Source organism: Methylobacterium sp. Leaf456, assembly GCF_001425465.1.
Taxonomy (GTDB): domain Bacteria; phylum Pseudomonadota; class Alphaproteobacteria; order Rhizobiales; family Beijerinckiaceae; genus Methylobacterium.
In genome coordinates this window covers 222861-334409 of sequence record NZ_LMQV01000002.1, presented here as the reverse complement: position 1 = coordinate 334409, position 111549 = coordinate 222861, and the positions used below count along the sequence as shown (strand labels likewise).

Here is a 111549-nt window from a genome sequence, read left to right as displayed (position 1 = left end):
AGACGGAACCGAACGCGTGGCAGCTCCAACCTTCTCCCGCAGACATCTTCTCGGCGGCGCGGCCGCGCTCTCGCTCGGCACGCTGCCGTTCGGTCGCGCACGGGCGGCGGGGCCGCTGACGGTCGGCTTCATCTATGTCGGACCGAAGGACGATTACGGCTACAACCAAGCCCACGCCCAGGGGGCTGCCGCGCTGAAGGCGCTGCCCGGCGTGCAGGTGGTCGAGGAGGAGAACGTCCGCGAGACCACCGATGTCCAGAAGACCATGGAGAGCATGATCAACCTGGATGGTGCCGGGCTGATCTTCCCAACCTCGTTCGGTTATTTCGATCCCCACGTTCTGATCGAGGCCAAGAAGAACCCCAAGGTGCAGTTCCGCCATTGCGGCGGGCTCTGGACCGAGGCCAACCCGAAGAACGCCGGCTCGTATTTCGGCTACATCGCGCAGGGGCAGTACCTGAACGGCATCGTCGCGGCGCATGCCTCGAAGTCGAAGAAGCTCGGCTTCGTCGCGGCCAAACCGATCCCGCAGGTGCTCAACAACGTCAACGGCTTCCTGCTCGGCGCCCGCAGCGTCGATCCCTCGATCACCGTGCAGGTCATCTTCACCGGCGAATGGTCGCTCGCGGTCAAGGAGGCGGAAGCCACCAACGCCCTGATCGACGGCGGCGCCGACGTCATCACCTGCCACGTCGACAGCCCGAAGGTCGTGGTCGAGACCGCGGCGCGCCGCGGCGCCTTCGTCTGCGGCTACCACGCCGACCAGTCGGCGCTGGCCAAGGGGAAATACCTCACCGGCGCCGAGTGGAACTGGGCCTCGATCTACAAGGGCTTCGTCGCCGACATGCAGGCCGGCAAGGCCCCGCCCAATTTTTTGCGCGGCGGTCTGCCCGACGGCTTCGTCAAGATGAGCCCCTACGGACCGGCGGTCTCCGAGGAGGCGCGCAAGAACGCCGACGCGGTCAAGGCCGAGATGATGAAGGGGGGCTTTGCCATCATCAAGGGCCCGCTCAAGGACAACCGGGGCAACGAGATCGCCGGCTCCGGCAAGGCGCTCGCCGAGAACGCGGCCGAGCTGGAGAAGACCAACTACCTCGTCGAGGGCGTGAAGGGCTCGGCCTGACCACCTGTCCGACTGATCGCCTCGGACGCCGTCGGTTCCCCCCTCTCCCGCACGCGGGGAGAGGGTCGCGACGACCTCGTCGTCGTCGCGACAAGCGGGAGCGGGGGTGAGGGGGCTTCGACGGGTGAGGCTCGTCCGGGCAAGCCCCCTCACCTTCGGCTGCCGCCTCGCTTCGGCGACGACCAGGTCGCCGCAGCCCTCTCCCCGCACGGCGGGGCGAGGGGATGCGCGGCCGACCGAAGCGATTGACCACGAGTGGCACGGTTTCTGCCCCGCCCGATGGTGAGGAATGCGACGATGACACGCGATGTCCACCAGCGCTGACACCACCGCACTACCGCTCGCCGAGCCCCACGCCTCGGCCGGGCTTCAGCTCCGGGCGTGGCTCGCGCGCCGGGCCGAGGTGGTGGCGATCCCGGTCGGCGCGGTGATCGTCGGCTTCCTGCTGTTCTCGTTGTTCCTGCTCGCGCTGGGAAAAAGCCCGCTCGCCTTCCTCGATCTCGTCTGGCGCGGCGGCTTCGGCTCGCCGTTCGCCCTCCAGAACAGCCTGCAGCGGGCCGCCCCCCTGCTGTTCGCCGCGCTCTGCGTGGCGCTGCCGGCCCGGCTCGGGCTCGTGGTGATCGGCGGCGAGGGGGCGATCGTGCTGGGCGGCCTCGCCGCCGCCGCCGCCGCGATCCCGCTTCAGGGCGCCCCGCCGTTCCTCGCCGTGCCGCTGATGGCGCTCGCCGCCGCGCTCGCTGGGGCCGCCTGGATCGGCGGCGTCGGGGCGCTGCGGGCCTATCGCGGCGTCAACGAGACCATCGCCAGCCTGCTGATGTCCTACATCGCCATCGCGCTGGCCAACCACATGATCGAGGCGGTGCTGCGCGACCCGGCGAGCCTCAACAAGCCCTCGACCCCGCCGATCGGCGAGGCCTTCGCGGTCGGCCCGCTGCCGGGCCTCGACGTGCATTGGGGTCTCGGCATCGGCGTGCTCGCCTGCCTCCTCGCCTATGGCCTCACCGAGCGCACGACTTTGGGCTTTGCCGCCCGCATCGCCGGCGGCAACGTACGGGCGGCGCAGATCCAGGGGTTGCCGGTCGGGCGCCTCGTCGTCGGCTTCACGGCGCTCGGCGGCGCCTGCGCCGCGCTCGCCGGCTTCTTCGAGGTGACGGCGGTGCACGGCAACGCCAACGCCTCGCTCAATGCGGGCTTCGGCTATACCGGCATCCTCGTCGCGTTCCTCGCCCGCCAGAACCCGCTGGCGATCCTGCCGGTGGCGTTTCTGCTCGGCGGCATCGAGGCGTCGAGCGGCCTGATCCAGCGGCGGATGCAACTGCCCGACGCGACCGTGCTGGTCCTCGAAGGGCTGCTCTTCCTCGTCGTCCTGACGAGCGAGACGCTCTACGGCCGGTTCAAGCCGTTCAACCCCCATCTCTGGGCCGAGAAGCGCGAGACGGCTGCATGAGCGACGACCTCGGCCTCTGGACCGTCCTGCTCGCGGTGATCGGGGGCGCCATCCGCGTCTCGACGCCGTTCCTGTTCGTCAGCCTCGGCGAGACCCTCACCGAGCGCTCAGGAAGAATCAATCTGGGGCTCGAAGGCACCCTCGTCTTCGGCGCCATGGCGGCCTACGCCACTGCCGTCATGACCGAGAGCCCGTGGGCGGGCGTCGCGGTGGCGGGCCTCGCGGGCGGCGTCTTCGGCCTGCTGCACGGCTTCATCTGCCGCTTTCCGCGGGTCAACGACGTGGCGGTCGGCATCGCCCTGATGCTGTTCGGCTCAGGGCTCGCCTTCTTCCTCGGCAAGCCGTTCATCCAGCCCTCGGCCCCGCCGCTCCCCGCGATTCCCTTCGGCTTCTGGTCCGACCTGCCGCAGGTGCAGGCGGCGCTCCGCGTCAACGTGCTGTTCCTCGTCGGCGCCGCGCTCAGCGTCGCCCTGTGGTGGGGTTTTCGCAACACCAAGGCCGGGCTGATCGTGCGCGTGGTCGGCGACAGCGCGGATGCGGCGCGGGCCATGGGCTACGACGTCGATCGGGTGCGGTGGCTCGCCACCGCGGCGGGCGGCGTCTTGGCCGGCATCGGCGGCGCCTACCTGTCGCTCTACTATCCGGGCTCGTGGAACGAGGGCATCTCGTCGGGCCAGGGCCTGATGGCGGTGGCGCTCGTCATCTTCGCCCGCTGGAACCCGCTCGCCTGCTTCGGCGCCGCCCTGCTGTTCGGCGGCGCCGGGGCGCTGGGGCCGGCGCTGCAATCGGTCGGCATCTCCCAGGGCTACTACCTGTTCTACGCCGCCCCCTACGTGCTCACCCTGGCGCTCCTGATCGCCACCTCGTCTCCCGACCGGGCGCTGGCCGGCGCACCGGGCGAACTGTCGCTCAAGTAAGGACATCACATGAACGGTCTCGGCGGACTGAACAAATCCCCGAACGGCGTCGTCATCGGCCTCGTGCAGCTCCAGTTGCCGACGGTCGTCACCCCTGCGGACCTCAAGGCGCAGACGGATCGCATCGTCGCGATGGTCGGGAAGGCGCGGGCCAATCTCGGCACGATGGACCTCGTCGTGTTCCCCGAATACGCGCTCCACGGCCTGTCAATGGACACCAACCCGGAGATCATGGTCTCCCTCGACGGGCCGGAGGTGGCGGCCTTCAAGCAGGCCTGCCGCGATCACCGGATCTGGGGCTGCTTCTCGATCATGGAGGCCAACCCCAACGGCAACCCGTACAATTCCGGCCTGATCATCGACGATACGGGGGAGCTGAAGCTTTATTACCGCAAGATGCACCCCTGGGTGCCGGTCGAGCCGTGGGAGCCGGGCGATCTCGGCATCCCGGTGATCGAGGGGCCGAAGGGGGCCAAGCTCGGCCTCATCATCTGCCACGACGGCATGTTCCCCGAGATGGCACGCGAATGCGCCTACAAGGGCGCCGAGATCATGATCCGCACCGCCGGCTACACCGCGCCGATCCGCGAATCCTGGCGCTTCACCAACCAGTCGAACGCCTTCTGCAACCTGATGGTGACCGCCAACGTCTGCCTGTGCGGCTCCGACGGCAGCTTCGACTCCATGGGCGAGGGCATGATCGTCGACTTCGACGGCACCGTCATCGCCCACGGCACCACGGGGCGCGTCGACGAGATCATCACCGCGGAGGTGCGGCCCGACCTCGTGCGCGAGGCCCGCGCGCATTGGGGCGTCGAGAACAACATCTACCAGCTCGGCCACCGCGGCTATACCGCGGTGAAGGGCGGCGCCGGGGACTGCCCCTACACCTACATGCACGACCTCGCCGCGGGCCGGTACCGCCTGCCGTGGGAGGAGACCGTGAAGGTCACCGACGGCACGGGCTGCGGTTTTGCGGCGCCGACGCGGGTCTACGGCGAGAGGCCGAGGCGGGAGGCGGCGGAGTGAGCGCCGCCTCAGCCCTTCTTCAGCGCCGCGAGCATCTCGCGGCGCAGGATCGCGTTGAGGCGCGTCTGGTAGCCGGGGCCCTGGCGGCGCAGCCAAGCCAGGACGTCGGAATCGATGCGCACCGTCGTCGCGGTCTTGGTCGGGCGGTAGTATTTTCCGCGCACGGCCTCGCCCCAGAATTCCTCAGTCAGGGGCGGGATGTCGCTCGTGTCGATCGCCTCGTCCGGCAGGGCGTCGAGCGCGGCGAGTTCGGCTTTCAGCGCCTCGGTCAGCGGCGGCAGATTCGTCAGATCGACCTCAAAACTCACGAGTTTCCCGCTCGTAGCGGCTTCGCTCGGTGCGGTCGGCACGTCGGGCCGAGATGATGCGGACGATCTCAATTTCCCTGCCATCCTCGTCCCCCTCGCGCACGGTGTTGACGACCACGAGCACCGCGACGCTGCCCATGGAACCGATCGCCCTCCAGCGCAGCTCTCCGCCCTCGATCCCGTCGGGCGCCGTCATCACAAACGGATCGTCACGACAAGATTGCTGCGACGAACCCCCTTGGACAAGCCACCGACCGGAGGCCGCATGAGCGCCGCTCTCGTCCCCACCGCCGAGGCGCCCGAGGCCGGGCTCACCGTCGAGGCCGAGCCCTATCCCTGGCCGTTCGACCGCGACCTGCGCCCGGCCAACACGGCGCTCGTCATCATCGACATGCAGACCGATTTCTGCGGCAAGGGCGGCTACGTCGATGCCATGGGCTACGACCTCGCGCTGACCCGCGCGCCGATCGAGCCGATCCGGCGGCTGCTGGCGGCGGCGCGCAAACGCGGCTTCCACGTGATCCACACCCGCGAGGGGCACCGGCCGGACCTCGCCGATTTGCCGGCGAACAAGCGCTGGCGCTCGCGCCGGATCGGGGCCGGCATCGGCGATCCCGGCCCCTGCGGGCGGGTGCTGGTGCGCGGCGAGCCCGGCTGGGAGATCATCCCCGAGCTGGCGCCGCTTCCCGACGAGCCGGTGATCGACAAGCCCGGCAAGGGCTCGTTCTGCGCCACCGATCTCGAACTGATCCTGACCACGCGGGGCATCCGCAACCTGATCCTCACCGGCATCACCACCGATGTCTGCGTCCACACCACGATGCGCGAGGCCAACGACCGCGGCTTCGAATGCGTCATTGTCTCGGACGGCACCGCGGCGACCGATCCGGGCAACCACGCGGCGGCGCTGAAGATGGTGACGATGCAGGGCGGCGTGTTCGGTGCGGTCGCCTCCTCCGAGGCGATCCTGCGGGTCATCGGGTAAGCGCCATGGCGACGATCCCCCCGCCCGCCCCGCTTCCCGACGGTGCCATCGGCGTCGAGACGGTCGGCATGACGAAGCGCTTCGGCGGCTTCACCGCCCTCGACGACGTGTCGATCCTCGTGCCGCCGGGCGGCTTCCACGCGTTGCTCGGCGAGAACGGCGCGGGCAAGTCGACGCTCGTCAAATGCGTGATGGGCTTCTACGCCCCGAGCAGCGGTTCCGTGCTGATCGACGGGCGCGAGGCCGAGATCAGCGGGCCGAAGGGCGCGCAGACCCGCGGGCTCGGCATGGTCTACCAGCACTTCACCCTGGTGCCGTCGCTGACCGGGGCGGAGAACCTCGTCATCGCCCGCGCCGACGCCCCCGCGATCCTCGACTGGCGGACCGAACGGGCGAAACTCGCCGCCTTCATGGAGCGGATGCCGTTCCGGCTCGATCTCGACCGGCCGGTGGCCGAACTCGCGGCCGGCGAGAAGCAGAAGCTGGAGATCGTCAAGCAGCTCGCCCTCAAGGCCCGCTTCCTGATCCTCGACGAGCCGACCTCGGTGCTGACGCCCGACGAGGCCGAGGAGGTGCTGGGGCTGCTGCGCGGCCTGTGCGACGCGGGCGCGCTCTCGGTGCTGATGATCAGCCACAAGTTCCGCGAGGTGGAGGCCTTCGCCCGCTCGTTCAGCGTGCTGCGGCGCGGGCGCCTCGTCGGCGGCGGCACGGTCGGCGCGGTCTCGCGCGACGACATGGCGGCGATGATGGTGGGCGAGCGCTCCGTGCGTACGCTCGCCGCCCGCATCGGCGAGCCGGAGGCGGCCCACGACGTGCTGCAAGTGGAGGGCCTGAGCGCGACCGACGTGTCGGGCCTGCGCCGGATCGACATCGCGGATCTGCGCGTGCGGCGGCGCGAGATCGTCGGCATCGCCGGCGTCTCGGGCAACGGCCAGAAGGAACTCGCCGACGTGCTCGGCGGCCAGATCCGGGCGACCGGCGGACGCGTCGCGGTCCAGGGCGAGCCCTATCGCGGCAGCCGGACCGAGAGCCGCCGCCACCGGGTGCGCTTCATCCCGGAAGAACCCTTGCGCAACGCCTGCGCCCCGCGGATGTCGGTGTCCGAAAACCTCGCCTTCCGCGCCTTCGACCGCCGCGGCGAGGACATCGAGGCCCGTCCCATCTTCTGGCTCGACCGGCGCGGCATGGGCCGGCGGGCCAAGGACCTGATCGCCCGCTTCAAGGTGAAGACCGCTTCGTCCGAGGCGCCGATCGCCACGCTCTCGGGCGGCAACGTGCAGCGCGCGGTGCTGGCCCGCGAACTGACCGACCCGGTCGATCTCCTGATCGTGGTCAACCCCTGCTTCGGCCTCGATTTTTCCGCCATCGCCGAGATCCGCAACCGCATCGTCTCGGCCCGCAACGCGGGCGCCGCCGTGCTGCTGATCAGCGAAGACCTCGACGAGATCCTGGAGCTGTCCGACCGCATCGTGGTGATGTCCGAGGGGCGCCTCGTCTACGAGACGCCGGCGGCCACCGCCGATTCCGGCACCATCGGCCGCCACATGGCCGGGCATCACTGATATCGTTTCCGATTGCTCGCTTCGGTATCGCCACCTCCGTCATCCCGGGGCCGCGCAGCGGAACCCGGGATCCACCCGTGATGCGGGATGCCTGGCCGAAGTCGGACCGTCGCGGCCAGTTGTGGATTCCGGGTTCGCCTTCGGCGCCCCGGAATGACGGGCTTGGGTGCGTAATCCGAACGCATAAAACGGAAGCGGCATGAACATCGGGGGACGCTGGCCCTGGTCTTGCTCCCGCTCACTCGGCGCAAACGTCACGACGAGCCGATGAGCGGCCGCGGGCGGTGCCGGACAGGGGCGGACATCCGATGGTTCGTAAGGTTCTGACGCGGTGGGCCGGCGCGGCGATGGGCATCGCGCTGGCCGCCGCCCCGGCGCTCGCCGCCGACAAGCTCAAGGTCGGCTTCGTCTATGTGGGCCCGGTGGCCGATTACGGCTACTCCTACCAGCACGACCTCAGCCGCAAGGCGCTGGTCGAGGCCATGCCCGACAAGGTCGAGACCACCTTCCTCGAGAACGTGCCGGAGGCCGACAGCGAGCGCTCCATCGAGAAACTCGCCCGCTCCGGCGCCGGGCTGATCTTCACCACCTCGTTCGGCTTCATGGAGCCGACGCTGAAGGTCGCGAAGAAATTCCCGAAGGTGAAGTTCGAGCACGCCACCGGCTACAAGCGCGCGGACAACGTCGCGACCTACTCGGCCCGCTTCTACGAGGGCCGCTACGTCTGCGGCAAGATCGCCGGCAAGTTGTCGAAGTCCGGCACCGTCGGCTACATCGCCTCGTTCCCGATTCCGGAAGTCGTCAGCGGCATCAACGCGTTCATGCTCGGGGCGCAATCGGTCAACCCGAACATCAAGATCAAGATCGTCTGGGTGAACACGTGGTTCGACCCCGGCAAGGAGGCGGAGGCCGCCAAGGCGCTGCTGGCGCAGGGCGCCGACATCCTCACCCAGCACACCGACTCGGCCGCACCGCTGCAGGAGGCGGAAAAGGCCGGCAAGCTCGCCTTCGGCCAGTCCTCCGACCAGTTCCGATTCGCCCCGAAGGCGCAGCTCACCTCGATCGTCGATGACTGGAACGGCTACGTGATCGCCGAGACCAAGGCCGTCCTCGACGGCACGTGGAAGAGCCACGACACCTGGGGCGGCCTCAAGGACGGCATGGTCGTGCTCGCCCCCTTCACCAACATGCCCGACGACGTGAAGGCGATGGCCGAGGAGACCAAGCAGGGCATCGCCGACGGCAAAATTCACCCGTTCCAGGGCCCGGTGACCAAGCAGGACGGCACGGTCGCGGTGAAGGAGGGCGAGAGCGCGCCCGACCCGATGATCCTGGGCATGAACTGGTACGTGAAGGGCATCGACGACAAGCTGGCGCAGTAGGTTCGCGCCGGCAAAGAAACGCCGCCGGAGGGCTCCGGCGGCGTTTCTCGATTTTTACGAGGCGTTCAGGGCCGCGGCGGGGGCGGCGGAAGCCGACGCTCCTCCGGCGGCGGGGGCGGCGCCTCGACCGGCACGCCGATTCCGGGCGGGGCCGGGATGGCGTCGCCGCGCTCGATCGCCCGGCGCTCGTTGGCCGGACCGGCGGTGCCCTCGGTCCCTCCGGGCGCGGTCACGGAGGGTTGGCCGGCGGGCGCGCCGACCGATTGGGCAAGGGCGCCGCCGCTCAAGCCGAGGCCGGCACAGAGGGCGAGCGCGAGGGTCGTTCTGACGGACATCTTTGGGGGCTTTCCAGGCAGGGAGAGGGGAAGCGGGTTACCGGTGGCGCTTGCGATGCCGGAGCCCGGCCTTGCCGCGCCGGCCACCCGGCGCCGTGACGCGGGGCTGCCCGGCCGGCGGCGTCAGGCTCTGGGCCGAAGCCCCCGTCGCCGTGGCGACGAGGCCCCCCGCCGACAGGCCGGCCACGGTGAGCCAGGCCGCGAGGACGACGCCGAGCCCGAGCCCGGCCTTGAGACAGCGCATGACGGAGAAATCCTTGGAGGGCGGCAGCCCTGTTCAACGGTCGAGCGCAGCAAAGGTTGTGCCGCCCCCCGCCGAAGGACCACACGTCCACAACAACATCCGGCGAGCCCCGGACAGAGGAAGTCGGGCGTCGCGCTTCCGTCGCGGCGGGCCCGCACGGACAAGCTGGCACATGCCTTGCCCCCCGCCTTGCGATCAGGGCGGGCACGGAAGGACTACGTGTATGGGCGAGCGTGCAGCGACGACGGCGTCTCCTTCCCTGGCCGAGGCGACGGCCCCGGTCCCGCCGACCGTGCTCGGCCTGCTCGGCCTCCAGCATGTGCTGGTGATGTATGCCGGCGCCGTGGCGGTGCCGCTCATCGTCGGGCGGGCGCTCGGGCTGTCGCCGGAGGACATCGCGATCCTCGTCAGCGCCGACCTGTTCGCCTGCGGCATCGCCACCCTGATCCAGAGCTGGGGCCTGCCCGGCATCGGCATCCGCATGCCGGTGATGATGGGCGTCACCTTCGCATCGGTGACGCCGATGATCGCCATGGGGACCAACCCGGCCCTCGGGCTCGCCACGATCTACGGCTCGGTCATCGCCGCCGGCCTGTTCGGGCTGCTGGTGGCGCCGATGATCGGGCGGTTGCTGCCGCTGTTCCCGCCGGTCGTCACCGGCACGATCATCCTCGTCATCGGCATCTCGCTGATGAAGGTCGGGGTGAACTGGGCGGCGGGCGGCGTCGGCAACCCGAATTACGGCGCGCCGCTCTATCTCGGCATCAGCGCCTTCGTGCTGGTGACGATCCTGGCCATCACCCGCTACGCCACCGGCTTCGTCAACTCGGCCTCGGTCCTCATCGGCATCGTCGTCGGCATGCTGGTGGCGGCTGCGTTCGGCCTCGTCGATCTGGCCAAGGTCGGCGCGGCGCCGTGGTTCGACGTGATCCGGCCGTTCCATTTCGGCTGGCCGCGCTTCGATCCCGTCTCGGCGATCACGCTCTGCATCGTGATGATCGTGGTGATGATCGAATCGACCGGCATGTTCCTGGCGCTGGCCGAGATCACCGCCGACCCGGTGGACGAGAAGCGCCTGACCAAGGGCCTGCGCGCCGACGGCCTCGGCACGCTCGTCGGCGGGATCTTCAACACGTTTCCCTACACCTCGTTCTCGCAGAACATCGGCCTCGTCGGCGTCACCGGCGTGCGCTCGCGCATGGTCACGGTGGTCGGCGGCTGCATCATGCTGGGGCTCGGGCTGATCCCGAAGCTCGCGGCCCTCGTCGAGGCGGTGCCGCCCTGCGTGCTCGGCGGGGCCGGGCTCGTGATGTTCGGCATGGTCGGCGCGACCGGCACCCGCATCCTCGGCGCGGTCGATTTTTCCGGCAATCGCAACAACCTGTTCATCGTCGCGGTCTCGGTCGGCTTCGGCATGATCCCGCTCGTCGCCCCCGCCTTCTTCAAGCAGATGCCGCACGCGCTCCACCCGCTGCTCGAATCCGGCATCCTGCTGACCGCGATCTCGGCGGTGCTGCTGAACCTGTTCTTCAACGGCTTCGGCAGTTCGGTCGAGGCGCGGGAGGCCGCCGTGCGGCAGGCCAAGACGGCGGAAGCGCATTGATCGCAGCAAGCGGACCGCAGGCTGCGCTATGATCCCCGGATGACCCGGACCTTCCTGCCCGAGGCGGACGCCTTCCGCCTGTGCAACGCGCGCGTGCCCGTCGCCTTCCTCACCGACGGCGTGCCCGAGGGCGCGCAGCGCGACGCCGACGGCGCGGCGCTCCTCGACCTCGTGATCGCGGACGGGCGGTTCGGCCCGGTTCGGCCGGCGGGGCAGTCCCCGGCCGAATTGCCCGCCGCCGACCTCGCCGGGCGGCAGGCCTGGCCGCGCCTCGTCGATGTCCACACCCATCTCGACAAGGGGCACACCGTCGCCCGCACTCCCAATCCCGACGGCGATTTCGCGGGCGCGCTCGACGCGACGCGGGCGGACCGGACCCGGTACTGGGACGGGGAGGATCTGCGCCGCCGCATGGCGTTCGGGCTCGCCTGCGCGCAGGCGCACGGCGTCGGCGCGATCCGCACCCATCTCGACAGTCAGGAGGGCGGCCAAGAGAGTGGTTCCTTGCGCGATCAGGCCGCGACGACCTGGGCGGTGTTCCGGGAGATGCGCGCGGCCTGGGCCGGGCGGATCGCGCTCCAGGGCGTCGGGCTGATGCCGCTCGACGGCTATGCCGGCGGCTACGGCGAGCGGCTCGCCGACCTAATCGCGGAATCCGGCGGCCTGCTCGGCGGCGTCACCCGCCCCACCGGCGGCCTGCACGGGGCGGCGCGGGCAGAGTTCGACGCCGACCTCGACCGCCTGTTCGCCCTGGCGCGCGCGCGCGACCTCGACATCGACCTGCACGTGGACGAGACCGGCGACCCGGCCGCCGCCTCCCTCGATGCGGTGGCCCGCGCCACCCTCCGGCACGGCTACGAGGGCCGCGTCACCTGCGGCCATTGCTGCAGCCTCGCGCTCCAGCCGCCGGAGCAGGCGGCGGCGACGATCCGGCGGGTCACGCAGGCGGGCCTGCGCATCGTCACCCTGCCGACGGTCAACCTCTACCTTCAGGACCGCACCCGCGGGCGCACCCCGCGCTGGCGCGGCGTCGCGCCGGTGCAGGAACTCATGGCGGCGGGCGTGCCGGTGGCGGTCGCGGGCGACAATTGCCGCGACGGCTTCTACGCCTACGGCGACCACGACATGCTCGACACGGTCCGCGCCGCGGTGCGCATCCTCCATCTCGACCACCCGCTGGAACGGGCCCCGGCGCTCGCCGGCCCCGTCCCCGGCGCGATCATGGGCCTCACTGAGGCCGGCACGATCCGCGAGGGCGGCCCGGCCGACCTGATCCTGCTTCCCGCGCGCAGCCTCGGTGAGGTCGTCGCCCGCGCGCATTCGGATCGGATCGTGCTGGCTTCCGGGCGGCGCCTCGACGCGACGCCGCCGCCCTACGAGGCGCTGACCGGCGCGCCGGCACCCTGGTAGAGGCCGCGGACGGACCCGTTTCATCGTGCGATCCCGCACGCCTCGCGAAAGAAGCGTGCCAGTGGCACCGCGCAGCCGATAAATTCGCCGGAGCCTATGCAGTGAATTGTTTTTATTGAAGGTTTCCTGTCGGATGCTGGCCCTCGGCCTCGGCCCGTCTTCACCACGCCCGTTCTTTGTGCATTGATTTGAAGCAGTCCCTGTTGCCACCGAAGGCACCGGTGCTCAGTTCTTAGGACATCCGATTGCCCGCGCTTGTCCGTCGCGGCGGCATCGTGAGTCCTGGGAGTGGTTCATGATCTCGCGCATCCTGTTGGGCGCCGTCCTCGGCGCCAGCCTGTCCACCGCCGCCCTGGCGCAGAGCTTCAACGCGCCCGCCGGCATCCCCGCCGCGACCGCGCCCGGCGGTCTCACCGGCCTCGCGGCGCCCGGCAACGTCGGGCGCTTCGTGCAGCGCCGCGGCTACCCCGAGCGCGCCGTCACGACCGGTTCGGTGCGCGGCGAACGCCTGCGCTGACCCGCCGCCCCATCGCTTTTCAAGTATCTCGAACGTTTCGTTCGATCTTATTCCGGTTTTCCGAAGGGAGGATCGGAGCCATCTTCCTCTCACCCAATGACGACCGGGGCTTCACCGCACCGCAGGCCGTCACCGCCACCCACCCGATGGAGTTCCCCATGACCCGCCTCGTCACTGCTTCCGCCCTCGCCCTCTCCCTCGTCGCCGGCCTGTCCTCCGCGGCCTCCGCCCAGAGCTACAATGCGCCGGCCGGCATCCCCGCCGCCACCGCCCCCGGCGGCCTCGAAGGCACGGCCGGCGCCGGCAACCTGTATCGCTACGAGCAGCGCTTCGACCGCAACGCGGTCGGCCCGATCTCGGTCGAGCGCGTCGAGACCACGGGCTCGATCGGCCGGACGCACGGCGCCCGCGCCGTCCGCTAACCCGAACCCCGCATCCGACGTCCGAGTCTGGTGTCCAAGAGGCCGGTCCCGCCCATGCGGGGCCGGCCTCGTCGCGTCGGCGCCGCCCTTGCTTGTCGAAATCTTCGCGAGCGCCCCCGGCGCATCGTTCGAGGGAATCGACATGCAAGGCCCCGGAACGCCGACGCTCGACCAGCTTCGGGTCTTCCTCACGGTGGTCGAGGCCGGCAGCTTCGCCGCGGCCGGGCGACGGCTCAACCGCGCCACCTCGGTCGTCAGCTACACCATCGCCAACCTCGAAGCGCAGCTCGGTCTGCCGCTGTTCGACCGCGAGACGACCCGCAAGCCCCAGCTCACCGAGGCCGGGCGCGCGGTGCTGGCCGAGGCCCGCACGGTCGCCCATGGCATCGATGCCCTGCGGGCCAAGGTCGGCGGGCTGCTCGGCGGCCTGGAGGCCGAGGTCGGGCTCGTGGCGAGCGTCCTGATGCCCGGCGCCCGGCTCATCGACGCGCTGACCGCCTTCCAGATCGAGTTTCCGACCGTGGGCCTGCGGCTCAACGTCGAGGCGCTCGGGGCGGTCCAGCAGCTCGTCGTCGGCGGGACGGCAGAGATCGGCATCACCGTCGAGCTCTGGAACCGGGCGAGCGACCCACTGGAGACGATCGCCGTCGGCGAGGTCGAGATGCTGCCCGTGGCGGCACCCGCCCATCCGCTCGCCCGGGCGGAGGCCGCCGTGCCGGGGCTCGCCCGTGAGCACGTCCAGCTCGTCATCGCCGACCGTTCGCCGCTGACGCAGGGCCAGGAGTTCGGCGTCGTCGCGACCCGCACGTGGCGGCTGTCGGACCTCAGCGCCAAGCACACGCTGCTGCTCGCCGGGATCGGCTGGGGCAGCATGCCGGCCCACATGGTGGAGGCCGATCTCGCCGCCGGCCGGCTCGTCGAGCTGCGCATCCCGGAGGCCAAGCGCCGGCGGCTGCCGCTGACCGCGATCTACCGCACCGACCGGCCGCCCGGCCCGGCCGGACGCTGGCTGATTCGGCGCTTCGCCGAACAGGCCGAGCGCGAAGCCGCCGCGCGCGCGGGCTGAACCGCCTTTTCGCCTTAAGCCGCCTCGAACAGCGGCACCTGCCGCATCTCCGGCACCAGCACGAGACCTTTATCGGTGATGCGGATCTGAGGGATCACCGAGAGCGGGATCAGGTTGAAGCCCATATAGGGGATCGCGCAACCGGCCTGCGCCCAGGCCGCCTTGAGCCGGCGCATGTCCTCGGCGACCACGCCCACGCGCTGGTCCGACCGGCCCGACCTCGTCACCACCGATCTCGGGCTCGACCGGCTCTGGAACCGGACGATCACCCTCTTGGTGCTGATGGGCGCGCTCGCGGTCTGCATCTACGGGGCGCTGCACTCGGTGATCCGCAACCGGCGCGCTGCTGGTTAGCTCATCCAAGCTGCGTGGACCGATCCGCGGGCGGTGTCGGGCTTGGACTCGCCGATGAAGATCACGACCGGGCCATGGGCGTCGCGCCGGGGATCGTAGAAATCGAGCAGGCCCGGCGCGATCTCTTGGAAGAAGCGAGGGCGCAGGCCCTCCCGCCGGAGCAGGTGGTCGATCACGACCTGATCGCCGTGGACCGCGTTCGGCACCGGGCCGCAGGCGCCGGGCGTCATCCAACGCTCGGGCTCGGCCGCGAAATGCGCGTAGAGGCCGGCGAGGGCGTCGCCGTCCCAGCGCAGCAGGGCGCTGGAGAGGCGGCCCTTGTGGAAGTAGTCCTCCATCGCCGCGAGGCCGGGCTCTGCCAGGGCGTCGGCGGGGCCGGTGAAGACGGTGTCGAGATCGCACAGCAGCGTCGTGCCGTCCGTGAGGCCGGGGCGGAACGCCTCCATCTTCGCCCACCAGGCCGGCCAATCGTGGCGCAGGAGCACGCGCTCGACGCCCGGAACAGTGAGCAGCAGGTCGGTGAGGCAGAGGATGCGCGTGAAGGCCGGCGCGTGGCGGCGCACGCCGCGGGCCAGCCGCTCGACCCAAGGGGCGTCGTAGCGACCGCCGCCCTTCAGCACCGTGATCAACGTGGGCATGGGGCACTCTCGAAGGGATGGAGATGCAGGCGCCCGGCCGCCTCTTCGCCCACGAACCACGCGCGTTCGGCGGCCCAGGGATGGCCGGGCCAGCCGTCGAAGCCAAAGCCGTAAGCTTGGACCGGCGGGGCGCCGGGCGCGCGGGCGCAAAGCAGCGCCAATGTCACGAGGAAGCCGGTGCTCGGGTTCGGGCGGCCCGGCGTGCGCGGCGCGAGGAGATCGCGCGCATGATCGTGCAGGGCCTCCGACAGGATGTGGACCGGGCGGCCCGTCGGGTGCAGCAGGGCCAGGATGTCGCTGGTCCAGCAGATCGGCTCGGGGCGGTTGTGCTCGTCCGGCAGCATCGGGAAGGGCAGGATGAAGGCTTGAGCCGCCCGCACCAACGGGCGTTCCAGGAAATGCCGGTCCTCCAGCCATTCGCGCATCTGGCCGCCGCGGTTGACCAGGGCGAGGTGGGTGACGCGGGAGCCGGTGGCGCCGCGGAAGCCCGCCGCGTTGTTGAAGCGCACGACGCACTCCGCAGCATCGATCGCCTCCGCCGCGCCGGTCCCCGGCGCATTGCCGACGATGGCGAGGGACGCAATCGATGCATCTGCCGGTCTGGATCGGAGGAGAGCGGTATCGGTATGCACGGGTCTCGGGGGCTTAAGCGGGATCGTGTGGGGAACCGCCAAGGTCGGGCGTCGGTTCGGCGCCTCCGTAGGTGCGCGGCGCCGCAGGGGATACCGTTCGACATGACGACCATGCGCCGGTGCTTCGTCTGTGCGGCCGACATGCAGGCCCCGAGCGAGCGGCATCTGACCTTTCCGGACGGACGTCGGCGCGCCTTTCCGCTCGCCTGCGGCTCCTGCGGCGTCCTGCTCGACGGGCCAGCGGACGCGTCCCGTTGGCGCGCGCATCTGAGCGAGGCGCTGGCCCGGGAGACCTTCGTCTCCGACGGGCAGGCGCCCTACGGGCTCGACCTCTACACGCTGCGCATCGCCGCGACCCGGCACGGCCGCGGCGTCCGCCCGCTCGACGCCGAGGGCCACGCGGCCCTGCTGCATCCGCATGCGGAACAGGCCGCGCGGGCCGAACTGTACGACCTCGATGGGTCGCCGACGCGCCCGGTCTCCCTCGGCCTGCTCTGCCGCCCGTTCGAGCTCGACGGGGTGCTGGCCGGTCTGCCGGCGCAGGCGGGCTGGACCGACGACGTGGCGATCCTGCTCGATGCGGAGGCGGCTCCGCCGCGGGCGGTGGCGGTGCCGGGGTTCGCGGAGGATGGGGTGCGGGTGGCCGCCCGGCCGCTCGAAGGCGATTTCGCCGCGCAGCGCAACGCGCTGCAGGCGTTGGCCCGTCACCCTTGGATGCTACAGCTCGATGCCGACGAGAGCCTCGCGCCCGCCGCCGGCCGGCTGCTGCCCGCGCTGGCGGCGATGGCCGAGGCCGGCGCCGTCCGCTCGATCGGGCTGGGGCGGGAGAACTGTGTCGACGGCGTTCTCGCGGACGTTTTTCCGGACGTGCAGTACCGGCTCAACCGCCGCGACGTGACGTACGCCGGTCGCGTCCACGAGCGGCCGCTGCTCGCGGGCGGGTGGCGCGAGAGTTTCATCACCCTCCACGGCGCGATCGAGCATCGGTTGAGCCGCGCCCATGTCGAGACCCGCTCGCGCCGCTACGAGGCGCTGGACCCCGGCCGAGGCCGTCCTGAGGAAGTGGAAGCGCTGCTCCGCCCCTACCGCGGCTGACACGGTTTCCGGATGATCGCGGCGGATTCCCCCTCACGCCGTCATTGCGAGGCGGAGGCGTAAGCAATCCAGTGCTCCGCATGGTCCAGGGATTCGCTCATTGGGCCGCGTCGTCGGCGCTCTCTCCGGAAAAGTCGCGCTCTGGATCGCGTCAGTTCCGCCTCACGATGAGGGGGTTGGATGGGATGAGCCCGTCAAACAGGCGCTGAGTCCTGGATTCCAAAGGTCGAGACCTTTGGTGGGTCCAGGGCAAAGCCCTAGTGGTTTCGGCAAAGCCGATCATCTCTTTCGGGCTGCCTCATACAGCGCCAAAGTTTCGCGTCCGAGTCTCGCCCGGTCGAAGCGCCCGGCCGCCGCCAGCGTGCGGGCGCGGTAGGCGCGGCGCAGGGCGGGATCGACGAGGAGCGGGCGTAGGGCGTCGGCGAGGGCCGGCCCGGTGGCGGTCTGCGCCAGCGGCCCCGCCCCCGGTTCGCCGACGAAGGCGCAGGCGCTCGCGTCCTCGGCGCAGGCGACCACCGGGCGGCCGTAGGCCAGGGCCTCCTGATAGACGAGGCCGAAGCTCTCGTAGCGCGAGGGGGCGAGCACCGCGTGGGCTTGCGTATAGGCCTGCGCCAAAGCCGCCGCGTCGATCCGGCCGCGGGCGCGGATGTGCCGGCGCGCGGCCTCGGACAGGTCTGGGGGAAGGTCGTCCGGCGGCACGCCGACGAGGTCGAGCTGGAACGGCGGCAGGGCGCCCCGCGCCTGCTCCTCGGTGAGGATCGCGACCGCGGCGAGCAGGGCGTCGAAACCTTTTCGCAGTTCCGCCCGTCCGACGAAGAGCAGGCGCAGGGGGGCGTCCTCCTGCGGATAGGCGGCGCTGCGGGCGCTGGTCAGGATCTCGGGCGGCAGGCTGAGGCCGATGACGGCGGAGGGCTGGCGCCCGGACAGGCGATAGGCCTGCGCGATCACCGCGCCGTGCGCTTCGGTGTTGGCGATGAGCCCGGCGCTGCCCCACGCCTGCCGCCGCTCCAGCGCGTCGGCGGCGCGGCCGTCGAGGCGGTCACGCAGGTTCGTTGGCTTAGCCCCGCGGGTGAAGGCGGCGGGCGTCGAGCTGCGCGTCACCAGCGGCAGGTCGCGCCGGCCCGCGAGCAGCACGGCGGGGGCGTACCAGTTCGTCGCCTCGATCACGTCGAACGGCGCGCGCGCATGCGCCGCCAGAACCGCCCGGCGGAAGGCGGCCGGCGCGGCGAGATGCCCGAGCGCGCCCCACCGGCGCAGGCGCGCCAGCCCGCCGCCGGGCGGCAGCGCGAGGCCTTCGACCGTGACGCCGCCGACCCGTGACCGCCCGGTCCGGTCGAGGGTGAAGACGGTCACGTCGGTGCCCGCTTCGCCCAAACTTTCGGCGATCTCGCGGGCCGCGGTCGAGAGCCCGCTCGGGGCCGGCGGGTAGTCCCAGGTCAGCAGCGCGACGCGCATCAGGCGGCGCGCAGGCGCTGGTAGAGCGCGAGGTAGTCGCGGGCCATGCGCTCCGCCGTGAAGCGTGCCTCGAAGCGGCGGCGCACCTCCGAGCGGTCGAGCCGGTCGATCCGGGCGAGGGCCGCGACCGCCTCTTCTTCTGATGCGACGACGAAGCCCGTCACCCCGTCCTCGATGATCTCGAGGACCGAGCCGTGGTTCCAGGCGATCACCGGTGTGCCGTGGGCCATCGCCTCGATCATCACGAGGCCAAAGGGCTCGGGCCAGTCGATCGGGAACAGCAGCGCGCGGGCGCCGCCGAGCAGGTCACTCTTCGCGCGGTCGTCCACGGGTCCGAGATAGGTCGCATCCGGCCCGAGCAGCGGGCGCACCATCCGCTCGAAGTAATCTGGGTTGCCGACATCGATGGTGCCGCCGAGCCGGATCGGGAGCCCGGCGGCGCGGGCGACGCGGATCGCCACGTCCGGCCGCTTCTGGTCGGTCATCCGTCCGACGAAGGCGACGTGAGCGCCGGGCGCGCGGGACAGCGCGTAGCGGTCCGCGGCGAGGCCGTGATGCACGACGCCTGCCTGGTTGGCCTGCGGGATGCCCTTGTTTTGCGCCGCCGAGATCGCCGCCACCGGCAGGTCGGGGAAGCCGGCGAAGAACAGCGCGCGGTCGAGTTCGTCCACGCGCCAATGCACCGTGGTGAGGCTGTGGCGCCGCCGCGCCCCGAGCAGGGCCGCGTGGGCGAACTCGCCGTGGGCGTGGACGATGTCGAAGTCGTCGAGCCGCCGGCGCAGGGCTTCCAGTTGCAGCGCGTCGAGTGCGGCCGGCACGCCGGGCGCGACCCGTCCGAACCGCCGCTCCAGGGCCGCCAGACTCGGATGGTCGCCGACGCGGGCTAAGTCGGTCACGCTGTCGCTTGAGGCGAACAGCGTCACTTCGACGCCGATGTTTCTCAATGCAATCGAGAGATCGTGGACGATCCGCTCCGTACCGCCATGGTGCAGCGGTGGAACGGGAAAAATATTGGGAGCGATTTGGGCGACGCGCAGCAACAGTTCCACCTACATATGTTGTGACCGGCATGGGACGATCCGGTCCATAGACCGCCCTATGTTCGTCCTACACGTCGCCCTCCAGGGCTGCCTGCGCGGCAGCGACGTTGTCTACGGACTGACGGCCGATACCGGCGGCCATATCCGCTACCTGCTCGATCTGGTCGGCGCCTCGGCGCGGGACGCGGCCGTCACGCGGATCGTCGTGGCGACGCGGCTGTTCCACGGTGCGCCGGGCCCCGATTACGCCGTGCCCGAAGAGCGGATCGCCGACAAGGTCGGGCTGTTGCGGCTCGCCAGCGCCTCGCCGGGCTATCGCTCGAAGGAGGAGATGCACGGCGAGGTCGCGAGCTACGCCGAGAACCTCGTGGCCTGGATCGGCCGCCAGCCGTGGGCCCCGGACATCGTCCACGCGCATTACGCCGACGCCGCCGCCGTGGCGGCGATCGTGGAGGAGCGGCTCGGCATCCCGTTCGTGTTCACCGCCCACTCCCTCGGGCGGGTGAAAGCGGCGATGCTCGGCGAGGCCGCGACACGCCCCGACCTGACGCGCCGGATCGCCACCGAGGAGGCGGCGCTGACCCGCGCGAGCCTCGTCGTCGCCTCCTCGCGCGACGAAGCCGAGGTGCAATACGGCGGCTACGACGCCTACGATCCGGGCCGGGTGCGCGTGCTGCCGCCGGGCAGCGACCTCGCGCGCTTCGCCACCAGCCGCCCGCATCCGCGGGTGGATGCCACGATCGACCGCTTCCTGACCGATCCGGGCAAGCCGCCGCTGCTGGCGCTGGCCCGGCCGGTGGCGCGCAAGAACCTCGCGGCGCTGGTGCGGGCCTACGGCGAGAGCCCGGAATTGCAGGCAAGCGCCAACCTCGTCCTCGTCGCGGGCACCCGCGAGGACATCGACGCGCTCGACGGCGACATGGCCGCGACCATGCGCGACCTTCTCGTCCTGATCGACCGCTACGACCTCTACGGGCGCGTGGCCTATCCCAAGACCCACCGCCCCGACGACGTGCCGGCGATCTACGCCTATGCCCGCGAGCGCGGCGGCCTGTTCGTCAACCCGGCGCTCAACGAGCCTTTCGGCCTGACCCTGCTGGAAGCTTCCGCCGCCGGCCTGCCCCTGGTCGCCACCGACAGCGGCGGCCCCAACGACATCGTCGAGACCTGTGGCAACGGCCTGCTCGTCGATCCGCGCGCGCCCGCCTCCATCGCGGCGGCCTGCCTGCACATCCTCACGGACCAAGCCTTCCGCGCGGCCTGCGTCGCGGGCGGGGCGCGGGCGGCCGCCGCCTACGACTGGGACCGGCACGCCGCGCGCTACCACGCGCTGCTCGCCGCTTTGCTCGCCCGCACCCCGCCGCTGCGGAACCCGCGCCAGCTCCTGATCTGCGATATCGACAACACCCTGGTCGGCTGCGAATCCGCGCTCGCGACCTTCCGGCGGTGGCGCAGCCGACAGACCGGGCTCGCCTTCGGGGTCGCCACCGGCCGCTCGTTCCACAGCGCCATGGCGGTGCTGGAGCAGCAGGACAGCCCGCGCCCGCAGGTGATGATCACCTCGGTCGGCTCGGAGATCTACCATCTCGACGAGAACGGCGTGACCTACACCGCCGACGCCGCGTGGCGCGCCGCCGTCTCGGTCGGCTGGGACCGGGAGGCCATTGACGCGGCACTGGGCCTGCTCGACGGACTCGTGCCGCAGGGGCCGCTGGAGCAGCGGGGGCACAAGCTCAGCTTCTTCGGCGACGGCGAGACCGCGCAGCACGTGCGCGAGCGGCTGCGTGAGGCCGGCCTCTCCGCGAACGTGATCCACAGCCACGGCCGCTATCTCGACGTGCTGCCCGCCACCGCCTCGAAGGGCTCGGCGGTCGATCACGTCCGCTCCCTCTACGGCCTGCCGGAGCGGGCGGTGTTCGTGGCGGGCGATTCCGGCAACGACATCGAGATGCTGCGCGACCGGACCCAGGCGATCATCGTCGCCAACTATTCCGATGGGCTGGCCACCCACGCGGCGCTGGCGCATTCCTACGTCGCCCGCGCCTCGCATGCCCGCGGCATCATCGAGGGCGTGCTGCATTTCCGCCGGGCGGTGGCCTATGCCGTGCCGGCCACCACCGCGTGACCGGTTCCGACGTTTCGGCGAGCGTGCTCACCCTGGTCCGCGGCCGGGCCGACCGCCTGCGCCACCTGATGCACGGCCTCGCACGCCAGAGCGTGGCCCCACGCGAGTTGGCGATCGCCTGGATGCAGCCGGAGCGCGCCCCCGACCTGCCCGATCCCGGCTGCCCCGTGCGCCATTGCCACGTGCCCGGCGAGCCGATGCCGCTCGCCGCCGCCCGCAACCGGGCCGCCGAGGCGGCGGCCGGCGATCTTTTGATATTCCTCGACGTGGACTGCATCCCGTCGGCCGGCCTCGTCGCGGCCTACATGCAGGCGGCCCGAACGGAACGCGGCTTGTTCCTCGGCGAAGTGCTGTATCTGCCGCCAGATGCCGTCATGCACAACACCGACCCGGCGGTGCTCGACCGGGTCGGCCGCGTCCATCCGGCCCGGCCTCCTTTGCCCGCGGCGGGTTTGCGGCGCGAGCCCGATGCCGGACAGCTCTGGGGCCTGTCCTTCGCCCTCCCGGCCGACGCGTGGCGAGCGGTCGGCGGCATGGACGAGGGTTACATCGGCTATGGCGGCGAGGAGACGGATCTCGCCGCCCGGCTCGCGGAATCCGGCTTGCCGACCTTCTGGGTAGCGGGCGCGCGGGCCTATCACCAGCACCACCCGGTCCACGTGCCGCCGCTTCAGCACTTCTCCGCGATCCTGGCCAACGCGGCCCGCTTCCGCGCCCGGCACGGGCGCTGGTGCATGACCTACTGGCTCGACCAGTTCCGCGCCGCCGGCCTTATCGCCTGGGACGAGACCGCTCCCGCGATCCGGCTGCTGCGCCATCCCGAACCGCCCGAGATCGCCGCCGCCCTGCGGCCGGACGCCCTGTTTTCCTGACGACGGCGAGACCATGAAGAAACCCATCGCGTTCTTCGTCCACCACCAGGGCCGGGGGCACGCCCACCGCACCATGGCGGTGGCGGCCGAATTCGCCCGCGACCGTCCGGTCTCGGTGCTGACCGCCGGCCCACACCTGTTCGACGACTTCGCCCGCGACATCGAGATCGTGACGCTGCCCAACATGATCGGCGCCGCGGTGCCGACCCCGCGCCTCTACGCCGAGCCGACGCCGCCGGTGATGCATTGCGTGCCGCTGGGCCTCGCCGAAATGCGCCGGACCATGCGGACCATTCTCGACCATCTCGATGCCCGCGAGGTCGGTCTGTTCGTGGTCGATGTCTCGGCCGAGATCGCGCTGCTTTCTCGCATCGCCAGCGTGCCCGCGGTGCAGATCCGGATGCACGGTGATCGGGGCGATATCGGCCATGTCGGCGCCTACGAGGCCTGCGTCGGCATGCTCGCCCCCTTCGACGAGCGGCTGGAGCAGGACGACTACCCGGCCAGTCTCCGCCAGAAAACCTTCTACAGCGGCGGGCTGTGCACCAGCGTCGATCGCGTGCCCGAGCGCGCAGAGGCGCGGGCCCGGCTCGGCCTCGACCCGGAGCGCGAGATCGTGGTGGCCGTCACCGGCGGCGGGGGTAGCGGCACACCCTACGCGCCGCTGACGGTGGCGGCCCGCGCCGCGCCCGAGGCCCTGTGGCTGACGCTCGGGCCGACCCACCGCGAGGGCCACGAGACCGACTTTTCCAACTTGCGCGAACTCGGCTGGGTGCCGTCCGTGACCGACTATCTCGCCGCCGCCGACATCGTCGTGGCCTCGGCAGGCGACAACACCGTCCACGAGGTCGCCCGCGTCGGCGGGCGTCTCATCGTGATGCCCGAATGGCGCTATTTCGGCGAGCAAACCCGCAAGGCCGAGGCGCTGGTGCGCCTGGGCGCCGCGGTCCAGGCCCCGCAATGGCCCGGCGACCTCCAGGGCTGGCGCGACCTCCTGGCCCGCGCCCGCGGCCTCGACGGGAGCGTCCTGCGCGGCCTCTACGCCCCGGATGCGGCGGCACGCGCCGCCGGCTGGCTCGAAGGGCTGACCGACGAGCTGTGGCTGGATGCCGCCGCCGAGGCGCCCGCCCCGCTTCGCGTCGTCGCGACGAACTGAACGAACCGTCCCCGCTATCGCCGGAGCCCGCATGCCCACCGTTTCCGTCGTCACCCTGGCCAAGGGGCGGCCCGCGCATCTGCGCAACGTCCTGCGTGGGCTGGAGCGCCAGACCCAGAAGCCCGCCGACTTCGTCGTCGCGGTGATGCAGGACGCGCCCTACGACCTGCCCGAGGTCGGCTTCCCCGTGCGCCAGATTCATGTGCAGAGCACCGAACTGCCGCTCGCCGCCGCGCGCAACCGCGGCGTCGCGGCCTCGTCGGGCGAGGCGATCGCGTTCCTCGACGTCGATTGCATCCCGACGCCCGGCTTCGTCGCCGAGTACGCCCAAGGACTTTCGGCGCTCGACGGCCTGCTGATGGGCGAGGTGCTGCACCTGCCCGAGCACGCCACGCTCAATGATTGGGACTACGACGACCTCGCGCGGGTCGCCGAGAAGCACTCCGACCGGCGCGGCCCCCCGGCCTCCGGCATCGAGATCTGCACCGACTACCGCTGCTTCTGGTCGCTCAACTTCGCGATGTCGCGGGCGACGTTCGAGGAGACCGGCGGTTTCGACGAGCGCTATGTGGGCTACGGCGGCGAGGACACCGATTTCGGCAAGATCCTCGACCAGCGCGACATCCCGATCGCCTGGATGAAGGGCGCGCTGGCCTATCACCAGTATCACCCGCACCACATGCCGCCGATCCAACACCTCGACAGCGTGGTGCGCAACGCCGAGCTGTTCGAGGCCAAGTGGGGCTACCGCACGATGGGCCACTGGCTCTACGCCTTCAAGGTGATGGGCCTGATCGATGACACGCCCGACCGGCCAATCCGCATCCTGCGTCGCCCCGACGCCGCCGACCTTGCCCTCACCGGCCAGCAGAGCCACCAGCCCTACACCAACTCGGCTTCGGTCATCCGCCATCTGGAGGCGCGGGCGCGCGAGACCCAGGCCGAGCCGGCGTGAGGATCGCGCTCCTCGCCCATCTGCGCCATCCGATCGCCCCGCCCTTCGCCGGCGGGTTGGAAGCCTATACTTGGCACCTCGCCGACGGCTTGAGCGCCCGCGGCCACGCCGTCACCCTGTTCGCCGCCGGCGACAGCGACCGGCGCTTCACCCTCGACCCGGTGATCCCGGTGCATCACGAGGCAAGCTTCCCCGGAATGGAGCACCGCGGGGACGCCGGGCTGAAGGCCCATGTCGATGCCGGCTATGCGGCCGCCCTCGACCGCATCGCCGCGGGCGGCTTCGACGTCCTGCACAACAACAGCCTGAGCCGCCTGCCGCTGGAGCGCCGCCGCCTGGAGGCCGTCCCGACCGTGACTTCGCTGCACGTGCCGCCCTACGACGCGCTGCGCTGGTTCGTGCACGAAAGCCTGACCCCCGACCACCGCATCACCGCGACCTCGCAGGCCCACGCACGGGGCTGGTGGCCGGACGGGGTGCCGCCCGAGGTGGCGGTGCTCCACAACGGCATCGATCCCGCCGCGTGGCCGTTCCGCGAGACGGGTGACGGCAGCGCGGTCTGGTGCGGGCGGATCGCTGCCGTGAAGGGTCCCCACCACGCCGTCGCGGCGGCGCGGCGGGCGGGCCTGCCGCTGACCCTGTTCGGCCCGATCGAGGAGGCGGACTACTGGCAGGCACAAGTCGCCCCGCTCCTCGGCGGCCCGATCCGCTACGGCGGCCATCACGACGGCGCGACGCTCAGCCATGAGATCGGCCGCGCCTCCGTCTTCCTGTTCACGCCGTGCTGGGACGAGCCGTTCGGGCTGGTCGCCGTCGAGGCGATGGCCTGCGGCCTACCGGTGGCGGGGTTCGCCATGGGCGCGGCCGAGGAGGTGGTCGGCGAGGCCGGTCGCCTCGTCTCCGTCGGTGACGAGATCGCCCTCGCGGGCGCGATCGGCACGGCGCTGTCCATTCCGCGCGCAGTGCCGAGGGTGCGCGTCCTGCGTCTGTTCACCCGCGAGCGATGGCTCGACCGCTGCGAGGCGCTCTACGCGCAGGCCCGCGCCGCCTGACCCCGATGCCTTATCTACTATCAAGAAAAATGACCCGCCAGGACCTCATCGCCGCCCTGTGGCACGGCCGCGATCCCTTCGCCGACCCGCCGGAGGCGCTGCACCCCCTCGACCTGCAGGGCTGGCGCAGCCGCGACCCCTATCTCGATGAAGCGGTGGAGCAGTTCCGCCCGAGCGTGGTCGTCGACGTCGGCACGTGGAAGGGGGCGAGCGCGCTCCATCTCACCCGCGCCCTGGCCGAGCGCGACATCCCCGGCACGTGATCGCCGTCGATACATGGCTCGGCGCCGTCGATCACTGGGCGGATGAAGGTCTGTTCGCCGAACTCGCCACCGAGCACGGCTTCCCGAGCCTCTATCGCACCTTCCTGGGACCGTACACCTAGCCATCCAGGCCGGTGATAACCGGGGGAGTCGAAGGACACGCTGACCGGCAACCGCGTCGGGGCGCAGGCCGGTGTCAGACCGCGACCTTCAGGGCGGCACGCTCGGCGGCGAGGCGTTTCTGGATCACGCCGACGATGTGCTCGGCGTCGCGGCCGACGGCGCCGAAGCGGCCCGAGCCCCAGGTGTTCAGCCAGGGCAGGCCGATGAAGGAGACGCCCGGTTCGCTCGTGATACCGCGCTTGTGCTTGGGGTTGCCGGCGCCGTTGAACACCGAGGCGTCGAGCCAGCGAAAGTCCGGCGTGAAGCCGATGCACCACACGACGCTGGTGATGCCGGAGCCGGCAAGCGGCAGGCGCATGACCGGCTCACCCGGCTCCCAGACCGGTCGGTAGGGCGCCTGTGGCAGGGCTTCGATGCCGTTCTCGGCGATGTACTTATCGATCGCCGCGTTGATGCCGTTGTAGGTCCGGTCGGCCGAATCCAGCGAACGTTTGAGATTGTCGCGGAAGCGCAGTGCCCCGTCTGAAAAGTCTTCCAGTGCGCCGTAGAGCCGCATGCCCTCCAGAGCGAAGCGGCGCAGGTCGATGTCGCGCCCGCCGTCGCGGCCGGTGACGTAGTGGTTGGTGTTGTCGCGCACGCCATCGCGCAGGGGATGGTTCTCGACCGTCATCGCGTAATAGCCCATGTCGGCGAGCCACGTGACGACGTCGCGGCCGCGGTAGAACCGGGCGCAGCGGGGCGCGTCGCCGACCGCCAGATGCACTTTGCGGCCGGCGAGATGCAGGTCCTCTGCGATCTGCGCGCCGGACTGGCCCGAGCCGACGACGAGCACCGCGCCCTCGGGCAGTTGCGCCGGGTTGCGGTACTGGTTCGAGTGGATCTGCGTGATCGATCCCGGCAGCCGCTCGGCCATGCGCGGGATGATCGGCCTGTGGTAGCCGCCGGACGCCACGACGATCTCGTCGGCGGTGTAGTCGCCCTCCGAAGTCTCGACCGAGAAGGGGCCGTCCTCGCGCCGCGACACGCGGGTGACGGCGACGCCCTCGCGGATCGGCGGATCCACCTTGGCGACGAAGGCCTTGAGATAGGCGACGATCTCGTCCCGCTTCATGAAGCCGTCCGGGTCCGGCCCGTCGTAGCGGTGGCCGGGCAGATCGCATTGCCAGTTCGGCGTGACGAGGCAGAACGTGTCCCAGCGTTGGCTCGCCCAGGTGTGGGCGGCGGTCTCCTTCTCGAAGACGAGATGCCGGATGCCGCGCTCCTTGAGATGGTGGCTGACCGAGAGGCCGGCCTGCCCGCCGCCGACGATGACGACGGGGACGTGACGCGTCGTAGAAGTCATGGCTCAGGCTCCGTGAGGCTTGAGAGGGGCGTGTCGGCTCAGGGCTCGAAGGCCTCGACGGTGACGTGGCCGCCCGGCGCCTGCCGCTCGGCGGCGGCCTCGATCCGGGCGAGCTGGTCGAGGGCGGCCGAGCAACTGAACCCGTACTTCTCCCGCACCCGGTCGCTGGCGATGGTCAGCGCCGTGCGGGTCTTCTCGACGAAGTCGTCGAGGGGGTAGCTTTCGCCGGGGGCGAAAAACTCCTTCACGACGAGCGAGGGCGAGTAGCAGGCCTCGCGCCGCCCATCGGGCCAGCGGACGTGGAAGCGCATCTCAGGCATGGATCGGCTCCTGTCGGGCGCGGGCGCAGACCGCGTAGGCGGGTCCATGGCGCTCCGCGCAGGCGCGCCAGGAATGGGCGGCGACCCGCGCCGGGGCGGCGGCCCGCAGCCGCGCGCGGATGTCCGGCACCAGCGCCTGCGCCATCGCCGCGGCGATGGCCTCGGAATCGGCCGGATCGACGAACAGGGCGTCGGTTTCCGCGAGGTATTCGGTAAAGGGCGCGAGCCGCGAGACGATTGTCGGCGTGCCGCAGGCCATCGCCTCCAGCACGCAGAGCCCGAAACCCTCCTTCCACGAGGGGAAGGCCAGCGCGTCGGCGATCCGGTAGAGCGCCGGCATCTCGGCCTGCGGCACGGGGCCGGTCTCGATCACGAATTGGCCGATACCGACGTCGAGGCCGTGCGTCGCAAGCAGCGCGTGGCAGCGGGCGCGGTAGGCGGCGTGGTCGAGGAGCGAGGCACCGCCCGCGACCACGAGTTGCGCTCCGGCGTGGCTCTGCCGCAGGCGGGCGAAGGCCGCGACGATGCCGGCGGTGTTCTTGCGCTCCTCGAAGCCGCCGACAGCGAGGATCACCGGCCCGGCGCCGAGGCCAAGGCGTGCCCGCACGGCCGCGTCCACCTCGCTCGGCGTGCTGCGATAGACCGCGAGGTCCACGCCGTTGCCGACGATGTCGGCCCGGGTGCCGAGCTCGTCGGCGATCCGGTCGGCCCAAAGGCGGCTGACGCAGAGCAGGCGCGTGGCCTCGCGGATCGAGCGCTCCTGCCAGTCCGCCAGCAGCGGGTCGGTGAAGCTGTCGATGTGGTGGATCGTGCGGGCGAAGCGCGGGATCAGGCGCCGGTGCCGGAGGGTGGCGAGCGCGTTGCCACCGATCCCGTCATGGGCGTGGAACACGTCGAAGTCGCAGGCCGCCGGCGTCCCGAAATGGCGGAGGTAGTCGTTGATGCGGGCGCGAACGCGCTCGACGGTCGTCTCGCCGACGGATCGGGAGGCGACCGACACGGTCGGGCAGGCCGCATCGCGAAAGAAGCCGCGGCCGGTGGGGTCGGGGGCGTGGACCACCGCCTCGTGGCCCATGGCGCAGAGCGCCTCGGCCAGCGCAAGGCAATGGGCGACGCCGCCGCGCGGGTTGGTCGAGTGGGTCAGGACGGCGATGCGCAGGCCGGTCACGGCGCGGCCTTCGCGTCAGTCCGGCCGCAACCGATGAGCGGGCCGCCGACGAAATCCCAGACCACGGCCTCCTCCGCGCGATCGCGGATGCGCGCGACGCGGCTCGCGTCGAGGCGCCCGATCCCGGCCGCCGCGATGCCGCGCTCGGTGAAGCGCGCAAGCACGGCCGGCGTGCGGTCGGGGCGGACGGCGAGGAGGAAGCCGAAGCTCGGGAAGGCGGTGAGCCAGCGGGCGAGCGGCACGCCGTCCGGGCGGGGGATCGCGGCGAGGTCGATGACGCCGCCGACCCGCGAGCATTCGAGCAGCATCAGCGCGGTGCCGACGATGCCGGCCATGCTGATGTCCTTGGCGGCCACCGCCAGCCCGTCCTCGGCGAGGCCCGGCAGCAGGGCGAGGTCGCCGCGCAGGCGATTCCCCGGTACCCCGGTCGAGGCGTCCCAGTAAGGATTCGGCTCGCGGAAGCGCCCGCGCAGGTCGATGGCCGCGATCAGGTCGTCGCCCGGCGCCGCGTCGAAGCTCGTCAGCAGGCGCGGGCCCGCCCGGCCGAGCACCGCGACCGCGAGGTTGGCAGCGCCCGCGCGGGTGTTGGTGTGGCCGCCGACGATCGGCACACCGTAGAGCGAAGCCGCGTCCGAGAGCCCGGCCAGGATCGGGTCGGCGGTCGCCGCGTCCCGGCTCCACAGGGCATCGACCACCGCGAGCGGGCGCCCGCCCATGGCCGCCACGTCGCTGAGGTTGACCATGATGCCGCAATAGCCGGCAAAGTACGGGTCGACGGAGACGAACCCGTCGAGGAATCCCTCGATGGCGAAGAGCAGGTGGCCGTCGCCGTCGGGGATCGCGGCACAATCGTCGCCGACCGGGACCATTGCGTGCCGCCCCCCGAGCCCGAGCCGCGCGACGACGGCGTCGATGTCGCGCTTGTGGGCGAGGCCGCGCGCCTCGCGGATCCCACGGGCGAGCGCGGGGAGATCGAGGGGCATGCCCATCAAGCGACCTTGGCGAGGGTGATGAGGCCCCATTCGGGGTCGTGCATCGGCGGGTAGGCCGACAGCTCGGCCTGCATCAGGCGATGGGGCCGCCCGTGCAGGTCGATCCGGTCCAGGCTGTCCCAGTGCAGCGCCTCGAACAGCGCGACGTTCTTCTCCTGCACGTGGGCGAGGAAGCGGGTGCAGCCGCGAGCATGGGCGGAGGACACGGCGACCTGGATCAGCCCGGCCCCGAGCGCCGCCGTGCCGCGGAAGGCGGGGGCGACGGCCAGGCGCGAGCCCCACCACTCGCCGGGGGCGGCCTCGTGGATGCGGACCGTGCCGACGACGGCGTCGGCCTCGCCGCTGAGCGTCGAGAGGGCGCAGATGGGAATCGCTTGCGCGTCGATGGCGTCGCGGTCGTCGCCCCGGAAAATGCCTTGCTCGGTGCAGAAGACCTGCCGCCGGAGCGCCGCGCAGGCGCGCCGCTCCCAGGGGGCCACCGCGAACTTCACATGGAAGTGGCTCGGCCGGTACGGCGGAACGGGGTCGAGGATCATGCCGCCGCCCCCGTGCGCTCGTAGCTGGACAAAGCCGAGCAGGCGCCGCAACGCCCGCAGCCGGCCTTGATGTCGGCCGAGCGCAGATTCGCGCGCGCCAACAGGTCGGCGAGCGGCTTGAGGATGGCGTGCATGAAATCCGGCGAGGGCGCCGGATGGCTCTCCAGCGGCGTGCCCGAGATCGGCACGAACGGCACGACGAAGGGATAGACGCCGAGCCCGATCAGGCGCTCGGCGGTGGCCAGGATCGCCTCGGGCGCGTCGCCGAGGCCCGCCAGAATGTAGGTCGAGACCTGACCGCGGCCGAAGACCGGCACGGCGGCTTCGAAGGCGGCAAAGTACCGCTCCAGCGGCACCGACGCCTTGCCGGGCATGATCCGGGCGCGCACGTCGGGCGTCACGGCCTCCAGATGCATGCCCAGCGCGTCGATGCCGGACGCCTTCATCCGCTCGAACCAGCGGTCGTCGTCGGGCGGCTCGCACTGCGCCTGGATCGGCAGATCGACCGCCGCCTTCACGGCGAACGCGCTCTCGCACAGCACGCCCGCGCCGCGGTCGGTGGCGTTCGGCGTGCCCGTCGTCATCACCATGTGCCGCACGCCGTCGAGCAGCACGGCGGCGCGGGCGACTTCCGCCAGCTGCGCCGGGCTCTTGTGCGCGATCGTGCGGCCGGCGCTCAGCGACTGGCCGATGGAGCAGAACCGGCAGGTCTTGGTGCGGCTGGCGTAGCGGATGCAGGTCTGCAGCACGGTGGTGGCGAGCACGTCGCGCCCGTGCAGTACGGCGATCTTGGAATAGGGCACGCCGTCGAAGGTCGAAAGGGCGTAGAAGCGCGGCTTGCCGGGGAAGGTCGCGTGCCCGATCACCGCGCCGTCGTGCTCGATCACCGACACGCCGTCGGCATCCGGGCGGCGCACGAGGAAGGGCGAGTCGAAGGCCGCCTCGGTGTGGACCGGCACCATCACGGTGCGGCCCGCGATGGTCATGGCCTTGTGGTCGGACGGGCCCGCCCCGCCGCGGCGGCTCGGGGCCCCGGCGCGGCTGTCGGCGAGCCTAACGCCGTATGATTGCAACGCGTTGATCAGGCGCTCCGTCGGCATCCCGACCAGACCCGTCACGGCCGGTGCCACGGAGGGAAGACTCGTCGGAAGCGGGCTGCTGCTCATGGTCGAGGCTCCGGGATTCGGACTGAGTGCGGGCCGGCCGGTGCACGAACGGGGCCGGGCGGTCGTCGTGGACGAGGCTCAGGAGTTCGGGCCGGGCGTAGTGGCCGACCGAGTCCATCATCCGCTTGCGCTTGGTCACCAGCGCGAGGTCCATGTCGGCGATCAGGACACCCTCGCCCTCCCGCAGCGGCTCGGCGAGGTGCCGCCCCTCGGGCGAGACGATGGCGGTGCAATTGCCGCCGCGGCAGGCGCCGCGCAGGCGCTCGTCGGGGCAGACCTGGACCACCTGTTCGTCGGTGAGCCAGCCGGTGGCGTTGACCACGAAGCAGGCGGCCTCCAACGCGTGGTGGCGGATCGTCACCTCCATCTGGTCGGCGAAGATCTGGCCGACCAGCGAGCCCGGAAACTGCGCCGCATGGATCTCCTCGTGGCGCGCCATGAGGGCGTAGCGGGCGAGCGGGTTGTAATGCTCCCAGCAGGCCAGCGCCCCGACGCGCCCGACGGCGGTGTCCACCACGTCGAGGCCGGCGCCGTCGCCCTGACCCCAGATCATGCGCTCGTGGTAGGTGGGCGTGATCTTGCGCCGCTTGAGCTTCAGGCTGCCGTCGGCGTCGAAGATCAGCTGCGCGTTGTAGAGCGAGCCGTGGTCGCGCTCGTTGACGCCGAGCACGACCACGGCACCGTGGCGCCGCGCGGCGGCCGAGACCGCCTGCGTGACGGGGCCGGGCACGGTGACGGCGCGCTCGTAGAGTTTGATGTGCTCGGCGCCCTGCATGGCGGGCGGCAGCACGAAGGAGAAGTACGGGTAGTAGGGCAGGAAGGTCTCGGGGAAGACCATGAAGCGCGCGCCCTTGGCCGCGGCCTCTTCGATGGCGTTGAGCACGCGCTCCAGGGTGCCGTCCGGCCGCTCAAGATCCGGCGCGATCTGGACGGCGGCGGCCCGCACGATCCGGCTGTCCGACATGGCTGATCCTCCGACGTGAGACGACGGCCGCGGGGCGCGACCGCCGGGATGCTCAGACGGTCCAAGTGTCGAGGATCACCGCGTTGTCGCGCTTGTGCAGGAGGATGCAGTCGAGCACGTCGAGGGGGTTGATCATGCGGATGCCCTCGATGAAGGCGGCCTCGCCGTGGCCGTAGAGCGCCTGGGTCGAGAACCGGCAGGCATAGACCTTGCCGCCCTCGGACATGAATTTTTCCAGCTGGTTGTTGAAGTTGAGATGGCCCGGAAACGCCTCGTCGCCGAGCCGCGGGAAGCCGCGCTGGACGCCGAGCGTGATGCCGGGGCCGTAGAGCAGGATCGAGGTGTCGAAGCCCTTGCGCTGCAGGCGCGTCGCCTGGAGCAGGTTCACGAGGCCGATCGAGCCCTCGAACGCGACGGTGTGGAAGGTGACGAGCGCCTTCTGGCCCGGCTCCGCCTTCACGTCCTCGAAGACCTTCTCCTCGTAATCGACCAGGAAGTCGCCCTTCTTGTGCGGCTCGCGGTTCACGGCAGGCATGGCTCTCGCTCCTTGAAGGATGAGGCCGCGACGTTCGAGCCGCCGACGGCCACGGGCCCCTCATGGCAATCCGGATGCCAAGCCGCTCCGGACTCGGCGCCGATCAATGCGCTCGAATAGGATGCATACAAATATCCGATCAATCGATCGGGATTGCCCTGCTCGACTACAGCGGGCTGCGCCCAAATCGTCGGCAGGCGATGCGTAGCTTGTGATCAATGTCTGCTTGTTCGCAGGCCATGAATTGTCGGGATTGTATGGATTTTTGTTTCCGACTCTGCCGTGTTGTCCGACGGTACGGCGATTGCAGGCCATACAATCGACCATTGATCGCATCGTGACGCAGCGGAGACCTGAGCGGATGGCGGCGACCGAACGCGGCGGAGATGCAGGCCCGGAGGGCGCCGCGCGGGGCTGGGCGCCCGACCTCAAGCGCTGGGGCAAGCCGCATTATCGCGCCATCGCCGAGGCGCTGGCCGACGACATCCGCACCGGGCGACTCACGCCGGGTACGCGCCTGCCGACCCAGCGGGCGCTGGCCGAGGCGCTCGGCCTGAACTTCACCACGGTGTCGCGGGGCTATGTCGAGGCGCACCAGCGCGGGCTGATCGAGGGGCGCGTCGGCCAGGGCACCTTCGTGGTCGATCCGGGGCGTGCGCCGCGCTCGGATACCACCCCGCCGCGGGTGGGGCCGGCCGACTTTACCATGAACCTGCCGCCCGAGCCCGACGCCCCGGCTTTGCGGGCCCGGATGCAGGCCGCGTTCGCCGAGCTGTCCGGCGATCTCACGAACCTGCTGCGCTACCAGGGCTTCGGCGGGACCGACGCGGACAAGGAGGCGGCGCTACGCTGGCTGAGGGGCCGCGGGATCGAGGCGGCGCGGGAGCGGCTGCTGATCTGCCCCGGCGCGCACAGCGCGCTCTCCGGCGTGCTGGCCCAGGTCGCCCGACCGGGCGAGGCGATCTGCGCCGAGTGCATCACCTATCCGGGCATCCGCGCGCTCGCGGCGCATCTGGGCCTGCGCCTCGTCGGCCTGCCGATGGACCGGCACGGGGTCGATCCCGACGCCTTCGCCGCCGCCTGCACGCGGGTCGCCCCGAAGGCGATCTACCTGAATCCGCTCCTGCAGAACCCGACCACCGCGACCCTGCCGCGGGCAAGGCGCGAAGCGATCGTCGCGGTGGCGCGACGCTACGCCGTCAGCATCATCGAGGACGACGCCTACGCGCATCTCTGTCCGATGCCGCCGCCGAGCTTTTCCGAACTCGCGCCCGAGATCACCTACTACGTGGCGGGTCTGGCCAAGTGCCTGGGCGCGGGCTTGCGCCTCGCCTTCCTCATCGCCCCGAATGCGCGCGCGGCGCTGCCCCTCGCAGGATCGTTGCGCACGGCGACCGTCATGGCCTCGCCGATCGCCACCGCCCTGGCGACGCGCTGGATCATGGACGGCACGGCGGACGCGATCGTGCAGTTCGTCCGCGAGGAATCGGCCGCGCGCCAGCGCATCGCCGCCGCTTTGCTGCCGCGCGAGACCTACACCGCCGATCCGCACGGCTTCCACGTCTGGATCACGTTGCCGGAGGGCTGGACCCGCGCGGCCTTCGCCAGCCAGGGTCGCTCGGCCGGGCTCGGCGTCGTCGGCAGCGACCCGTTCTGCGTCTCCGGCACGCCGCCCGAGGCGGTGCGCCTGTGCCTCGGCGGCCCCTCGACTCGGCCGCAGATCACCCACGGCCTGGAAGTGCTCGCCCACGCGCTCGAAGGTTCGCCCGCGCTCGCCTCGACCTACATCTGACCGCGCGCCGCGCCGCCCGGCGCCATGCCGGGACCGAGTCCCGAGCAGGCCGGGCAGGGCACGATCACGGCGCGCCGTTCGGCCGTCCCGCCGCCTCGCGCAGGGCGTCGAGCAGGGCGCCCTCGATCAGCAGGGCCGAGCCGTAATGGAACTCGATATCGAAGGCGTGGCGCGAGTTCATCGAGAGCGAGGCGCTCTGCATCGCCACCATCCGGCCCGCCTCGTCGAACAGGCCCGAGCCCGAGCCGCCGTAGCCGTCGTTGCAATCGTGGCGGGCCCGCCGCGTGCCGCCCTCGGTCGGCGGATCGACCCGGCGGATGGTGCAGGTCTCCAGGCTGGCCTCGCCCCGGTAATTGCCGTGGCCGCCCGGCGAGACCATGGTGACCGGCAGCGTCTGGTCGCCCGTCGTCAGGGCCGGGGGCGCCTCGGGCAGGGGCTGGGCCGGCGCCTCGGCGGCGTGGGCGAGGCGCAGCAGCGCCCAGTCGTCGGTGATGTGCAGCCGCTCGGCGTCGCGGGCCACGCCGAGCGCCAAGCTGTCGGCGACGAAGTCGTAGTTGCGGCCGCCGATCTGGAAGTAGCAATCCGCCACGATCCGCGTCGTCTCGAGCTGGCGGTTGCGGAAATTGTGGGCGTTCAGCATCACCAGCGTCGGCGCGCCGATCAGCCACGCGGCCGCCGCCTTGCGCGGCACCCCGTCGGAGCGGCGGCACCACAGCACGCCCGCGCCGGGAAAGCGTTGGCGGTCCTCGGCGGTGAGGTCGCGGCGCCCGTCGCGGGGATAGAGCGCGCCGGTGGCGTCCACATCGATCGGATCGGGCGTCTCCTCCGACGCGCGCGCCGGCGTGAGCGCGAGCGCCGCCACGCATCCGATGAGCACGAGTGCGCGCAGCCGACGCCGCCCGGAGCCTAGGCCTCCTCCCATGGACAAAGTGTCTCCCCCGGCTCCCGGTCGAGCCGCTTCGACGAGGGCCCGTTGAGGCGAAGTGGTGGCGCGCAGAGCAAAGCCGGTCAAGTGTGCGCTGCACCTACCGGACGGCAAACTTAAGTTTGCCTTATGCTCCCGCCAACAAATGTCCGACCACCTGAAGACATGTCCTCCAATAAAGTCCTAGAAATTATAGGCGAAGGGGCGCTAATAAGTCTTTCATAAGGCCGCGCTGCTCTAAGGGAATGCTTAGGGACTCGATGCGGATCGTGGATCGACTTGGAAGCGAGCCTGGACCTCGGACTTAAGAAATCTGAGTGGTGCCGCGAGGCCGAAAGGCGTGGCGGTTGAGCGAGGAGACGCAGGATGAGCAGATACGTGACATCGGTCTCGGCACTGGCGATGCTGGCGCTCGCGCCGGTGGCCCTGTCGAGCGGGGCGTTCGCCAACGACAAGCTGGTCGAGCTGTCGAAGAGCGACGACAACTGGGTGATGCCCGGTAAGAACTACGATTCGAACAACTTCAGCGATCTCAAGCAGATCAACAAATCGAACGTCAAGCAGCTCAAGCCGTCGTGGACCTTCTCCACCGGCCTGCTGAACGGCCACGAGGGCGCGCCGCTCGTCGTCGACGGCAAGATGTACATCCACACCTCGTTCCCGAACAACACGTTCGCGCTGGGCTTGGACGATCCGGGCCATATCCTGTGGCAGGACAAGCCGAAGCAGAACCCGGCCGCCCGCGCCGTCGCCTGCTGCGACCTCGTCAACCGCGGCCTCGCCTACTGGCCGGGCGACGGCAAGACCCCGTCGCTGATCCTCAAGACGCAGCTCGACGGTCACGTCGCGGCGCTGAACGCCGAGACCGGCGAGACGGTGTGGAAGGTCGAAAACTCCGACATCAAGGTCGGCTCGACGCTCACCATCGCCCCCTACGTAGTCAAGGACAAGGTGATCATCGGTTCGTCCGGCGCCGAGCTCGGCGTGCGCGGCTACCTCACCGCCTACGACGTCAAGACCGGCGCCCAGGTGTGGCGCGCCTATGCCACCGGTCCGGACAAGGACCTGCTGCTCGCCGACGACTTCAACGTCAAGAACGCCCATTACGGCCAGAAGGGCCTCGGCACCGGCACCTGGGAAGGTGACGCCTGGAAGATCGGCGGCGGCACCAACTGGGGCTGGTACGCCTACGACCCGGGCACCAACCTGATCTACTTCGGCACCGGCAACCCGGCGCCGTGGAACGAGACCATGCGTCCGGGCGACAACAAGTGGACCATGACGATCTTCGGCCGCGACGCCGATACGGGTGAGGCCAAGTTCGGCTACCAGAAGACCCCGCACGACGAGTGGGACTATGCCGGCGTCAACGTCATGATGCTCTCCGAGCAGAAGGACAAGGACGGCAAGGCCCGCAAGCTGCTGACCCACCCAGACCGCAACGGCATCGTCTACACCCTCGACCGCACCGACGGCTCGCTGGTCTCGGCCAACAAGCTCGACGACACGGTCAACGTGTTCAAGTCGGTCGATCTCAAGACCGGCCAGCCGGTGCGCGATCCGGAATACGGCACCCGGATGGACCACCTCGCCAAGGACATCTGCCCCTCGGCGATGGGCTACCACAACCAGGGTCACGATTCCTACGATCCGAAGCGTGAACTGTTCTTCATGGGCATCAACCACATCTGCATGGATTGGGAGCCCTTCATGCTTCCGTACCGTGCGGGTCAGTTCTTCGTCGGTGCGACGCTGAACATGTATCCGGGCCCGAAGGGCGACCGTCAGAACTACGAGGGTCTCGGCCAGATCAAGGCGTACAACGCGATCACCGGCGACTACAAGTGGGAGAAGATGGAGCGCTTCGCGGTGTGGGGCGGTACCATGGCGACCGCGGGCGACCTCGTCTTCTACGGCACGCTCGACGGCTACCTGAAGGCGCGCGATTCCGACACGGGTGACCTTCTCTGGAAGTTCAAGATGCCGTCCGGCGCGATCGGCTACCCGATGACCTACTCCCACAAGGGCAACCAGTACGTCGCCATCTACTACGGCGTCGGCGGCTGGCCGGGCGTGGGCCTCGTGTTCGACCTCGCCGACCCGACCGCCGGTCTCGGCGCGGTGGGCGCCTTCAAGAAGCTTGCCAACTACACCCAGATGGGCGGCGGCGTGATCGTGTTCTCGCTCGACGGCAAGGGTCCCTACGACGATCCGAACGTCGGCGAGTGGAAGTCGGCCGCCAAGTAAGGCCAGCGATCGAAACCTCCTCCTCTCGACGAGAGGGGGGAGGATTCAGGGACGGCGCGGCTCTCGTTCCCCCATCAGAGTCGCGCCGTTCCGGCCTTGCCTCCGATCTTCGGAGGAACAGCCGAATACTCCGGATACAGGCAGCATAAGCCGGCACCGGAACCGTCGCCTCAGACGACGACCCCAAGAAGAATCCCAGAGGAAACGAACGATGCCGCTCGCGAACGGACGCCGCCGCGCGACCGCCCACGCTGTCGCCCTGGCCGCCCTTCTCGGTCTCGCCGGCCCTGCTCTGGCGCAGGAGAAGGCGGCAACGCCGCCGGCCAAACCCGATGCCGGCTCCTTGCGCATCTGCGCCGCCGAGCAGCCGCCGCTCTCGATGAAGGACGGCTCGGGGCTCGAGAACCGGATCGCCACCGCGGTCGCCGAGGCGATGGACCGCAAGGCCCAGTTCGTCTGGATCGGCAAGCCCGCGATCTACCTCGTGCGCGACGGGCTCGAGAAGAACGTCTGCGACGTGGTGGTCGGGCTGGATGCCGACGACGAGCGCGTGCTGACCACCAAGCCGTATTACCGTTCGGGCTACGTCTTCATCACCCGCGCCGACCGCGACCTCGACATCAAGTCGTGGAGCGATCCGCGGCTGAAGGAGATCGACCACATGGTGGTCGGCTTCGGCACCCCCGGCGAGGCGATGCTCAAGGACATCGGCCGCTACGAGGAGGACATGGCCTACCTCTACTCGCTGGTGAACTTTCGCGCGCCGCGCAACCAGTACACCCAGATCGATCCGGGTCGGATGGTCTCCGAAGTCGCCACCGGCAAGGCCGACGTGGCGGTGGCCTTCGGACCGGACGTCGCCCGCTACGTGCGCGATTCCTCGACCAAGCTGCGCGTGACGCCGGTGCCCGACGACACCACCCGCAGCGACGGCCGGAAGATGCCCCAGAGCTTCGACCAGGCCATGGGCGTGCGCCGCGCCGACACCGCGTTGAAGACCGAGCTCGACGCGGCCATCGCCAAGGCCAAGCCCCGCATCGAGGCGATCCTGAAGGAAGAGGGCGTGCCGGTCCTCCCCGTCTCGAACTGATTTTTCGGTCGCCGGCCCTCGTGGGCCGGCACCTCTCCCAGAAGAAAACGACAAAAATCTCAGGAAGCGACACTCATCCCGATGATGCGAAAGACTACGATCGCAACCGCCCTCGCCACGCTCGTCGTGCTCGGCGGCGCGGGCCTGACGGCCCTCGCGCAGCCGCAATCGGCCCCGCAATCGGGCGTCGTGTTCCGCAACACGGTGACGGGCGAGAACCTCGACGTCAGCCAGGGCAAGGAGGGCGGCCGCGACACGCCGGCCGTCAAGAAGTTCCTCGAGACCGGCGAGAATCTCTACATCGACGACAAGTCGTGCCTGAGGAACGGCGAGAGCCTGTTCGCCACCTCGTGCTCCGGCTGCCACGGCCACTTGGCGGAAGGCAAGCTGGGGCCGGGCCTCAACGACAATTACTGGACCTACCCGTCCAACACGACCGATGTCGGCCTGTTCGCGACGATCTTCGGCGGCGCCAACGGCATGATGGGCCCGCACAACGAGAACCTGACGCCCGACGAGATGCTTCAGACCATCGCCTGGATCCGGCACCTCTACACGGGGCCGAAGCAGGATGCGCTGTGGCTCAACGACGAGCAGAAGAAAGCTTACACGCCCTACAAGCAGGGCGACGTCATCCCGAAGGACGCCAAGGGCCAGTGCAAGCCGCTGGAGGAGTGATCCTTTCGGGTTTCAGGGCCGGATCGCACCCGGCGCGATCGAGGGGGCGGCTCGCCGCTCGCGACCAACGCAACCAAAAAACGGAGGAAACCATGAAGACCGTGCTCATCGCCGCCGTGTCCGTCATCGCCGCCGCGGGCTTCGCCGCCCCGGCCGCCGCCTATGACGGCACCAAGTGCAAGGCCCCGGGCAATTGCTGGGAGCCCAAGCCCGGCTTCCCGGAAAAGATCGCCGGCTCGAAGTACGACCCGAAGCACGACCCCAAGGAGCTGAACAAGCAGGCCGATTCCATCAAGCAGATGGAAGAGCGCAACAAGAAGCGCGTCGACAACTTCAAGAAGACCGGCAAGTGGGAATACGACGTCAGCAAGATCGCGGCGAACTGATCCGCTGCTGAGTAACCCTCCCCCCTTCTGCGGGGGAGGGTGCCCTGCGGATGCGAGGCGGGAGAGGGGCCGGCTCCGCATTGTCCGGCGCCGTCGCTCCCCTCACCCGCTCCTCACTGACGCGAGGCCCACCCTCTCCCGCAGAGGGAAGAGGGATGCGCCCGGCGCTCCTAAAAAAACGAAAAAGGGCCCATCCGGCGAATGAACACCCTGCGCCCCGGCGACGCGATGCTGACCGATTGGCGGGAGGCCGCCACGCGTTTCGAGCGCGAGATCGCCAAGGCGGTGGTCGGCCAGGAGCGGGCGATCCGCCTCGTCACCATCGCGATCTTCGCCCGCGGCCACGTCATGCTCGAAGGCGATGTCGGCGTCGGCAAGACCACGCTGCTGCGCGCGGTCGCGCGGGCCCTGGGCGGCGCCTACGAGCGCGTCGAGGGCACGGTCGACATGATGCCGACCGACCTGATCTATCACACCTATCTCGGCGAGGACGGGCGCCCGCGGGTCGAGCCCGGCCCAGTGCTGCGGCAGGCGCAGGACCTGTCGGTGTTCTTCTTCAACGAGATCAACCGTGCCCGGCCCCAGGTCCACGCGCTGCTCCTGCGCATCATGGCCGAGCGCAGCGTCGCGGCGTTCAACCGCGAATATCGCTTCCCGAACCTCCAGGTCTTCGCCGACCGCAACCGCGTCGAGCGCGAGGAGACCTTCGAGCTGCCGGCGGCTGCCCGCGACCGCTTCCTGATGGAGATCGGCATGGAGGCGCCGCGCGATGCCGAGGCGCGCCGCGCCCTCGTGTTCGATCCGCGCTTCCACGACACCGACCGCCTGATGGACGCCGTCGGCGCGGGCGTGCTCGACCACGATCGCATCGGCGCCATCGCCAGCGCGATCCAGCATGCGGTGCGGGCGGAGGCAGCGATCGAGGCCTACGTCATCGGCCTGTGGGAGGCGCTGGTGCGCCCGTCCGCCGTCGGCATCCGCCTGTCGGGAATCGACATGGAGCGGCTGGTGCAGGGCGGCGCCTCGCCCCGCGGCGTCGCCTTTCTGGTCCGCGCCGCCCGCGTCCGGGCGTGGCTGGAGGGCCGCGACTGGCTGGTGCCGGAGGACATCCGCGCGGTCTTCCCCGAGGTGATGGCCCACCGCGTCTTCCTCGAACCGGTCTACGAGATGCGCCGCTCGGAGATCGTGCCCGAACTGATCCGCGCCGTGTTCGACACGGTGCCGGCCCCGTGAGCGCCCCGGAGGACGGGGCCGACATCGTCTATTGGCCGCGCTGGCGGCCGGGCGGCCACCGGGTCGGCGCCCATCGCGGGCGCGACGCCGGGGGGCTCGGCACGTTTCGCGACACGGTGAGCTTCCTGCGCCTGCCGGATGCCCGGCGCATCGACATTCGCGCGAGCTTGCGCGATCCGTTCGAGGGCGTGGCGGTGCGCAGGTTCGAGGCGCGCAGCCCCGTCGAGACCTACGCACTGATCGACCTCTCGGCCTCCATGCGCTTCCGCGGCCGGGCCGACCGGCTCGGGCTCGCCACGGCCTTCTGCACCGCGCTCGCCCGCTCGGCGACCCGCATCGGCGACGGCTTCGGCCTGATGGCGGCGGACGCCGCGTTCCGCGAAGACCTCTACCTCCCCGCCACCCGCCACCGCGCCGCGGCGACGCTCGCCGCCGCCCGGATCGGCGAGGCGACCTGCGCGGGCGCCAGCGCCGAGGGGCTGATGGAGGCCGCGCGCCGGCTCGCGGGCCGCCCGAAGCTCGTCTTCCTCGTCTCGGACTTCCGTTGGCCGGAGGCCGCGATCACCCGCGTCCTCTCCGCGCTCGCCCTCCACGACGTGACGCCGGTGCTGCTCGCCGACACGCTGGAGGACGACGGCCTGCCGGCCTTCGGCCTCGTCGAACTCGACGATCTGGAGGGCGCCGGCCGCCGGCTCGTCCTCCTGCGCCCGAGCTTGCGCCGCCGCTGGCGACAGCGCGAGGTCGAGCGGATCGAGACCCTGCGCCGCCTCTGTACCCCCTTCGCCCGCCCCCCCTTCCGCCTCGCCGACCGCTTCGACGCGGAAGCGTTGACCCGTCACCTGCTGACGACGTGACGATGCGCGCGCTCCTCCTCGTCCTCCTGATCCTCGTCACCTCACCCGCGCTCGCCCAGGTGCGCGGCGTCGAACTGCGCGTGCCGCGCGCCTTCGGCTACTTCCTCGGCGACCTCGTGCAGGTGCAGGCCGACATCCGGGTCGATCCGGGATTCACATTGCAGCGCCCGTCGCTGCCGAAGCCCGGCCCGGTCACCTACTGGCTCGATCTGCGGTCGGTCGCGGTCGAGGAGCGGCGCGAGGGCGACGCCACCCTGATCCGCCTGCGTCTGACCTATCAGGATTTTTACGCGGCGCTGGATTCCCGCACTCTCGACGTGCCGGGTTTCGCCCTGACGATCGAGAGCGACGGCAAGGGCGGGCTCACCACCGCGACCGCGCAGGTGCCGGCCTGGAAGATCGGCGTCTCGCCGTTGCGCGAAGTGCAGCCCGAGCGCCGCGACGACCCGGCCGAATACCTGCTCCCCGACGGGCGGGCCCCGCGCCTCGATCCGCAGCCCGCGACCGCCACGGCGCTCACCCTGCTGGCGCTCGCGGCGCTGGCCCTGGTGCCGCTCGCCCGCGACCGCGCCTGGGGGCCGTTCGCGCCCCGGCGCGGGCGCCCCTTCGCCCTGGGCCTGAAGGCCCTGCGCCGGGTGAAGCGCAAGGCTGAGGGCGATGATCGCACCCGCGCGGCGTTCCTCGCCCTGCACCGCGCCCTCGACGCCACCGCCGGGCGCCGGGTGCTGGCCGACGACCTCTCCCTTTTCCTCGCCGGCCACTCCGCCTTCCGCGGGCAGGAGGAGGGTCTGAAAAAATTCTTCGCGGCGTCGCGGCAGGCGTTCTTCGGCCGGGAGACCGAGGCCGCCGCCCGGGTCTTCCCGTTGAGCGACGTAGAGGCTCTGCTCGCCCGTCTCGCCGCCGCCGAGCGGAGCGCCTAATGGGCGCGCCCCTCGGTTCCTTCGGCGTGGCGACGCCCTGGCTGCTGTGGCTGCTGCCGCTGGCGCTTCTGCCGTTGCTGCGCTCGGCCACCCGCCGCACCGCCATCTCCGCGGTCTCGGCCGCACCCGCGGACCCGCTCTCGGCGGCCCTGAGCGCGGTGCTGACGGGGGCCGGCCTCCTGGCGCTCACCGGGCTGATCGTGGCGCTCGCCGGCCCCTATCGGGCGGGCGAGAGCGTGACCCGCACCGGCATCGGCGCGCAGGTGTCGATGCTGATCGACCGCTCCGGCAGCATGAACGAGACCTTTGCCGGCCGTCAGCCCTCGGGCGAGGAGGAATCGAAGGCGGCGGCCTCGCGGCGCATCCTCGGCGCCTTCGTCGGCGAGCGGGCACACGATCTCTTCGCCGTCACCGCCTTCTCGACCGCGCCGATGCTGGTGATGCCGATGACCGACCGGCGCGACGCCGTGCGCGCGGCGATCTCGGCGATCGACCGGCCGGGCCTCGACTACACCAACGTCGCCCGCGGCCTCGGGATGGCGCTGTCGCAGTTCGGCCCCGCGGCGCCCGGCGTGTCGCGGGCGCTGCTGCTGGTCTCGGACGGGGCGGCGGTGATCGATCCGCGCATCCAGGCGCAGCTGCGGGCCGAATTCGCGAAGGTGCGGCCGAACCTCTACTGGCTGTTCCTGCGCACCAAGGGTTCGCCCTCGATCCACGACAAGCCCGCGGGCGAGGACACGCCCCAGGCCGCGCCCGAGCGTCATCTCGACCTGTTCTTCAAGAGCCTCGCCGTGCCCTACCGCGCCTTCGAGGCGGAGGGCGCGGAGGCCGTCGCCGGCGCCGTGCGCCAGATCGAGGCGCTGGAGCGCGACCCGATCCCCTACACCGAGATCCGCCCCCGGCGGGATCTGACCGGCTATGCCTACGCGGTCGCAGCGCTCGGGCTGCTGCTGCTGGTGCTGGCCAAGCTCGCCGAGGCGGATTTCCTGAGACAGGGGGCGCGCGCTACGGGGGAACGCGCCGCGCCGGCCGGGCAGGCTGGGGCAGAGCGGAGGAAGGCGGCATGAGCCCGCCTCCGATCAGCCGATCCGGCTACCCCTTCATCCCCTCTCCCCGCACGCGGGGAGAGGGCCGCGACGACCTCGTCGTCGGCGCGGCAAGCCGGCAGGCGAAGGTGAGGGGGACTCACCGAAGGCGTCTCTCCCGTAACCGCCCCCTCACCGCCGCTGCGGCTACGCCTGCGCTTCCTGTAGGGACGACGAGGTCCCTACAGGCCTCTCCCCGCATGCGGGGAGAGGGGGAAGCCGCACCCGGTCGCATCGCTCAGCCGGAGGCCGCATGACCTCGCTCATCCTCTCACACTCCGCCCCCTCTCGGCGCATCCGTCTCGCGGCGGGTGTCGGCACCGTGTGGCGGGCAACCCGGCCGCATCTGCTCGTCCTGCTACCGATCCTGCTGCTCGCAGGCGCCGTCGCGGCGGGCGTCGCGGCGTGGAACGCGTCGCGGACCAACGCGGCCATCGCGGCGCTGGAGGGCGGGCGCGACGTCGCCGTGGCGCCGGACGCCCCCGTGGCGCTTCTCGTCGCGCGCACGAAATTTCTGGCGGCGCGGGATCGGCTGGAGGAGGCCGAGCCGCTGTTGGAGGGCCTCGACCGCAGCGGAGCGACCGACGGCGCGGCCCGCGCCCGCTATGTCCTGGCCAACGCCCGCGTGCGAAAAGCCTTCGACCTCATCGGCCGGGGCGATCTCGACAAGGCCGGCCCGCAGGTGACGCTGGCGCGGCAGGATTACCGCCGGGCGCTCCAGGCCCGACCGGATTTCTGGGACGCGAAGTTCAACTTCGACGTCGCCTCGCGCCTGATCCGCGACTTTCCCGAGTTCGACCGCAAGTTCGGCGACGAACTGAAGGCCGAGCCCAAGCAGATCTGGACAGACATCCCCGGCCAGCCGCGGGGTGGACCGTGAATCCAGTCCGCCATCTGCCACTCGGAAAAAACCTGCGCGACCGCCGCTTCCAGGCGCTCGCCGCCGCGCTCGTGCTGGCGCTCGCCGCCGTGTTCGCCGGGCCGCTGCCCCTGACCCGCTCCGGCGTCGCGGTGCTGGCGGTGGTGGACATCACCGGCAGCATGAACGTGCGCGACTACACCCTCGACGGCAAACCCGCGAGCCGGCTCGACGTCGCCAGGGCAGGCTTACGCCGGATGGTGGCGGAACTGCCCTGCGGCTCGCGCCTCGCGCTGGCGCTGTTCACCGAGCGGCGCCCGTTCCTCCTGTTCACGCCGATCGAGGTGTGCGCCGACTTCGCGCCGCTCGACGGCGCGCTCGCGGGAATCGACTGGCGCATGGCCTGGGAGGGCGACAGCCGCATCACCGCGGGCCTGCACCGGGCGATCCAGATGGCGGGGGAACTCGACACCGACCTCCTGTTCGTCACCGACGGGCAGGAGACGCCGCCCCTCCCCTCCACCGGTCTGCCGCCCTTCGACGGCAAGCCCGGCGCGGTGCGCGGCCTGATCGTCGGGGCGGGCGGGCACGCGCTGTCGCCGATCCCGAAATACAACGACCGCGGCCGCGAGGCCGGCTTCTACGGCGAGACCGACGTCCAACAGGAGAACCGCTTCGGCCCGCCGCCGGACGACGCGGAATCGCGCGAGGGCTACAACCCGCGCAACGCTCCCTTCGGCGCGTCCGCTGCCAAGGGCACCGAGCATCTCTCCTCCGTGCGCGAGCCGCATCTCAAGGCGCTCGGTGCCCAGACAGGCCTCGCCTACGCCCATCTCGACGGGCCGGACGGCCTCGCCGCCACCCTCACCGCCGCCGCGACGCCGCGCCCGCTGCCCGGACGGATCGATCCGCGGCCTTTTCTCGGCGGCCTCGCGCTGGCGCTGGCGCTCGCCGCCTTCCTCGCGGGCTTTCGCCCGGCCCGCCCCCTTCAGCCCACCAGGATGTAACGCATGCGTCTCTCGCTCCTCGCCTTGCCGCTCGCGCTCGCCGCCACCGCGGCGCTTGCCCACGGCCCGACGCCGCAGAAGGTCAGCCAGTCGATCACGATCAAGGCGAGCCCCGACGCCGTCTGGAAGGTCGCGGGCGACTTCGCCGGCATCGGCCAATGGCACCCGGACATCGCCAAGGCCGAGGGCAAGGGCGGCAACGGGGAGGGCGGCAGCCGCACGCTCACGTTGAAGAACGGCGGCACCCTCACCGAGGGCCTCGACGAGTGGAAGGCGGACGCGCGCTCCTATTCCTACCGCATGTCGGGTGAGCCGGACCTGAAGGCGCTGCCGGTTTCCTCCTACTCGGCGACCTTCACGGTTTCGCCGGAAGGCGACGGCGCCAAGGTCGAGTGGATGGGCCGGTTCTACCGCGGCGACACCGGCAACGAGCCGCCGGACAACCTCAGCGACGACGCCGGCCGCGAGGCGATGAACCGCTTCTTCTCCGACGGGCTGAAGGGCCTGAAGGCCGCCGCCGAGGGGGGCAAGCGGACGCAATGAGTTGGCCGCTCCTCGCCGCGATCCTCTTCGCTCTCTCCGGCGCGCCCGCGCTCGCCGGCACGGTCTGGGTCGCGAGCCAGCAGGGGGCGCGGCTGTCGCGGATCGAGGCGGGTACTGTCGCCGACGCCGCGGCGGTGCCGTCGGCCCCCGCGACGGTCGCGGCAGGGGGCGGGCTGTTGTTCCTCAGCCATCCCGACGGGCACGCGATCACGGTGGCGGAGGCGGCGACGGGCCGGGTGCTGCGGCGCCTGCCCTATGCCGGTCAGGTATTCGGCCTCGCGGCCTCGGCGGACGGCCGCACCGTCTTCGCCACCGACTGGTCGGGCCACCGCGTCGATCGGATCGCGGCGGCGGACGGGCGCGTCGAGGGGTCGGCCCCAACGGGTCGCGATCCGGCCCATCTCGTCCTCGACCGGACCGGGCGGCTGTTCGTCGCCGACCGGGAGAGCCGACAGGTCAGCGTGATCGACGCCGCCCGGATGGAGCGGGTCGCGACGATTCCCGTGGGCGAGGCGCCGTTCGCGCTGGCGCTCGACCCGGCCGAGGCGCGCCTCTACGTCGGCAACGTGCGCAGCAATAGTCTCACCGTGATCGACACCACCGCGTTGAAGGCGGTCGCCACCGTGCCGGCCGGGGCGATGCCCTACGGCGTCGCGGTCAGCCCCGATGGGGCGCGGGTGCTGGTGACGAATCAGGGCGCCGGGACCGTCACGGCGCTCGATGCGGCCTCCCTCGCGATCGCGGCGACCATCGGCGTCGGCCGGTATCCCGAGGGAATCGTGGTGGCGGGCGAGGGCGGCGCGGCCCGCGCCTACGTCGCCAACTGGTTCTCGGACGACGTGAGCGTGATCGATCTGACGAGCCTCAAGGCGGTGGCACGCCTGCCCGTGGCCGAGGGGCCGCGCAGCCTCGCGGTGGCGTCGGAGGGCGGCCGATGAGGTGGTCTCTCCTGCTTCTGCCACTGTTTCTCGCGGCCTGCGGCAGCGAGGAGCCGCGCGAGGAGGGCCAATCGGTCGTCGCCCGCACCTCCGAGGGCGAGCTGCCCGGCTGGCTCACCCCGACCGACGGGACCGACCCGGCCCGCTGGCTCGCCGGCCGCGAGGCGGGCCGCCCGCTGGCGGACGATGCCCCCGAGGTCGCGGCTTTGCGCACTTCGCTCAAGACCGCCCGCACCGGCTTCGTCGAGGACCCGCGGATGATGGCCAACCGCACGGTGCAGCTCGGCCAGATGCTCGCCGAGATCGGCAAGCCCGAGCCCTATCGCCGCCTGATCGACGGCCTCGGCGGCATCGCGGGCCAACGGGGCCGTCACAAGAGCCTCTACGGCGAGATGGTCCAGCACTATTACAACGCCCGCGCCCAGGGCGCCGACCACGAGGCGGCGCTGGCGCGGCTCGCCTCTCATGACATCCGGGTGACGACGCAACCGTGACCACCGCCCTGATCGACAGACCCGTCTCCGGACCCTCCGGCACCGTCCCGGCGCCCGACCGGTCGGACGGCCTCCTCGTGGTCGACGACCATCCGGTCGTGCTGGGCGGCGTCCGCTCGCTCGCTGGCCAAGCCGGCTTCCGGACGATCCATGAGGCGACCGACATCGTCTCGGGCTACCGCGTCTTTCACCGTCATCGGCCGCCCCTCGTCGTGACCGATCTGAGCTTCCGCGACAGCGGCCTCTCCGGCCTGTCGCTGATCCGGCGCCTCAAGGCACTGGAGCCGGAGGTACGCATCCTCGCCTTCAGCATGCATGCGGACCCGATCGTGGTCGCCCGCGCCCTCGAGGGCGGCGCGCTCGGCTTCGTGCTGAAGGATGCCGGCAGCGGCGCCTTCCTCGACGCGCTCGCCGCGGTGAAGGCCGGCCGGGTCAGCCTGCCGCACGCGCTCGCCACCGAGGTTGCGATGCTGAACCGGACGGTGCGGCCCGCGCCGCTCGCCACCCTGTCGGTGCGCGAGCTGCAGATCCTCTCGCTGATGAGCCGGGGCAAATCCTACGAGGTGATCGCCGACACGCTCTCGGTGAGCTACCGCACCATCGTCAACGCCAGCGCGCTCATGCGGAGCAAGCTCGGCGTCCAGTCGCGGGCCGGACTGATCCAGATCGCCGTCGAGCAGCGGGCGAGCGGCGCCTTCGCCGACTGACCGCCGCATCGCTTAGCCCCGTCGCCTCCGGCCGGCGGCACGGTGTCGCCGTCCCGCCTTCGTTGAGATCGCGGGCCCGGTGGCCTATGCAGGGGAACCATGGAACTCCAAGCGTCCACCCCACGACTTCCGGCCCTCGCGTCCCCCCTGGCCTGCAAGCCGCCGCCCGCGGGCAGGGCGGCGCCGTTCCTGCCGATGAGCCGCGCCGAGATGGCCGCCCTCGGCTGGGACGCCTGCGACATCGTGCTGGTGACGGGCGACGCCTACGTCGATCACCCGAGCTTCGGCATGGCCATCATCGGCCGACTGCTCGAAGCGCAGGGTTTTCGGGTCGGCATCATCGCCCAGCCCGACTGGCAGTCGGCCGAGCCGTTCAAGGCGCTGGGGAAGCCGAAGCTGTTCTTCGGCGTCACCGGCGGCAATCTCGATTCGATGGTCAACCGCTACACCGCCGACCGGCGCCTGCGCCACGACGACGCCTACACGGCCGGCGGCGAGGGCGGGAAGCGGCCGGACCGCAGCACCATCGTCTACACCCAGCGCTGCCGCGAGGCGTTCAAGGACGTGCCGATCGTGCTCGGCGGCATCGAGGCGTCGCTGCGCCGCATCGCCCACTACGATTACTGGTCCGACAAGGTGCGCCGCTCTATCCTGGCCGACGCCAAGGCCGACCTCTTGATCTACGGCAACGCCGAGCGCGCCGTGGTCGAGGTGGCCAACCGCATGGCCGCGGGCGAGGCGCCGCACCAGCTCGATTCGGTGCGCGGCGTCGCGCTGTTCCGCCGCGTGCCCGAGCACTACACCGAACTCCCCGCCGACGACCTCGATTCCACCGACGAGGCCGCCGCCCGCAAACCCGGCGACACCGTGATCCGGCTGCCGGCCTACGACGAGGTCAAGGACGACAAGGAGGCCTATGCCCGCGCCTCGCGGGTGCTGCACCGGGAGGCCAATCCCGGCAACGCGCGCCCGCTCGTCCAGCGCCACGGCGACCGCGACCTGTGGCTGAACCCGCCGCCGATCCCGCTCTCCAGCGACGAGATGGATGCGGTCTACGATCTCCCCTACGCGCGGGCCCCGCATCCGTCCTACGGCGAGGCCAAGATCCCCGCCTGGGACATGATCAAGTTCTCGGTGACGATCATGCGCGGCTGCTTCGGCGGCTGCACCTTCTGCTCCATCACCGAGCACGAGGGCCGCGTCATCCAGAACCGCTCGGAGGGCTCGATCCTGCGCGAGATCGAGCACATCCGCGACAAGACCCCCGGTTTCACCGGCGTGATCTCGGATGTCGGCGGGCCCACGGCCAACATGTACCGAATGGCCTGCAAGGACCCGAAGATCGAGGCGGCCTGCCGCCTGCCGTCCTGCGTCTTCCCGGACATCTGCCCGAACCTGAACACCTCGCACGACGACCTGATCCGGCTCTACCGCAAGGTGCGCGAGGTGGAGGGCGTCAAGAAGGTGATGGTCGCCTCCGGCGTGCGCTACGATCTGGCCGTGCGCAGCCCCGAATACGTCGAGGAGTTGGTGACGCACCATGTCGGCGGGCGCCTCAAGATCGCGCCGGAGCACACCGAACGCGGGCCGCTCGACCTGATGATGAAGCCGGGCATCGGCACCTACGACCGCTTCAAGGAGATGTTCGATGCCGCCGCCGAGAAGGCCGGCAAGAAGTACTACCTGATCCCGTACTTCATCGCGGCGCATCCGGGTACGACCGACGAGGACATGCTGCACCTCGCGCTGTGGCTCAAGAAGAACGACTACCGCGCCGACCAGGTGCAGACCTTTCTTCCCTCGCCGATGGCGACCGCCACCGCGATGTACCACACCGAGGTCAACACGCTGAAAGGCGTGCGGCGCGGCGGCAGCGAGCCGGTCGAGGCGATCAAGGGCCTGCGCCAGCGGCGCCTCCACAAGGCGTTCCTGCGCTACCACGACCCCGAGAACTGGCCGCTCCTGCGCGAGGCCCTGCGGGAGATGGGCCGTGCCGACCTGATCGGGCCGCGGCCGGACCAGCTCGTGCCGCTGTCGCAGCCGCCGGGCACCGGCTTGGGCAAGGGCGCCGGCAAGGGGGCCGGCAAGAGCAACGGGCGCGGTCAGCCGCGGCACGAATATCGCCCCGGCGGCGGGCAGCGCTTCACCACCAAGGGCGTGCCGCTGCAGAAATAATGGCGGTTCAGCGGTAGGCCGCCGCCTGCAGCTCGAACAATTCGGCGTAGCGCCCGCCGCGCGCGACAAGCTCTTCGTGCGAGCCGGCCTCCAGCACCCGGCCGTTGCCCAGCACGACGATGCGGTCGGCCCGGCGCACGCTGGAGAAGCGGTGCGAGATGAGGAGCGCGGTCCGCCCGCGCGCCAGCGCGCGGAGGCGGGCGAACACCTCGGCCTCGGCGCGGGCGTCGAGCGCCGCGGTCGGCTCGTCGAGGACCAGCACCTCGGATTCGCGCATGTAGGCGCGGGCGATGGCGAGCTTCTGCCACTCGCCCCCCGACAGATCGACCCCGTCCTCGAAGCGCCGCCCCAGCCGCTGGTCGTAGCCCGCGGGCAGCCGCGCCACCACGGCGTCGGCGAGAGCCCGGCCCGCGGCGTCCTCGATCCGCTCCGCCTCCGCCCGCGCCGCGATGCGCCCGACCGCGATGTTCTCCCCCGCCGTCAGGTCGAAGCGGACGAAGTCCTGAAAGATCACGCCGATGCGCGTGCGCAGCACGTCGGGGTCGTAGTCGCGCAGGTCGCGCCCATCGAGCAGGATGCGCCCCTCGGTCGGGTCGTAGAGCCGGGCCAGGAGCTTGACGATCGTGGTCTTGCCGCTGCCGTTCTCGCCCACCAGCGCCAGCACCTCGCCGGCCCGGATCGTCAGTGAGAGGTCGCGCACGGCCCAGCGCTCCGCGCCGGGATAGCGGTAGCCCACCGCCTCGAACACGAAGCCGTCGCGGATCGGCGTCGGGAATGGGGCGGGCTGCGCCGGCACCGGCAGGCGGGGCGCAAGCGCCAGGAAGCCGAACAGGTCGTCGAGATACTGCGCCTGCCCCGAGAGTTGGGACAGGCCGAGCAGCAGCCCCTCGACGAGGCCGCGCAGGCGCAGGAAGGCGCCGGTCAGGAAGGTGAGATCGCCGAGCGTCAGCGTGCCGGTGGCCGTGCGCAGCGCGATCACGCCGTAGGCGAGGTAGTAGGCGAGCGTGCCGAGGCTGGCGAACAGCCCGCCCGCGATCGCCCGTCGCCGCGCGAGTCGGGTGTTCTCACGCAGCGCTCTATCGGCGAGGACGCGGAAGCGCTCGGCGAGGTATCCGCTGAGGCCGAACAGCTTGATCTCCTTGGCGGTCTCGGCCCCGGCCCCGAGCTGGCGCATGTAGTCGCCCTCGCGCCGGTCCGGCGAGCGCTGGTAGGCGAGGCGGTAGCCCTGGCGGTTGAAGTGGAGTTCGTTGAGGAAGGCCGGGATCAGCGCGAGCACCAGCAGCAGCACGGCCCAGGGCAGGAACGCCACGACGGCGACCGCCAGCGACAGGGCGGTCAGCGCGTCCTGAAGCTGGCCGAGGAGCTGGCCCATGGGGTTGGCCCGCCACGCCACCTGCCGCCGGGCGCGCTCCAGCCCGTCCTGCACGGCGGGGTCCTCGAACTGGGCGAGATCGAGGGTGGCGGCGTGCGCCATCAGCCGGAGCGTGGTGGCGTTGCCGGTCATCTCGGCCAGCACCCCATCGACCAGGGTCGTGGCCCGCCCCAGCAGATCGGAGGCGAGTGCCAGCGCGAGCTCCGCCCCGATCAGGAGGCCGACCTGCCGCAGGTGCGGATGGGCGAGCCAGTCCGCGGCGCTCGCCAGGGCGTCGGCCCGCCCGGCCACGACGGTGTCGACGACGAGCTTGGCGAGGTAGAGCATCAGCGCCGGGATCGCCGCGCGGGCCAGCCGCAGGCCGATGCTGGCGAGCGTCAGGGCGCGGCTCGTCGCCCAGGCGAGGCGGAACAGCGCCGGAAGGTGCCGGAACGGACCGATCCGCGCCGCGGTCGCGCTGCGAAGCCGCTCTGTGGTCGATGACTGCAAAACGCGCGTCGCGCCGCTCGGGCGTTCCCTGATGTGCCGAAGGGCAACGACCCCATCCCATACGGGATCGCCGCACGTTCCGGGGCGGCGACGGCACGCGACACGGTGGCGCCCGCGGGTCCGGCCGCCGCTCATGCGGATTCCACTTTTCCGCATCGGCCCGGAAGGGAGCAGCCGATCAGATCGGTTGGCCGAGGATGCCGAGGATGGTGCGGCGCAGGCGCACCAGTTCGGGATCGTCGCGGTGGCGCGGATAGGGGAGATCCACGGGTAGGTCGGCGCGGATCGCGGCGGGGCGGTCGGAGAGCACGATGACGCGCTCGGCCAGCACCAGGGCCTCCTCGACGTCGTGGGTGACGAGGAGTGCGGTGAAGCGCGTCTCCTGCCACAGCCGCAGGATCTCGGCCTGGAGCGCGAGCCGGGTCAGGGCGTCGAGCTTGCCGAGCGGCTCGTCGAGCAGCAGCAGGCGCGGCGCGTTCACCAGCGCGCGGGCCAGCGCCGCGCGCTGCGCCATGCCGCCGGAGAGCTGATGGGGAAACACCTCGGCGAAGCCGTCGAGCCCGACGAGGCGAAGCGCCGCCCGTACTTTTTCCGCGCGCTCGAGCCGTGGGACACGGCGCGCCTCCAGCCCGAGCATCACGTTCCCGCGCACCGTCCGCCAGGGATAGAGCGTCGGGTCCTGGAACACGAGGAGGCGCGACGGGTCGGGGCCTTCGACCCGGNTCCAGCCCGAGCATCACGTTCCCGCGCACCGTCCGCCAGGGATAGAGCGTCGGGTCCTGGAACACGAGGAGGCGCGACGGGTCGGGGCCTTCGACCCGCCGGCCGTCGACGGCGATGCGGCCCGCACCCGGCGGCTCCAGCCCGGCGACGAGGCGCAAGAGGGTGGACTTGCCGCAGCCGGAGGGGCCGAGCAGGGCCACGAAGCCGCCCGGCGCCACGTCGAGCGAGACGCGGTCGAGGACGGGCAGCGCCGCGCCGCGGATGTCGAAGGCGTGGGAGACGGACTCGACCGCGAGGCGCGATCCGGCCACATCGGCGATGGGGCGTTCGAGCGTCGCGGCTACCATTGCACCAGCCCCTTCTGCCAGGAGAGCGCCCGGTCGCGTAAGCGAAACAGCAGGCTGATGAGCCCGGAGCACATCAGCGCCATCACGATCAGCGCGGCGTAGAGGTTGGCGTAGGCCGCCCAGCCTTGGGCCCATTGCAGGTACCAGCCGAGGCCGGCCTTCACGCCGAGCATCTCCGCCACGACCAGCACGGCGAAGGAGCCGCCGAGCCCCATGAACAGCCCGACGAAGACGTGCGGCAGCGCCGCGGGCACCGCGACCCGCAGCACGAGGAAGGCGGGCGAGGCGCCGAGCGTGCGCGCCACGTCGAAATAGGCCTTGTTGACCCCGGTGACGCCCGACCACGTCAGCACCGTCACGGGGAAGCCGGTGGCGAGCGCGATCAGGAAGGTGCTGGCCGACCACGACGAGGGAAACACGAAGAAGGCGAGCGGCAGCCACGCGGTCGCGGGCAGCGGCCCGACGAAGCGCAGGATCGGATGGGCCCAGTAGCCCACCGCCTTCGACCAGCCGATGGCGACCCCCAGCACGAAGCCGAGGCTCGCACCGATCAGGTAGCCCCCGGCCAGCAGCTTGAGCGAAGCGAGGATGCTGCCGCCGAGCCGGGGCCAATCGTCGAGGAACACTTCCAGGATCGCCTGCGGCGGCGGGAAGAACGGCATCGGCAGCCACGCGAACTTCGCGGTGATCAGCTCCCAGGCGAGGAAGCCCAGCGCCACGAGCGTCAGCCACGGCGTCCAATGCGCCAGAGAGGCCCCGGCCCGGCCGAGACGGGCCCAGAGGGCGGCGAGCGGCGCCAGGGTAAGGCCGAGGGCGAGTGCCCCGCCCGCGAAGGTCGCGGTGTAGGCAAAATCGCCTTCTTCGGGCAGGGCGTAGGTCGCCGCCGCCAGCGCGAGCCATGCCGCCCCGAGGGCGAGCGCCCGCAGCGGCGGGCCGGGAAGGCGCGCCGCTGCGGGCAGGGTGCCGGCGAAACCGGTGAGATGGGCCATGGGGGCGCCCTCAGCTCAGCACGTCGGCATAGACGCGCTCGGCGAACTTGGCGGTGTCGGTCGAGCGCTTGAGGACGTTCACCTGTTTCAGTTCGTCGCCGTAGAGCACGAGCTGGCGCTTGAGGTCGGCGCCGACCGGGCGGTCGCCGTGGTGCTGGCTCCGCAGCATCGCGGCCAGATCCTCGACCGAGCCCCGTCCGCCGTAACCGGAGAAGATGCGGGCGGCGTCTTCCGGGTCCGCGTGGAGGCGGTGGCCAGCCTCCAGCACGGCGCGGGTGAGCGCGCTGGCGGCCGCGCGATCGCCCCGGATCAGGCTGCCGCGCACGGCGACGACGCAGCAGGTGCGGTCGGCGTACTCGCCGGACAGGTTGGTGGCGACTTCCGCGAATTTCGGGTCCTTCAGCCAGATCCACGTGCGCGGATCGGAATCGGCCAGCGCCTGCGCCTCGCCCTTCTCGACCGCGAGGTTGAGGAGATCGGCCGGGTAGGGCCGCCACTCGACGCCGGTCTCGGGATCGATGCCGGCCTTGGCGAGCAGGAGCGCGAAGAAATTCTTGGCCGGGCTGGCGTGGTCGCTGATCGCGATGGTCTTGCCCTTGAGCGATGCGATGTCGGTGATGCCGGCCGATTTCGCCCCGAGAAGCCGCAGGCAGCCGCCGTGCAGGCCGGCGGTGATCTTCACGTCGAAGCCCTGCTCCAGGGGTTTCAGCCAGCGGAGCGCCATGCCGATGCCGGCATCGGCCTTGCCGGTGGCGATGGCCTCCAACAGCGCCTCGGTCGAGCCGCCGAAGTTGACGAACTCTACGTCGAGGCCGTGGGCGGCGAAGAGGCCGCGCTCCTTGGCGAGCGGCGCGGCGGCGGTGCAGATCGCGGTGGCGTTCCAGGCGAGCTTGATCGGTTTCAGCCGGCCCGCAGTCGCCTCCGCGGCGGTGGGGCGGCAGATCGGGCCGGGATCGAACGGCACCGCCGGGCCGGGGCCCCAGGCCCGCACGCCGCCCATCCCGAACCCGAGCGGCAGGGCCGCCGCGGCGGCACCCGCGCGCAGCAGGGACCGGCGCGACGGCAGGAGGCCGGGGCGCGGGGGCTCGTCGGTCATGGTCGTCTCCGAGATAGGGCACGCGCGCGGACATCCGCCCGGTGAGCCGGGACGGCGTGGCGCATCGATAGGGGGAACGGCCTCGTGGGTCGGGCCGATGTATTCAGTCTTCAATCATGCATCGGCGAAGTCAACCGAAGCATTTTTTTAAGATAGGCCGTGCCTTGTGATGGAATTTTTCGAAGACGACCTGAGCGAGAAGATTTTCCATCCCGTGGTTCGGTTCGCCGAACATCGGCGCCATGATCGGAAGCTTCGAGCGAAGTCCTATCGCAGTTGCGTCCGCAGCAGATGTCCTGCGCGTCGGCAACGGGGCAGAGCGTGATCTTCCGGCATTCCGTGGTGGGCGGGCAGAACCTCCTTCCGAGGGCCCCGACTTTGGAAACACGTTTCGTTGACCGCGTGAGGGCTCGCGTCGAGCATGGGGACACCGCTTGCCGATCGTTGCCGCACGCCGCCCGGCCCCCTCACCCTTACCCCATGCCCCTCGATGACCACGGCCTCCGCGCCCCTCGACACTGCCCGCACGCTCGCCGAACGCTTCGCCGCCGGCGCGGCCGAGCGCGACCGCACCGCCGCCTTCCCGCACGCGCCCCTCGCGGCCCTGCGCGAGGCCGGCCTGATCGGGCTCGCCGTGCCGGCGCGACTCGGCGGCGGCGGGGCCGGGCTGGCGCGGGCGGCGCAGGTGGTGGGGGCGGTCGGTGCGGGCGATCCGGCGGTCGCGCTCGTGCTGGCGATGACGCTGCTTCAGCACGGGTTGATCCATCGCGAGGGCACGCCGTGGCCGCGCGCGCTCGCCGACCGGGTCGGGCGGGAGGCCGCGGCGGACGGCGCCCTCATCAATGCGCTGCGGGTCGAGCCCGACCTCGGCACGCCGGCCCGCGGCGGCCTACCCGCCACCATCGCCCGGCGCGACGGCGGCGACTGGCGCCTCACGGGGCGCAAGATCTATTCGACCGGCGCGCCGGGGCTCGCCTACGGCCTCGTCTTCGCCCGCACCGACGAGGCCGAGCCGCGGATCGGCCGCATCGAGGAGACCTGGGACCATCTCGGCCTGCGCGCCTCGGGCAGCCACGACGTGGTGTTCGAGGATGTGCGCGTGCCGGGCGACCACGGGGTCGATCTGCGCCGCCCGGAAGAGTGGCGCCGGCCCGATCCGCTGCAACAGGCCTGGAGCTGCGCCCTACTCGCCGCCCTCTACGACGGCGTCGCGCGGGCAGCGCAAGCGTGGTTCGTGCGCTTCCTGCACGAGCGCGTCCCCGGCAGTCTCGGCGCGCCGCTCGCCGGCCTGCCGCGCTTCCACGAGGCGGTCGGCGAGAACGAGCGGCTGCTCTCCGTCAACGCCCGGCTCGTCGCAAGCCTCGCGGCCGAGTCTGACGCCGGCACGCCGCCCGCGCCGCAGGAGGCAGGCTTCGTCAAGCTGACCGTGACCGAGAACGCGATCCAGGCCGTGCAGCGGGTCTCCGAGCTGTGCGGCAACGCCGCGCTGTCCCGAAAACATCCGCTGGAACGGCACCTGCGCGACGTCCTGTGCGCGCGCATCCACTGGCCGCAGGGCGACGCGGTGCGGGTCGCCGCCGGCCGCGCCGCGCTCGGCCTTTAGACAAGGAGAACCCCATGAGCCTGCTGCCGCCGGACGCCACCGAGTTCATCGGCTTCGTCGCCCCGCACGAGGTCTCCGAGTCGCGCGCCCCGCGGGGAGCATCCATCGAGCCCGATTACCTGCGCCTCCTGGCGCAGGCGCACGAGCGCGGCGGGTTCGATCGGGTGCTGGTGGCCTTCTACGCGACGGCGCCCGACCCGCTGCTGATCGCCGCCGAGATCGCCGCCGCGACGCAGCGGATCGGGCTGATGATCGCCCACCGCACCGGCTTCACCGCGCCGACCGTCGCGGCGCGCCAGTTCGCGACGCTCGACCGGCTCACCGGCGGGCGGGTGGCGATCCACGCGATCAGCGGCGGCGACGACCGCGATCTTGCCCGCGACGGCGACCACCTCACCAAGGACGAGCGCTACGCCCGCACCCGCGAGTTCCTCGACATCCTGCGTCTGTCGTGGACCTCGCAGACGCCGTTCGACTACGCAGGGACACATTACCGGATCGAGGGCGGCTTCTCCGAGGTGAAACCGGTGACGACGATTCCGGTCTATTTCGGCGGCGCCTCGCCCGCCGCGCTCGCGGTGGCGGGCCGGCACGCCGACACCTACGCGCTCTGGGGCGAGACCCAGGCGCAGGTGCGCGAGCTGATCGGCCGGGTGCGGGCGGCGGCCGCCCCGCACGGGCGGGCGCCCCGCTTCAGCCTGTCGCTGCGGCCGATCCTGGCCGAGACCGAGGAGCGGGCCTGGGCGCGGGCGGACGCCGTCCTCGCCGAAACCCGGCGGCTGCGGGCCGCCCGCGGCCTCGGGCCGGCCGCGACGCCGCAGAACGAGGGCTCGCGCCGGCTGCTGGCCGCGGCGGCGGAAGGGCCACGCCTCGACAAGCGGCTCTACACCGCGATCGCCGCCGAGACGGGCGCGTCGGGCAACTCGACGGCGCTGGTCGGCACGCCCGAGCAGGTCGCCGACGCGCTGCTCGACTATCACGATCTCGGCGTGCGGACCTTCCTGATCCGTGGCTTCGACCCGCTGGAGGACGCGATCCAGTACGGGCGCGAACTGCTGCCCGCCTTCAGGCACCTGTTGGCCCGCCGCAGCGCCGCGGCGGAGGCCGCGTGATGGCCCGCCTCCTCGTTCTGATCGCGCTGGCGCTCGCCGCCCTCGCGCCGGCCCGCGCGGAAGAGACGTTGCGCGTCGGGGACCAACGCGGCAACGCCCGCGCCCTGATGGAGGCCGCGGGCGTGCTCGACGGCCTGCCCTACCGGCTCGAATGGAGCGAGTTTCCCGCCGCCGCCCCGCTCTTGGAGGCGCTGAATGCGGGGGCGATCGATGCGGGTGGGGTGGGCGACGCGCCCTTCACCTTCGCCGCCGCCGCGGACGTGCCGGTCAAGGCGTTCCTGGCCTTCCGCAACCGGCAGGACGGGCTCGCCATCCTGGTGCGGCCCGATTCCGCGATCCGCAGCGTGAAAGACCTCGTGGGGAAGCGCATCGCCACGAACCGCGGCTCGATCGGCCATCAGGTCGTGCTCGCCGCCCTGGAAGAGGCGGGCGTGCCCGCGGACGGCGTGCAGTTCCGTTTCCTGCCGCCCGCCGACGCCAAGCTGGCGCTGACCTCCGGCGCGGTCGATGCGTGGTCGACCTGGGAGCCCTACACCTCCGCGGCCGAACTCGCCGGGCTCGTGCGGGTGGTCCGCGACGGCAACGGCATCACGCCGGGGTCTCAGCTACGCGGTGGCGAACGAGGCCGCGCTCAAATCGAAGCGCGCGCTGCTCGCCGACTACGCCGCCCGCCTCGCCAAGAGATCGGAAGAACGTNGCGGTCGATGCGTGGTCGACCTGGGAGCCCTACACCTCCGCGGCCGAACTCGCCGGGCTCGTGCGGGTGGTCCGCGACGGCAACGGCATCACGCCGGGTCTCAGCTACGCGGTGGCGAACGAGGCCGCGCTCAAATCGAAGCGCGCGCTGCTCGCCGACTACGCCGCCCGCCTCGCCAAGGCCCGGGCCTGGGCGCTGACCGATCCGGCGCCCTACGCCGCCGCATGGTCGCGGCTGATCGGCCTGCCCGAGGCGGTGCCGTTGCGCTGGTTCGGGCGGGCGCAGTACCGCACCGTGCCGATCGACGAGAGCGTCGTCGCCGACGAACAGCGCATCATCGATCTCTACGTCCGCGCCGGCCTGATCCCGGCGGCCCGCGCCCCGCGCGCCGAGGCGATCCTCGACACCGGATTTTCCGACGCGCTCGCCGTCATGCGATGATCGCGCAGGAGGCTTTTGGACATGCACGATATCGGCCACACCCACGATCACGAGCCCCACGACCACGACCCTAACCACGACCACGATGCGGGCGCCGCCGCGCGCTGGAAGCACGACGGCGTGCGGGTGATCCCCGGCGACCGGCTCGACCCCAACACCGCCCAGACGCCCGGCATGTTCCGGCAGGCGGCGGTCAACGCCGCCCGCGTCGGCGCCCAGAAAATCTGGGCCGGTACGGTGGCGATCGAGCCCGATGCCAAGACCGGCGTGCACCACCACGGTGCGCTGGAGAGCGTGATCTACATCGTCTCCGGCCGCGCCCGGATGCGCTGGGGCGAGCGCCTCGAATACGTCGCCGAGGCCGGCCCCGGCGACTTCATCTTCGTGCCCCCTTACGTCCCGCATCAGGAGATCAACGCCTCGACCGACGAGCCGCTGCACTGCGTGCTGGTGCGCTCGGACAACGAGGCGGTGGTGGTCAACCTGCCCGACGTCGAGACCGCCGAGCGGCCCGAGACGGTCTACTGGGTCGATCCAATCCACAAGCAGCCGTAAGGCGAGCGTGCTCGCATCGCGGGTTCGAAGGGCAAGCCCTTCGCGGGTCCAGGGCGGAGCCCGGTCGGCGAAGCCCATCTCGGGGCTCCGCCCCACACCCCGCCAAAGGGATGATCCCTTTGGGATCCCGGGACTTGCCCTTCAGTGCAGGTGGAACTCGCCGGAGACCGTCGTCAGCTCGGCCGGCTTGATCAGGCGGCTGTGCATGACCCGCACCGAGTGCAGCGGCCCGTCCAGGCGCTCCTGCCAGAAGGCCAGGAACCGCTTCAGCTCGGGAAAGCGCGGAAACAGGTCGAGCTGCTGCCAGACGAAGGTCTGGAGCAGGTGCGGGTGATCGGGCAGGTGATACAGGATCTCGGCCGTGGTCAGACCGTAGCCGTCGAGCCTGCGGCGAAACTCCGATGACAAGGCCATGCATCCACCTCCTCGAAACAGGGTGACCCGCGGGCGCGGCCGGGGCCGCGTCGCGACGGGGCCCGGTCCGGGCGGAGCGGGCAGAGGCAGTCTGAGCAACAAAGGTGCCGCCAAGCTTGCGGCACGCCGGACCCGGTTTTTCGTCAACGCGCGCGGGGCCGAACCGCGGTCCGCAGCGTGATGCGCGTCAGCTCGGATGGCGGGCCCAGCCGCAGGGCGAAGCCCGGCCACAGGCCCGTGCCGTTGTTGACGTAGAGCGTCATGCCCCCGACCGCGTAGGCGCCCGAGACGAAGCCGGCGTTGGCCCGTGCGACCAGCCGGTCGAGACCCGCGATCATCCCGCCATGGGTATGACCGGAGAGTTGCAGGGCCACGCCCTTCGCCGCCGCCCGGGCCGCCGCCCTCGGCTGATGATCGAGCAGGATGACGGGGGCATCGGCCGGGGCGCCGGCCAGCGCCGCATCGAGGTCGTGGGCCGGCTGGCCCGCATGCGCGGCCGAGAGGTCGGTCACGCCGGCCAGGACCAGGGCCTCGTCGCCGCGCCGCAGGACCGTGTGGCGGTTGGCGAGCACGCTCAGACCCAGATCGGCATAGCGGCGCATCCACGCCGCGTATTCGAAGAAGTATTCGTGGTTGCCGGGGATCAGCCAGACCCCGTCGGGGGCCCGCAGATCGCGCAAGGGTTCGACGTCGGCGCGGCGGGCGGCCAGCGACCCGTCGATCAGGTCGCCGGTGATCACGACGAGATCGACGCCGAGCGCGTTGGAGCGCGCCACGACCTCGCGCGCCCAGGGCTCCGGAAAAAGGCGGCTGAGATGCAGGTCGGTCAGTTGGAGGAGCCTGTAGCCGTCGAAGGCGGGCGGAAGGTTCTCGATCTCGATCGCGACGTCCTTGAGCGGCGGCACGCGCAGGGCCTGCTGCACGGCGACCGCCGACAGGAGCATGGCCAGGACGGCCGCGGCGTAGCGCCAGCCCACGGGCACGATCCAACCGTTTCCGGGCACGAGCCGGCCGGCCAGCGCCACGAGATCGAGCGCGATCAGCATCGTCGCCAGCAGGGCGAGGGTGCCGAAGGCCCAGTTGAACAGGACGACCAGCGCGCGGGGAAACTCCGGCGCGAACACCGAGCCGGACGAGAGGCGGCTCCACAGGTGATACTGGGACGCGACGAGCAGCAGCACCGCGACTGCGGCCTTCAGCGCGAACGGCCAGGGCAGCGGCCATACCACCCTGGCGATGATGTAGAGGCCGGGCAGACCGAAGATCATGTGGAACATGGACCGTCCGAGCGGGGCGAGGGTGGGGTGACCGCGACGCGCGGGGACGATCTCGCCGCCGTGATGGATGCCGCGGCGATGCGGTGACGGAGTGGGCTTGCGGCCACCTCTCTTCGAGGCCTCGGTGACGCCGAGCCTGTTCGCGGCTACGGCATTGGCCATCCGGCCCGCGGTGACGCGGCGCACACGGCGTCAAGCTTGCGCTGTGGCGATCCCGATCCGGGACGGACGGGCCGCCGCAGCGAACGGGTTCATCCCAGGAATTGCAGCAACGCCGCGGCGACCTCGTCCGGGCGCTCTTCCTGGAGCGTGTGGCCGCAATCCAGCGCATGGCCGCGCACGTCCCGTGCCTTCTCCCGCCACGTCCCCAGCACGTCGTAGGTCCGCCCGACTGTCCCCTTGGCGCCCCACAGCGCCAGCACGGGAACCTCGATGCGCCGCTCGGCGTCGGCGGCATCGTGCTCCAGATCGATCGTCGCGGCGGCCCGGTAGTCCTCGCAGATCGCGTGACGCGTGGCCGGATCGCAGTAGACGCGCAGATACTCCGCGAACAGCTCCGGGCTCGGCGAACCGGGTGTCTTCGATTGCCCCTCGACATGGGTGCGCAGGAAGAACTCCGGGTCGGCTCCGATCAACCGCTCGGGCAGCGGCGCGGGCTGGATCAGGAAGAACCACCAGAAGTACCGGGTGGCGAAATCCTTGTCGGTGCGGGCGTACATCGTCGCGGTCGGCGCGATGTCGAACAGAGCGAGCCGCGTCACGGCGTGGGGATGATCGAGGGCGAGGCGATGGCCGACCCGTCCGCCGCGGTCGTGGCCGACCACGGCGAAGCGCTCATGGCCGAACCGAGCCATCACCGCAACGGCGTCGGCGGCCATGCTGCGCTTGGCGTAGGCGACGTGGCGCTCGCCGCCCTCCGGCTTGTCGGAATCGCCGTAACCGCGCAGGTCCATCGCCACGACGGTGAAACGCTCGGCCAGACGCGGCGCGACGTGCTCCCAGGTGGCGTGGGTCTGCGGATGGCCGTGCATCAGCAGGACGGGCGGCCCCGACCCGCCGACGGCGGCCCGAATCCGCACGGGTCCGGCCTCGATGTCGTGCAAGGCGAAGCCGGAGAGGAAAGGGGCCGGTCCGAGCATGGCGGTCTCTCTCATGGCAAGCAGGCGCACGGGGCTGGATACCGTATCCCGCCCCATGCGCCAGTTTGCCGTGCCGCCCTCGATATAGGCCGGTTTCAGAGCCCGATCACTCGGCCGCCATGGTCGCGGTCGCCACGGGGGCGACGCGCGCGGCGCAGAACTTGAACTCGGGGATCTTGCCGAGCGGGTCGAGCGCCGGGTTGGTCAGGAGGTTGGCGGCGGCCTCGGCGTAGCAGAACGGCATGAAGATCATGCCGGCCGGCACGTCGCGGTCGGAGCGCACCTTCAGCTCGACGGCGCCGCGCCGAGTCTCCAGCCGCATCGCGCCGCCGGGACGCAGGCCCAGGCGATAGAGTTCCTTGGGCGCCATGAAGGCCACCGCCTCGGGCTCCAGCGCGTCGAGCACGCCCGCGCGCCGGGTCATCGAGCCGGTGTGCCAGTGCTCCAGCACGCGGCCGGTCGAGAGGACCATCGGGAACTCGGTGTCCGGCACCTCGTCCGGCGGCACGATCGCCGCCGGGACGATCTTGGCGCGCCCGCTCTCGGTGGGGAAGCCGGCATAGAAGATGATCTCGTTGCCGGGCTGGTCCGGGGCATCGACCGGATAGGTCACCGCCCCCTCGCGCTCCAGGCGCTCCCAGGTGATGTTGTTCAAGGACGGCATCACCTGCGCCATCTCGGCGAAGATGTCGGCCGGGCCGGCGTAGTTCCAGTCGAGACCCATCCGCCGGGCCAGTTCCTGGATGATCCACCAATCCTGGCGCGCGTCGCCGGGGGGCGCGACCACCGGCTGGGCGATCTGCACGCGCCGGTCGGTGTTGGTGAAGCTGCCGGCCTTCTCGGCAAACGCCGAGGCCGGTAGCACCACGTCGGCGTGGAAGGCGGTCTCGGTCAGGAACAGGTCCTGCACCACGAGATGGTCGAGCATCGCCAGCGCGTGGCGGGCGTGGTTGAGGTCGGGGTCGGACATCGCCGGGTTCTCGCCCTCGACGAACATGCCCTTGATCTCGCCCGCGTGGATCGCGCGCATGATCTCGACGACCGTGAGGCCCTTCTGCGGATCGAGGGACTGGCCCCAGAACGCCTCGAACAGCTCGCGCACGGCCGCCTTCTCGACCGACTGATAGTCCGGGTAGACCATCGGGATCAGGCCGGCGTCGGAGGCGCCCTGGACGTTGTTCTGGCCGCGCAAGGGGTGCAGGCCGGTGCCCGGACGGCCGATTTGGCCGGTGATGAGGGCGAGCGCGATCAGGCAGCGCGAGTTGTCGGTGCCGTGGACGTGCTGGCTGACGCCCATGCCCCAGAAGATGATCGAGGACTTGGCCCGGGCGTAGAGGCGCGCCACCTCGCGCAGGGTCTCGGCGTCGATGCCGCAGACCGGCGCCATCTTCTCCGGCGTGAAGTCGACGATCTTCTCCTTCAGGGCCTCGAAGTTCTCGGTGTAGCCGGCGATGTACTGCTCGTCGTAGAGCCTCTCCGTGATGATCACGTTGAGCATCGCGTTGAGCATCGCCACGTCCGAGCCGGGGCGGAAGGCGAGATGCTTATGGGCGTGGCGCGACAGGGTCTGGCGCCGCGGGTCCATGATGATCAGCTTGGCGCCGTGCTGCTTCACCGCATTCTTCAGGAAGGTCGCGGCGACCGGGTGGTTCACGGTCGGGTTGGCGCCGATCACCACGATCACCTCGGCGTCGAGCGCCGCCGAGAACGGCGCGGTCACCGCACCCGAGTTCAGCCCCTCCATGAGGGCGGCCACCGAGGAGGCGTGGCACAGCCGCGTGCAGTGATCGACGTTGTTGGTGCCGAAGCCGAGGCGCACGAGCTTCTGGAAGAGGTAGGCCTCCTCGTTCGAGCCCTTGGCCGAGCCGAAGCCCGCGAGCGCCCTGCGCCCGTCCGTGTCGCGGATGTGCTTGAGGCCGCCCGCCGCGCGGTCGAGCGCCTCTTCCCAGGACGCCTCGCGGAAGTGCGTCCAGGGGTTGGCCGGATCGACCTGATCGTTGGCGTCCTTGGCCACGTTGTCCAGGCGGATCAGCGGCACCGTCAAGCGGTGGGGGTGGTGGACGTAGTCGAAGCCGAAGCGGCCCTTGACGCAGAGCCGGTTGTGGTTGGCCGGGCCGTTGACGCCCTCGGCGTAGACGATCCGCTCGTCCTTGACCTTGTAGGAGACCTGACACCCGACGCCGCAATAGGGGCAGAGCGACTTGACCTCACGGTCGGGATAGACGGTGCGGGTCTGGTTCGCGTCGAGATAGGCGGACGGCATCAGCGCGCCGGTCGGGCAGGCCTGGACGCACTCACCGCAGGCGACGCAGGTCGAGGCGCCCATCGGATCGTCGAAGTCGAACACGACCTTGGCGTCCGCCGAGCGGTAGGCCATGCCGATCACGTCGTTGACCTGCACTTCGCGGCAGGCGCGGACGCAGAGGTTGCACTGGATGCAGGCGTCGAGGTTGACGCTCATGGCCGGGTGGCTGACGTCGCTCGACCAGCGCTCGGAGGCCGGGAAGCGGCTCTCCGACACGTCGAGATAGTCGGCCTGAACCCAGAAATGCGACGACGGGTCGTGCGAGGTCGCGCGCTCGGGCTGGTCGGCGACCAGCAGTTCGAGCACCATCGCGCGGGCCTTGGTGGCGCGCTCGGTCTCGGTCTTCACCTTCATGCCGATGGCGGGCGTGCGCTTGCACGAGGCGGCGAGCACGCGCTCGCCCTCGATCTCGACCATGCAGGCGCGGCAATTGCCGTCCGGGCGGTAGCCGGGCTCGGGCTTGTGGCAGAGATGCGGGATGTGGGTGCCCAGCCGCTTCGACACCGCCCAGATCGTCTCGCCGGGCTGCGCCTCGACCTGCCGACCGTTGAGCTCGAACGCGATGGTCGCGGGCGCGACCGGGGCGTCCTTGAGGCCGAAGGTGCCGGTCGGCTCGGGCGCGGCCTGCCCGCCGGACTTGGCGCCCTGCGAGTAGGCGCCGCCGGAGGCGGTCTGCACACCGTCGGCCGGGCCGCCACCAGCTTGGCCGCCGGCATCTTGCCGACCGTTGGCGCGAATCTCCGGCCGCTCGGTCTTGTCGCCGCTGCTCATGCGTCCGCTCCAGGCTCTGGCTTCGTCGGGGCGTCGGTATCGGGGTTAGGCGTCGGGTCGGGCGTCACTTCAAGCGTCACTCGGCCGCCACGGCCCGCGGCTCCGGAAAAAGGTCCGGAAAATACTTGATCACGGTGCTGACCGGGTTCGAGGCCGCCTGTCCGAGACCGCAGATCGAGGCGTCGCGCATGCATTGCGCGAGGTCACCGAGAAGTTCGGTGTCCCACACGCCGTTCTCCATCAGCATGCGGGCCTTCTGGGTGCCCGAGCGGCAGGGCGTGCACTGGCCGCAGGATTCGTCCTCGAAGAACCGCATCAGGTTCAGCGCGGCGCCGCGCACGTCGTCCCGGTCGGACAGGACCACGACCGCGGCCGAGCCGATGAAGCAACCGTATTTCTCCAGCGTGCCGAAATCGAGCGGGATGTCGTTCATCGACGCCGGCAGGATGCCGCCCGAGGCCCCGCCCGGCAGGTAGGCCGCGAAGCTGTGGCCCTCGCTCATGCCGCCGCAATACTCGTCGATCAGTTCCTGGATGGTGAGGCCGGAGGGCGCGAGCTTCACGCCCGGCTCCTTCACCCGGCCCGAGACCGAGTAGGAGCGCAGGCCCACGCGGCCGTTGCGGCCGTGGCTCTTCCACCAATCGGCGCCGCGCTCGATCAGGTCGCGCACCCAGAACAGGGTCTCGATGTTGTTGATCAGCGTCGGGCGGTTGAACAGGCCGACCTGGAACGGGAAGGGCGGCTTGTGTCGCGGAAGGCCGCGCTTGCCTTCGAGCGATTCGATCAGCGAGGATTCCTCGCCGCAGATATAGGCGCCCGCGCCCCGGCGCAGGTGAATGCGGGTGCCGCCCTCGGGCAGCCGGGCGATCTCGCGGGTCAGGATTTCGCGGGAGATCGGGTACTCGTCGCGCAGGTAGATGTAGACCTCGGCGGCCTCGACCACGTGGGCGCCGATCAGCATGCCTTCGAGGAAGCGGTGCGGGTCGGTGTTGAGGTAGAGCTGGTCCTTGAAGGTGCCGGGCTCGCCCTCGTCGCCGTTGACCGCCATCAGGCGGGGGGCCGGCTCGCCGCGCACGGAGCGCCACTTGCGGCCGGTGGGGAAACCGGCCCCGCCGAGGCCGCGCAGGCCGCCGTCGTCGAGCACCTTCAGCACGTCGTCGACGGGCATGTCGCCGCTGCGGAGCCGCTCCAGCACGGCGTAGCCGCCGGCCGCCCGGTAGGCGTCGTAATCGACGTAATCCGGGATGTGGGCGTGGGTGTCCTCGGCCTCGACCGCGGCGCGGACGGCAGCCGCATCGGCCTTGTGCAGGAAGTTGTGGCCGACCTCGACCGCGGGCGCGTGGTCGCACAGGCCGACGCAGGGGGCGCGCACGACGCGCACCGCATCGGAGGCGAGCTCGCGCTGGAGCGTCTCGACCAGTTCGTCGGCGCCGAACATCGCGCAGGTGATGCTGTCGCAGACCCGAACCGTCAGGCGCGGGATGTTCGCTTCTCCTTCCTTCACCACGTCGAAATGGGCGTAGAAGGTCGCGGTCTCGAACACCTCGGCGAAGGCGAGGCTCATCTCGTCGGCGAGGGCGGCGAGATGGTCGGCGCTGATCTGCCCGTAGGTGTCCTGAACCAGATGCAGGTGCTCGATCAGCAGGTCTCGCTGGCGCGAGCGGGTGCCGAGCAGGCCTTCGATCTCGACCTTGGCCTGCGGATCGACCTGACGACCCTTCGGCACCCCGCGGGCGACGCTGCGGCCACGGCCCGGATGCGCGAAGCGCCGGACAGTCCCCGTATCCTCACTCATGGCGCGACCTGTTTTCCAACTTGATGGGCGAACGGAGGGGATGCCGCGAGCGGCGGGGCTTACTGGCCACCGAAGGCCCTCAGGGGCTGCCCGGCTTCCGAGCGATGCCGGGTCGTGACCGCGGCCGAAGTCTCGTCGAGCGAGGCGATCCGCGGCCCGACCACCGCGTCGAGATCCGTCTCGAACGCGTCGAGCGCGGCGTTCAACCGCTCGATCCGGCCCGTCTCCCCGGCGGCGCCTGTTTCAGCGATGGCCGCCAGCAGGGCGTCCCGCACCTTGGCGACCAATTCCTCGGTGAGCGGCGGCTTGGCTTGCGTAGCGTAAGCCTCCGCGGCAGCGCTCGCCAGTCGGCTGGCATCCATGGACATGCCTAGCGGGACACCTGGGAGAGGAAGCGACGCATTTCGAATCCGGCCATGTCGGCATCACACCATTCTGAGATATAATGCATGTGTATGCCGAACTGGGATCATTTCAAACTGCATCGGGGGCATACCCCGCCAGCGTCTTGCGCATCCGCTCACCCGGTCATTGCACGCGATTCTGCGGCTAATCCGATGCTTCTGGGGCCAGGGAGAATGTAAAATTCTCAGTATATATGCGAAAACGGCAAGCAATATCCGCCTTTCGGATATGTTATGCCCCGCGTAGTGCCATCGATACGCATAAATTATTCCGGTCGTATGGCCGATTGGATTTTCTCTAGGGTGGATTTGGGTCCTCGAGCGCCTCAGAGATACGCATCTGCAAATCTTCAGCATCTTTCGGAGAAAGAAGAATCAATGCTTCGTTCGTATCGGCTTTTTTAATACGAATAGCCATCGTTCTCCCGCCATCAATGAGAGATGCGCTCACGATACGCACGGCGGAAAACATATCGGTCGCAGCTGTTTCCGACACGGCATCACATCATGTTGGACGGGTGAGATGGCGCGTGGGCGCCTATCCGATCAACGGCAAGCAAGTTGTCGCACGACGCGCCCGATGGACCATCGTATAATGTCCGCTTCGCTCTACGTCGCAGCATCTGCTTCCGTCAACCTGCGAACCTGAGACAGAAATACGCTAAAGGCGTTCCAGAGTTCAAATTTTCCCTGACGCTGCCGGACCATATGAAAAAATCGCAGGTTTGAGCGGTCACATAGGACTTATGCATCATATTGCAGGTTCGCTTGCCGGGTGGAGCCGCACTGCGCCATCGACCGATATCGGGCCAGCGGATGCCGAACCGCCGCCTTCCGCCCCAACGCTGCTCTTGGCTGCCCTTACGCCGGAGGACGCCGGGTGACGGCACGGTCGCGCTCTCGGTCGCCAACCCGTGCGCGCGTTCACTCTCGATGTGTCGGGTTCGCCCGCCCCGCACGGACCGGAACGCGACGACACGGTCGGCTCGAGCCTCGTGCTTGCGGCGATCCGCGATCGCGTGGGGTTAGGCAGGCGCGTCGTCGACCAGCGACTTCGCCGAAAGCCGGCACGAGGCTCCATGAGGGCGGCAAGGGAACGAATGGGAGCATGATGGCTCTCACGCCGACATCCGCCACCGAGTGGAACGCCCGCGATCCCGGCCCACCACTCAGCGAACGCACTGATCAACGGCTGGGTCGCGGCATGGTCTTCAAGACACCAGGATGGAAGCTGTCTGCCGCGTCGGTTCTTATTTACAGGTCCAGGACGAGGATGGCTGCCGCCATCTCCCGTGCATCTCCAGCGTCCAGGCGGTCAGCGACCTGATACGCAATGAGACGTTCATCACCGCCGCGGGCCGGAAGATTCGGGTGCCGCAGCCGCTCGACGAGATCGTGCCGGGCAGCCCGCCGCCGGCCAGCGTGCCGAGATCGGGCTCGACCCGCAGCGCGTTGACGAGAGCGCCGTTCGTCACCGCCTCGTGCCCGCCGCGGTCAGCCAATAGTGATCGGCTGAGGTTTCGAGAAGCAGCGCCGGTCGGTCCTTTCGACCGCTTGTTCCGTGGTACAGGTCCGTAACACGGAACCTCCGCATTCCTCCCGGCCTGCGGGCCGGGGGCCCCTCCGGAAGACTGAGGAAGGAGAGAGAAGACGTGGCGAACGAACTGGACGGGAAAGTGGCCGTCGTTACCGGAGCGGCCTCGGGCATCGGCTTGGCGAGCGCGGAGGCGATGCTCGCGGCTGGCGCTCGTGTCGTGCTGGTCGATCGCGATCAAGCGGCGCTCGAGCGGATCTGTGGAGGGCATGGGTCGTCCGCTCTTCCGCTGGTCCTCGATCTGCTCGACCCGGTCGCCTGTGCCGCCCTGCTGCCGCGCGTGCTGGAGGCGGCGGGCCGGCTCGACATCCTGCACGCCAATGCCGGCAGCTACGTGGGGGGCGATCTGATCGACGCGGAGAGCGCGGCGATCGACCGGATGCTGAACCTCAACGTCAACGTGGTGATGAAGAACGTCCATGACGTCCTCCCCCACATGATCGAGCGAGGCAGCGGCGATATCATCGTGACCAGCTCGCTTGCGGCCCATTTCCCGACGCCCTGGGAGCCGGTCTACGCCTCCTCGAAATGGGCCATCAACTGCTTCGTGCAGACCGTGCGCCGTCAAGTGTTCAAGCACGGGATCCGGGTCGGATCGATCTCGCCGGGCCCGGTGATCACCGCGCTCATCGCCGACTGGCCGGCGGAGAAGCTGGCGGAAGCCAAGGCATCGGGCAGCCTGCTCGACACCGCCGAAGTCGCCGAAGTGGTGCTGTTCATGCTGACCCGGCCACGCGGCATGACCATTCGGGACGTGGTGATGCTGCCGACCAACTTCGATCTCTAGAGCATCATCCCGAAAGGTGGTCGCCGGCTTTCGGAAAAAGACGATGCGTCACAACAACCTAGAGCATCGTCCCGGATCCGATATCCGGGACGATGCTCTAGAAATCGACGTCGATCAAGACGGGCGGCCGAGGCGGAAGTACGGCACCGCACCGAGACCGCGAGCCCGCCGGGCACGCGTCGACCCCGCAGTGCGATTGCAACTCAGGGTGAGGCAAATTTGCCACGAGCCGGTCTGAACAGATCCATACAAAGCCGGCGTCGCGCGCCGGGCCTGACCAATCGCCTTTCGGCCTGTTAAGCTTCGTGAAGCCCCGCACAGACGGGGCCACGAGGGTAGGTCGAGCGGCGACAGGGGCGATGGCGATGAGGATCGTCGGCACGAAGGTGACTGCTGTCTCCGTGGGCGCGATGCTGTTCGCGGCCGGTGCGCAGGCCCAGGCGATGCCGTCGGACGAGACGCCCAAAGTGCTCCCTCACGCCGCTCCTTCGAAGCAGCGCCCCGCGACGCGCCATGTCGCCCTGTCGCAGACGCGGATCTCGACGGGAGCCCGGCCCCGTGCGGGGCGGCCGCAGGGGATCTCGGGCGTCGACACCGCCCGGGGCAATGCCGCGCAGCAGGGTGCCACGGCGGCCCCGCCGAAGCTCGCACAGGGTACGCTGGACCTCGGCAACGGCCTGACGTTCCTGTTGAACTACACGAGCGAATCGGCGGCGAACCCCATCGGCGGCATCCGCCAGGGCACGGCCTACGCCGCACAGCTCTTCTTCGGCATCGATGCGGATCTGAACCGGCTCGCCGGCATCGCGGGCGCCACGTTGCACACCATCGTGACGCAGCGCCACGGACGAAGCCTGTCGGGCGACTTCATCGGCAACGACACGTCGGTCCAGGAAATCTTCGGCGGCGGCCAGACATCCCGCCTGACGCTGCTCAGCTATCAGCAGAAGCTGTTCGACAATCGCCTCGACTTCGAGATCGGGCGCCTCAACGGCCAGGGCGCCTTCCTGATTTCACCGCTCTACTGCCAATTCCAGAACAATTCCACCTGCGGCTCTCCGACTTTCATTTTCAAGAACACCAATTTCACCTTCTTTCCGACATCGAGTTGGGCGGGGCACGCCAAGGTCTGGCTCGATGACGAATACAAATACTTCTTCCACATCGGCGCCTACGAGGTGAATCCGAGTTTTCTCCTGCCGACCGACAACGGCATCGACTTCTCGACCAGCAAGGCGACGGGCGCCGTCATCCCGATCGAGGTCGGCTACTCGACGACCTTCGCCAACGACGTTCTGCCTCGCAACTACGGCATCGGCGCTGTGATCGATCGTTCGCGCTACAACGATCCCGTGCGCGACGTGGCGGGCGGCGCGTTCGTGTTCTCCGGGCTCGACCCGTTCACGCAGTTCGGGCGATCACTGGTCTATGCCCGCTTCGACCAGATGATCTGGCGTCCGGACCCGGCGCAGCCACAAGGCCTGACCCTGTTCGGCGTGGCGATGAAATCCACCGGCGGCCGGCAGATCCAAGACTATTTCCTGGAACTCGGCCTCGTCCAGACCGGCACCTTCCGGGATCGCCCCTACGACACCGTCGGCTTCGTGATCTCGAACCAGAAATACGCGTCGCTCGGCTTCGCCAACATCCGCGCCGCCCGCGCGGCGCAGGGGCTCGATCCGCGGGACGTGGCGACCAACCAGATCATGATGGAGCTGAACTACGGCATCCAGCTCAACCCCGCCGCACGGCTGACGCCGCAGCTTCAGTACATCATCAATCCGGACCAGACCCGCTTCCCGTTCCGGCCCCGACCGATCCCGGACGCCTTCGTGCTCGGCGCGAAGTTCTCCTGCGACCTGTTCACGCTGTTCGGCTACGCGAAGGGGCCGGGCAGCATCTGAGCGGTGAGCCGGCCCGGCACCGGGCTCACCCGGCCAGGAGCGGATAGGCCCGCCGGAACGCGGCGAGGCGCTCCCCGTAGGCCTCGGACAGGGCCGGATCCGGGACGATCGTCTCGAAGCGCCGTGGGGGCGTGCACAGAGCGGCCGGGTCTTCGCCCGTCACGGCGAGGCGCGCGAGGCGGGCAGCCCCGAAGGCGCCGCCCTGCTCGCCGTCGGCCAGACGGTTCAGGGGCAGTCCGAGGACGTTCGCCAGGATCGCGAGCCAGGATCGCGATCGCGATCCGCCGCCGATCGCATCGACCTGCGCGAGCACCGTACCGGATGCCGCGATGGCGTCGAACCCGTCCCGCAGCGAGAAGGCGACGCCCTCCAGCACGGCCTGCGTCATCGCGGCCCGGTCGGTCGCATGCGCCAGATGGAGGAAACCGCCCCGCACGGCGGGATCGTTGTGCGGCGTCCGCTCGCCCGCGAGATAGGGCATGAAGATCGTGCGGCTCGGCCGGGCGGGTGTGCCGATCTCGGCGACGAGATCGCCGGGGGACATCCCGGTGATGCCCGACCACCACGCCAGGGAGGACGCCGCCGAGAGCGTCACGGCCATCTGGTGCCAGAGATCGGGCAAGGCGTGGCAGAACGCGTGGACCGCCCGTTCCGGATACGGCCGAAAGGCGTCGGTCGTGGCGAACAGGACGCCCGACGTGCCGAGCGAGACGAACGCCTCGCTCGGCCGGATCGCACCGAGACCGATGGCGCCTGCCGCGTTGTCGCCGGCGCCGCCCGCGAAGATCGGCCGCTTCGTCAACCCCCAGTCTTCGGCGAAGCTCGCCCGAAGCTGCCCCGCCGGTGCGCTGCCTTCCACGAGGCGTGGCATCGAACGGCGGGACAAGCCGGTGGCCGCGAGGGCGGCCTCCGACCAGTCGCGCCGGCCGACATCGAGCCAGGAGGTTCCGGAGGCGTCCGACATCTCCTCGATCGCCTCGCCGGTCAGGGCGAGGCGCAGCCACGCCTTCGGCAGCAGGACGCGGGCGGTCCTGGCGAAGATGTCGGGCTCGTGCCGCCGCACCCAGAGCAGCTTCGGCGCGGTAAAACCCGGCATGGCGATGTTGCCGCTGACCCGGCGCAGGTCCGGAAACGCCGCTTCGAGTTCGCCGCACTCGGCCGCGGCGCGGGTGTCGTCCCAGAGGATGCAGGGGCGGAGGATCCGGTCGTCGGAGTCGAGCAGGACGGCGCCGTGCTGCTGCCCGGACAGGCCGATGCCCTCGACCGCGGCCAGCTCCTTGCCCCGCCGGCTCCTCAACTCGCCCATCGCGGCATGGACGGCCGCGAGCCAGGAGGCCGGATCCTGCTCGCTCCAGCCCGGATGCGGCCGCTCGACCGAGAGCGCGACCGAGGCGTGGTCGAGGACGTTCTGCCTCCCGTCGACGAGGACGGCCTTGAGGGAGGAGGTGCCGAGATCGAGCCCGAGATACATGCCGCGCCTCACTTCAGGATTTGGCGCTCCGGATGGCGTCGCGCAGGCCTTGCCCGATCCAAAGAGCCGTCAAACCTCCCGCAACGCCGCGCGCACTTCCTCCAGGGTCGGCAGGTCCGCGCCGCGGCGCGAGCAGGTGATGCCGGCCGCGACCGCACATTCGGTCAGCAGGATGCGCAGGCCCTCCCCATCGAGGCCGGCGATGGCCTCGCGTGTCAGGCGATTGGTCCGCGCGAGGCAGGCGAGCATGGCGGCGTGGAAGGTGTCGCCCGCGCCGACGGTGTCGACCACCTTGATCGCGCGGCCGGGTACCTTGACCCTGCCGCAGCGATGATAGGCGGTGGCGCCGTGCGGGCCGTCGGTGGTCACCACGAGCTGAGCGCCGCCGTCGAGCCAGCGTTGCGCGATTTTCCCCTCGTCGGCGTCGCGGCCGTAGGCCGCGTCGATGTCCTCGGTGCTCACCTTCACGATCGAGGCGTGGCGCACGATGCCGTCGAAGCGGGTGTGCCAGTGGCGGAGATCCGGGACGAGGCTGAGGCGCAGGTTCGGATCGACGCTGATCACGCATTGCGAGGCCGCCCGCCGGACGAGGCCGACCAGCGTCGTGCCGATCGGCTCGAGGATCAGCGGGAAAGACCCGACGGCGATCGCGGCGATGCCGGACAGATCGAGCGGAACGTCCTCTGCGGTCAGATCGCTTTCGGCGACGTCGGCGTGGAAGGTGTAGCTCGGGATGCCTTCCGGATCGGTCGCGACGACGGCGAGCGGCGTCGGACGCCTGCTCGTTTTGGCAAGCGAGATGTCGACGCCCTCCGCTTCGAGGCGGCTCGCCAGCATCCGTCCGAACCCGTCCTCGGACAAGCCGCCGAGGAAGCCGCTCCTCGCCCCTTGCCGGCTGATCCCGAAGGCGAGATTGAAGGCCGCGCCGCCGACCACCGCCGTGGCGGGCACGCGGCCGCGCTCCGCCTCCGGGTCGCGCGTGTCCACGAACAGATCAATCAGCGCCTCGCCGGAGACCAGGATCATCGCGTCGGCTTCACGCAGCGAGCGGATGACGGACGCGGCGCGGCAGCGCCTTGCCGTCGGGCGCGAAGAGGTGGCACCCCTCCGGATCGACGCCGAGGGTGATGCGCTCGCCGAGTTTGGCCTGCGCCGCACCGTCGACCTGCGCGATGATCGCCGCCTCCGCGCCCTGCGGCGCGAAGTGGACCAGGGTGACGCCGCCGAGCCGCTCGACATGGCGAATCTCGCCGGAGATCTCGCCGTTCGGGTCCGGCCGCATCGCCTCCGGCCGGATGCCGAGCGTCACCGGCGATCCGGCGGAGACGCCGCCGGTCTCGACCGCGACCGCGATCGGCTTGCTACCGGCCGCGGTCACGCGCACGGCGTTGCCGTCGGCCGCCTCGACCTTGGCGGGCAGGAAGTTCATGTGCGGCGAGCCGATGAAGCCGGCCACGAACTGGTTGGCCGGGTGATGGTAGAGTTCGAGCGGGGAGCCGACCTGCTCGATGAAGCCGCCCTGCAGCACAACGATCCGGTCGGCCATGGTCATCGCCTCGACCTGATCGTGGGTGACGTAGATCATCGTTGCGTTCAGCTCCTGATGGAGTCGCGCCAACTCGACCCGCATCTGGCCGCGCAGGGCCGCGTCGAGGTTCGAGAGCGGCTCGTCGAACAGGAAGATCTTCGGTGAGCGCACGATGGCGCGGCCGATCGCGACGCGCTGGCGCTGGCCGCCCGACAGTTCCTTCGGGCGCCGCTCCAGATACTTGTCGAGCTGGAGGATGCGCGAGGCCTCGGCGACCTTGCGGTCGCGCTCGGCCTTGTCGACGCCCGCGAGCTTGAGGGCGAAGGCCATGTTGTCGCGTACCGTCATGTGCGGATAGAGCGCATAGGACTGGAACACCATCGCGAGCCCGCGGTCGGCCGGGGCCACGTCGTTGACGCGCCTCCCGTCGATCTCGAGGTCGCCCGAGGTGATCTCTTCGAGCCCGGCGATCATCCGCAGCAGGGTGGACTTGCCGCAGCCGGAGGGGCCGACGAAGACGCAGAACTCGCGGTCGCGGATGTCGAGATCGACGCCCTTGATGATTTCGACGGTGCCGTAGCTCTTGCGTACGTCGCGCATCTGGAGGTTGGCCATAGACCGGTTCCCTATTTCACGGCGCCGAAAGTGAGACCCTGAACGAGCTGCTTCTGGCTCAGCCAGCCGAAGATGAGGATCGGCGCCACCGCCATGGTCGAGGCGGCCGAGAGCTTGGCGAAGAACAACCCTTGCGGCGACGAGAACGAGGCGATGAACGCCGTGAGCGGGGCCGCCGTCGAGGTCGTCAGGTTGAGGCTCCAGAACGCCTCGTTCCAGCACAGGATCAGCGAAAGCAGCCCCGTGGAGGCGATGCCCGGCAGGGTCAGGGGCAGCAGGATGTGGCGGACCTCGTCCGCGGTGCCGGCGCCGTCCATGCGCCCGGCCTCCAGGATCTCCTTGGGCACCTCCTTGAAGAAGGTGAACAGCATCCAGACGATGATCGGTAGGTTCATCAGCGCGTAGATGATGATCATCCCGGTGCGGCTGTCGAGCAGGTTGAGCTGGCGGAAGATCAGGTAGATCGGCACCAGCACGCCGACCGGCGGCAGCATCTTGGTCGAGAGCATCCAGAGCAGCGTGCCGCGGGTGCGTTTCCCTGGATGGAAGGACATCACGTAGGCCGCGGGAATCGCGAAGGCGAGCGCCAGCACCGTGCCGCCGACCGAGATGACGACGCTGTTAAGCGCGAAGTTCAGGTAGTCGGCGCGGTCGAGAACCTGCGCGTAGCTCTGCGTCGTCGGCGTGAAGAACAGGCCCGGCAGGATCGCCTCGCTCTCCGTCTTGAAGCTGACGAGGAACATCCAGAGGATCGGGAAGAACAGGAGGAAGGCGACGCCCCAGCCGAGCACCGCCATCCCGAGCTTCCGACCGGCTGTCGCTGCCATGGCTTTTAGATCTCCAGCCGGCGCGCGATCGAGCGCACGAGGAACGCGGCGACGATGTTGGCGAGGATGATCGCGACCACGCCGCCCGCCGAGGCGCCGCCGACATCGAACTGCAGCAGCGCGCGGGCGTAGATCAGGAAAGCGAGGTTGGTCGTCGCGTTGCCGGGGCCACCCGCCGTGGTGACGAAGATTTCCGCGAAGATCGTCAGCAGGAAGATCGTCTCGATCATCACCACGACGCTGATCGCGCGGGAGAGGTGCGGCAGCACGATGTAGAAGAACTGCGCGAACGCCCCCGCGCCGTCCATGCGCGCGGCCTCAAGCTGCTCACGGTCGAGCGACTGGATCGCGGTGAGCAGGATCAGGAAGGCGAAGGGGGTCCACTCCCAGGACACGATCAGGATGACCGAGAGGAGCGGATACTGGCCGAAGAAGTCGATCGGCTCGACGCCGAGAAGGACCGCGAACGAGCCGAAGATGCCGTAGATCGGATGCAGGATCAGGTTCTTCCAGATCAGCGCGGCGACCGTCGGCATCACGAAGAACGGCGCCACCGCGAAGAGCCGGGCGATGTTGCGGCCCGGGAAATCCTGATCGAACAGAACCGCGAGCAACACGCCGCCGACCACCGTCACCACCAGCACGGAGCCGATCAGCAGCAGCGTGTTGAGGATCGAAACCCAGAAGTTCGCGTCCGCGACGAGGTAGCGGTAATTGTCGAGCCCCGCGAAGCCGCTGACCGTCGGGTCGAGCAGGTTGTAGCGCAGGAACGAGAACCACAGGGTCATCACCAGCGGTACGATCATCCACAGCAGCAGCACGCCGACCGAGGGCGCGATCAGCGGCAGACCGTTGAACTCGCGTCGGCGCAAGCTCTTCGCGGGGGCGGTGGAGGCGGTCGCTGTGGTCGAGTCCATCGCTTGGGTCCGCTCGCGCCTATTTCGGGTAGCCGGCTTGGCGCATCGTCTGCGCGGTCGCGTTCTGGGCGATCGCCAGCGCCTCCTCGATCGTGTTGCGCCCGGTCACTGTGGCCGCGAGCGTTTGGCCGACCGCGGTGCCGATGCCCTGGAATTCCGGGATCGCGACGAACTGCGCGCCGCTGGCGCCGGGCGGGCGCGGCTCCCGCGTCTGCCCGTTCGGGTTCGCGGTCTCGATCGCCTTCAGCACGAAGCCGGAGAAGGGTGCCGCCTTGCGGTACTCCTCGCTCGCGTAGGTGGAGCGGCGCGTGCCCGGCGGGGCCGAGACCCAGCCTTTCTCCTTGGCGACGAGCCGCACGTAGTCCTTGCCGGTCGCCCACTGCACGAAGGTCTTGGCCGCGTCCCTCTTCTGGGAGGTCGCGGGGATGGCGAGGTTCCAGCTCCACAGCCAGGTCGGGCCGCCGGTGTAGTCGCCCACCGGCATCGCGGCGAACGCGGTCCGGTCGCTGACCGTCGATTGGGAGGGGTCGTAGAGGAGGCCGGCGGCGACGGTGGAGTCGATCCACATGCCGCAGCGCCCGCCCGCGAACAGCACGAGGTTCTCGTTGAAGCCGTTCGAGGTGGCGCCGGGCGGCCCGTCCTTCTTCAGGATGTCGGTGTAGTAGGCGATCGCGCTCTTCCAGGGCGCGGACTCGATCTCGGGCTTCCAGTCCTTCCCGAACCACTGCCCGCCGAAGGTGTGCACGAGCGTGGTGAGGTAGGCCATGTTCTCGCCCCAGCCCGGTTTGCCGCGCAGGCAGATGCCGAAGGTGCGGGCACGCCGGTCGGTGATCTTGCCGGCGAAGTCGCGGACCTGCGCGTAGGTCGGCTGCTCCGGCATCGTCAGGCCGGCCTTCTCGAACAGGTCCTTGCGGTAATAGGTCATCGCGCTCTCGGCGTAGAACGGCAGGCCGTAGAGCTTGCCGTCGACCGAGAGGCCTTCGCGCACCGTTCCGATCAGGTCGCCGACATCGTATTCGGCGGGCAGATCGTCGAAGGGCCGGAGCCAGCCCTGCTTGGCCCAGATCGGCACCTCGTAGTTGCCGACCGTGACGACGTCGAACTGGCCGGCGCGGGTGGCGATGTCGGTGGTGACGCGCTGGCGCAGGACGTTCTCTTCGAGGATCACCCAGCGGATCCGCACGTCGGGATGCGCCTGCTCGAACTGCCGCGTCAGCGACTGCATGATGATCATGTCGCCATTGTTCACCGTGGCGACGGTGATCGTCGTCGGCTCGGCCGAGGCCGGACCGCACCACGCCGCCGCGGCGAGCGCGAGCATCGTGGTCACGCGGCGCCGTACGCTCGCTGCCCGCGAGCCCGAACCCCGTACCATGGGCGTCTCCCGTCAGGCGCCGTGTGTCCGACGCTCTGTCCTAAGTTGTATGGCGCGGCTTGGACCGCGGCTACCCGCCGACCATCGACCGACGCACATTTGTAACCTGCTATCGAGAGCGTGATCGTCGGGCGCTCGGAACGCCGGACGGACGGTGGCGCATCATCGAGCGCCGTCGCGCGCGACGGCGTCGAGTGCCGCGGAAACACCCTTGTCGTAGAGCAGCGCGAGCCAGCGTCCGGTCGGCGTCACGAGGCGTTCGTCGTCGCCGAGTTCGCCGAACAGGCGGCGGATCGACAAGAGCGGGCGCGGGTCCGGACCGCCTGCGACCGCCTGCTCGCGCAATTCGTCGGCGAGCGGGTGGCGCACGTCGATCTTTTCGCCGTTCTCGTCCTCGCCGCACACCCGGCGCAGCCAGGCGGCGAGGGCGAGCGCGAGGAGTTCGACCGGCTGGCCGTCGCGCAGGCGATCGCGGATCGGATCGACCAGCACATTGATCGGCGCATCGGTGTTGACCCGCTCGACCGTGTCCTTGATCGCCGGATTCGAGAAGCGCTCGACCAGGGTGCGCTTGTACGCGGAGAGGTCGATCCCCTCGATCGGAGGCAGGGTCGGCCCGGTCTCGCGGTCCATCAGCGCCGCCATGTAGCCGGCGATCCGCGGGTCGCGCAGGGCCTCGTCGATGGTGGTGTAGCCGGCGAGCCGCCCGAGCCCGGCAACCGCGAGATGGCTGCCGTTGAGGAGGCGCAGCTTCATGAACTCGTAAGGTGCGACATCCGGCACGAACTGTGCGCCGACTCGCTCCCAGGGCGGACGGCCCGACGGGAAGTCGTCCTCGATCACCCATTGCTTGAACGGCTCGCAGAAGACGGGCCGCTCGTCCCGGAAGCCGTAGCGCTCCGCGAAGCACGCCACATCGTCGGGGGAGGTCACCGGCGTGATGCGGTCGACCATGGTGCTCGGAAACCGCGCGTTCGCCTCGATCCAGTCGGCGAGTGCGGCATCGCGCAGCCGCGCGAGATCGAGGACCGCGTTCCTGAGAACGGTGCCGTTGTGCTGGATGTTGTCGCAGGTCAGAGCCGTGAAGGCCGGTTTTCCGGCCTGGCGCCGACGTCGGTAGGCCTCGACGATCACGCCGATGGCGCTCGTCGGCGTCTCGGGATTGGCCAGATCCGCCGCGATCAGCCGATGCTCGGGGTCGAGGCGCTTGGTCGAGGCATCGAGGCAGTAGCCGTTCTCGGTCACGGTCAGGCTGACGATGCGGATGGTCTCTTCGTCGATTGCCGCAAGAAGCTCGTCCGTGGACCGTCCCGCGAAGATCACCCGCGGGATCGCGCCGATGACCGACGCACTCTCGCTCGTGCCGTCGCGTTCGACCAGGGTATAGAGCCCGTCCTGCGGCTCGAGCGCGGCGATCATGGGCTCGTCGCCGGGCATCAGACCGGCGCCGACGATGCCCCAGTCGCGGGCTGCTTCATCCGCCTCCATCACGTCGTGCGTGTAGCGGGCCATGTGGGCGCGGTGGAAACCGCCCAGTCCGAGATGCACGATGCCGGGTCGAACCTCCGCCGGATCGTAGCGCGGCGTTCTCACCGTGGACGGCAGTCTGCCGATGCCCGCCCGCGCGAGCGTGATCGTGGGTCCGTCCGTCATGCCTTCCTCTCCTTGAAGAGTGGACGCGCCAGACCGAGACCTAACACGGCTCGGAGGGACGGCGGCTACCGGCAGACGGCTCTCACATCGCACAGGATCGAGAACGGAGCGGGAAATCGCGAGGGTGTGTTGCGTGCAACGGCTCGTCGTCGCCCGGCACCAGGCTCTGGGCGCTGCGCCCCATCATGGGTCGTGTCCCAGTGTGTGGTGTAGGAGCGGCCCACCGCTGAGGTGGCCATCGCCGGTCTTCGAGTAGGGTTCGAGTTGCGAAGCTTGAACTCTCACACCGGAGACGACGATGACCGACGACAGGATGGCCCTGATCGATCTGATCGACATCGCCGGTCTTCGAGTAGGGTTCGAGTTGCGAAGCTTGAACTCTCACACCGGAGACGACGATGACCGACGACAGGATGGCCCTGATCGATCTGATCGAGAAGAGGGCGGACGGCGACCTTGTGCGCGATCTGCTGGGCTATGCGGCCGAGCGCATGATGGAGTTGGAGGTCGAGGCGCGCACGGGCGCGCCGATGGGCCAGCGCAGCTCGGACCGGCTGACGCAGAGGAACGGCTATCGGGACCGAGCCTGGGAGACGCGGGCTGGCCGGATCGATCTGGCGATCCCGAAGCTGAGGAAGGGCAGCTACCTGCCCTCGTTCCTGGAACCGCGACGCACGGCGGAGAAAGCGCTCACGGCGGTGATCCAGGAGGCCTACGTGCACGGCGTCTCGACGCGGGCAGTGGACGATCTGGTCAAGGCGATGGGTGGCTCGGGCGTGTCGAAGAGCCAGGTCTCACGGCTGTGCGAGGAGATCGACGAGCGGGTCAACGCCTTCCTTTCTCGGCCGATCGAAGGCGCGTGGCCGTACTTGTGGATCGACGCCACCTACGTGAAGGCGCGCGAGGCTGGCCGGATCGTCTCGGTTGCCGTCATAGTCGCGGTCGGCGTCAACGCGGATGGCCGGCGGGAGGTGCTGGGTGTGGCCACCGGTGCCTCGGAAGCCGAGGTGTTCTGGAAAGCGTTCCTGCGCTCGCTGGCCGACCGCGGCCTGCGCGGCGTGAAGCTGGTGGTCGCCGACGACCACAAGGGTTTGCGGGCGGCGGCGGCCAAGGTGTTCTCGGCCACCCATCAGCGCTGCCGGGTGCATTGGATGCGCAACGCGCTCGCCCACGTCGCGCCCAAGCAGCGGCCCGCCGTGGTGGCGATGCTCAAGACCATTTTCGCCCAGGACAGTGCGAAGGCCGCCCGAGAGCAGTGGGCCTCGGTCGCCGACACGCTGCGCGAGCGCTATCCGAAGCTGGCCGGCCTGATGGACGAGGCGCGCGAGGACGTCCTGGCCTACATGGCCTTCCCGCGCGAGCACTGGCCGCAGATCGCCTCGACCAACCCCCTCGAACGCCTCAACGGCGAGATCAAGCGCCGCTCGGACGTGATCGGCATCTTTCCCAACGACCGGGCCGTCCTGCGCCTCGTCGGGGCGCTGATGTTGGAGCAGAACGACGAGTGGGCGGTCTCACGCCGCTACATGAGCCTGGAAAGCCTCGTCGCCTTGAGCGAGGATCCCATCCTCAGGCTGTCCGCCGTGGCCGCCTGATCATCCTCGGACCCTCCCGAGGACCGGGGCTCCTACACCACGTCACGGGACACGACCTCGCNCTATGGCGAGGCCGGGGCGTTTCCACTGTTCATGCTGCTCGCGGTCCATCGCCTTGAGCGAGGATCCCATCCTCAGGCTGTCCGCCGTGGCCGCCTGATCATCCTCGGACCCTCCCGAGGACCGGGGCTCCTACACCACGTCACGGGACACGACCGAGCGTGAAGCCCTTTCTCTCGACCTGATGTCACGCCTCGACGCCGTGTTTCCACCGGGAAGCGATCCGGCTGCTTTGCGCGCGATGCTCCTGGATCAGGGCTTTCGCCCCATCGCCCCCTGCGAGCAGGATGCCGCGATTCAAAGGGCTTGGTTCACACAGGAGGGAGGCGGACCGTTCGGGCCGTTTCCCATGTCGGCGGTGGTCTCATGGAAGGTCGGTCCCGACGGACGGATCGCGTGGACGAAGGCAGTGGTTGACTTCACAGGCCTGTAGGCCGCCTCCGCACGGGGCAGGAGTCCGTTGAGGGCTTGTCCTACGCTTCAGGACGCCTCGTCCACGACCGCCTCGTACAGGCGTTGCGCCTCCGGGGCGGCGCCGCGGCGTTCGCCGAGGTCGAGGATGCGGACCAGCATCGTGCCGTGGGGGGCGGCCACCGTCAGCACGTCGCCGAGATGGACCGCCTTGGCCGGCGCCTGCGCCCGCGTGCCGTTGACGCGGACATGGCCCTCGGCGACCAGCCGGGCCGCCATCGACCGGGTTCGGGCGAAGCGCGCGAACCACAGCCACTTGTCGAGGCGCTGACGCGCCTCGCTCATGCCTTGCGGGGCCTTTCAGGCCTCAGCGCTTGCCCCCGTCCGATTCGAGCTTCGCCTTCAAGGCGGCGAGGGCCGCGAAGGGCGAATCCGGATCGGGCTGGCGCTCGCGGCGGGGCGGGCGCTGCTCGGGGTTCGGGCGGCGGTTGTCGTCGCGGCGGTCGGGACGGTTGCGGGGACCGCCGTCGCGGCGCGGGCCGCCCTCGCCGCGGTTCTCGCCTCTTCCCTCGCCCCTGGCTTCCGCCGGACGGGGCGGACGGCCGCCCTCGGGCCGGTCCTCGCGGGGACGGCGCGGGCCCTGGCCGTCGCCGCGGCCCTCGCCCGGACGCCCGTCGCGGCGACCGCCCTCGCGGCCTGCTTCACGCCCGCCTTCGCGACCGTCCTGGCGACCTTGGCTGCGGCCGTGGCGCGGGCCGGAATGGCGCTGCGGACGGTGCAGGTGCCACACCTCGATCGCTTCCGGCTCGGCCGGCGCGGCAGGCGCCTCCGCCTCGGGGGCGTCCTCGGTCGGCACGGAGGAATCGGCGGCATCGACCGCCTCGACCTCGCCAGTCGCGGCTGCGTCCTCGACGGCCTGCGCCGTCTCGGCCGGCATCGGGGCGCTGTCCTCGCTGGGAGCCGGCTCCGTCGGGGTCTCGGCGCTCGGAGCGACGGCCTCCTCGGAAGCGGCCTCCGCCGGGGTCTCGGGCGCAGGCTCTTCGGACCGGGACTCGGACGAAGCCGGAATGTCCTCGGCGGCGCCTTCCGCGGCGGCCGGGGTCTCGCCGTCCTGCTCCGCGGCCTCGGGCTGCGCGACGGCGGTCTCCGCCTCGGCCGGAGCCTCGGATTCGGCCTCCTGAGAAGCAGCTTCCTCAGATGCCGTCTCCTGCGAAACCGCTTCGGCGGCGCGCGCGGCCGGCACGGTCGGGGCGGCGGCGATGAGCGGCACGGTGATGGCCGGGCCGGGTCGGGCCTGCGCCACGTAGCCGAGCGACTTCAGGATCGAAGCGAAGTCCTCGCCCGAACAGCCGACCAGCGAGGTCATGTTGACGGTCGCCACGAACCCGTCGCCGTCGGCGGTCCCGGCCGGGGGCTCGCCCACGGTGGTGCCGGGGCGGTAGGCGATGGCCGGACGGATCAGGTCGGCCAGACGCTCCAGGATGTCGACGCGCACGGCCCGCTCGCCGCAGACGCGGAAGCCGGCGGCGCGGTAGAGGCCCTTGGCGATGGCCGGATCGACCTTGATCGAGGTGCGGCCGGAGCCCGCCAGATGCGCGATCTCGTCGAGCCCCGGCTGGTCGAGGCCGCCGTTCTTGAGCGCCCAGAGTTGGGCCGCGAGCGTGCGCGGCGCCGGCTTCAGGAGGGCCGGCAGAAAGATGTGGTAGGCGCCGAAGCGCACGCCGTGGCGGCGCAGGTTCGCGCGCCCGTCCTGATCGAGGCTGCGCATCTCGTGCGCGACCTTGGCGCGCTCCAGAACGCCCAAGGCCTCGACCACCTGATAGCCGATGCCGCGGGCGAGCCCCGTGAGGTCGGCGGCCGATTCGATCTCCATCAGCGGCCCGAGCAGGCGGGTGACGTGGGCACGCAGCCACGCGGCGAGCCGCGCCTCGACCTTTTCGCGGGCCGGGCCCGCGAGGCTGTCGTCGGCCACCAGCCGGATGCCGGGCTCGAACAGCTTGTCGCCGGGCGTCAGCTTGGCGACCGGGTCGCCGGTCCAGCGGATCACGCCATCGTGCGAGAGCACCAGCGCCGCATCCGCCGCGGAGGCGAAGCGGTCGGCCCTGGCCTCGATCTCGCCGGCCAAGGCCTTCTCGGCGGCCGAGCGCAGGGTCTTGGCTTCGTGCCCCTCGGCCTGAGGGTCCGGCACGAATTGGAAGCCGTGCAGACGGCCCACATGTTGACCTTCGACGGTGACGTCACCGCCGGAGGTGATCTCGGCTTCCAGCATCGTCTTCTCTCTCAAGCGCCGCATCAGGACGCTGGTGCGCCTGTCGACGAAGCGGCTCGCAAGGCGCTCGTGCAGGGCGTCGGACAGCCTGTCCTCTACCCGACGCGTCTCGCCCTGCCAATGCAGAGGATCGAGCAACCAGTCGGGGCGATTCGCCACGAAGGTCCAGGTGCGGCCTTGGGCGATACGCTGGGACAGGGCGTCGATGTCGCCGTCGGTGCGGTCGATCATCGCCACGTGCTGGGCGAACCAGTCGTTGGGGATGCGCCCGGCCATGCCGCGCATCAGGAAGCGGTAGAGCTGGGCGACGAGGTCGGCGTGGGTCTGCGGATGGACTTTTCGATAGTCCGGCAGGCCGCAGGCGTCCCAGAGGCGGCGGACCGCCGCCGGGCCCTTGGCCATGTCGCGGATGTCGTCCTCGCGCATCAGGATCTCGAACGCCTGCTGGTCCTCGCCCATGGGGGCGCGGGTTAGGCCCTGCTCCTGCGGATGCACGTCGAGGCTCGCCTGCAGCGCCTCCAGCGAGCCGAAATCGAGATCGGGGTTGCGCCATTGCAGGATGCGTAAGGGTTCGAAGTCGTGGCTCTCCAGCGCCTCGATCATCTCGGGCTCGAACGGCGGGCAGCGCCCGGTGGAGCCGAAGGTGCCATCGGCGATGTGGCGCCCGGCCCGGCCGGCGATCTGGCCCATCTCGGCGGGCGTCAGCTTGCGGAAGCGGGTGCCGTCGTATTTCCAGTTGGCCGCGAAGGCCACGTGATCGACGTCGAGGTTGAGCCCCATGCCCACCGCGTCGGTGGCGACGAGATAATCGACGTCGCCGGACTGGTAGAGCTCGACCTGGGAATTGCGGGTGCGGGGCGAGAGCGCGCCGAGCACCACCGCCGCGCCGCCGCGCTGGCGCCGGATCAACTCGGCGATGGCGTAGACCTCCTCGGCCGAGAACGCCACGATGGCGGTGCGGTGCGGCAGCCGCGAGATCTTCTTCTCGCCCGCGAAGGTGAGCTGCGACAGGCGGGGCCGCGTCGTGGTCTGCACGCCGGGGATGAGGGATTCGACCAGCGGCTTCATGGTCGAGGAGCCGATCAGCAGCGTCTCCTCGCGGCCCCGCCGATAGAGCAGGCGGTCGGTGAAGACGTGGCCGCGGTCCATGTCGGCGGCGAGCTGGATCTCGTCGATCGCCACGAACGCGACTTCGAGGTCGCGCGGCATCGCCTCGATGGTGCAGATCCAGTAGCGCGGCCGGTCCGGCTTGATCTTCTCTTCGCCGGTCACCAGGGCGACGTTCTCGACGCCCACCTTGGCGACGACGCGCAGGTAGACCTCGCGGGCCAGGAGCCGCAGCGGCAGGCCGATCATGCCGGTGGGGTGCTGGAGCATCCGCTCGATGGAGAGGTGCGTCTTGCCCGTGTTGGTGGGCCCGAGCACCGCCGTGACGCCGCGCGCGCGGGACTCGCGGGAAAGATGGCGAAGCGTCATGCGGCGGGGGCGTTCCCTACGGCGCCGAAGGCCGTCGGAGAGGCGGGGATGCCGCTACGGGCGCGGAAGCGGGCCGCGGCGGCTTCCCTCATATGGGTCGCCGGGGGCCTGCCTGCCAACCGGGGCGCCGAGCCCCGTATAGAGATGGATGTCCACCTGGGCCGGCGGCGTCTGCGGCGCGAGGTCGGCGCAGAGCGTCTGCGGCACGGCCGTGAGGGGCCCGCGGCGGGGCGGGCGGTGCTCGATCACCTCCGCCGTGGAGAAGGCGTCGGGGCCGCAATCGGGGCCGGCGGTGAGCGGGCCGGCCTGGGCCGGGATCGCGGCGAGGGATGCGAAGGCGGCGACGCGCAGGCCGCGCAAGGGGAGGGCGAGCACGGCGTCCCCCCGTGCTTCTCAGCGCCCCGGAAGGCTGGCCTCGGCGACCGTCGCGGGCGCCGCCTCGGAGCCCTTCGCGGTGCTGGTGCCGGTCTGGGTCCAGCGGGTCGCCTCGATGATGTTGGTGCCGAGCGTGGTGCGCACGGCGATGCGCAGCGGCACCAGCACCCGCGCCGCCTCGACGGGGGCGAGCCAGACCGACATGTCGCGGTTCTCCTCCATGAAGCGCACGCCGGGCCGGTCGGCGCGGTGGCCGGCGATGGCGACGTAGCGGGCGTTGCAGACGAGCACCGGGCCGGCATAGCCGGGCTTCTGGATCTCGCGGGTCTCGCCGTAGCTCAGCACCACGTCGAAGCGGGTCGCGCCGTCGAAGACGGGGAGCGTGCGGTTGCAGTTCTCGGGGTCGAGCAGCGCGCCCTTGGTGCGGGCGGGCATCGCCAGCGCGCTCGCCGGATCGACCACGCCGCGCTTCGCCGCGGCGGTGACGGGCACGCGGTCGCCGGTGTCGAGTAGCGGTGGGGTCACCTCGGCCTGGGTGACGTTGCCGCTCGCCAGCGCCATGCGCACGGCGATGCCGGAATGACTGGTGCGGGTGGCGATCGAGAAGGCGCTCGGCAGCGGGGCCTGCGCCAGCGTGCCGCTGGAGCGGGCCGAGCCCTGGCCGCCGGTCACCGCGCCGACGAGGCCGGTCAGCACCGCCGACACGTCCATGCGGTAGCGCGGGCCCTCGAAAGCGCCGGTGAGTTGGGCGTTGCCGATCGGGATGCCGGCGAGGTTCACGCTGTAGTCGATCGTGACGCCCGCCGCCGCGCGCGCCTTGGCGGAACGCGGTGCCGCCTGCGCCACGGCCGGGAGGGCCAGCGCCGCGAGAAGGAGGGGGCAGGCGCGAAGGAAGGGCTTGGCGCGCATGGTCGGACTCTGGACGGCTCCACGCTCCCGGCCCGCCTCGGGACGAGGCCGGTGGGGACGGAAGAGGTTATCGCGCCGTCAAGGTTAACAGACCGTTGGATCGGCGCCAGCCGGTCCGCGGCGAAAGGGCAGGGCGGCGGCCGGCCCGCCTCCGCGGCGCGCGCAACTCAATTGTCAGTCAGCAGACAATTCCTTGCGAGCCAAATGATACGGTGAGGGACATGTCCGATCGGCCTTAACCCGATGGTAAACCGCGTGCGTCAGCGTCTTAACAAAGATCAGTGGCGGCGGGTGATCATGAAGGGCGTGGTGTTCACCGAATTTCTGGACTTCGTGTCGGCGACGCATGGCGCCGACACGGCCGACGACATGATCGACGACGCGGCCGTGCCGAGTGGCGGCGCCTACACGGCGGTCGGCACCTATCCGCATACCGAGATGCAGGCCCTCGTCGCCGCGCTCGCGCGCCGCACCGGCACGCCCGCCCCCGACCTGCTCGGGCTGTTCGGCCGCCACCTGTGCGGCCGCTTCGCCGTGACCCATCCGGATTTCTTCGCCGCGCAGGCGAGCCTGTTCGACTTCCTCGACAGTGTCGACGGACACATCCACGTCGAGGTGCACAAGCTCTATCCCGATGCCGAGCTGCCGGTGTTCCGCCTCAACCGCCGGGGCACGGACGCGATCGACCTCGATTACGCGAGCTGCCGCCCGCTCGAAGCGCTGGCGGAGGGGATGATCCGCGCGGCGGCCGACCATTACCGCCAGCCCGTCGCCATCGCGACGTCGCGGATGGAGGAGCCGGCGGGCCCCTTCGTGCGCTTCTCCATCCGCCACGCCGCCTGACGCCCGTGTCAATGGGCTCTCTCCCCCTCGCGCTCGCCGAGCCGCCCGACGCCGAGGCGCGCGTCCGCCGCCTGGAGCGCCGGCTGGAGCGTGAGCGCGCGGCCCGCACCGAGGCGGAAGCGCTGCTGGAGGAGAAGTCGCGCGCGCTGTACGAGGTCAACCGGCAGCTCGGCCGCCTCGCCGCGGAGCTGGAGGTGCGGGTCGAGGAGCGCACCCGCGAACTCGCCAACGCCCGCGCCCACGCCCTGGACCTCGCCGAGCGGGACGGACTCACCGGGCTCGCCAACCGGACCCGATTCGTGCGCGCGCTCGACGAGAGCCTGGCGACGGCTCAGCGCGACGGGGCCCGCTTCGCGCTGCTCCTGCTCGACCTCGACCGCTTCAAGGACATCAACGACAGCCTCGGCCACGAGGCCGGCGACGTGTTCCTCCGGCGCACCGCCCGCCGCCTGAAGGCGTTGCTCGGGCCCGCCGCCCTGGTGGCCCGGCTCGGCGGCGACGAGTTCGCCGCGCTCCTGCCCGCCCCGCCCGGCACCGACCTCGCCCGCCTCGGCGCGGAACTCGCCGCCGCGATCCGCCGGCCGGTCCCGCACCGGGAACGCAGCCTGGAGGCCTCCTGCTCGGTCGGCATCGCGGTCTTCCCCGACGACGCCCGCACCGGCGGCGAGCTGCAGCGCTTCGCCGACATCGCCCTCTACCGCTCGAAGGCCGAGCGCGGCCGCGCGACCCGGTTCGACGCCGCGATGGGCCGCGCGATCGAGGCGCGCCACGCGCTGGGCGCCGATCTCGCCCGGGCGATCCGCGAGGGCGGCATCACCCCGTGGTTCCAGCCGATCGTCGACGGCACCGATTGCCGCCCGGTCGGGGCCGAGGCGCTCGCCCGCTGGACCCACCCGACCCTCGGCTTTCTGGCGCCGAACACCTTCCTCGGGCTCGCCGAGGAGCGCGGGCTGATGCCCGACCTGTTCGCCGCGATGATGCGCCGGGCCTGCCCGCCGGCGAAGGCGTGGATCGCGGCGGGGCGGCTCGACTACCTCTCGGTCAACCTTTCGCCGAGCCAGTTCAAGGCCGGCTCGGTTGCTGACGAGGTGTTCGGGCTTCTCGACGAACTCGACTTTCCAGCGCGCGCGCTCACCGTCGAGATCACCGAGGAGGTGCTGCTCAACGACCTCGACCGGGCGCGGGCGCAGTTGGAGCGCCTCGCCGCCCGCGGGGTGCGCATCGCGCTGGACGATTTCGGGGTCGGCTACGCCAATATCGGCTACCTGCGCCAGCTGCCGATCCAGACGCTCAAGCTCGACCGCCTGCTGACCCAGGACGTCGCCGCCGACCACAAGGCCCGCTGCATCCTGAGCGCTATGGTGCAGATCGCCCGCGCGCTCGATCTGCGCCTCGTCGCGGAGGGCGTGGAGGATTCCTCCCAGGCCCTCTGGCTGATCCATCTCGGCTGCCGCCAGCTCCAGGGCTACCTGTTCGGCCGCCCGATGCCGGCGGATGTTTTTGCGGGGCATCTCGGACTTGCGTCCGAGCGCTCGGTCGCGTGACGCCGCCGGCTCCCTCTCGCCCCGTCGCGCGAGAGGGAGCCGGCGTATCGCCGTACGGCACCGTCAGATCGCCGCCGCCGGGTCCTCGTCGGCGCTGCGCTCCGCGCGCTCGCGGCGGGGGCGGCGCTCCATCAGGGCGCGGCCGATGGCACGGAGCGGCGCGGTGAGGCGGCGGGCGTCTTCGGCGCGCTCCATGAAGGTCTCGCCGCGGCGGATTTCCCGGTCGAGCCGCGCCATGGTGCGGGCGAGCGCCGGATCGTCGTCGTCGAGCCAGACCTCGACGGTGCGGGCGAAGGCCACCACCGTGCCCTGGATCTTGACCCGCCCGAGCGGCCCCTCGGTGTCGATCCCGGCCGCCGCCAGCATGTAGCGGTGGGAGTTGAGCGCCACACCGTTGAGCGCCAGCATCGACAGCGGGTCGCCGCGCAGCGCGAACGAGATGCGCCGCAGGGCCGGCTTGTAGGGCGTCATCGCGTCGAGGCGGCGCATCAGCACGTCGAACAGGCGCTCGCGGGAGGGCTCGTCGGCCAGATCGCTCGAATCGCCCTCCAGCACCGCCCGGTCGATGATCCGCGACAGGCCGCCGAGCACCGCGCCCTTCGATGGAAAAAGCTCACGCAAGTCCGCCAGCGACAGATCGGCCTCGCGGGCGATGTCGCCGATCTCGATGTCGTTCCAGGGCTGCTCGGCGGCGAGCCGCATCAGCGCCTCGACCGCGGCCTCGCGCGGGTTCGGCTTGACGTGCGCGACCGCCTCGGACGCGGCGTTCGCTTTCGCCTTGCCAGTTTTGGCACCGGATTGGGGCTCGCCGGTCTCGTCCATGGAATCAGGCTCCGTCTTCGGTCTGTCTTCCATGTAGGTGCGCCTTCCGAGGCTTGAAGCGGTTTCGGGCTTACCCGGACAATTCGCCCGCCCGGCGCCGGTTGGCCTCGACCGCCTCGCGCAGGAGATCGGGCAGGCCGCCCTCGCGCATCAGCACGCCGAGCGCCGCCGCGGTGGTGCCGCCGGGCGAGGTCACGTCCTTGCGCAGCTGCGCCGACGCGCGCGGGTCAGCATCGAGCAGCGCGCCCGCACCCGCCACCGTGGCGCGGGCGAGGCTTTGGGCGAGCTCGACCGGCAGGCCGGCCGCGATGCCGGCCTCCGCCAGGGCTTCCGCCATCAGAAAAACGTAGGCCGGACCCGAGCCCGAGACGGCGGTGAGCGCGTCGATCAGGGCCTCGTCCTCGAGCCATGCGACGAGGCCGGCGCTGGCGAGCAGCGCATCGGCGGCCGCGCGCTGATCCGCATCGACCTCGGGGCTCGCCACCGCGCCGGTGGCGCCGCGGCCGATGCTGGCGGGGAGGTTGGGCATCGCGCGCACCACCGCGTGGGCACCGGGCAGGCGGCGCTTCAGGTCGGCGATGGTCTTGCCGGCGAGGATCGAGACGACGAGCGTGGCCTCGTCGATCCAGGGGCCGAGCGCGGGCGCCGCCGCATCCAGCCCCTGCGGCTTGAAGCCGAGCACCAAGGTGCCGGCGGGCTCAAGGATGTCCGGGTTGAGCCGGATTCCGCGCGTCGCGCAGAGCTCGGCGATCTCGGGCGAGGGCTGCGGATCGACGATGACCGTGGTGTGGGGCTCAAGCCCACCCGCGAGCCAGCCCTGCAACAGGGCGCCGCCCATCTTGCCGGCACCGACGAGGACCAGCGGGGTGGGCAAGGTGGCAAGAGAGCCGGAGAGGGGTGCGGGCGTGTCCGTCATGCCTCCTCGATCCCACCGGATCGAAAAAGGATCAAGCCTCGCCTTCGGTCTCGAACAGCACCGCGTCGAGGGCCTCGCGGGCGGACTTGCCGGCCCAGAGCACGAACTGAAACGCCTGATAGTAGCGCTCGCAGGCGTCGGAGGAGGCCTTCATCAGGGCCGCGCACTGCCCTTGGGTCGGGGCGAGCCCGTCGTTGAGCAGGAGCGAGTGGCGGAACATCACCACGCTGTCGGACGACCACAGGTCGAAATGGCCGATCCAGAGCTGCTCGTTCACCAGCGAGACGAGGCGCAGCATCTCCGCGCGGCGCCGCTCCGGCACCTTCAGGTCGAAGGCGGCGGCCACATGCAGGGCCTCGACCTCCTCGATCCACGTGAAGGCGACGTGATACTCGGCCCAGCGCCCCGAGACCGACACCGACATCTCGTCGGTCTCGATCCGGTCGAAGATCCAGTCGCGGAGCGAGGCGAGGCGCTCGACGACGTCGATCGGGTGCTCGGACCGGTCGTTGGCTTCGAGGAGGCTGAGCTGGGTCATGGCGATCCAAGTAGTCGGTCCGGTCGGATGGGTCCGATCGGGCCGGCGGGCAAAGCAGGGCCGTGGCGGAACCCGGACGAGTCCCGCCGTTCTCCGTCCTGCGGAGGATTTCGGTCAGAATTCACTTCATCCCCGCGGTCCGGTCGGTCTGTCCCGACGGGGCGAATCATCTTGAGACCAGTTATAGCCCGCAGCCCCGGCGGGCTTCAAAGCGTCGTCCCGGCATCAGCGGTGGGCAACGAACGCTGTCCACCGCTGCTTCCTGTGCAAAGAACATTCGAATCCGGACGGTGTTGCCGCCCGCGCACGTGCGGATCGCGGCCCCGCCGTGGTGGGAAAATCGGGAAAGAGACCCCCGGTTTCCCACTGCCGCGGCGGCGTAGTCGCAAAAAAATTAGACCGCTTCGGTGCTGCCCGCGGTGCCGGCCTCGCTGCCGAGCCGGGCCTCCAGTGCGGTCACGCGGGCGGCCAGCGCGTCGTTCTGGCTGCGCAGGGCCGCGACGAGATCGCGCAGGACATCGACCTCCTCGCGGGTGGCCACGTCCATGTCGCGGATCAGGCGCTCGGCCTGCCCCTTGATCAGGGTCTCGGCCTCGCGGCGCACCCCCTGGGCCGCCCCGGCGGCATCGGTGAACAGCCGGGCGACGTCGTCGAAGAGGCGGTTCGGGCTCTGCATGGGGTTCTCCTCCCGGGCCCGAGACGGTCCGGGCGCGTGCCCGACATAAGAATCCGCGGGCGACGGGGCAATCGAAGCGTTTCGCTCCGTTGCGGTGTGTGTCTGTTCAACGCCGCCGAAACGGCCAGTTACAATCCTTCTCGCACCTCCCGCTTCCGGCCCGAGCCCGAGCGTGCCTAAGACTTGTCCCGCTATGAGCGCGAACGCCCCCACCCCCCACATCCTCGTCGTCGAGGACGACCGCGAAATCTCTGCGCTGGTCGCCCGCTATCTGCGCGCCAACGATTGCCGCGTCAGCGTCGCTGGCGACGGGCGCGAGATGGACCGGGTGCTGACGGACGCCCGCGTCGATCTGATCGTGCTCGACCTGATGCTGCCGGGCGAGGACGGCCTCAGCCTGTGCCGGCGGCTGCGGGCGTCGTCGCAGGTGCCGATCTTGATGCTCACGGCGAAATCCGAAGAGATCGACCGGATCGTCGGGCTGGAGATCGGCGCCGACGACTATCTCGGCAAGCCGTTCAACCCGCGCGAGCTTCTGGCGCGCATCCGGGCGATCCTGCGGCGGAAGGGCGCCGAGCCGCAGGACGGCGACGGAGTGCGCCGGTTCCACTTCGCCGGCTGGACGCTGGATGCCGGCCTGCGGCAGGTGCTGAGTCCGGAAGGCGCGCGCCTCTCGATCACGGGGGCGGAGTTCGACCTCCTGCACGCGCTCTGCCTGCGGCCGGGCCGCGTGCTGTCGCGCGACCAGCTTCTGGACCTGACGCAGGGGCGGGCGGCGGGGCCGTTCGAGCGCAGCATCGACGTGCTGGTCTCGCGCATCCGCCAGAAGATCGAGCGCGATCCGCGCAACCCCGAGATCATCCGCACCATCCGCTCCGGCGGCTACCTGTTCGCCCCGGAGATCGCCCGCTCATGAGCGCCGGCCGTACGCCTGCCGTGTCCGCGCCCTTGGCGGAGGCCGTCCCGCGGCGGCGCCTGTTTGCGCGATGGCTGCCCTGGCCGCGCCCCAAGAGCGCGGCGGGGCAGATCGCGCTCCTCGTCGTGGCGGCGATGCTGGCCGCGCACCTGCTGGCCACCGTCGCGGTGATCGCGCTGCGCGAGCCGTGGCGGGCGGACGGGCGGCCCGGCGTCGCCGCGATCCGGCTCGCGACCGTGGCGCGCCTGATGGACGCCGCCGAGCCGGCCGAGCGCGAGGCGATCCTGCATGCGGGCGCCCGCAGCCTGCCGAGCCTGCGCATCGCCCCCTGGGACGGCGCTTCGCCCCCGGCGGGCGCGCAAGGGCCTGCCGGGGGCGAAGCGCCGCCGCTCGAACACCACCCGCTGGTCGAGCGGCTGCGCGACGGGTTCGGGCGCAGCCTCGTCCTCACCGACCTCGCCCCCGCGGGGCACGAATCCGGCTTCCTCCAGATCGGCCTCGCCACGCCCGCGGGCGCCCGGCTGCGGGCGGCGCTCCCCGACGACAACCCGCGCCCGCCGATCGGGCAGGGCGCCCTGATCTTCACCTTCGTCTTCGTCGGCGTCAGCCTGCTGCTGCTGCTGTTCTGGGCAACTCGGGCGCTCACCGCGCCGCTCGCCGGCCTCGCCGCGGCGGCGGAAGCCTTCGGCACCGCCGAGGAGGCGCCGCCCCTGCCCAAGCGTGGCCCGGAGGAGGTGCTGGCGCTCGCCCGGGCGCTGGACCGGATGCGCGCCCGCGTGCTGCGCCTCCTCGACGACCGCACCCAGATGCTGGCCGCGATCAGCCACGACCTGCGCACGCCGATCACGCGCCTGCGGCTGCGCGCCGAGTTCATCGAGGACGAGCGCGCCCGCGAGATGACTTTGCGCGACCTCGACCAGATGAACGGCCTGGTCGAATCCGCCCTTTCCTACGTCCGCGACGGGCAGGGCGGCGCGAGCGAGGGCGCACCGACGCTGATCGACCTCGCCTCGGTGGTCCAGACCGTCTGCGACGGGTTTTCCGATGTCGGCGCGGCGGTGAGCCTGGAGCGCAGCCGCCACGTCCTCGTGCGCGGGCGCCCCGACGACCTGCAGCGGGCGCTCACCAACCTCGTCGACAACGCCGTGAAGTACGGCGGCGGCGCCCGCATCCGGATGGGGCCTGCAAGGGGGATGGATGTGCAGGGGAGCCGCCCCGGCGTCGCCGTGGAGGTGCTGGACGACGGCCCCGGCATCCCGGAGGCCGAGCGCCACGCCATGCTCCAGCCCTTCGTCCGCGGCGACCGCGCCCGCAACCTCGACACGGCCACCGGCTTCGGGCTCGGCCTGTCGATCGTGCTCGCCATCGTCGAGGGCCATGGCGGGCGCCTGACCCTGGAGAACCGCCAGAAGGATGGGAAGGTGGGGGGACTCTGCGCCCGCATCGAGCTGCCGCTCGCCGCCTCGAGCCGGGCCGGCTGAGAGCCGCCCGGAAACATCGCGAAACCAATCCGTTCCGGCCCGGCAACGGTCCGTTAAGCACGCGCGGCTCTTCTGACGCCGTCCGGTTTGTGGGAAAAAGTCCCGCGCCGGGCCGTCCTTCGCCTGCACCGGGAGAGTCCGCCGTGACCGCGATTTCGGGAAGCACCGCCGCCCAGATGTTCCGTCCGCCGCCCGGCGGCCGGGAGCGGATCGACGACCGCATCGAGCAGGGCGTCACCTCCGGCTCGATCAGCGTCACCGACGCGACGGCGCTGGGTTCGGCGCTCGATGCGATCGATGCCGGCCTGTCCGCGGACGGCACTGGCAGCACGGGTTCCTCCGCCCGCGCCTCTCGCCCCGATCCGGCAGCGATGAAGGAGAAGATCGACGGCCTCATCGCCGATCAGGTCAGCGCCGGCACGCTCACGAGCGATCAGGCCGACACGCTGAAGTCGCTGTTCTCGGGCGGCGGCGACGAGGCAAGGGGACCGGGCGGCCCCGGAGGTCCGGGCGGTCCGCCCCCGTCCGGGGCAACGGGCGGCAGCGAGACTGCGAGTGACGGCACCACGAGCGACGTGAACGCGGCCGCCTCCAAGCTGATCTCGGATTTCCTGATCCAGCTCCAGTCGTCGCTCGGCAGCGGCGGCGGGTACGGCGCCACCGGCGCGTCGAGCGGCAGCCGCACGGCCACGAGCCTCGTCATGGATTTCGACGCCTGACGATGATCGGCAGTTCGTCCTGCCGGGCCGCTCCTCAGAACTCCATGTCGAGTTCCTCGATCTCGTCCGGCTCCTCCTCGGCCAAAGCTGCCCATTCGTTGAGCAGGTCCCAGCCGAGGATCGTGTCGCGGTAGGTCGCAGAGGTGAAGGGCAGGGCGACGTCGTAGGTGCGGAAGCGGGTGCAGACGGGGGCGTACATCGCGTCCGCCATGGTGGGCGTCGCGCCGAACAGGAACGGCCCGCCCGAGCGCGACAGGCAATCCTCGAAGATCGTGCAGATGCGCTCGATGTCGCCCTTGGCGCCGTTGAAGATCTTGAAGCCGCGATGGAGGCTGCGCAGGTTCATCGGCAGCGCCGAGCGCAGGTTGATGAAGCCGCCGTGCATCTCCGCTGAGATCGAGCGGCAGCGGGCGCGCTCGGCCGGCGCCTCCGGCAGCAGGCCGGCCTCGGGCCTGATTTCGTTCAGGTATTCGGCGATGGCGAGCGCGTCCCACACCGCGATGCCGTCGTGGTCGAGCCGCGGCACGAGGAAGGACGGCGACAGGTGGAGCAGTTCCGCCCGCGTCGAGGCGTCGGAGCCCGGCAGCAGCTCCACCGCGAGATCGAGCCCGGCCATGCGGCACAGCAGCCAGCCGCGCAGGGACCACGAACTATAATTCCTGCTGGAGATCGTGAGCGTCGCCTCGGCCATGGTGTTTCCCCGCTTCGTCCCGGCGGAGGCCGATCCAAGACTTGTGCCGGATGCTTGGCAAGATCCTTGTCGAACAACTTGGCAAGCCGCTTGCCAGGGATGGGGTGGGCCGGACGCACGGCCCGGCGCAAGCCCGGCTCAAGCCACTCGTGCGACACGAGGAACGGACGTTCTCCCGAGGAGCGTCCGCGCGATGTGATGCATCCACGCCACAGGCTGCATCTGTGTACTTTTGGTCGGTTGCGCGGTTTTGCGAACGGCTTAGCCTGGACCGTCCGAGATCGCGGCGCGGGGGCGGCGGCCGCGGACTGAAAAAGCGCAGCGGCCGACGCCGGGCATCGGGACGTTGGTGCTGGGGAGTGTGACCCGATGCTGTATCAAGCCTTCGATGTCCAGTCGGACATCGCCCGGCAGACCCGCCAGTGGGGAAACCTCCTCCACGACGTGGCGGCCCCCTGGATGCGCTCGCCCTGGCATCATAACGCCAAATGGTGGTCCGCGGGCGCCCGGATGATGATGCGGGCCGGCCTCACCTTCGCGCGGCCCGCCTACGGCATCAACACGGTGACGGTCGGCAACCGCGCGGTGCCGGTGGTCGAGGAGCCGGTGCTGGCCACGCCGTTCGGCACGCTCTTACGCTTCCGCAAGGACATCGACACCGCCCAGCCCAAGCTGCTGCTGCTCGCCCCCCTCTCGGGCCACTTCGCAACGCTGCTGCGCGGCACCGTGCGCACGCTCCTGCCCGACCACGACGTCTACATCACCGACTGGCACAACGCCCGCGACGTGCCGCTCTCGGAAGGCCGCTTCGGCTTCGACGACTACGTCGATCACGTCGTGCGCTTCATGGAGACGATCGGCGAGGGCGCCCACCTGATGGCGGTGTGCCAGCCCGCGGTGCAGGCGCTCGCCGCCGCCGCCGTGATGGCCCACACCAAGAACCCGGCCCAGCCCCGCAGCATGACGCTGATGGCCGGGCCCGTGGATTGCCGCATCAGCCCGACCTCGGTGAACCGGCTCGCCACCTCGAAGCCGATCGAGTGGTTCGAGGACAACCTGATCGCCACGGTCTCGGGTCGCCACAAGGGCGCGGGCCGGCGGGTCTATCCGGGCTACATGCAGGTGACGGCCTTCGTGGCGATGAACGCCCAGCGCCATCAGGACGCGCACACCAACCTGTTCTGGCACTACGTCGATGGCGAGACCGAGAAGGCGCACGCCGTCGAGACCTTCTACGACGAGTATTTCGCAGTGCTGGACCTCGCCTCCGAGTTCTACCTCGAGACGGTCAAGACCGTGTTCCAGGACTACACGCTGGCACGCAACGAGCTGACCTACCGCGGCGAGCGGATCGACATGGGCGCGATCCGGCGCACCGCGTTGATGACGGTCGAGGGCGAGCGCGACGACATCTGCGCGGTCGGCCAGACCATGGCGGCGCACGACCTCTGCTCAGGCCTGCCGCCGCACATGAAGAGCCACCACCTCCAAGCCGGGGTCGGCCATTACGGCGTGTTCTCCGGACGCAAGTGGGAGAGCCAGACCTACCCGCTCGTGCGCAACTTCATCGCCGCGCACGCGTGAGGGGCCGAAAAAGCGCTCATAAAAAGCGCTTGGGAAAAACTTTCGGAAGGCCTTGTCTTCCGCGCGCACTTCCAACCGGAGCCGGCTTCGTGTAAGTCGCGCGCCCAGGTGCCATTCATTCGCGCCGACTCGGCCGCCGTCGCGACGCCTCCCCCGGAAGGAACCGGGGACCGGGGCGCCCGACGGCTTTTTCCCGGTTCAGCCGGAAATCCGAGGCCGGTGCGGTCCGAAACAGTCAAGCTCAGGGGTTGATTCCGTTGCAGGTACTCGTCCGCGATAACAACGTCGATCAGGCGCTTCGCGTCCTCAAGAAGAAGATGCAGCGCGAGGGCATCTTCCGCGAGATGAAGCAGCGCAAGGCCTACGAGAAGCCGTCCGTGCGCAAGGCCCGCGAGAAGGCCGAGGCCGTCCGCCGCGCCCGCAAGCAGGCCCGCAAGACCGCGATCCGCGAGGGCCTGATCGCCGCGCCGAAGCCGAAGCCCCGTACCGGCGCCCCGCGTCGCCCCGGCGCCCCGAGCTTCTCGCAGCAGCCGGCCGCCGCCCCCGCCGCGACGCCCGCCGCCGCCTCGTAAGACGTTTCGGGCCGGCCCGACCGGCTCGATCGAACACGAAAAAGGCCCCGCCAGCGGCGGGGCCTTTTTCGTGTTCGGGGCCGTCTTCAGGCGGCGCGAGCCGTGAGGGTGGCGCGCTCGGCCTGCCGCAGCAGGTCCAGCGGCAGCCACGGTTTGCTCATGTAGACGGCGCGCGGCGGCAGGTCGGCGCGGGCCTTGCCCTCGGAGGTCACCACGAGGCGCACCTGCGGCCAGCGGTCCCCGACCGTGCGCGCGAGCGTCGCCCCATCCATCTTTCCGGCGAGCCGCGTGTCGGCCACCACCATCGCGACGGTCACGTCGCCCCGCTCCAGCACCGCCAGCGCGTCCTCCGCGCTCGAACAGGCGATCACGTCGAGGTCGGTCTCCTCGATCAGGGCCGCGGCGAGATCGCGGGCGGCCTCGTCGTCCTCGACGACGAGCGCGACGGGACAGTCGGATGGAGATTGGGGCATGCTGCCTCCTCTGGCGATGACAAAGAGGCCGGCGCGGCGAGAACGCGGCGCCGGACGGGCGAGACGCGGACGGGTATGCTGGTCGTCAATCTGCGACGACGTTGGCCCTGCGACAACAGGTGGGCGGATGAATGGTTCAGGGCGGATCGTCGCCCCGCCTCGCCTCCGCCGGAAGAGTCTTTCTTAACGGGCTGTTCACGCTGTCGGTCGAATTGTTACACTCCGGTGACGCGAGCGGAGCGGTTCGGACCGCGGCTTGCATAGCCGGCCCAGGAGGCAAAGGAGGCCGACGTCCCGCCATGTGCCGATTCCTCGCCTATCTTGGTGAGCCTGTGTTCCTGAACGAGCTCGTCTGCGCGCCGACTCACTCGCTGGTGCACCAGTCGCTGCACGCGGCCGAGGCGAAGACGGAAACCAACGGCGACGGCTTCGGCATCGGCTGGTACGGCGAGCACGCCGAGCCCGGCCTCTACCGCGACGTCTGCCCGGCCTGGTCGGACGACAACCTCGTCAACCTCTGCCGCCAGGTGCGGGCCAAGACCTTCTTCGCCCATGTGCGGGCGGCGACCGGCACGGCGACGACGCGGGCGAACTGCCATCCCTTCGCCCATGGCCGCCACCTGTTCATGCATAACGGCCAGATCGGCGGCTATCACCGGATCAAGCGGCGCCTGGAGGCGCTGATCCCCGACGACCTCTACGATACCCGCCGCGGCACCACCGATTCCGAGGCTTTGTTCCTGCTGGCGCTGGCCAACGGGTTGGAGGCCGATCCGGTCGGCGCCATGGAGGCGACCTGCGCCACCGTGCGCGACCTGATGCAGGCGGCCCGGATCACGGAGGCCTTCCGCTTCACCGCCGTGCTGACCGACGGCGACAGCCTCACCGCCTTCCGCTGGGCCTGCGACGGGCGCCCGCCGAGCCTCTACTACCGCGAGAGCGAGCGCGGCCTCACCGTGGTCTCCGAGCCGATCGACGGCTGCCGCGACGGCTGGCAGGTGGTGCCCAAGGGCGGCACGCTCCACGCCCGCCGGGGTGTTCGCGCGGTGGTGAGCCGGCCGGAGACCGGCCGCGCGGCGGCGTGATCGTTCGTAATTCCAGCCTCCCATCGTCCCCGGTCCCCAAGCCGGGGCGGCTCTCCTAGATAAGGGCCGTTCCTCCCCAAGGAGACGGCTTCATGGATCTCGACGTTTCGCTGCACATCGCCGGCCAGTGGCGCGGGGGCGGGGCGGGCGAGAGCCTGCCGATCCTCAACCCCGCCACCGGCGAGAGCATCGGCCGGGTCGCGGTGGCGACGCGGGACGACCTCGACGCGGCGCTCGCCGCCGCCGAGCGCGGCTTCGCGACGTGGCGCAAGGTCTCGGCGTTCGAGCGCGGGAAGGTGCTGCGCCGGGCAGCCGGCCTGATGCGCGAGCGCCTTGAGCCCATCGCCCGCACCATGACCCGCGAGCAGGGCAAGCCGCTGGCCGAATCGCGCACCGAGACCGGGGTCGCCGCCGACATCATCGAGTGGTTCGCGGAAGAGGGCCGCCGCGCCTACGGCCGGGTCATCCCGGCCCGCGCCGAGGGCGTGCTCCAGATCGTCACCCGCGAGCCGGTCGGCCCGGTCGCGGCCTTCACCCCGTGGAACTTCCCGATCAATCAGGCGGTGCGAAAGATCTCCGCCGCGCTCTGCACCGGCTGTTCGGTGGTGCTGAAGGGCCCCGAGGACACCCCGGCCTCCTGCGCCGAGTTGGTCCGCGCCTTCCTCGACGCGGGCGTGCCGCCCGACGCGCTCGGCCTCGTCTACGGCGATCCGGCCGCGATCTCCGGCCATCTCATCCCGCACCCGGTCATCCGCAAGATCACCTTCACGGGCTCGACCGCGGTCGGCAAGGAACTCGCGGCGCTCGCCGGCCGCCACATGAAGCGGGCGACGATGGAACTCGGCGGCCACGCGCCCGCGATCGTCTTCGACGACGCCGACGTGGATCAGGCCGTGCGCGTGCTCTCGGCCAACAAGTACCGCAACGCCGGCCAGGTCTGCGTCGCACCCACCCGCTTCCTCGTGCAGAGCCAAGTCTACGACCGCTTCGTCGACGGGTTCGTGGCGGCCTCCAAGGCCCTCGTCGTCGGCGACGGGCTCGATCCCGACACCGGGATGGGCCCGCTGGTCCACGGCCGGAGGGTCGAGGCGATGGAGGCGTTCGTGGCCGATGCCGAGGCCAAGGGCGCGCGCCTCGCGACGGGCGGCAAGCGCATCGGCAACCGCGGCCACTTCTTCGAGCCGACCGTCTTCACCGACGTGCCGCTGGAGGCCCGCATCATGAACGAGGAGCCGTTCGGCCCCATCGCCGCCATCCGCCGCTTCTCCGCCGACGACGAAGCGCTGGAAGAGGCCAACCGCCTGCCCTACGGCTTGGCGGCCTACGCCTACACCCGCTCCGCCACCCGCGCGACCCGAATCGGCGCCAGCGTCGAATCCGGCATGATCTCGATCAACCATCACGGGATCGCGCTCCCCGAGACGCCTTTCGGCGGCGTCAAGGAATCCGGCTACGGCAGCGAGGGCGGCTCGGAGGCGATCGAAGCGTATCTGGTGACGAAGTTCGTGACGCAGGCGAGCGCCTGAGGGGTTTTTTCCTCCGCAACGTCATTCCGGGGCGCCGAAGGCGAACCCGGAATCCACGACCGGCCGCGACGCGGTGTGAGGCCCCGCATCACGGGTGGATTCCGGGTTCCGCTCCGCGGCCCCGGAATGACGGCCGTGAGGGTTGAAGGGGCAGGCACGCCCCAACCGGAATGCGGCGATGCACAATAAATCCGTTTGTCCCCAGCGCCGAATCGAACAAAGGAAACTTTCTGCAGAAATGTGAGTTTAATCCCCCACCACCTGAAGAGAGGGACAGCTTGGGTTTGCGAGCTGCTCCGGGGAGTGCTCGCTTGCTGTATCCTCTGTACGAGGCCGGACACCTGTGGCTTGCGCCGATGCGCTTGGCTGCCGAGGCCACCCGCATCGCCTGCGGGAATCCGTTCAATCCCTTCGCCTACGCCCCGCAGAGCCGTACGCTCGCGGCCGGATGCGAGATGTTCGAGCGCGCCACCCGCGTCTACGCCAAGCCCGCGTTCAATCTCGGCGTGCCCGAGCGCATCGTCTGGAAAAACCCGTTCTGCCGCGCCATCGCCTTCGGCGAGCCGGGGCCGGAACGCGACGCGCGTCCCAAACTGCTGATCGTCGCGCCGATGTCGGGCCACTACGCCACGCTGTTGCGCGGCACGGTGGAGGGCTTCCTGCCCACCCATCAGGTCGTCATCACCGATTGGATGGACGCCCGGCAGGTGCCGCTCGCCGCCGGCCGCTTCGGCCTCGACGATTACGTCGACACCTGCATCCAGCTGTTCGAGGCGCTCGGGCCCGACCTGCACGTGGCCGCCGTGTGCCAGCCCTCGGTGGCGGTGCTGGCCGCCATCGCCCGCATGGAGGCGGACAAGAACCCGCTGGTGCCGCGCTCGGCCACCGTGATCGGCGGCCCGATCGACACCCGCCGCTCGCCGACCGCGGTCAACGCGCTCGCCGCCGAGAAGGGGTTTGCGTGGTTCGAGCAGAACTGCATCCACACCGTGCCGCCGGGCTATCCCGGCGCGGGCCGCTCCGTCTATCCGGGCTTCCTGCAGCTCGCCGGCTTCATGGGCATGAACCTGCAGCGCCACACGGACGCGCACCACGCGATGTTCGACCATCTCGTGCGCGGCGACGGCGATTCGGCGGCCAAGCACCGCGCCTTCTACGACGAGTATCTCGCGGTGATGGACCTCACCGCCGAGTTCTATCTCGAGACCATCAAGCGCGTGTTCATAGACCACGAGCTGCCCCGCGGCGTGTTCCGTCATCGCGGCGAGCGGGTCGATCTCGGCGCGATCCGCCGCTGCCACCTGATGGCGATCGAGGGCGAGAAGGACGACATCACCGGCATCGGCCAGACCAAGGCGGCGCTGGGGTTGGCGGTGAACCTGCCCGAGAGCGCCAAGGCCTATCACCTCCAGCCGGGAGCGGGGCATTACGGCATCTTCAACGGCTCGCGCTTCCGCGCCGAGATCGTGCCGCTGATGCGCGGCTTCATGGAGCGCAGCGTCGCCCCCACCGTCCAGCAGGTGGTGGAGGCCGATCCGCGCCCGATCCTCGTGCCCGCCGCGCTGACGCCGGCCTTGCCGGCCCGTCACGCCGCCCCGCCCCGGGCCGCCCGGCGCGAATGGGCCGCGATGCGCGAGCGCCCTGCGCTGCCGGAGCAGCGGATCGCGGGTTGACCTTGCCACGATGGGAAGGTGCAAGCCGTCTCGATCCGTGCCGTCGGGCGCGGGCGATCCAGGAGACAGCCCCGTGAAGACACTCGTTGCGGCCGCGACCGCCCTCGCACTGATGGGCGCAAGCCCCGCCCTGGCGATGAGCTGCTGCGGCGGGTCCAAGGGCAAGGCCGCGATGTGCGCCAAGGGAGACATGAAGGGGGACATGAAGGGCGGCGCGATGAGCCGCACGGCGATGAAGGGGAAGGGCTGCTGCTGCGAGGGCATGTCCTCGGGCCGGATGAGCCGCCGCAGCTGATGTGATCGGGCCCGCCGGGACATCGCCCCGCCCCGCCCTAGTTCGGGACGGAAATTCCGAACCGAACAGGCGATCGATGAGCGAGCACACCCAGGACCGCCCCTACACCGTCTGCCACATGACCACCTCGGTCGATGGCCGCATCAAGGTCCGGCGCTGGAAGACGGTCGATGCCGACGCCCACTACGAGGAGGTCCACGGCCAACTCGGGGGCGATGCCTGGATGTGCGGGCGCATCACCATGCAGGGCTACGCCGACAGCGCGAAGCCCTTGGCTGAGCCGCCCTCTGAAGAGCCGGTCTCCCGCGAGGACCACGTCGCCAAGCGGGATGCCTCCGGCTACGCCGTGGCGCTCGACGCCCGCGGCGCGATGGATTGGGGCGCGCGCAACGACATCACCGGCGACCACGTCGTCGTGGTGACGACGGGGCAGGTCTCCGACGACCGCCTGCGCCGCCTCAGGGCCGGGGGCCAGTCCTACATCGTCGCGGGCGAGCACGAGGTCGATTTCGCCTTGGCCCTGCGCAAGCTGAAACAGCTGTTCGGCATCCAGCGGCTGCTGATCGAGGGCGGCGGGCGCATCAACGGCTCGCTCTTGAGGGCCGGGCTGATCGACGAGCTGAGCCTGCTGCTCGCACCCGCCGTCGATGGCGTGTTCGGCACGCCGGCCCTGTTCGACTTCGACGGCGAGGAAGCCGACTCGATGGGTTCGCGCCTGCGCCTCACCCGCACGGCTCTTGAGCCCTTCGACGACGGCACCGTCTGGCTCCGCTACCGCGTCGAGCGGGCCTAAATCCGGGTTCCCAAAGGACGAGTCCTTTGGCGGGGTTTGGGGTGGAGCCCCATGGATGGCTTCGCCGACCAGGGCTCCGCCCTGGACCCGCGAAAGGACTTGTCCTTTCGAAACCGGGACTTGGGGTCAGACCAAACCCTTGGCCAGGGCTTCGAGCTGGTCGGCGCAGAGACCCCAGCCCTGGTGGAAGCCCATGCTCTCGTGGGCGGCGCGGTCTTCCAGCGTCCAGTGGCGGGCCCGCGCGGTGTAGCGGGTGCCGCCGGCCTCGTCCGCGAAGGTCAGGATCACCGTTAGGAACGGTTTGGGGGAGGGCACCCAGGCGCGGGTATAGGCATTGGTGACGACGAGGCGTTCCTCGGGCACCACCTCCAGATAGACGCCGGGATTGGGCAGGTCCTGCCCCTCGGGGCTGCGCATCACGATCAGGCTCGTCCCGCCCGGCCGCACGTCGAGTTCGGCGACCGGCGTCGTGTAGGGTTTCGGGGCGAACCACTGCCTGAGCAGCTCCGGCTCGGTCCAGCAGCGCCACAGGGCGGGGCGGGGCGCCGGGATCAGGCGGGTCAGGACGAGGTCGCGGGGATCGTCGGAATCCTCGATCATGCGGAAGCTCCTGAGATGTGATTCCTCGTGAGAGGGATCATGCCGTGTCACCGGGCGCGAAGAGCGCAGCGGCCTCGGCTTTGCCGAGGCGTCGAGCGGAGCGCGCAGCCTAAGCCCGCGGATGCGGGCGCCGGCGATTGAGGCCGACCAAGCTAAGTCTTCGATTGGTTCATCGCCCACGTGACCCCGAACGGGTCGCGAAGCTGCCCGTAGACGTCGCCCCAGAACATCTCCTGATACGGCATCACCACCGTGGCGCCGGCGGCCACCGCCCGGTCCCACCATGCGGCGATGTCATCCACCGGCAGCATCAGGGCGAAGGATTGCGGCAGTTGGAGCGGGTGGCCGTGCTCTGGGAACGCGTCCGAGAGCATCAGCGACGAACCGTTGAGGATGAGGTGGACATGCATGGTCCGCCCCTTCTCGTCCGGCGGGATCGCGGCGGCGACCTCGGCCCCGAAGGCCCGTTGGTAGAACTCCGAGGCCCGCATCGCCCCGTCCACCGTGAGGTAGGCGACCACGCCGCCCCGCGTCGGCGGCAGCGCGCCGGTTCCCGTCTCGCTCATCGTCACGCCCTCCTGCTTCGCCCGAACCTTACCGCCGCGAGCGGATCGCGGGCAAATCCGCGCGCCTCATCCCGGTCCGATCGCCGCAGAGGCGGCGGGGCGCGGAACGATCGCGGAGGCCGCCCGGTTGGCCCGCGCATTTCCCGTCAGAAGACAGTCGCGTCGGCGCCCGCCGCCCAACAAGGAACCTCCCATGGATCTCGGTATCAGCGGCCGCGTCGCGGTGATCACCGGCGGCGATTCCGGCATGGGCTACACCAGCGCGGAATACCTCCTGCGGGAGGGCGTCCGCATCGTCCTCTCCGACCTGAAGGAGAAGGAGCTGCAGGAGGCGGCGCAGCGCCTCTCCGCGCTCGGCGAGGTGAAGGCCTGTCAGGCCGATCTCTCCTCCAACGAGGGCGCGCTGAAGCTGCGCGACTTCGCCGACACGGCGTTCGACGTGAAGCCCGCGATCCTCGTCAACGCCGCGGGCGTGACGGGCGCCACCGGCGACTTCCTCGACATCGACGACGACGGCTGGCTCTCGACCATCCAGGCCGACCTGATGGGCGCGGTGCGGGTCGCCCGCGCCTTCATCCCCGGCATGCGTGAGCAGAAGTGGGGGCGGATCGTGTTCTTCACCTCCGAGGACGCGGTCCAGCCCTATGTCGAGGAGCTGCCCTACTGCGCCGCCAAGGCCGGGCTGATGAACCTCACCAAAGGCCTGTCCAAGGCCTACGGGGCGGACGGCGTGCTGGTGAACTCGGTGGCGCCGGCCTTCGTCGCCACGCCGATGACCGACGCCATGATGGAGAAGCGGGCCAAGCAACTCGGCGTCTCGTTCGACGAGGCGATCGAGAGCTTCCTGGAGGAGAAGCGCCCCGGCATGGTGGCCAAGCGCCGCGGGCGGGTGGAGGAGGTCGCCGCCGCGGTCGCCTTCCTCTGCTCCGAGCAGGCGAGCTTCATCACCGGCGAGAACCTGCGGGTCGATGGCGGCGCCGTCCTGACCATGGCGGCCTGAGCGCATGCGCGAGATCGACTGCGACGTGGCGGTGATCGGCGCCGGCACCGCCGGCATCGGTGCCCACCGCGCTGCCCTCAAGGAGGGCGCCCGCTCGGTGCTGATCGAGCAGGGGCCGGGCGGCACCACCTGCGCCCGAGTCGGCTGCATGCCGTCGAAGCTGCTGATCTCGGCGGCCGAGGCGGCGCACGCGGCGAAGTCCGCCGACGTGTTCGGCGTACGCGTCGCCGACGTGCGGGTGGACGGGCCAGCGGTGCTCGCGCGGATGCGGCATTTCCGCGACGACTTCGTCGGTTCGGTCTTCAAGGGGCTCGACGATCTGCCCGCGGAATCGCGCCTCACCGGCCGGGCCGTGTTCGAGGGGCCGGAGACGCTGCGGATCGACGACCACACCCGTCTGCGCTTCAAGGCGGCGGTGATCGCCACCGGATCGAGCCCGAGCGTGCCGGAGCCGCTGCGGGACTTGGGCGAGCGCGTGCTCACCACCGACACCCTGTTCGAGATCGAGGATCTGCCGGATTCGCTCGCCGTGCTCGGCGCCGGCCCGGTCGGGCTCGAACTCGCCCAAGCCATGGCCCGGCTCGGCGTGCGGGTCAGCGTGTTCGATCCCGGCGACAGCTTAGGCGGCCTGCGCGATCCCGACCTGTCGCGCGCCGGCCGCGAGATCTTTTCCGATGCCTTCGATCTCTATCTCGGCACGGAGATCGAGGCCGGCGAGACTGACGGCGAGGGCGTGCGCCTGTCGTGGAAGGGTGGCTCGGGCCGCTTCGAACGCGTGCTTTCCGCCGCGGGCCGCCCGCCGAACGTGCGCGGCCTCGGTCTGGAGGCGACCGGCGCGACGCTCGACGAGCGCGGCAGCCCCGCCTTCGATTCCCGCTCCCAGCGTTGCGAGAGGACCCGCCTGTTCATCGCGGGCGACGCCAACGCCGACCGGCCGATCCTGCACGAGGCGAGCCGCCAGGGCCGGATCGCCGGGCGCAACGCCGCCCGCCTCGCCGCGGGCGAGAGCATCGAGCGGCCGGAGCGCTGGGTCATGCTCGCGATGGTGTTCAGCCAGCCGCAGATCGCCTCGGTGGGCGGCGGCTTCGACGGGGAGGCGGGTCACCGCGTCGGCCGGGCGGATTTCTGCGACCAGGGTCGCGCCCGCGTGATGGATAAGGCGCAGGGCGGCATCCGCCTCTACGCCGAGCCGGGCGGGCGCCTCGTCGGCGCCGAGATGATTGGCCCCGAGGTCGAGCACCTCGCCCACTTGGTCGCTCACGCCGTGCAGGACGGGCTCGACGCGAAGACCTTTCTGGATCGCCCGTTCTACCACCCGACGCTGGAAGAGGCGCTCGACACCGCGCTGGCGGACCTGATCGAGCGGGACGGCTGTCAGGGAAGGTGAAGCGTCGCCCTTGCGGCGACTGGATGCCCGGGGCCGCGTTGCGCGGGGCAGTTCAGGATCGGGCCGGGCGATGCCGTCGGCCCTGTCTCGGCCCCCTCTCCCACGGGAGAGGGATCATGCTCAGGTTGGCGAGCCTCGGCCTGTCGAAGCTCGAAGAGGCGTCGCCCCCTTCAGTGCTGCAGCGTCGTGGTGAAGCCGCCGCCGCGGATGCGCTCGGGCAGGGTCTCGGCGTAGCGGGCGGTCGCATCCTCGCCGTAGGTGGCGACGAGTTCCTGGAAGGCGGCGAACAGGGCGGCCTGGGCCATGCAGTCACCGTCGATCCCGTCGAGGCAGCCTTCGGCGAACGCCTCGGTCACGAGGCCCAGCGCGGCGCGCTTGCTCTCCGGATCGGATTCGAACGGAGCGGGGTCATGGATCATGGCGCGGACTTCGTTTCCCGGCCGGCATGGTGCCGGCAAGACATCGGCACGATACGGCGTCGGGGACGGGCCGGAAAGCAGGGAATTGCGAAGAGGTTAATGCGGACGCTCGATTGCGAAGGTTTTTCGGACGCAGTCGGGACTGTGGTGTTGAGGCAACAGAGCCGCAGCACCGGCATCATTGCAAGGCGAAACTGACGCAATCCAGAGCGCGACGATGCCGGAGAAGGCGAGGGGGCTTCCGCCGTTCGGTCATCGAATGACGGGAAGCCTGTCCCAATCTCAAAGATTAACCGCCGAAGCGGCCGGCGATCGCGTGGGAGAGGCGCTCGCCTTCCGCGAGGTAGCGCCGGGAGGCCTCGGTCGCGGCCGGCGTACAGACCCGATAGGTCAGGCTGTAACCCCGAAAACCCCGGTTGTAGGCGCCGGCGAGGCGGTCGCGGCGAGTGGGGGTGACGCCTTCGGATTCGAGGATCGCCTTCATCCGGGTGGGCCACTCGGCGGCGTCAGAAGCGGCGCAGAGGTTGCGCAGGAAGGCGAGCGCCCCGACGATCTCGGAGAGCCGCATCAGATCGCGGTCGTAGGGCGCGGGCGGCGGCTCCGGCGGGGGCGGAGGCTCCTTCTCCGGCGGCTTGGCCGGCGCGCGCGCGGGCGCGGAGCGCTGCTGCGCCCCCGCGTCGGAGGCCGCCAGCACGGGGCCGAGCGCCAGCAGGGTGGCCAGAGCGAAGGGCACCGGCCGCCTCATGCGGTTGCCTCTCCAGACACGCGCAAAAACGCCTCGCGCAGAGTGTCGATCAGGCCCGGCGTGGTGGCGAGGTCCGCGACCTCGTCGAGGCGCGCCCAGCGCACCGCGAGCGCTTCCGGCCCCGGCGCGGGCTCGACCGCGCGCCAGACAGCGGCGTGGGGATGGATGACGTAGTGGTGGCGCAGGCGGTCGTCGGCATCGCGCATCAGGATCTCGGTCGGGGTCAGGCTCGGGCCGACCACCTCGGCGCGGCTGCCGACCTCCTCCTCCAACTCGCGCAAAGCCGCCTCGGCCAAGCGCTCGCCAGCCTCGACCAGCCCGCCGGGCAGGGTCCAGACCCCGCGCATCGGCTCGGCGGCGCGCTGCGCCAGCAGGACGCGGCCGTCCCGGATCACCGCGACGGAGACGCCGATCAGCGGGCGGCCCGGAAACAGGCGGCCGTCGTCGGCGGACGCGTTCGCCCCGGCGCTCACGGCGCCACCGTCGCGGCGGCGAGCCGCCCATCGGCGAGGCCGACGAGGATTTTTTTGGGGCTCAAGGCGGCGATGCCGTGGGCGGCGGGGGCGGGCAGGGGGATGCGCCACCGCTCGGCCGGAGCACCGCCCTTCAGCGACAGCACCGCCAGCGCGGTGCGGCCCGCCAGCGGCAGGACGAGCGAGGCCGGCTCGCCGGGGAGCAAAGCGGCGAGGCTCGCCGCCTCGCCCGCATCCGGGCCGGCATAGCCGGGCCATGCGCCGGCCTGCGTCAGGGTGCTCCCGGCGAGGCGCCAGAGTTGGAGTTCGCCCCCGCCCTCGGTGGTTCGCACGGTGGCGACTTCGGAGCCGGCCCCGGAGAAGGTGGCGATGCCGGCGACGCTCAGCGGCGCGGTTCCGGCCTGCGGCGGCGTCCGCGCCGTCAGATTCCAGCCGGCGTCCTTCTCCTTGGTCGCGACGACGAGGCTAGATTCCGACGCGCCCTGGACCGTCACGGCGATCACCGCCGGGCGGCCGTCGAGGGAGGCGATGCGCGGCGCGCGGCCCGCAAAAACCTGATCCGAGCCGGGCGTCAGGGTGCGGGTCGCCACCGGCACCGCCTTCGGCTCGGCGGTGACGCCGATGGGCTGGCGCTCGCGGATGGTCAGGCCCGCCGCCTGACCGGGGGCATCACCGAGGGCCCGGGTCGGGCCAGTGAGGTAGGCGCTCAAGGGGCCGTCCTGCGCCACGCGCGAGCCCGGCACCGCGCCGCGCGGGGTCTCGGCGGCAGCAAATCCCTCGATCGCCTCGGCGCCGACCAGCGTGGTGCGTAAACTCTCGCCGTCGAGATGGATCACCGCGCCGCCGCCCTC

Annotated in this window: 109 protein-coding genes and 4 pseudogenes (1 of these 113 cut by a window edge); 59 read left to right on the top strand and 54 right to left on the bottom strand. The window is 70.6% G+C overall.

All coding sequences use genetic code 11. From position 1 onward, the window contains the following. Positions 1-16: 16 nt before the first annotated feature. The 4 genes from ASG52_RS03730 (at position 17) to ASG52_RS03715 (ending at position 4516) form a co-directional block, all read left to right on the top strand. Complete coding sequence (locus tag ASG52_RS03730) at positions 17-1123, top strand: BMP family ABC transporter substrate-binding protein (protein WP_056239167.1); 1107 nt, start codon at positions 17-19, stop codon at positions 1121-1123. A 307-nt stretch (positions 1124-1430) separates the two neighbouring features. Further along, on the top strand, positions 1431-2570 hold the full coding sequence (locus tag ASG52_RS03725) for an ABC transporter permease (RefSeq protein ID WP_056239164.1): 1140 nt from the start codon (positions 1431-1433) through the stop codon (positions 2568-2570). Continuing rightward, positions 2567-3487 (top strand): ABC transporter permease, encoded by a 921-nt coding sequence (locus ASG52_RS03720; RefSeq protein WP_056239161.1) that lies wholly within the window; start codon positions 2567-2569, stop codon positions 3485-3487. Before ASG52_RS03725 ends, ASG52_RS03720 begins: the two co-directional genes overlap by 4 nt. 9 nt (positions 3488-3496) lie before the next feature. Then, complete coding sequence (locus tag ASG52_RS03715) at positions 3497-4516, top strand: formamidase (RefSeq protein ID WP_056239157.1); 1020 nt, start codon at positions 3497-3499, stop codon at positions 4514-4516. Between the two features lie 8 nt (positions 4517-4524). On the opposite strand, the gene ASG52_RS03710 is transcribed toward ASG52_RS03715, so the two are convergent. Next, positions 4525-4824, bottom strand: a complete 300-nt coding sequence (locus ASG52_RS03710; RefSeq protein ID WP_286158927.1) for a BrnA antitoxin family protein — start codon at positions 4822-4824, stop codon at positions 4525-4527. Next, complete coding sequence (locus ASG52_RS28735; RefSeq protein WP_286158941.1) at positions 4814-5158, bottom strand: BrnT family toxin; 345 nt, start codon at positions 5156-5158, stop codon at positions 4814-4816. Before ASG52_RS28735 ends, ASG52_RS03710 begins: the two co-directional genes overlap by 11 nt. Here ASG52_RS28735 and biuH point away from each other — a divergent pair. The 3 genes from biuH to ASG52_RS03690 all read left to right on the top strand — a co-directional run bounded on the left by biuH (position 5090) and on the right by ASG52_RS03690 (position 8753). Then, positions 5090-5809 (top strand): biuret amidohydrolase, encoded by a 720-nt coding sequence (biuH, locus tag ASG52_RS03700; protein ID WP_056239149.1) that lies wholly within the window; start codon positions 5090-5092, stop codon positions 5807-5809. The two genes, ASG52_RS28735 and biuH, sit on opposite strands and share 69 nt — an antisense overlap. 5 nt (positions 5810-5814) lie before the next feature. Next, on the top strand, positions 5815-7371 hold the full coding sequence (locus ASG52_RS03695; protein ID WP_056239144.1) for an ABC transporter ATP-binding protein: 1557 nt from the start codon (positions 5815-5817) through the stop codon (positions 7369-7371). A gap of 308 nt (positions 7372-7679) precedes the next feature. Next, positions 7680-8753 carry a BMP family ABC transporter substrate-binding protein gene (locus ASG52_RS03690; protein ID WP_056239143.1) on the top strand — a complete coding sequence of 358 codons (1074 nt, stop codon included), beginning with the start codon at positions 7680-7682 and terminating at the stop codon, positions 8751-8753. Positions 8754-8818: 65 nt separating this feature from the next. On the opposite strand, the gene ASG52_RS03685 is transcribed toward ASG52_RS03690, so the two are convergent. After that, positions 8819-9088, bottom strand: a complete 270-nt coding sequence (locus tag ASG52_RS03685) for a hypothetical protein (RefSeq protein ID WP_056239141.1) — start codon at positions 9086-9088, stop codon at positions 8819-8821. 37 nt (positions 9089-9125) lie between these two features. Beyond that, complete coding sequence (locus ASG52_RS03680; protein ID WP_056239140.1) at positions 9126-9332, bottom strand: hypothetical protein; 207 nt, start codon at positions 9330-9332, stop codon at positions 9126-9128. Positions 9333-9555: 223 nt separating this feature from the next. On the opposite strand from ASG52_RS03680, the gene ASG52_RS03675 reads away from it, so the two are divergent. The 5 genes from ASG52_RS03675 (at position 9556) to ASG52_RS03655 (ending at position 14350) form a co-directional block, all read left to right on the top strand. Continuing rightward, positions 9556-10935: a nucleobase:cation symporter-2 family protein gene (locus ASG52_RS03675; protein ID WP_082552321.1), complete on the top strand. Its 1380-nt coding sequence runs from the start codon at positions 9556-9558 to the stop codon at positions 10933-10935. A gap of 39 nt (positions 10936-10974) precedes the next feature. Beyond that, positions 10975-12345, top strand: a complete 1371-nt coding sequence (locus tag ASG52_RS03670; RefSeq protein WP_056239138.1) for a cytosine deaminase — start codon at positions 10975-10977, stop codon at positions 12343-12345. Between the two features lie 295 nt (positions 12346-12640). Beyond that, a complete protein-coding gene (locus tag ASG52_RS03665) occupies positions 12641-12862 on the top strand; it encodes a hypothetical protein (protein ID WP_056239137.1) in 222 nt (73 codons plus the stop codon). A gap of 158 nt (positions 12863-13020) precedes the next feature. Then, the gene (locus ASG52_RS03660; RefSeq protein WP_056239135.1) at positions 13021-13284 is read left to right on the top strand and encodes a hypothetical protein; all 264 of its coding nucleotides are present in this window, start codon (positions 13021-13023) and stop codon (positions 13282-13284) included. 142 nt (positions 13285-13426) lie between these two features. Next, on the top strand, positions 13427-14350 hold the full coding sequence (locus ASG52_RS03655) for a LysR family transcriptional regulator (RefSeq protein ID WP_056239133.1): 924 nt from the start codon (positions 13427-13429) through the stop codon (positions 14348-14350). 14 nt (positions 14351-14364) lie between these two features. Here the strand turns inward: ASG52_RS03655 and ASG52_RS25890 are convergent. Further along, positions 14365-14559 (bottom strand): annotated as a pseudogene (locus tag ASG52_RS25890) (adenine deaminase C-terminal domain-containing protein); the annotation flags it as partial. Between ASG52_RS25890 and ASG52_RS26850 the strand changes: the two are divergent. Beyond that, positions 14525-14704 carry a hypothetical protein gene (locus ASG52_RS26850; RefSeq protein WP_056239130.1) on the top strand — a complete coding sequence of 60 codons (180 nt, stop codon included), beginning with the start codon at positions 14525-14527 and terminating at the stop codon, positions 14702-14704. The pseudogene ASG52_RS25890 and the gene ASG52_RS26850 overlap by 35 nt on opposite strands. On the opposite strand, the gene ASG52_RS03645 is transcribed toward ASG52_RS26850, so the two are convergent. Continuing rightward, a complete protein-coding gene (locus ASG52_RS03645; RefSeq protein ID WP_056239127.1) occupies positions 14701-15342 on the bottom strand; it encodes a hypothetical protein in 642 nt (213 codons plus the stop codon). The two genes, ASG52_RS26850 and ASG52_RS03645, sit on opposite strands and share 4 nt — an antisense overlap. After that, complete coding sequence (locus tag ASG52_RS03640) at positions 15330-15974, bottom strand: glycosyltransferase family 29 protein (protein WP_056239124.1); 645 nt, start codon at positions 15972-15974, stop codon at positions 15330-15332. The genes ASG52_RS03645 and ASG52_RS03640 overlap by 13 nt, the downstream gene beginning before the upstream one ends. Before the next feature lie 111 nt (positions 15975-16085). On the opposite strand from ASG52_RS03640, the gene ASG52_RS03635 reads away from it, so the two are divergent. Beyond that, the gene (locus tag ASG52_RS03635) at positions 16086-17069 is read left to right on the top strand and encodes a glycosyltransferase family protein (protein WP_056239512.1); all 984 of its coding nucleotides are present in this window, start codon (positions 16086-16088) and stop codon (positions 17067-17069) included. Positions 17070-17348: 279 nt separating this feature from the next. Here ASG52_RS03635 and ASG52_RS03630 read toward each other — a convergent pair whose 3' ends face one another. After that, positions 17349-18524 (bottom strand): glycosyltransferase family 4 protein, encoded by a 1176-nt coding sequence (locus ASG52_RS03630; RefSeq protein WP_056239121.1) that lies wholly within the window; start codon positions 18522-18524, stop codon positions 17349-17351. Then, positions 18524-19564 carry a glycosyltransferase family 4 protein gene (locus ASG52_RS03625; RefSeq protein ID WP_056239509.1) on the bottom strand — a complete coding sequence of 347 codons (1041 nt, stop codon included), beginning with the start codon at positions 19562-19564 and terminating at the stop codon, positions 18524-18526. The genes ASG52_RS03630 and ASG52_RS03625 overlap by 1 nt, the downstream gene beginning before the upstream one ends. A gap of 58 nt (positions 19565-19622) precedes the next feature. Between ASG52_RS03625 and ASG52_RS03620 the strand changes: the two genes are divergently transcribed. The 7 genes from ASG52_RS03620 (at position 19623) to ASG52_RS28170 (ending at position 26109) form a co-directional block, all read left to right on the top strand. Then, a complete protein-coding gene (locus ASG52_RS03620) occupies positions 19623-21689 on the top strand; it encodes an HAD-IIB family hydrolase (RefSeq protein WP_056239118.1) in 2067 nt (688 codons plus the stop codon). 68 nt (positions 21690-21757) lie between these two features. Further along, entirely contained in the window at positions 21758-22561 is an 804-nt protein-coding gene (locus ASG52_RS03615) for a glycosyltransferase family 2 protein (protein ID WP_502691027.1), read from the top strand. A gap of 13 nt (positions 22562-22574) precedes the next feature. Beyond that, complete coding sequence (locus ASG52_RS03610) at positions 22575-23717, top strand: glycosyltransferase (RefSeq protein ID WP_056239113.1); 1143 nt, start codon at positions 22575-22577, stop codon at positions 23715-23717. Positions 23718-23748: 31 nt separating this feature from the next. Then, a complete protein-coding gene (locus ASG52_RS03605) occupies positions 23749-24672 on the top strand; it encodes a glycosyltransferase family 2 protein (protein ID WP_056239110.1) in 924 nt (307 codons plus the stop codon). Next, positions 24669-25724, top strand: a complete 1056-nt coding sequence (locus tag ASG52_RS03600) for a glycosyltransferase (RefSeq protein ID WP_056239108.1) — start codon at positions 24669-24671, stop codon at positions 25722-25724. Before ASG52_RS03605 ends, ASG52_RS03600 begins: the two co-directional genes overlap by 4 nt. 29 nt (positions 25725-25753) lie before the next feature. Continuing rightward, positions 25754-25987 carry a hypothetical protein gene (locus ASG52_RS03595; RefSeq protein ID WP_286158925.1) on the top strand — a complete coding sequence of 78 codons (234 nt, stop codon included), beginning with the start codon at positions 25754-25756 and terminating at the stop codon, positions 25985-25987. Beyond that, positions 25984-26109 carry a hypothetical protein gene (locus tag ASG52_RS28170; RefSeq protein WP_286158924.1) on the top strand — a complete coding sequence of 42 codons (126 nt, stop codon included), beginning with the start codon at positions 25984-25986 and terminating at the stop codon, positions 26107-26109. Before ASG52_RS03595 ends, ASG52_RS28170 begins: the two co-directional genes overlap by 4 nt. Positions 26110-26183: 74 nt before the next feature. On the opposite strand, the gene ASG52_RS03590 is transcribed toward ASG52_RS28170, so the two are convergent. The 8 genes from ASG52_RS03590 to ASG52_RS03555 are packed head-to-tail and all read right to left on the bottom strand — an operon-like array spanning position 26184 to position 33133. Then, positions 26184-27452: an MSMEG_0569 family flavin-dependent oxidoreductase gene (locus tag ASG52_RS03590; RefSeq protein WP_056239106.1), complete on the bottom strand. Its 1269-nt coding sequence runs from the start codon at positions 27450-27452 to the stop codon at positions 26184-26186. 38 nt (positions 27453-27490) lie between these two features. After that, positions 27491-27772 carry an MSMEG_0570 family nitrogen starvation response protein gene (locus tag ASG52_RS03585; RefSeq protein ID WP_056239104.1) on the bottom strand — a complete coding sequence of 94 codons (282 nt, stop codon included), beginning with the start codon at positions 27770-27772 and terminating at the stop codon, positions 27491-27493. After that, positions 27765-28940, bottom strand: a complete 1176-nt coding sequence (locus ASG52_RS03580; protein ID WP_056239101.1) for an MSMEG_0565 family glycosyltransferase — start codon at positions 28938-28940, stop codon at positions 27765-27767. The genes ASG52_RS03585 and ASG52_RS03580 overlap by 8 nt, the downstream gene beginning before the upstream one ends. Then, complete coding sequence (locus tag ASG52_RS03575) at positions 28937-29929, bottom strand: sll0787 family AIR synthase-like protein (RefSeq protein ID WP_056239098.1); 993 nt, start codon at positions 29927-29929, stop codon at positions 28937-28939. Before ASG52_RS03575 ends, ASG52_RS03580 begins: the two co-directional genes overlap by 4 nt. Further along, positions 29929-30468 (bottom strand): MSMEG_0567/Sll0786 family nitrogen starvation N-acetyltransferase, encoded by a 540-nt coding sequence (locus ASG52_RS03570; protein WP_056239095.1) that lies wholly within the window; start codon positions 30466-30468, stop codon positions 29929-29931. Before ASG52_RS03570 ends, ASG52_RS03575 begins: the two co-directional genes overlap by 1 nt. Beyond that, positions 30465-31568 (bottom strand): MSMEG_0568 family radical SAM protein, encoded by a 1104-nt coding sequence (locus ASG52_RS03565; RefSeq protein WP_056239506.1) that lies wholly within the window; start codon positions 31566-31568, stop codon positions 30465-30467. Before ASG52_RS03565 ends, ASG52_RS03570 begins: the two co-directional genes overlap by 4 nt. Next, positions 31522-32598 (bottom strand): Nit6803 family nitrilase, encoded by a 1077-nt coding sequence (locus ASG52_RS03560; RefSeq protein ID WP_056239092.1) that lies wholly within the window; start codon positions 32596-32598, stop codon positions 31522-31524. The genes ASG52_RS03565 and ASG52_RS03560 overlap by 47 nt, the downstream gene beginning before the upstream one ends. A gap of 52 nt (positions 32599-32650) precedes the next feature. Further along, complete coding sequence (locus tag ASG52_RS03555; RefSeq protein ID WP_056239089.1) at positions 32651-33133, bottom strand: MSMEG_0572/Sll0783 family nitrogen starvation response protein; 483 nt, start codon at positions 33131-33133, stop codon at positions 32651-32653. Between the two features lie 361 nt (positions 33134-33494). Between ASG52_RS03555 and ASG52_RS03550 the strand changes: the two genes are divergently transcribed. Further along, complete coding sequence (locus ASG52_RS03550) at positions 33495-34925, top strand: aminotransferase-like domain-containing protein (protein WP_056239088.1); 1431 nt, start codon at positions 33495-33497, stop codon at positions 34923-34925. Between the two features lie 64 nt (positions 34926-34989). Here ASG52_RS03550 and ASG52_RS03545 read toward each other — a convergent pair whose 3' ends face one another. Continuing rightward, positions 34990-35847, bottom strand: coding sequence for a S1 family peptidase (locus ASG52_RS03545; protein ID WP_056239085.1), 858 nt, complete (start codon positions 35845-35847; stop codon positions 34990-34992). Positions 35848-36216: 369 nt separating this feature from the next. On the opposite strand from ASG52_RS03545, the gene ASG52_RS03540 reads away from it, so the two are divergent. The 15 genes from ASG52_RS03540 (at position 36217) to ASG52_RS03470 (ending at position 51066) form a co-directional block, all read left to right on the top strand. Then, positions 36217-38097, top strand: a complete 1881-nt coding sequence (locus ASG52_RS03540; protein WP_056239083.1) for a methanol/ethanol family PQQ-dependent dehydrogenase — start codon at positions 36217-36219, stop codon at positions 38095-38097. A gap of 211 nt (positions 38098-38308) precedes the next feature. Next, entirely contained in the window at positions 38309-39187 is an 879-nt protein-coding gene (moxJ, locus tag ASG52_RS03535; protein ID WP_056239080.1) for a methanol oxidation system protein MoxJ, read from the top strand. 84 nt (positions 39188-39271) lie between these two features. Next, positions 39272-39865 carry a cytochrome c(L), periplasmic gene (gene moxG, locus ASG52_RS03530; RefSeq protein WP_502691026.1) on the top strand — a complete coding sequence of 198 codons (594 nt, stop codon included), beginning with the start codon at positions 39272-39274 and terminating at the stop codon, positions 39863-39865. 92 nt (positions 39866-39957) lie between these two features. After that, positions 39958-40251 carry a methanol dehydrogenase [cytochrome c] subunit gene (locus ASG52_RS03525; RefSeq protein WP_056239075.1) on the top strand — a complete coding sequence of 98 codons (294 nt, stop codon included), beginning with the start codon at positions 39958-39960 and terminating at the stop codon, positions 40249-40251. A 201-nt stretch (positions 40252-40452) separates the two neighbouring features. Continuing rightward, entirely contained in the window at positions 40453-41484 is a 1032-nt protein-coding gene (locus ASG52_RS03520) for an AAA family ATPase (RefSeq protein WP_056239072.1), read from the top strand. After that, positions 41481-42338 carry a DUF58 domain-containing protein gene (locus tag ASG52_RS03515; protein WP_056239069.1) on the top strand — a complete coding sequence of 286 codons (858 nt, stop codon included), beginning with the start codon at positions 41481-41483 and terminating at the stop codon, positions 42336-42338. The genes ASG52_RS03520 and ASG52_RS03515 overlap by 4 nt, the downstream gene beginning before the upstream one ends. A gap of 2 nt (positions 42339-42340) precedes the next feature. Then, positions 42341-43258 (top strand): hypothetical protein, encoded by a 918-nt coding sequence (locus ASG52_RS03510; RefSeq protein WP_056239067.1) that lies wholly within the window; start codon positions 42341-42343, stop codon positions 43256-43258. Beyond that, positions 43258-44325, top strand: coding sequence for a vWA domain-containing protein (locus tag ASG52_RS03505; RefSeq protein WP_056239064.1), 1068 nt, complete (start codon positions 43258-43260; stop codon positions 44323-44325). Before ASG52_RS03510 ends, ASG52_RS03505 begins: the two co-directional genes overlap by 1 nt. 271 nt (positions 44326-44596) lie before the next feature. Next, positions 44597-45223 carry a hypothetical protein gene (locus ASG52_RS03500; protein WP_056239060.1) on the top strand — a complete coding sequence of 209 codons (627 nt, stop codon included), beginning with the start codon at positions 44597-44599 and terminating at the stop codon, positions 45221-45223. Then, complete coding sequence (locus ASG52_RS03495) at positions 45220-46209, top strand: vWA domain-containing protein (RefSeq protein WP_200945562.1); 990 nt, start codon at positions 45220-45222, stop codon at positions 46207-46209. The genes ASG52_RS03500 and ASG52_RS03495 overlap by 4 nt, the downstream gene beginning before the upstream one ends. A 3-nt stretch (positions 46210-46212) precedes the next feature. Beyond that, a complete protein-coding gene (locus ASG52_RS03490; RefSeq protein WP_056239058.1) occupies positions 46213-46752 on the top strand; it encodes an SRPBCC family protein in 540 nt (179 codons plus the stop codon). Then, positions 46749-47690 carry a YncE family protein gene (locus ASG52_RS03485; RefSeq protein WP_056239053.1) on the top strand — a complete coding sequence of 314 codons (942 nt, stop codon included), beginning with the start codon at positions 46749-46751 and terminating at the stop codon, positions 47688-47690. Before ASG52_RS03490 ends, ASG52_RS03485 begins: the two co-directional genes overlap by 4 nt. Then, positions 47687-48184, top strand: coding sequence for an MxaH protein (locus ASG52_RS03480; protein ID WP_082552320.1), 498 nt, complete (start codon positions 47687-47689; stop codon positions 48182-48184). The genes ASG52_RS03485 and ASG52_RS03480 overlap by 4 nt, the downstream gene beginning before the upstream one ends. Before the next feature lie 77 nt (positions 48185-48261). Continuing rightward, a complete protein-coding gene (locus ASG52_RS03475) occupies positions 48262-48891 on the top strand; it encodes a response regulator transcription factor (RefSeq protein ID WP_502691025.1) in 630 nt (209 codons plus the stop codon). A gap of 99 nt (positions 48892-48990) precedes the next feature. Next, positions 48991-51066, top strand: coding sequence for a YgiQ family radical SAM protein (locus ASG52_RS03470; protein ID WP_056239050.1), 2076 nt, complete (start codon positions 48991-48993; stop codon positions 51064-51066). A 7-nt stretch (positions 51067-51073) separates the two neighbouring features. Here the strand turns inward: ASG52_RS03470 and ASG52_RS03465 are convergent, their stop codons facing one another. From ASG52_RS03465 to ASG52_RS03450, 5 genes and pseudogenes are all read right to left on the bottom strand, one after another. Continuing rightward, on the bottom strand, positions 51074-52927 hold the full coding sequence (locus ASG52_RS03465; RefSeq protein WP_056239047.1) for an ABC transporter ATP-binding protein: 1854 nt from the start codon (positions 52925-52927) through the stop codon (positions 51074-51076). 178 nt (positions 52928-53105) lie between these two features. Then, a pseudogene (locus tag ASG52_RS28160) lies at positions 53106-53649 on the bottom strand (ABC transporter ATP-binding protein); the annotation flags it as partial. A 1-nt stretch (position 53650) separates the two neighbouring features. Beyond that, positions 53651-53997 (bottom strand): ATP-binding cassette domain-containing protein (locus ASG52_RS28155; protein ID WP_286158923.1); only part of this gene is annotated, 347 nt, incomplete at its 3' end. Then, entirely contained in the window at positions 53991-54986 is a 996-nt protein-coding gene (locus ASG52_RS03455; protein WP_056239044.1) for an ABC transporter permease, read from the bottom strand. The genes ASG52_RS28155 and ASG52_RS03455, both read right to left, overlap by 7 nt. 10 nt (positions 54987-54996) lie before the next feature. Beyond that, a complete protein-coding gene (locus ASG52_RS03450; RefSeq protein WP_056239042.1) occupies positions 54997-56082 on the bottom strand; it encodes an ABC transporter substrate-binding protein in 1086 nt (361 codons plus the stop codon). A gap of 490 nt (positions 56083-56572) precedes the next feature. Here ASG52_RS03450 and ASG52_RS03445 point away from each other — a divergent pair, with 490 nt between their 5' ends. The 5 genes and pseudogenes from ASG52_RS03445 to ASG52_RS03425 all read left to right on the top strand — a co-directional run bounded on the left by ASG52_RS03445 (position 56573) and on the right by ASG52_RS03425 (position 60490). Next, positions 56573-57685: an acyl-CoA dehydrogenase family protein gene (locus tag ASG52_RS03445; RefSeq protein ID WP_056239039.1), complete on the top strand. Its 1113-nt coding sequence runs from the start codon at positions 56573-56575 to the stop codon at positions 57683-57685. Positions 57686-57699: 14 nt separating this feature from the next. After that, on the top strand, positions 57700-58797 hold the full coding sequence (locus ASG52_RS03440; RefSeq protein WP_056239036.1) for an LLM class flavin-dependent oxidoreductase: 1098 nt from the start codon (positions 57700-57702) through the stop codon (positions 58795-58797). Beyond that, a pseudogene (locus ASG52_RS03435) lies at positions 58797-59493 on the top strand (ABC transporter substrate-binding protein); the annotation flags it as partial. The gene ASG52_RS03440 and the pseudogene ASG52_RS03435, both read left to right, overlap by 1 nt. 1 nt (position 59494) lies before the next feature. Continuing rightward, a partial coding sequence (locus ASG52_RS03430; protein WP_502691020.1) for a type 2 periplasmic-binding domain-containing protein occupies positions 59495-59935 on the top strand: 441 nt, incomplete at its 5' end. A 21-nt stretch (positions 59936-59956) separates the two neighbouring features. After that, complete coding sequence (locus ASG52_RS03425; protein WP_056239033.1) at positions 59957-60490, top strand: cupin domain-containing protein; 534 nt, start codon at positions 59957-59959, stop codon at positions 60488-60490. A 141-nt stretch (positions 60491-60631) separates the two neighbouring features. On the opposite strand, the gene ASG52_RS03420 is transcribed toward ASG52_RS03425, so the two are convergent. The 8 genes and pseudogenes from ASG52_RS03420 to ASG52_RS28150 all read right to left on the bottom strand — a co-directional run. Beyond that, entirely contained in the window at positions 60632-60904 is a 273-nt protein-coding gene (locus ASG52_RS03420) for an usg protein (RefSeq protein ID WP_056239029.1), read from the bottom strand. A 143-nt stretch (positions 60905-61047) separates the two neighbouring features. Further along, complete coding sequence (locus ASG52_RS03415) at positions 61048-62181, bottom strand: metallophosphoesterase (RefSeq protein ID WP_056239494.1); 1134 nt, start codon at positions 62179-62181, stop codon at positions 61048-61050. A 251-nt stretch (positions 62182-62432) separates the two neighbouring features. Then, positions 62433-63320, bottom strand: coding sequence for an alpha/beta fold hydrolase (locus ASG52_RS03410; protein ID WP_056239025.1), 888 nt, complete (start codon positions 63318-63320; stop codon positions 62433-62435). Positions 63321-63426: 106 nt separating this feature from the next. Further along, on the bottom strand, positions 63427-66396 hold the full coding sequence (gene fdhF, locus ASG52_RS03405; RefSeq protein ID WP_056239023.1) for a formate dehydrogenase subunit alpha: 2970 nt from the start codon (positions 66394-66396) through the stop codon (positions 63427-63429). Between the two features lie 76 nt (positions 66397-66472). Then, positions 66473-68191 carry an NAD(P)H-dependent oxidoreductase subunit E gene (locus ASG52_RS03400; RefSeq protein ID WP_056239019.1) on the bottom strand — a complete coding sequence of 573 codons (1719 nt, stop codon included), beginning with the start codon at positions 68189-68191 and terminating at the stop codon, positions 66473-66475. Between the two features lie 59 nt (positions 68192-68250). Beyond that, entirely contained in the window at positions 68251-68559 is a 309-nt protein-coding gene (locus ASG52_RS03395; protein WP_056239009.1) for a hypothetical protein, read from the bottom strand. A gap of 334 nt (positions 68560-68893) precedes the next feature. Further along, positions 68894-69091, bottom strand: coding sequence for a hypothetical protein (locus ASG52_RS26845; protein WP_156383764.1), 198 nt, complete (start codon positions 69089-69091; stop codon positions 68894-68896). A gap of 892 nt (positions 69092-69983) precedes the next feature. Continuing rightward, positions 69984-70097, bottom strand: a pseudogene (locus ASG52_RS28150) (acyl-CoA dehydrogenase); the annotation flags it as partial. 150 nt (positions 70098-70247) lie between these two features. On the opposite strand from ASG52_RS28150, the gene ASG52_RS03385 reads away from it, so the two are divergent. Further along, positions 70248-70976: an SDR family oxidoreductase gene (locus ASG52_RS03385; RefSeq protein ID WP_056239003.1), complete on the top strand. Its 729-nt coding sequence runs from the start codon at positions 70248-70250 to the stop codon at positions 70974-70976. A gap of 359 nt (positions 70977-71335) precedes the next feature. Then, positions 71336-72880 (top strand): carbohydrate porin, encoded by a 1545-nt coding sequence (locus tag ASG52_RS03380; protein WP_056238999.1) that lies wholly within the window; start codon positions 71336-71338, stop codon positions 72878-72880. A gap of 25 nt (positions 72881-72905) precedes the next feature. Here ASG52_RS03380 and xylB read toward each other — a convergent pair whose 3' ends face one another. From xylB to ASG52_RS03345, 7 genes are all read right to left on the bottom strand, one after another. Then, a complete protein-coding gene (gene xylB / locus ASG52_RS03375; RefSeq protein ID WP_056238996.1) occupies positions 72906-74351 on the bottom strand; it encodes a xylulokinase in 1446 nt (481 codons plus the stop codon). Between the two features lie 69 nt (positions 74352-74420). Beyond that, positions 74421-75377, bottom strand: a complete 957-nt coding sequence (locus ASG52_RS03370) for a carbohydrate kinase family protein (RefSeq protein WP_056238994.1) — start codon at positions 75375-75377, stop codon at positions 74421-74423. Between the two features lie 10 nt (positions 75378-75387). Further along, on the bottom strand, positions 75388-76494 hold the full coding sequence (locus tag ASG52_RS03365; RefSeq protein ID WP_056238991.1) for an ABC transporter ATP-binding protein: 1107 nt from the start codon (positions 76492-76494) through the stop codon (positions 75388-75390). Between the two features lie 11 nt (positions 76495-76505). Continuing rightward, on the bottom strand, positions 76506-77321 hold the full coding sequence (locus ASG52_RS03360; protein ID WP_056238988.1) for a carbohydrate ABC transporter permease: 816 nt from the start codon (positions 77319-77321) through the stop codon (positions 76506-76508). A gap of 5 nt (positions 77322-77326) precedes the next feature. Next, positions 77327-78238, bottom strand: coding sequence for a carbohydrate ABC transporter permease (locus ASG52_RS03355; RefSeq protein ID WP_056238985.1), 912 nt, complete (start codon positions 78236-78238; stop codon positions 77327-77329). A gap of 19 nt (positions 78239-78257) precedes the next feature. Continuing rightward, entirely contained in the window at positions 78258-79559 is a 1302-nt protein-coding gene (locus ASG52_RS03350) for an ABC transporter substrate-binding protein (RefSeq protein ID WP_156383776.1), read from the bottom strand. Between the two features lie 216 nt (positions 79560-79775). Further along, positions 79776-81266: a mannitol dehydrogenase family protein gene (locus tag ASG52_RS03345; RefSeq protein WP_056238980.1), complete on the bottom strand. Its 1491-nt coding sequence runs from the start codon at positions 81264-81266 to the stop codon at positions 79776-79778. A gap of 398 nt (positions 81267-81664) precedes the next feature. On the opposite strand from ASG52_RS03345, the gene ASG52_RS03340 reads away from it, so the two are divergent. Next, positions 81665-82861 (top strand): IS256 family transposase, encoded by a 1197-nt coding sequence (locus ASG52_RS03340; protein WP_056238976.1) that lies wholly within the window; start codon positions 81665-81667, stop codon positions 82859-82861. Positions 82862-83401: 540 nt separating this feature from the next. Here the strand turns inward: ASG52_RS03340 and ASG52_RS03330 are convergent. Genes ASG52_RS03330 through ASG52_RS03315 form a run of 4 tightly spaced genes read right to left on the bottom strand, consistent with a single transcriptional unit; the run spans position 83402 to position 88361 of the window. Further along, the gene (locus ASG52_RS03330; protein ID WP_056238970.1) at positions 83402-83677 is read right to left on the bottom strand and encodes an RNA-binding S4 domain-containing protein; all 276 of its coding nucleotides are present in this window, start codon (positions 83675-83677) and stop codon (positions 83402-83404) included. A gap of 22 nt (positions 83678-83699) precedes the next feature. Then, positions 83700-87077 (bottom strand): helicase-related protein, encoded by a 3378-nt coding sequence (locus ASG52_RS03325; protein ID WP_056238966.1) that lies wholly within the window; start codon positions 87075-87077, stop codon positions 83700-83702. Positions 87078-87131: 54 nt separating this feature from the next. Further along, a complete protein-coding gene (locus ASG52_RS03320) occupies positions 87132-87437 on the bottom strand; it encodes a hypothetical protein (protein WP_502691024.1) in 306 nt (101 codons plus the stop codon). A gap of 33 nt (positions 87438-87470) precedes the next feature. Beyond that, a complete protein-coding gene (locus ASG52_RS03315; protein ID WP_056238960.1) occupies positions 87471-88361 on the bottom strand; it encodes a DUF3108 domain-containing protein in 891 nt (296 codons plus the stop codon). A gap of 255 nt (positions 88362-88616) precedes the next feature. On the opposite strand from ASG52_RS03315, the gene ASG52_RS03310 reads away from it, so the two are divergent. Further along, positions 88617-89204, top strand: coding sequence for a heme NO-binding domain-containing protein (locus tag ASG52_RS03310; RefSeq protein WP_286158922.1), 588 nt, complete (start codon positions 88617-88619; stop codon positions 89202-89204). Between the two features lie 11 nt (positions 89205-89215). Continuing rightward, a complete protein-coding gene (locus tag ASG52_RS03305; RefSeq protein ID WP_056238956.1) occupies positions 89216-90748 on the top strand; it encodes a putative bifunctional diguanylate cyclase/phosphodiesterase in 1533 nt (510 codons plus the stop codon). A gap of 63 nt (positions 90749-90811) precedes the next feature. Here ASG52_RS03305 and ASG52_RS03300 read toward each other — a convergent pair whose 3' ends face one another. From ASG52_RS03300 to ASG52_RS03285, 4 genes are all read right to left on the bottom strand, one after another. Next, positions 90812-91603, bottom strand: coding sequence for a hypothetical protein (locus ASG52_RS03300; RefSeq protein ID WP_056238953.1), 792 nt, complete (start codon positions 91601-91603; stop codon positions 90812-90814). Positions 91604-91640: 37 nt separating this feature from the next. Further along, positions 91641-92486, bottom strand: a complete 846-nt coding sequence (gene proC, locus ASG52_RS03295) for a pyrroline-5-carboxylate reductase (RefSeq protein WP_056238949.1) — start codon at positions 92484-92486, stop codon at positions 91641-91643. Between the two features lie 31 nt (positions 92487-92517). Next, positions 92518-93024 carry a type III secretion system chaperone family protein gene (locus ASG52_RS03290; RefSeq protein WP_056238946.1) on the bottom strand — a complete coding sequence of 169 codons (507 nt, stop codon included), beginning with the start codon at positions 93022-93024 and terminating at the stop codon, positions 92518-92520. Between the two features lie 394 nt (positions 93025-93418). Next, positions 93419-93700, bottom strand: a complete 282-nt coding sequence (locus tag ASG52_RS03285) for an accessory factor UbiK family protein (protein WP_056238943.1) — start codon at positions 93698-93700, stop codon at positions 93419-93421. A gap of 193 nt (positions 93701-93893) precedes the next feature. Here ASG52_RS03285 and ASG52_RS03280 point away from each other — a divergent pair, with 193 nt between their 5' ends. From ASG52_RS03280 to ASG52_RS03270, 3 genes are all read left to right on the top strand, one after another. Beyond that, entirely contained in the window at positions 93894-94616 is a 723-nt protein-coding gene (locus tag ASG52_RS03280) for a response regulator (RefSeq protein WP_056238941.1), read from the top strand. Beyond that, a complete protein-coding gene (locus ASG52_RS03275; RefSeq protein ID WP_056238938.1) occupies positions 94613-96097 on the top strand; it encodes an ATP-binding protein in 1485 nt (494 codons plus the stop codon). The genes ASG52_RS03280 and ASG52_RS03275 overlap by 4 nt, the downstream gene beginning before the upstream one ends. 143 nt (positions 96098-96240) lie before the next feature. Then, entirely contained in the window at positions 96241-96816 is a 576-nt protein-coding gene (locus ASG52_RS03270; RefSeq protein ID WP_056238935.1) for a hypothetical protein, read from the top strand. A 34-nt stretch (positions 96817-96850) separates the two neighbouring features. Here the strand turns inward: ASG52_RS03270 and ASG52_RS03265 are convergent, their stop codons facing one another. After that, positions 96851-97507, bottom strand: a complete 657-nt coding sequence (locus tag ASG52_RS03265; protein ID WP_056238934.1) for a glutathione S-transferase family protein — start codon at positions 97505-97507, stop codon at positions 96851-96853. 369 nt (positions 97508-97876) lie between these two features. Between ASG52_RS03265 and ASG52_RS03260 the strand changes: the two genes are divergently transcribed. Both ASG52_RS03260 and rpsU read left to right on the top strand, forming a co-directional pair. Beyond that, complete coding sequence (locus ASG52_RS03260; RefSeq protein WP_056238931.1) at positions 97877-99091, top strand: polyhydroxyalkanoate depolymerase; 1215 nt, start codon at positions 97877-97879, stop codon at positions 99089-99091. 257 nt (positions 99092-99348) lie between these two features. Further along, on the top strand, positions 99349-99663 hold the full coding sequence (gene rpsU / locus ASG52_RS03255; RefSeq protein WP_056238928.1) for a 30S ribosomal protein S21: 315 nt from the start codon (positions 99349-99351) through the stop codon (positions 99661-99663). An 86-nt stretch (positions 99664-99749) separates the two neighbouring features. Here the strand turns inward: rpsU and ASG52_RS03250 are convergent, their stop codons facing one another. Then, a complete protein-coding gene (locus ASG52_RS03250; RefSeq protein ID WP_056238926.1) occupies positions 99750-100136 on the bottom strand; it encodes a response regulator in 387 nt (128 codons plus the stop codon). Between the two features lie 299 nt (positions 100137-100435). Between ASG52_RS03250 and ASG52_RS03245 the strand changes: the two genes are divergently transcribed. The 5 genes from ASG52_RS03245 (at position 100436) to ASG52_RS03225 (ending at position 105508) form a co-directional block, all read left to right on the top strand. Beyond that, positions 100436-101221 (top strand): class II glutamine amidotransferase, encoded by a 786-nt coding sequence (locus tag ASG52_RS03245; protein ID WP_056238923.1) that lies wholly within the window; start codon positions 100436-100438, stop codon positions 101219-101221. A 92-nt stretch (positions 101222-101313) separates the two neighbouring features. Beyond that, positions 101314-102747, top strand: coding sequence for an NAD-dependent succinate-semialdehyde dehydrogenase (locus tag ASG52_RS03240; RefSeq protein WP_056238920.1), 1434 nt, complete (start codon positions 101314-101316; stop codon positions 102745-102747). 311 nt (positions 102748-103058) lie between these two features. Further along, positions 103059-104420, top strand: coding sequence for a polyhydroxyalkanoate depolymerase (locus tag ASG52_RS03235; RefSeq protein WP_082552318.1), 1362 nt, complete (start codon positions 103059-103061; stop codon positions 104418-104420). 73 nt (positions 104421-104493) lie between these two features. Further along, entirely contained in the window at positions 104494-104715 is a 222-nt protein-coding gene (locus tag ASG52_RS03230) for a hypothetical protein (protein WP_056238914.1), read from the top strand. Positions 104716-104791: 76 nt separating this feature from the next. Then, the gene (locus ASG52_RS03225) at positions 104792-105508 is read left to right on the top strand and encodes a RibD family protein (protein WP_056238911.1); all 717 of its coding nucleotides are present in this window, start codon (positions 104792-104794) and stop codon (positions 105506-105508) included. Between the two features lie 126 nt (positions 105509-105634). Here the strand turns inward: ASG52_RS03225 and ASG52_RS03220 are convergent, their stop codons facing one another. Further along, on the bottom strand, positions 105635-106105 hold the full coding sequence (locus ASG52_RS03220; protein ID WP_056239490.1) for an SRPBCC family protein: 471 nt from the start codon (positions 106103-106105) through the stop codon (positions 105635-105637). Between the two features lie 155 nt (positions 106106-106260). Further along, on the bottom strand, positions 106261-106674 hold the full coding sequence (locus ASG52_RS03215) for a VOC family protein (protein WP_056238906.1): 414 nt from the start codon (positions 106672-106674) through the stop codon (positions 106261-106263). A gap of 193 nt (positions 106675-106867) precedes the next feature. Between ASG52_RS03215 and ASG52_RS03210 the strand changes: the two genes are divergently transcribed. Both ASG52_RS03210 and ASG52_RS03205 read left to right on the top strand, forming a co-directional pair. Then, positions 106868-107674 (top strand): SDR family NAD(P)-dependent oxidoreductase, encoded by an 807-nt coding sequence (locus tag ASG52_RS03210; protein WP_056238905.1) that lies wholly within the window; start codon positions 106868-106870, stop codon positions 107672-107674. 4 nt (positions 107675-107678) lie between these two features. Then, positions 107679-109061 carry a dihydrolipoyl dehydrogenase gene (locus ASG52_RS03205; protein WP_056238900.1) on the top strand — a complete coding sequence of 461 codons (1383 nt, stop codon included), beginning with the start codon at positions 107679-107681 and terminating at the stop codon, positions 109059-109061. Between the two features lie 170 nt (positions 109062-109231). Here ASG52_RS03205 and ASG52_RS03200 read toward each other — a convergent pair whose 3' ends face one another. From ASG52_RS03200 to ASG52_RS03185, 4 genes are all read right to left on the bottom strand, one after another. Continuing rightward, complete coding sequence (locus tag ASG52_RS03200; protein WP_056238899.1) at positions 109232-109480, bottom strand: hypothetical protein; 249 nt, start codon at positions 109478-109480, stop codon at positions 109232-109234. A 289-nt stretch (positions 109481-109769) separates the two neighbouring features. Continuing rightward, positions 109770-110225 carry a TIGR02301 family protein gene (locus ASG52_RS03195; protein WP_056238895.1) on the bottom strand — a complete coding sequence of 152 codons (456 nt, stop codon included), beginning with the start codon at positions 110223-110225 and terminating at the stop codon, positions 109770-109772. Then, a complete protein-coding gene (locus ASG52_RS03190) occupies positions 110222-110698 on the bottom strand; it encodes an NUDIX hydrolase (RefSeq protein WP_056238893.1) in 477 nt (158 codons plus the stop codon). The genes ASG52_RS03195 and ASG52_RS03190 overlap by 4 nt, the downstream gene beginning before the upstream one ends. Next, on the bottom strand, positions 110695-111549 hold the 3' portion of the coding sequence (locus tag ASG52_RS03185; RefSeq protein ID WP_056238890.1) for a hypothetical protein. 276 nt of this gene lie beyond the right edge of the window; 855 of the gene's 1131 nt are visible here — the last part of the coding sequence; its start codon lies beyond the right edge, outside the window; the stop codon is at positions 110695-110697. Before ASG52_RS03185 ends, ASG52_RS03190 begins: the two co-directional genes overlap by 4 nt.

What these genes read in the sequence shown, in the direction of transcription:
- ASG52_RS03410 (WP_056239025.1), bottom strand. Translation starts at nt 63,320, where the DNA reads ATGCTCGGACCGGCCCCTTTCCTCTCCGGCTTCGCCTTGCACGACATC.
- ASG52_RS03210 (WP_056238905.1), top strand. Translation starts at nt 106,868, where the DNA reads ATGGATCTCGGTATCAGCGGCCGCGTCGCGGTGATCACCGGCGGCGAT.
- ASG52_RS03370 (WP_056238994.1), bottom strand. Translation starts at nt 75,377, where the DNA reads ATGATCCTGGTCTCCGGCGAGGCGCTGATTGATCTGTTCGTGGACACG.
- ASG52_RS03605 (WP_056239110.1), top strand. Translation starts at nt 23,749, where the DNA reads ATGCCCACCGTTTCCGTCGTCACCCTGGCCAAGGGGCGGCCCGCGCAT.
- ASG52_RS03245 (WP_056238923.1), top strand. Translation starts at nt 100,436, where the DNA reads ATGTGCCGATTCCTCGCCTATCTTGGTGAGCCTGTGTTCCTGAACGAG.
- ASG52_RS03655 (WP_056239133.1), top strand. Translation starts at nt 13,427, where the DNA reads ATGCAAGGCCCCGGAACGCCGACGCTCGACCAGCTTCGGGTCTTCCTC.
- ASG52_RS03450 (WP_056239042.1), bottom strand. Translation starts at nt 56,082, where the DNA reads ATGACCGACGAGCCCCCGCGCCCCGGCCTCCTGCCGTCGCGCCGGTCC.
- ASG52_RS03440 (WP_056239036.1), top strand. Translation starts at nt 57,700, where the DNA reads ATGAGCCTGCTGCCGCCGGACGCCACCGAGTTCATCGGCTTCGTCGCC.
- ASG52_RS03345 (WP_056238980.1), bottom strand. Translation starts at nt 81,266, where the DNA reads ATGACGGACGGACCCACGATCACGCTCGCGCGGGCGGGCATCGGCAGA.
- ASG52_RS03685 (WP_056239141.1), bottom strand. Translation starts at nt 9,088, where the DNA reads ATGTCCGTCAGAACGACCCTCGCGCTCGCCCTCTGTGCCGGCCTCGGC.
- ASG52_RS03575 (WP_056239098.1), bottom strand. Translation starts at nt 29,929, where the DNA reads ATGGGCATGCCCCTCGATCTCCCCGCGCTCGCCCGTGGGATCCGCGAG.
- ASG52_RS03715 (WP_056239157.1), top strand. Translation starts at nt 3,497, where the DNA reads ATGAACGGTCTCGGCGGACTGAACAAATCCCCGAACGGCGTCGTCATC.
- ASG52_RS03585 (WP_056239104.1), bottom strand. Translation starts at nt 27,772, where the DNA reads ATGCCTGAGATGCGCTTCCACGTCCGCTGGCCCGATGGGCGGCGCGAG.
- ASG52_RS03225 (WP_056238911.1), top strand. Translation starts at nt 104,792, where the DNA reads ATGAGCGAGCACACCCAGGACCGCCCCTACACCGTCTGCCACATGACC.
- ASG52_RS03565 (WP_056239506.1), bottom strand. Translation starts at nt 31,568, where the DNA reads ATGCCGACGGAGCGCCTGATCAACGCGTTGCAATCATACGGCGTTAGG.
- ASG52_RS03485 (WP_056239053.1), top strand. Translation starts at nt 46,749, where the DNA reads ATGAGTTGGCCGCTCCTCGCCGCGATCCTCTTCGCTCTCTCCGGCGCG.
- ASG52_RS03400 (WP_056239019.1), bottom strand. Translation starts at nt 68,191, where the DNA reads ATGAGTGAGGATACGGGGACTGTCCGGCGCTTCGCGCATCCGGGCCGT.
- ASG52_RS03555 (WP_056239089.1), bottom strand. Translation starts at nt 33,133, where the DNA reads ATGCCTGCCGTGAACCGCGAGCCGCACAAGAAGGGCGACTTCCTGGTC.
- fdhF (WP_056239023.1), bottom strand. Translation starts at nt 66,396, where the DNA reads ATGAGCAGCGGCGACAAGACCGAGCGGCCGGAGATTCGCGCCAACGGT.
- ASG52_RS03635 (WP_056239512.1), top strand. Translation starts at nt 16,086, where the DNA reads ATGCGCCGGTGCTTCGTCTGTGCGGCCGACATGCAGGCCCCGAGCGAG.
- ASG52_RS03665 (WP_056239137.1), top strand. Translation starts at nt 12,641, where the DNA reads ATGATCTCGCGCATCCTGTTGGGCGCCGTCCTCGGCGCCAGCCTGTCC.
- ASG52_RS03470 (WP_056239050.1), top strand. Translation starts at nt 48,991, where the DNA reads ATGGAACTCCAAGCGTCCACCCCACGACTTCCGGCCCTCGCGTCCCCC.
- biuH (WP_056239149.1), top strand. Translation starts at nt 5,090, where the DNA reads ATGAGCGCCGCTCTCGTCCCCACCGCCGAGGCGCCCGAGGCCGGGCTC.
- ASG52_RS03690 (WP_056239143.1), top strand. Translation starts at nt 7,680, where the DNA reads ATGGTTCGTAAGGTTCTGACGCGGTGGGCCGGCGCGGCGATGGGCATC.
- ASG52_RS03505 (WP_056239064.1), top strand. Translation starts at nt 43,258, where the DNA reads ATGGGCGCGCCCCTCGGTTCCTTCGGCGTGGCGACGCCCTGGCTGCTG.
- ASG52_RS03355 (WP_056238985.1), bottom strand. Translation starts at nt 78,238, where the DNA reads ATGGACTCGACCACAGCGACCGCCTCCACCGCCCCCGCGAAGAGCTTG.
- ASG52_RS03395 (WP_056239009.1), bottom strand. Translation starts at nt 68,559, where the DNA reads ATGTCCATGGATGCCAGCCGACTGGCGAGCGCTGCCGCGGAGGCTTAC.
- ASG52_RS03510 (WP_056239067.1), top strand. Translation starts at nt 42,341, where the DNA reads ATGCGCGCGCTCCTCCTCGTCCTCCTGATCCTCGTCACCTCACCCGCG.
- ASG52_RS03560 (WP_056239092.1), bottom strand. Translation starts at nt 32,598, where the DNA reads ATGTCGGACAGCCGGATCGTGCGGGCCGCCGCCGTCCAGATCGCGCCG.
- ASG52_RS03615 (WP_502691027.1), top strand. Translation starts at nt 21,758, where the DNA reads ATGCACGGCCTCGCACGCCAGAGCGTGGCCCCACGCGAGTTGGCGATC.
- ASG52_RS03360 (WP_056238988.1), bottom strand. Translation starts at nt 77,321, where the DNA reads ATGGCAGCGACAGCCGGTCGGAAGCTCGGGATGGCGGTGCTCGGCTGG.
- ASG52_RS03205 (WP_056238900.1), top strand. Translation starts at nt 107,679, where the DNA reads ATGCGCGAGATCGACTGCGACGTGGCGGTGATCGGCGCCGGCACCGCC.
- ASG52_RS03620 (WP_056239118.1), top strand. Translation starts at nt 19,623, where the DNA reads ATGTTCGTCCTACACGTCGCCCTCCAGGGCTGCCTGCGCGGCAGCGAC.
- ASG52_RS03500 (WP_056239060.1), top strand. Translation starts at nt 44,597, where the DNA reads ATGACCTCGCTCATCCTCTCACACTCCGCCCCCTCTCGGCGCATCCGT.
- ASG52_RS03315 (WP_056238960.1), bottom strand. Translation starts at nt 88,361, where the DNA reads ATGCGCGCCAAGCCCTTCCTTCGCGCCTGCCCCCTCCTTCTCGCGGCG.
- ASG52_RS03610 (WP_056239113.1), top strand. Translation starts at nt 22,575, where the DNA reads ATGAAGAAACCCATCGCGTTCTTCGTCCACCACCAGGGCCGGGGGCAC.
- ASG52_RS03545 (WP_056239085.1), bottom strand. Translation starts at nt 35,847, where the DNA reads ATGGGAGGAGGCCTAGGCTCCGGGCGGCGTCGGCTGCGCGCACTCGTG.
- ASG52_RS03645 (WP_056239127.1), bottom strand. Translation starts at nt 15,342, where the DNA reads ATGCCCACGTTGATCACGGTGCTGAAGGGCGGCGGTCGCTACGACGCC.
- ASG52_RS26850 (WP_056239130.1), top strand. Translation starts at nt 14,525, where the DNA reads ATGTCCTCGGCGACCACGCCCACGCGCTGGTCCGACCGGCCCGACCTC.
- ASG52_RS03215 (WP_056238906.1), bottom strand. Translation starts at nt 106,674, where the DNA reads ATGAGCGAGACGGGAACCGGCGCGCTGCCGCCGACGCGGGGCGGCGTG.
- ASG52_RS03240 (WP_056238920.1), top strand. Translation starts at nt 101,314, where the DNA reads ATGGATCTCGACGTTTCGCTGCACATCGCCGGCCAGTGGCGCGGGGGC.
- ASG52_RS03550 (WP_056239088.1), top strand. Translation starts at nt 33,495, where the DNA reads ATGGCGGCGACCGAACGCGGCGGAGATGCAGGCCCGGAGGGCGCCGCG.
- ASG52_RS03525 (WP_056239075.1), top strand. Translation starts at nt 39,958, where the DNA reads ATGAAGACCGTGCTCATCGCCGCCGTGTCCGTCATCGCCGCCGCGGGC.
- ASG52_RS03280 (WP_056238941.1), top strand. Translation starts at nt 93,894, where the DNA reads ATGAGCGCGAACGCCCCCACCCCCCACATCCTCGTCGTCGAGGACGAC.
- proC (WP_056238949.1), bottom strand. Translation starts at nt 92,486, where the DNA reads ATGACGGACACGCCCGCACCCCTCTCCGGCTCTCTTGCCACCTTGCCC.
- ASG52_RS03675 (WP_082552321.1), top strand. Translation starts at nt 9,556, where the DNA reads ATGGGCGAGCGTGCAGCGACGACGGCGTCTCCTTCCCTGGCCGAGGCG.
- ASG52_RS03455 (WP_056239044.1), bottom strand. Translation starts at nt 54,986, where the DNA reads ATGGCCCATCTCACCGGTTTCGCCGGCACCCTGCCCGCAGCGGCGCGC.
- ASG52_RS03590 (WP_056239106.1), bottom strand. Translation starts at nt 27,452, where the DNA reads ATGACTTCTACGACGCGTCACGTCCCCGTCGTCATCGTCGGCGGCGGG.
- ASG52_RS03415 (WP_056239494.1), bottom strand. Translation starts at nt 62,181, where the DNA reads ATGTTCCACATGATCTTCGGTCTGCCCGGCCTCTACATCATCGCCAGG.
- ASG52_RS03265 (WP_056238934.1), bottom strand. Translation starts at nt 97,507, where the DNA reads ATGGCCGAGGCGACGCTCACGATCTCCAGCAGGAATTATAGTTCGTGG.
- ASG52_RS03305 (WP_056238956.1), top strand. Translation starts at nt 89,216, where the DNA reads ATGGGCTCTCTCCCCCTCGCGCTCGCCGAGCCGCCCGACGCCGAGGCG.
- ASG52_RS03490 (WP_056239058.1), top strand. Translation starts at nt 46,213, where the DNA reads ATGCGTCTCTCGCTCCTCGCCTTGCCGCTCGCGCTCGCCGCCACCGCG.
- ASG52_RS03380 (WP_056238999.1), top strand. Translation starts at nt 71,336, where the DNA reads ATGGCGATGAGGATCGTCGGCACGAAGGTGACTGCTGTCTCCGTGGGC.
- ASG52_RS03200 (WP_056238899.1), bottom strand. Translation starts at nt 109,480, where the DNA reads ATGATCCATGACCCCGCTCCGTTCGAATCCGATCCGGAGAGCAAGCGC.
- ASG52_RS03290 (WP_056238946.1), bottom strand. Translation starts at nt 93,024, where the DNA reads ATGACCCAGCTCAGCCTCCTCGAAGCCAACGACCGGTCCGAGCACCCG.
- ASG52_RS03300 (WP_056238953.1), bottom strand. Translation starts at nt 91,603, where the DNA reads ATGGAAGACAGACCGAAGACGGAGCCTGATTCCATGGACGAGACCGGC.
- ASG52_RS03285 (WP_056238943.1), bottom strand. Translation starts at nt 93,700, where the DNA reads ATGCAGAGCCCGAACCGCCTCTTCGACGACGTCGCCCGGCTGTTCACC.
- ASG52_RS03425 (WP_056239033.1), top strand. Translation starts at nt 59,957, where the DNA reads ATGCACGATATCGGCCACACCCACGATCACGAGCCCCACGACCACGAC.
- ASG52_RS03340 (WP_056238976.1), top strand. Translation starts at nt 81,665, where the DNA reads ATGACCGACGACAGGATGGCCCTGATCGATCTGATCGAGAAGAGGGCG.
- xylB (WP_056238996.1), bottom strand. Translation starts at nt 74,351, where the DNA reads ATGTATCTCGGGCTCGATCTCGGCACCTCCTCCCTCAAGGCCGTCCTC.
- ASG52_RS03570 (WP_056239095.1), bottom strand. Translation starts at nt 30,468, where the DNA reads ATGATCCTCGACCCCGTTCCGCCGTACCGGCCGAGCCACTTCCATGTG.
- ASG52_RS03275 (WP_056238938.1), top strand. Translation starts at nt 94,613, where the DNA reads ATGAGCGCCGGCCGTACGCCTGCCGTGTCCGCGCCCTTGGCGGAGGCC.
- ASG52_RS03445 (WP_056239039.1), top strand. Translation starts at nt 56,573, where the DNA reads ATGACCACGGCCTCCGCGCCCCTCGACACTGCCCGCACGCTCGCCGAA.
- ASG52_RS03680 (WP_056239140.1), bottom strand. Translation starts at nt 9,332, where the DNA reads ATGCGCTGTCTCAAGGCCGGGCTCGGGCTCGGCGTCGTCCTCGCGGCC.
- ASG52_RS03670 (WP_056239138.1), top strand. Translation starts at nt 10,975, where the DNA reads ATGACCCGGACCTTCCTGCCCGAGGCGGACGCCTTCCGCCTGTGCAAC.
- ASG52_RS03540 (WP_056239083.1), top strand. Translation starts at nt 36,217, where the DNA reads ATGAGCAGATACGTGACATCGGTCTCGGCACTGGCGATGCTGGCGCTC.
- ASG52_RS03725 (WP_056239164.1), top strand. Translation starts at nt 1,431, where the DNA reads ATGTCCACCAGCGCTGACACCACCGCACTACCGCTCGCCGAGCCCCAC.
- ASG52_RS03660 (WP_056239135.1), top strand. Translation starts at nt 13,021, where the DNA reads ATGACCCGCCTCGTCACTGCTTCCGCCCTCGCCCTCTCCCTCGTCGCC.
- ASG52_RS03250 (WP_056238926.1), bottom strand. Translation starts at nt 100,136, where the DNA reads ATGCCCCAATCTCCATCCGACTGTCCCGTCGCGCTCGTCGTCGAGGAC.
- ASG52_RS03480 (WP_082552320.1), top strand. Translation starts at nt 47,687, where the DNA reads ATGAGGTGGTCTCTCCTGCTTCTGCCACTGTTTCTCGCGGCCTGCGGC.
- ASG52_RS03595 (WP_286158925.1), top strand. Translation starts at nt 25,754, where the DNA reads ATGACCCGCCAGGACCTCATCGCCGCCCTGTGGCACGGCCGCGATCCC.
- ASG52_RS03260 (WP_056238931.1), top strand. Translation starts at nt 97,877, where the DNA reads ATGCTGTATCAAGCCTTCGATGTCCAGTCGGACATCGCCCGGCAGACC.
- ASG52_RS03630 (WP_056239121.1), bottom strand. Translation starts at nt 18,524, where the DNA reads ATGCGCGTCGCGCTGCTGACCTGGGACTACCCGCCGGCCCCGAGCGGG.
- ASG52_RS03350 (WP_156383776.1), bottom strand. Translation starts at nt 79,559, where the DNA reads ATGCTCGCGCTCGCCGCGGCGGCGTGGTGCGGTCCGGCCTCGGCCGAG.
- ASG52_RS03365 (WP_056238991.1), bottom strand. Translation starts at nt 76,494, where the DNA reads ATGGCCAACCTCCAGATGCGCGACGTACGCAAGAGCTACGGCACCGTC.
- ASG52_RS03420 (WP_056239029.1), bottom strand. Translation starts at nt 60,904, where the DNA reads ATGGCCTTGTCATCGGAGTTTCGCCGCAGGCTCGACGGCTACGGTCTG.
- ASG52_RS03195 (WP_056238895.1), bottom strand. Translation starts at nt 110,225, where the DNA reads ATGAGGCGGCCGGTGCCCTTCGCTCTGGCCACCCTGCTGGCGCTCGGC.
- moxG (WP_502691026.1), top strand. Translation starts at nt 39,272, where the DNA reads ATGCGAAAGACTACGATCGCAACCGCCCTCGCCACGCTCGTCGTGCTC.
- ASG52_RS03520 (WP_056239072.1), top strand. Translation starts at nt 40,453, where the DNA reads ATGAACACCCTGCGCCCCGGCGACGCGATGCTGACCGATTGGCGGGAG.
- ASG52_RS03720 (WP_056239161.1), top strand. Translation starts at nt 2,567, where the DNA reads ATGAGCGACGACCTCGGCCTCTGGACCGTCCTGCTCGCGGTGATCGGG.
- moxJ (WP_056239080.1), top strand. Translation starts at nt 38,309, where the DNA reads ATGCCGCTCGCGAACGGACGCCGCCGCGCGACCGCCCACGCTGTCGCC.
- ASG52_RS03325 (WP_056238966.1), bottom strand. Translation starts at nt 87,077, where the DNA reads ATGACGCTTCGCCATCTTTCCCGCGAGTCCCGCGCGCGCGGCGTCACG.
- ASG52_RS03695 (WP_056239144.1), top strand. Translation starts at nt 5,815, where the DNA reads ATGGCGACGATCCCCCCGCCCGCCCCGCTTCCCGACGGTGCCATCGGC.
- ASG52_RS03330 (WP_056238970.1), bottom strand. Translation starts at nt 83,677, where the DNA reads ATGAGCGAGGCGCGTCAGCGCCTCGACAAGTGGCTGTGGTTCGCGCGC.